Annotated in this window: 103 protein-coding genes and 1 tRNA gene (2 of these 104 only partly in view); 51 read left to right on the top strand and 53 right to left on the bottom strand. The window is 63.3% G+C overall.

Annotated elements, in window-relative coordinates; genetic code table 11:
• Positions 1-555 carry the 3' portion of a sigma-70 family RNA polymerase sigma factor gene (locus O3299_RS18275; protein ID WP_305062868.1) on the top strand. The gene continues 12 nt to the left of window position 1, outside the view, so only the last 555 of its 567 coding nucleotides appear in the window; its start codon lies beyond the left edge, outside the window; it ends in the stop codon at positions 553-555.
• The gene (locus tag O3299_RS18270) at positions 552-1,304 is read left to right on the top strand and encodes a hypothetical protein (protein ID WP_305062867.1); all 753 of its coding nucleotides are present in this window, start codon (positions 552-554) and stop codon (positions 1,302-1,304) included. Before O3299_RS18275 ends, O3299_RS18270 begins: the two co-directional genes overlap by 4 nt.
• 6 nt (positions 1,305-1,310) lie before the next feature.
• Here O3299_RS18270 and O3299_RS18265 read toward each other — a convergent pair whose 3' ends face one another.
• Positions 1,311-2,456: an MFS transporter gene (locus O3299_RS18265; protein WP_305062866.1), complete on the bottom strand. Its 1,146-nt coding sequence runs from the start codon at positions 2,454-2,456 to the stop codon at positions 1,311-1,313.
• A gap of 28 nt (positions 2,457-2,484) precedes the next feature.
• On the opposite strand from O3299_RS18265, the gene O3299_RS18260 reads away from it, so the two are divergent.
• The 8 genes from O3299_RS18260 (at position 2,485) to O3299_RS18225 (ending at position 11,032) form a co-directional block, all read left to right on the top strand.
• The gene (locus O3299_RS18260) at positions 2,485-2,607 is read left to right on the top strand and encodes a hypothetical protein (RefSeq protein WP_305062865.1); all 123 of its coding nucleotides are present in this window, start codon (positions 2,485-2,487) and stop codon (positions 2,605-2,607) included.
• Positions 2,608-2,740: 133 nt separating this feature from the next.
• Positions 2,741-3,508, top strand: a complete 768-nt coding sequence (locus O3299_RS18255) for a gamma-glutamyl-gamma-aminobutyrate hydrolase family protein (RefSeq protein ID WP_305062864.1) — start codon at positions 2,741-2,743, stop codon at positions 3,506-3,508.
• Positions 3,509-3,588: 80 nt separating this feature from the next.
• Positions 3,589-4,959: a glutamine synthetase family protein gene (locus tag O3299_RS18250; protein ID WP_305062863.1), complete on the top strand. Its 1,371-nt coding sequence runs from the start codon at positions 3,589-3,591 to the stop codon at positions 4,957-4,959.
• 12 nt (positions 4,960-4,971) lie between these two features.
• Entirely contained in the window at positions 4,972-6,432 is a 1,461-nt protein-coding gene (locus O3299_RS18245; RefSeq protein ID WP_305062862.1) for an aspartate aminotransferase family protein, read from the top strand.
• 136 nt (positions 6,433-6,568) lie between these two features.
• On the top strand, positions 6,569-7,717 hold the full coding sequence (locus tag O3299_RS18240; RefSeq protein WP_305062861.1) for an ABC transporter ATP-binding protein: 1,149 nt from the start codon (positions 6,569-6,571) through the stop codon (positions 7,715-7,717).
• A gap of 7 nt (positions 7,718-7,724) precedes the next feature.
• A complete protein-coding gene (locus tag O3299_RS18235) occupies positions 7,725-8,666 on the top strand; it encodes an ABC transporter permease subunit (RefSeq protein WP_289903298.1) in 942 nt (313 codons plus the stop codon).
• Positions 8,663-9,508, top strand: a complete 846-nt coding sequence (locus O3299_RS18230) for an ABC transporter permease (RefSeq protein WP_305062860.1) — start codon at positions 8,663-8,665, stop codon at positions 9,506-9,508. The genes O3299_RS18235 and O3299_RS18230 overlap by 4 nt, the downstream gene beginning before the upstream one ends.
• A 36-nt stretch (positions 9,509-9,544) precedes the next feature.
• Positions 9,545-11,032, top strand: coding sequence for an aldehyde dehydrogenase (locus O3299_RS18225; RefSeq protein WP_305062859.1), 1,488 nt, complete (start codon positions 9,545-9,547; stop codon positions 11,030-11,032).
• Between the two features lie 54 nt (positions 11,033-11,086).
• Here the strand turns inward: O3299_RS18225 and panB are convergent, their stop codons facing one another.
• The 6 genes from panB to O3299_RS18195 all read right to left on the bottom strand — a co-directional run bounded on the left by panB (position 11,087) and on the right by O3299_RS18195 (position 16,445).
• Positions 11,087-11,962 (bottom strand): 3-methyl-2-oxobutanoate hydroxymethyltransferase, encoded by an 876-nt coding sequence (gene panB, locus O3299_RS18220; RefSeq protein ID WP_305062858.1) that lies wholly within the window; start codon positions 11,960-11,962, stop codon positions 11,087-11,089.
• Positions 11,963-12,082: 120 nt separating this feature from the next.
• A complete protein-coding gene (folK, locus tag O3299_RS18215; RefSeq protein ID WP_099666346.1) occupies positions 12,083-12,571 on the bottom strand; it encodes a 2-amino-4-hydroxy-6-hydroxymethyldihydropteridine diphosphokinase in 489 nt (162 codons plus the stop codon).
• Between the two features lie 8 nt (positions 12,572-12,579).
• A complete protein-coding gene (pcnB, locus tag O3299_RS18210; protein WP_099666347.1) occupies positions 12,580-13,953 on the bottom strand; it encodes a polynucleotide adenylyltransferase PcnB in 1,374 nt (457 codons plus the stop codon).
• Positions 13,946-14,617 (bottom strand): HAD family phosphatase, encoded by a 672-nt coding sequence (locus O3299_RS18205; RefSeq protein ID WP_305062984.1) that lies wholly within the window; start codon positions 14,615-14,617, stop codon positions 13,946-13,948. Before O3299_RS18205 ends, pcnB begins: the two co-directional genes overlap by 8 nt.
• Positions 14,617-15,285, bottom strand: a complete 669-nt coding sequence (gene hda, locus O3299_RS18200; RefSeq protein ID WP_305062857.1) for a DnaA regulatory inactivator Hda — start codon at positions 15,283-15,285, stop codon at positions 14,617-14,619. The genes O3299_RS18205 and hda overlap by 1 nt, the downstream gene beginning before the upstream one ends.
• Before the next feature lie 77 nt (positions 15,286-15,362).
• On the bottom strand, positions 15,363-16,445 hold the full coding sequence (locus O3299_RS18195; protein WP_099666348.1) for an AI-2E family transporter: 1,083 nt from the start codon (positions 16,443-16,445) through the stop codon (positions 15,363-15,365).
• A gap of 188 nt (positions 16,446-16,633) precedes the next feature.
• Between O3299_RS18195 and purM the strand changes: the two genes are divergently transcribed.
• Positions 16,634-17,677 (top strand): phosphoribosylformylglycinamidine cyclo-ligase, encoded by a 1,044-nt coding sequence (gene purM, locus O3299_RS18190; RefSeq protein WP_278317157.1) that lies wholly within the window; start codon positions 16,634-16,636, stop codon positions 17,675-17,677.
• 64 nt (positions 17,678-17,741) lie between these two features.
• Here the strand turns inward: purM and O3299_RS18185 are convergent, their stop codons facing one another.
• Both O3299_RS18185 and O3299_RS18180 read right to left on the bottom strand, forming a co-directional pair.
• A complete protein-coding gene (locus tag O3299_RS18185; RefSeq protein ID WP_305062856.1) occupies positions 17,742-19,082 on the bottom strand; it encodes an MFS transporter in 1,341 nt (446 codons plus the stop codon).
• A 130-nt stretch (positions 19,083-19,212) separates the two neighbouring features.
• Entirely contained in the window at positions 19,213-20,829 is a 1,617-nt protein-coding gene (locus O3299_RS18180) for a GMC family oxidoreductase (protein ID WP_305062855.1), read from the bottom strand.
• 163 nt (positions 20,830-20,992) lie between these two features.
• Between O3299_RS18180 and O3299_RS18175 the strand changes: the two genes are divergently transcribed.
• Positions 20,993-21,829, top strand: a complete 837-nt coding sequence (locus tag O3299_RS18175) for an IclR family transcriptional regulator (protein WP_305062854.1) — start codon at positions 20,993-20,995, stop codon at positions 21,827-21,829.
• Here the strand turns inward: O3299_RS18175 and O3299_RS18170 are convergent.
• The 6 genes from O3299_RS18170 to O3299_RS18145 all read right to left on the bottom strand — a co-directional run bounded on the left by O3299_RS18170 (position 21,826) and on the right by O3299_RS18145 (position 29,877).
• Positions 21,826-23,052 carry a 6-phosphofructokinase gene (locus O3299_RS18170; protein ID WP_289900140.1) on the bottom strand — a complete coding sequence of 409 codons (1,227 nt, stop codon included), beginning with the start codon at positions 23,050-23,052 and terminating at the stop codon, positions 21,826-21,828. The two genes, O3299_RS18175 and O3299_RS18170, sit on opposite strands and share 4 nt — an antisense overlap.
• A gap of 33 nt (positions 23,053-23,085) precedes the next feature.
• On the bottom strand, positions 23,086-25,107 hold the full coding sequence (locus tag O3299_RS18165) for a S9 family peptidase (protein WP_305062853.1): 2,022 nt from the start codon (positions 25,105-25,107) through the stop codon (positions 23,086-23,088).
• 154 nt (positions 25,108-25,261) lie between these two features.
• The gene (locus O3299_RS18160; protein ID WP_305054141.1) at positions 25,262-27,310 is read right to left on the bottom strand and encodes a sodium:solute symporter family protein; all 2,049 of its coding nucleotides are present in this window, start codon (positions 27,308-27,310) and stop codon (positions 25,262-25,264) included.
• A complete protein-coding gene (locus O3299_RS18155) occupies positions 27,307-27,621 on the bottom strand; it encodes a DUF4212 domain-containing protein (protein ID WP_099666354.1) in 315 nt (104 codons plus the stop codon). Before O3299_RS18155 ends, O3299_RS18160 begins: the two co-directional genes overlap by 4 nt.
• A complete protein-coding gene (locus O3299_RS18150; RefSeq protein ID WP_289917589.1) occupies positions 27,614-29,146 on the bottom strand; it encodes a sensor histidine kinase in 1,533 nt (510 codons plus the stop codon). The genes O3299_RS18155 and O3299_RS18150 overlap by 8 nt, the downstream gene beginning before the upstream one ends.
• Positions 29,143-29,877, bottom strand: a complete 735-nt coding sequence (locus tag O3299_RS18145; protein ID WP_034746066.1) for a response regulator transcription factor — start codon at positions 29,875-29,877, stop codon at positions 29,143-29,145. Before O3299_RS18145 ends, O3299_RS18150 begins: the two co-directional genes overlap by 4 nt.
• Positions 29,878-30,117: 240 nt before the next feature.
• Between O3299_RS18145 and recA the strand changes: the two genes are divergently transcribed.
• The 7 genes from recA to O3299_RS18110 all read left to right on the top strand — a co-directional run bounded on the left by recA (position 30,118) and on the right by O3299_RS18110 (position 37,235).
• Complete coding sequence (gene recA / locus O3299_RS18140; protein WP_071321836.1) at positions 30,118-31,224, top strand: recombinase RecA; 1,107 nt, start codon at positions 30,118-30,120, stop codon at positions 31,222-31,224.
• A gap of 138 nt (positions 31,225-31,362) precedes the next feature.
• Positions 31,363-31,818, top strand: a complete 456-nt coding sequence (recX, locus tag O3299_RS18135) for a recombination regulator RecX (RefSeq protein ID WP_099666355.1) — start codon at positions 31,363-31,365, stop codon at positions 31,816-31,818.
• A gap of 229 nt (positions 31,819-32,047) precedes the next feature.
• The gene (locus tag O3299_RS18130) at positions 32,048-33,586 is read left to right on the top strand and encodes a class I SAM-dependent methyltransferase (RefSeq protein WP_305062852.1); all 1,539 of its coding nucleotides are present in this window, start codon (positions 32,048-32,050) and stop codon (positions 33,584-33,586) included.
• A gap of 267 nt (positions 33,587-33,853) precedes the next feature.
• Complete coding sequence (locus O3299_RS18125) at positions 33,854-34,414, top strand: DUF2889 domain-containing protein (protein ID WP_077408684.1); 561 nt, start codon at positions 33,854-33,856, stop codon at positions 34,412-34,414.
• 78 nt (positions 34,415-34,492) lie between these two features.
• A complete protein-coding gene (gene sucC / locus O3299_RS18120) occupies positions 34,493-35,662 on the top strand; it encodes an ADP-forming succinate--CoA ligase subunit beta (protein WP_034788653.1) in 1,170 nt (389 codons plus the stop codon).
• Between the two features lie 13 nt (positions 35,663-35,675).
• Positions 35,676-36,557, top strand: coding sequence for a succinate--CoA ligase subunit alpha (gene sucD / locus O3299_RS18115; protein WP_034746085.1), 882 nt, complete (start codon positions 35,676-35,678; stop codon positions 36,555-36,557).
• Positions 36,558-36,770: 213 nt separating this feature from the next.
• Positions 36,771-37,235, top strand: a complete 465-nt coding sequence (locus tag O3299_RS18110; RefSeq protein ID WP_092608610.1) for a pilin — start codon at positions 36,771-36,773, stop codon at positions 37,233-37,235.
• A gap of 20 nt (positions 37,236-37,255) precedes the next feature.
• Here the strand turns inward: O3299_RS18110 and O3299_RS18105 are convergent, their stop codons facing one another.
• The gene (locus O3299_RS18105) at positions 37,256-37,978 is read right to left on the bottom strand and encodes a flagellar brake protein (RefSeq protein WP_305054140.1); all 723 of its coding nucleotides are present in this window, start codon (positions 37,976-37,978) and stop codon (positions 37,256-37,258) included.
• 163 nt (positions 37,979-38,141) lie between these two features.
• On the opposite strand from O3299_RS18105, the gene O3299_RS18100 reads away from it, so the two are divergent.
• Positions 38,142-38,522: a DUF6713 family protein gene (locus tag O3299_RS18100; RefSeq protein WP_369812312.1), complete on the top strand. Its 381-nt coding sequence runs from the start codon at positions 38,142-38,144 to the stop codon at positions 38,520-38,522.
• Here the strand turns inward: O3299_RS18100 and moaC are convergent, their stop codons facing one another.
• The gene (gene moaC, locus O3299_RS18095) at positions 38,523-39,029 is read right to left on the bottom strand and encodes a cyclic pyranopterin monophosphate synthase MoaC (RefSeq protein ID WP_305054138.1); all 507 of its coding nucleotides are present in this window, start codon (positions 39,027-39,029) and stop codon (positions 38,523-38,525) included.
• Positions 39,030-39,225: 196 nt separating this feature from the next.
• Between moaC and O3299_RS18090 the strand changes: the two genes are divergently transcribed.
• A complete protein-coding gene (locus O3299_RS18090; RefSeq protein WP_305054137.1) occupies positions 39,226-40,815 on the top strand; it encodes a M48 family metalloprotease in 1,590 nt (529 codons plus the stop codon).
• Between the two features lie 3 nt (positions 40,816-40,818).
• On the opposite strand, the gene O3299_RS18085 is transcribed toward O3299_RS18090, so the two are convergent.
• The 4 genes from O3299_RS18085 to O3299_RS18070 form a co-directional block, all read right to left on the bottom strand.
• Positions 40,819-41,409: a DUF2946 family protein gene (locus O3299_RS18085; RefSeq protein ID WP_305054136.1), complete on the bottom strand. Its 591-nt coding sequence runs from the start codon at positions 41,407-41,409 to the stop codon at positions 40,819-40,821.
• A complete protein-coding gene (locus tag O3299_RS18080; RefSeq protein ID WP_305054135.1) occupies positions 41,402-42,427 on the bottom strand; it encodes a YheT family hydrolase in 1,026 nt (341 codons plus the stop codon). The genes O3299_RS18085 and O3299_RS18080 overlap by 8 nt, the downstream gene beginning before the upstream one ends.
• Complete coding sequence (locus O3299_RS18075; RefSeq protein WP_034780622.1) at positions 42,427-42,852, bottom strand: nuclear transport factor 2 family protein; 426 nt, start codon at positions 42,850-42,852, stop codon at positions 42,427-42,429. The genes O3299_RS18080 and O3299_RS18075 overlap by 1 nt, the downstream gene beginning before the upstream one ends.
• 76 nt (positions 42,853-42,928) lie before the next feature.
• Positions 42,929-43,123 carry a zinc-finger domain-containing protein gene (locus tag O3299_RS18070; RefSeq protein WP_034780619.1) on the bottom strand — a complete coding sequence of 65 codons (195 nt, stop codon included), beginning with the start codon at positions 43,121-43,123 and terminating at the stop codon, positions 42,929-42,931.
• A gap of 258 nt (positions 43,124-43,381) precedes the next feature.
• Between O3299_RS18070 and O3299_RS18065 the strand changes: the two genes are divergently transcribed.
• The 11 genes from O3299_RS18065 to O3299_RS18015 all read left to right on the top strand — a co-directional run bounded on the left by O3299_RS18065 (position 43,382) and on the right by O3299_RS18015 (position 54,702).
• The gene (locus tag O3299_RS18065; protein WP_289900146.1) at positions 43,382-44,116 is read left to right on the top strand and encodes an AzlC family ABC transporter permease; all 735 of its coding nucleotides are present in this window, start codon (positions 43,382-43,384) and stop codon (positions 44,114-44,116) included.
• Entirely contained in the window at positions 44,109-44,459 is a 351-nt protein-coding gene (locus O3299_RS18060) for an AzlD domain-containing protein (protein ID WP_099666364.1), read from the top strand. The genes O3299_RS18065 and O3299_RS18060 overlap by 8 nt, the downstream gene beginning before the upstream one ends.
• Before the next feature lie 77 nt (positions 44,460-44,536).
• The gene (locus tag O3299_RS18055) at positions 44,537-45,748 is read left to right on the top strand and encodes a phosphoglycerate kinase (protein ID WP_305062851.1); all 1,212 of its coding nucleotides are present in this window, start codon (positions 44,537-44,539) and stop codon (positions 45,746-45,748) included.
• Between the two features lie 113 nt (positions 45,749-45,861).
• Positions 45,862-47,310 carry a pyruvate kinase gene (gene pyk / locus O3299_RS18050; protein ID WP_305062850.1) on the top strand — a complete coding sequence of 483 codons (1,449 nt, stop codon included), beginning with the start codon at positions 45,862-45,864 and terminating at the stop codon, positions 47,308-47,310.
• A gap of 180 nt (positions 47,311-47,490) precedes the next feature.
• The gene (gene fba, locus O3299_RS18045; protein ID WP_010401625.1) at positions 47,491-48,555 is read left to right on the top strand and encodes a class II fructose-bisphosphate aldolase; all 1,065 of its coding nucleotides are present in this window, start codon (positions 47,491-47,493) and stop codon (positions 48,553-48,555) included.
• Positions 48,556-48,659: 104 nt separating this feature from the next.
• On the top strand, positions 48,660-49,553 hold the full coding sequence (locus O3299_RS18040) for a phosphoribosylaminoimidazolesuccinocarboxamide synthase (protein WP_077408674.1): 894 nt from the start codon (positions 48,660-48,662) through the stop codon (positions 49,551-49,553).
• A 1-nt stretch (position 49,554) separates the two neighbouring features.
• Complete coding sequence (gene purE / locus O3299_RS18035; RefSeq protein WP_077408673.1) at positions 49,555-50,052, top strand: 5-(carboxyamino)imidazole ribonucleotide mutase; 498 nt, start codon at positions 49,555-49,557, stop codon at positions 50,050-50,052.
• 15 nt (positions 50,053-50,067) lie between these two features.
• A complete protein-coding gene (locus tag O3299_RS18030) occupies positions 50,068-51,276 on the top strand; it encodes a 5-(carboxyamino)imidazole ribonucleotide synthase (protein WP_305062849.1) in 1,209 nt (402 codons plus the stop codon).
• On the top strand, positions 51,273-52,292 hold the full coding sequence (locus tag O3299_RS18025; RefSeq protein WP_305062848.1) for an L-threonylcarbamoyladenylate synthase: 1,020 nt from the start codon (positions 51,273-51,275) through the stop codon (positions 52,290-52,292). The genes O3299_RS18030 and O3299_RS18025 overlap by 4 nt, the downstream gene beginning before the upstream one ends.
• 241 nt (positions 52,293-52,533) lie before the next feature.
• A complete protein-coding gene (locus O3299_RS18020) occupies positions 52,534-53,916 on the top strand; it encodes an SGNH/GDSL hydrolase family protein (protein ID WP_305062847.1) in 1,383 nt (460 codons plus the stop codon).
• A 99-nt stretch (positions 53,917-54,015) separates the two neighbouring features.
• On the top strand, positions 54,016-54,702 hold the full coding sequence (locus tag O3299_RS18015; protein WP_289903322.1) for an OmpW family protein: 687 nt from the start codon (positions 54,016-54,018) through the stop codon (positions 54,700-54,702).
• Between the two features lie 38 nt (positions 54,703-54,740).
• On the opposite strand, the gene O3299_RS18010 is transcribed toward O3299_RS18015, so the two are convergent.
• Positions 54,741-55,247 (bottom strand): flavin reductase family protein, encoded by a 507-nt coding sequence (locus tag O3299_RS18010; RefSeq protein ID WP_077408668.1) that lies wholly within the window; start codon positions 55,245-55,247, stop codon positions 54,741-54,743.
• 176 nt (positions 55,248-55,423) lie between these two features.
• Between O3299_RS18010 and msrA the strand changes: the two genes are divergently transcribed.
• Positions 55,424-55,957: a peptide-methionine (S)-S-oxide reductase MsrA gene (gene msrA / locus O3299_RS18005; RefSeq protein WP_305062846.1), complete on the top strand. Its 534-nt coding sequence runs from the start codon at positions 55,424-55,426 to the stop codon at positions 55,955-55,957.
• Between the two features lie 18 nt (positions 55,958-55,975).
• Here msrA and O3299_RS18000 read toward each other — a convergent pair whose 3' ends face one another.
• Together O3299_RS18000 and pdxH are read right to left on the bottom strand one after the other, a co-directional pair.
• Positions 55,976-57,223: a cyclopropane-fatty-acyl-phospholipid synthase family protein gene (locus O3299_RS18000; RefSeq protein ID WP_305054129.1), complete on the bottom strand. Its 1,248-nt coding sequence runs from the start codon at positions 57,221-57,223 to the stop codon at positions 55,976-55,978.
• A 127-nt stretch (positions 57,224-57,350) separates the two neighbouring features.
• The gene (gene pdxH, locus O3299_RS17995; protein ID WP_305054128.1) at positions 57,351-58,571 is read right to left on the bottom strand and encodes a pyridoxamine 5'-phosphate oxidase; all 1,221 of its coding nucleotides are present in this window, start codon (positions 58,569-58,571) and stop codon (positions 57,351-57,353) included.
• A 112-nt stretch (positions 58,572-58,683) separates the two neighbouring features.
• Between pdxH and O3299_RS17990 the strand changes: the two genes are divergently transcribed.
• Entirely contained in the window at positions 58,684-59,547 is an 864-nt protein-coding gene (locus tag O3299_RS17990) for a tRNA threonylcarbamoyladenosine dehydratase (protein ID WP_305062845.1), read from the top strand.
• Between the two features lie 10 nt (positions 59,548-59,557).
• Here O3299_RS17990 and thpR read toward each other — a convergent pair whose 3' ends face one another.
• Positions 59,558-60,076 carry an RNA 2',3'-cyclic phosphodiesterase gene (thpR, locus tag O3299_RS17985; protein WP_305062844.1) on the bottom strand — a complete coding sequence of 173 codons (519 nt, stop codon included), beginning with the start codon at positions 60,074-60,076 and terminating at the stop codon, positions 59,558-59,560.
• A gap of 95 nt (positions 60,077-60,171) precedes the next feature.
• Here thpR and O3299_RS17980 point away from each other — a divergent pair, with 95 nt between their 5' ends.
• Both O3299_RS17980 and cysK read left to right on the top strand, forming a co-directional pair.
• Positions 60,172-60,636 (top strand): FKBP-type peptidyl-prolyl cis-trans isomerase, encoded by a 465-nt coding sequence (locus tag O3299_RS17980; RefSeq protein ID WP_077408663.1) that lies wholly within the window; start codon positions 60,172-60,174, stop codon positions 60,634-60,636.
• 189 nt (positions 60,637-60,825) lie between these two features.
• Positions 60,826-61,758, top strand: coding sequence for a cysteine synthase A (gene cysK / locus O3299_RS17975; RefSeq protein WP_251350139.1), 933 nt, complete (start codon positions 60,826-60,828; stop codon positions 61,756-61,758).
• Here cysK and O3299_RS17970 read toward each other — a convergent pair.
• Complete coding sequence (locus O3299_RS17970) at positions 61,719-63,008, bottom strand: SGNH/GDSL hydrolase family protein (protein WP_305062843.1); 1,290 nt, start codon at positions 63,006-63,008, stop codon at positions 61,719-61,721. The two genes, cysK and O3299_RS17970, sit on opposite strands and share 40 nt — an antisense overlap.
• A gap of 99 nt (positions 63,009-63,107) precedes the next feature.
• On the opposite strand from O3299_RS17970, the gene O3299_RS17965 reads away from it, so the two are divergent.
• Together O3299_RS17965 and O3299_RS17960 are read left to right on the top strand one after the other, a co-directional pair.
• A complete protein-coding gene (locus tag O3299_RS17965) occupies positions 63,108-64,013 on the top strand; it encodes a LysR family transcriptional regulator (protein WP_305054123.1) in 906 nt (301 codons plus the stop codon).
• Positions 64,014-64,113: 100 nt separating this feature from the next.
• Entirely contained in the window at positions 64,114-64,515 is a 402-nt protein-coding gene (locus O3299_RS17960) for a DUF2809 domain-containing protein (protein WP_289903329.1), read from the top strand.
• A gap of 2 nt (positions 64,516-64,517) precedes the next feature.
• On the opposite strand, the gene O3299_RS17955 is transcribed toward O3299_RS17960, so the two are convergent.
• The 3 genes from O3299_RS17955 to O3299_RS17945 form a co-directional block, all read right to left on the bottom strand.
• Complete coding sequence (locus tag O3299_RS17955) at positions 64,518-67,343, bottom strand: pitrilysin family protein (protein WP_305062842.1); 2,826 nt, start codon at positions 67,341-67,343, stop codon at positions 64,518-64,520.
• A gap of 78 nt (positions 67,344-67,421) precedes the next feature.
• Positions 67,422-67,772, bottom strand: coding sequence for a hypothetical protein (locus tag O3299_RS17950; RefSeq protein WP_251350144.1), 351 nt, complete (start codon positions 67,770-67,772; stop codon positions 67,422-67,424).
• Entirely contained in the window at positions 67,773-68,501 is a 729-nt protein-coding gene (locus tag O3299_RS17945; protein ID WP_077408658.1) for a hypothetical protein, read from the bottom strand.
• A 212-nt stretch (positions 68,502-68,713) separates the two neighbouring features.
• Between O3299_RS17945 and O3299_RS17940 the strand changes: the two genes are divergently transcribed.
• Entirely contained in the window at positions 68,714-70,486 is a 1,773-nt protein-coding gene (locus O3299_RS17940; RefSeq protein WP_251350145.1) for a diguanylate cyclase, read from the top strand.
• Here O3299_RS17940 and O3299_RS17935 read toward each other — a convergent pair.
• The gene (locus O3299_RS17935; protein WP_305062841.1) at positions 70,476-70,958 is read right to left on the bottom strand and encodes a CinA family protein; all 483 of its coding nucleotides are present in this window, start codon (positions 70,956-70,958) and stop codon (positions 70,476-70,478) included. The two genes, O3299_RS17940 and O3299_RS17935, sit on opposite strands and share 11 nt — an antisense overlap.
• Before the next feature lie 223 nt (positions 70,959-71,181).
• Between O3299_RS17935 and O3299_RS17930 the strand changes: the two genes are divergently transcribed.
• From O3299_RS17930 to O3299_RS17920, 3 genes are read left to right on the top strand one after another with little or no spacing between them, the layout of a single operon-like run.
• Entirely contained in the window at positions 71,182-71,799 is a 618-nt protein-coding gene (locus O3299_RS17930) for a YfiR family protein (RefSeq protein WP_180278680.1), read from the top strand.
• Positions 71,800-73,830: an ATP-binding protein gene (locus O3299_RS17925; RefSeq protein ID WP_289900163.1), complete on the top strand. Its 2,031-nt coding sequence runs from the start codon at positions 71,800-71,802 to the stop codon at positions 73,828-73,830.
• The gene (locus O3299_RS17920) at positions 73,827-76,403 is read left to right on the top strand and encodes an EAL domain-containing protein (protein WP_305057327.1); all 2,577 of its coding nucleotides are present in this window, start codon (positions 73,827-73,829) and stop codon (positions 76,401-76,403) included. Before O3299_RS17925 ends, O3299_RS17920 begins: the two co-directional genes overlap by 4 nt.
• A gap of 3 nt (positions 76,404-76,406) precedes the next feature.
• Here the strand turns inward: O3299_RS17920 and thiL are convergent, their stop codons facing one another.
• Entirely contained in the window at positions 76,407-77,387 is a 981-nt protein-coding gene (gene thiL / locus O3299_RS17915) for a thiamine-phosphate kinase (RefSeq protein ID WP_305062840.1), read from the bottom strand.
• Positions 77,388-77,475: 88 nt separating this feature from the next.
• Here thiL and O3299_RS17910 point away from each other — a divergent pair, with 88 nt between their 5' ends.
• Positions 77,476-78,069, top strand: coding sequence for a hypothetical protein (locus O3299_RS17910; RefSeq protein ID WP_099666385.1), 594 nt, complete (start codon positions 77,476-77,478; stop codon positions 78,067-78,069).
• A gap of 2 nt (positions 78,070-78,071) precedes the next feature.
• On the opposite strand, the gene O3299_RS17905 is transcribed toward O3299_RS17910, so the two are convergent.
• Complete coding sequence (locus O3299_RS17905) at positions 78,072-78,593, bottom strand: MarR family winged helix-turn-helix transcriptional regulator (protein ID WP_289903338.1); 522 nt, start codon at positions 78,591-78,593, stop codon at positions 78,072-78,074.
• A 125-nt stretch (positions 78,594-78,718) separates the two neighbouring features.
• Here O3299_RS17905 and O3299_RS17900 point away from each other — a divergent pair, with 125 nt between their 5' ends.
• The 4 genes from O3299_RS17900 (at position 78,719) to O3299_RS17885 (ending at position 83,403) form a co-directional block, all read left to right on the top strand.
• The gene (locus tag O3299_RS17900) at positions 78,719-79,906 is read left to right on the top strand and encodes an MFS transporter (protein ID WP_305054115.1); all 1,188 of its coding nucleotides are present in this window, start codon (positions 78,719-78,721) and stop codon (positions 79,904-79,906) included.
• Between the two features lie 40 nt (positions 79,907-79,946).
• Complete coding sequence (locus tag O3299_RS17895) at positions 79,947-80,540, top strand: SMI1/KNR4 family protein (RefSeq protein WP_305054113.1); 594 nt, start codon at positions 79,947-79,949, stop codon at positions 80,538-80,540.
• Entirely contained in the window at positions 80,524-80,892 is a 369-nt protein-coding gene (locus tag O3299_RS17890) for a hypothetical protein (protein ID WP_289903341.1), read from the top strand. The genes O3299_RS17895 and O3299_RS17890 overlap by 17 nt, the downstream gene beginning before the upstream one ends.
• A 192-nt stretch (positions 80,893-81,084) precedes the next feature.
• Complete coding sequence (locus tag O3299_RS17885; protein ID WP_099666388.1) at positions 81,085-83,403, top strand: NADP-dependent malic enzyme; 2,319 nt, start codon at positions 81,085-81,087, stop codon at positions 83,401-83,403.
• 53 nt (positions 83,404-83,456) lie between these two features.
• Here the strand turns inward: O3299_RS17885 and O3299_RS17880 are convergent, their stop codons facing one another.
• The 4 genes from O3299_RS17880 to O3299_RS17865 form a co-directional block, all read right to left on the bottom strand.
• Positions 83,457-84,326, bottom strand: a complete 870-nt coding sequence (locus O3299_RS17880) for a hypothetical protein (protein ID WP_305062839.1) — start codon at positions 84,324-84,326, stop codon at positions 83,457-83,459.
• 69 nt (positions 84,327-84,395) lie between these two features.
• Entirely contained in the window at positions 84,396-85,232 is an 837-nt protein-coding gene (locus tag O3299_RS17875; RefSeq protein ID WP_305062838.1) for a universal stress protein, read from the bottom strand.
• Positions 85,233-85,544: 312 nt separating this feature from the next.
• Positions 85,545-86,558 (bottom strand): two-component system response regulator, encoded by a 1,014-nt coding sequence (locus tag O3299_RS17870; RefSeq protein WP_305062837.1) that lies wholly within the window; start codon positions 86,556-86,558, stop codon positions 85,545-85,547.
• Positions 86,555-89,911 carry an MHYT domain-containing protein gene (locus O3299_RS17865; RefSeq protein ID WP_305062836.1) on the bottom strand — a complete coding sequence of 1,119 codons (3,357 nt, stop codon included), beginning with the start codon at positions 89,909-89,911 and terminating at the stop codon, positions 86,555-86,557. Before O3299_RS17865 ends, O3299_RS17870 begins: the two co-directional genes overlap by 4 nt.
• A gap of 297 nt (positions 89,912-90,208) precedes the next feature.
• On the opposite strand from O3299_RS17865, the gene O3299_RS17860 reads away from it, so the two are divergent.
• Entirely contained in the window at positions 90,209-91,015 is an 807-nt protein-coding gene (locus O3299_RS17860; RefSeq protein WP_305062835.1) for a class I SAM-dependent methyltransferase, read from the top strand.
• A 3-nt stretch (positions 91,016-91,018) separates the two neighbouring features.
• Here the strand turns inward: O3299_RS17860 and O3299_RS17855 are convergent, their stop codons facing one another.
• The 3 genes from O3299_RS17855 to O3299_RS17845 form a co-directional block, all read right to left on the bottom strand.
• The gene (locus O3299_RS17855; RefSeq protein WP_305062834.1) at positions 91,019-91,519 is read right to left on the bottom strand and encodes a hypothetical protein; all 501 of its coding nucleotides are present in this window, start codon (positions 91,517-91,519) and stop codon (positions 91,019-91,021) included.
• A 64-nt stretch (positions 91,520-91,583) separates the two neighbouring features.
• Positions 91,584-92,330: a M56 family metallopeptidase gene (locus O3299_RS17850; protein ID WP_305062833.1), complete on the bottom strand. Its 747-nt coding sequence runs from the start codon at positions 92,328-92,330 to the stop codon at positions 91,584-91,586.
• 7 nt (positions 92,331-92,337) lie between these two features.
• Positions 92,338-92,754, bottom strand: a complete 417-nt coding sequence (locus tag O3299_RS17845; RefSeq protein WP_305062832.1) for a GNAT family N-acetyltransferase — start codon at positions 92,752-92,754, stop codon at positions 92,338-92,340.
• Positions 92,755-92,901: 147 nt separating this feature from the next.
• Between O3299_RS17845 and O3299_RS17840 the strand changes: the two genes are divergently transcribed.
• Together O3299_RS17840 and O3299_RS17835 are read left to right on the top strand one after the other, a co-directional pair.
• Positions 92,902-93,294, top strand: coding sequence for an Imm10 family immunity protein (locus O3299_RS17840; RefSeq protein WP_077408640.1), 393 nt, complete (start codon positions 92,902-92,904; stop codon positions 93,292-93,294).
• Between the two features lie 68 nt (positions 93,295-93,362).
• Entirely contained in the window at positions 93,363-93,941 is a 579-nt protein-coding gene (locus O3299_RS17835; RefSeq protein ID WP_305062831.1) for an NnrU family protein, read from the top strand.
• Between the two features lie 91 nt (positions 93,942-94,032).
• Here O3299_RS17835 and O3299_RS17830 read toward each other — a convergent pair whose 3' ends face one another.
• The 6 genes from O3299_RS17830 to O3299_RS17805 form a co-directional block, all read right to left on the bottom strand.
• Positions 94,033-95,088: a hypothetical protein gene (locus O3299_RS17830; protein WP_305062830.1), complete on the bottom strand. Its 1,056-nt coding sequence runs from the start codon at positions 95,086-95,088 to the stop codon at positions 94,033-94,035.
• The gene (locus O3299_RS17825; RefSeq protein ID WP_305062829.1) at positions 95,075-96,505 is read right to left on the bottom strand and encodes an MBOAT family protein; all 1,431 of its coding nucleotides are present in this window, start codon (positions 96,503-96,505) and stop codon (positions 95,075-95,077) included. The genes O3299_RS17830 and O3299_RS17825 overlap by 14 nt, the downstream gene beginning before the upstream one ends.
• Positions 96,506-96,509: 4 nt before the next feature.
• Positions 96,510-97,571, bottom strand: a complete 1,062-nt coding sequence (locus tag O3299_RS17820; RefSeq protein ID WP_305054103.1) for a radical SAM protein — start codon at positions 97,569-97,571, stop codon at positions 96,510-96,512.
• Between the two features lie 401 nt (positions 97,572-97,972).
• Positions 97,973-98,059, bottom strand: a tRNA-Leu gene (locus tag O3299_RS17815).
• Between the two features lie 154 nt (positions 98,060-98,213).
• Positions 98,214-99,530, bottom strand: a complete 1,317-nt coding sequence (locus O3299_RS17810; protein WP_077408635.1) for a hypothetical protein — start codon at positions 99,528-99,530, stop codon at positions 98,214-98,216.
• Between the two features lie 274 nt (positions 99,531-99,804).
• The gene (locus O3299_RS17805) at positions 99,805-102,168 is read right to left on the bottom strand and encodes a DNA polymerase II (RefSeq protein ID WP_305062828.1); all 2,364 of its coding nucleotides are present in this window, start codon (positions 102,166-102,168) and stop codon (positions 99,805-99,807) included.
• 132 nt (positions 102,169-102,300) lie between these two features.
• Here O3299_RS17805 and O3299_RS17800 point away from each other — a divergent pair, with 132 nt between their 5' ends.
• Positions 102,301-103,980 (top strand): AMP-binding protein, encoded by a 1,680-nt coding sequence (locus O3299_RS17800; protein WP_305062827.1) that lies wholly within the window; start codon positions 102,301-102,303, stop codon positions 103,978-103,980.
• A gap of 74 nt (positions 103,981-104,054) precedes the next feature.
• On the opposite strand, the gene O3299_RS17795 is transcribed toward O3299_RS17800, so the two are convergent.
• The 8 genes from O3299_RS17795 to hutC all read right to left on the bottom strand — a co-directional run.
• Positions 104,055-105,035 carry a choice-of-anchor A family protein gene (locus O3299_RS17795; RefSeq protein ID WP_099666403.1) on the bottom strand — a complete coding sequence of 327 codons (981 nt, stop codon included), beginning with the start codon at positions 105,033-105,035 and terminating at the stop codon, positions 104,055-104,057.
• A 199-nt stretch (positions 105,036-105,234) separates the two neighbouring features.
• Positions 105,235-106,959: a glycosyltransferase family 39 protein gene (locus O3299_RS17790; protein ID WP_305062826.1), complete on the bottom strand. Its 1,725-nt coding sequence runs from the start codon at positions 106,957-106,959 to the stop codon at positions 105,235-105,237.
• Positions 106,960-107,111: 152 nt separating this feature from the next.
• A complete protein-coding gene (locus tag O3299_RS17785; protein ID WP_034746247.1) occupies positions 107,112-107,381 on the bottom strand; it encodes a type B 50S ribosomal protein L31 in 270 nt (89 codons plus the stop codon).
• A 294-nt stretch (positions 107,382-107,675) separates the two neighbouring features.
• Positions 107,676-108,938 carry a transcription termination factor Rho gene (gene rho / locus O3299_RS17780; protein WP_034746249.1) on the bottom strand — a complete coding sequence of 421 codons (1,263 nt, stop codon included), beginning with the start codon at positions 108,936-108,938 and terminating at the stop codon, positions 107,676-107,678.
• 156 nt (positions 108,939-109,094) lie between these two features.
• Entirely contained in the window at positions 109,095-109,421 is a 327-nt protein-coding gene (trxA, locus tag O3299_RS17775; protein ID WP_077408631.1) for a thioredoxin TrxA, read from the bottom strand.
• 302 nt (positions 109,422-109,723) lie between these two features.
• A complete protein-coding gene (locus O3299_RS17770; RefSeq protein ID WP_251350167.1) occupies positions 109,724-110,182 on the bottom strand; it encodes a response regulator in 459 nt (152 codons plus the stop codon).
• A gap of 70 nt (positions 110,183-110,252) precedes the next feature.
• Positions 110,253-113,576, bottom strand: coding sequence for a PAS domain-containing hybrid sensor histidine kinase/response regulator (locus tag O3299_RS17765; protein WP_305062825.1), 3,324 nt, complete (start codon positions 113,574-113,576; stop codon positions 110,253-110,255).
• Between the two features lie 330 nt (positions 113,577-113,906).
• Positions 113,907-114,134: the final stretch of a histidine utilization repressor gene (gene hutC, locus O3299_RS17760; protein WP_070254615.1), read on the bottom strand. It continues 492 nt past the right edge of the window; 228 of the gene's 720 nt are visible here — the last part of the coding sequence; its start codon lies beyond the right edge, outside the window — the gene reads right to left on this strand; it ends in the stop codon at positions 113,907-113,909.

Raw genomic sequence — 114,134 nt, 5'->3', positions numbered from 1 at the left:
CTCATTACCGCGACGGATGAAGACCTGATGCTGCGCTATAGCGCCGGTGACCTGCCGTCGTTTCGCGAATTGTATCGGCGTCATAGCCAGGGACTGTACCGCTTCGTGGCCTGGCGCGCGCCGCGCCGCGCGTGGGTGGACGAGATCGTGCAGGATGCGTGGGCCAGCCTGCATGCGGCGCGCGCCGGCTACCAGCCGCAGGCCGCGTTTCGCACCTATCTGTACCAGATCGCGCGCAACCGCCTGATCGACCTCCTGCGCCAGCGGGAAGGACAGGAACACGATGACGCGGGCGAACTGGCGGACGAGGGCGCATCGCCGCCGCAATCGCTGGAGCAGAAACAGCAGCACGCGTTGCTGCATGCGGCCATCGCCGCGCTGCCGGCCGAGCAAAAGGAAGCGCTGGTGCTGCAGCAGTTCAGCGGCATGAGCATCCTCGAGATCGCCGTGGTGACGGGGGTGGAAGCGGAAACCGTCAAGAGCCGGCTGCGCTACGCCATGCAGAAATTGCGCGCGGGCTTGGACAGCGCCGCTGGCGCGGGAGGACAGGCATGAATACGCACGGTACAGATCATCAAGATCATCACGACGAAGAATTGAACGCGCTGCTGGCCAGTTTGCCGCAGCCCGCGCCTTCCAGCGCGCTCGATGCGGCCATTCTGGCGGACGCTGAAAAAGCCCTGCAGCAGCCGGCGGCCGCGAACGACAGCGCCGATGGTGTGCTGCGCACCTTGCCCGCCAAGAAAGCACCGGACTACCTGCAGCGCTGGCGCGTTCCGCTGGGACTGGCGGCGGCCGTGCTGTTGACGGTCAACCTGATCGGCGTGGACTGGTTCGGCTCGAAGCCGGCGCAATTTCCCGTGGTCGGGGAACCGGTTACGCAGGAGGTGATGCCTGCCGCGGCGCCGGTGCCGCAGGCCGTCGTCTCCAGTCCACCCGTGCAGGTACCGGCGCCTGCACCGCGCGCCATGGCAGTAGCCAAGTCAGCGCCGACGGCTGAACTGGCAGCATCGCCGCCACCGCCGCCAGCCACGGACATGCATCAGGCGATGGAGCCGCAAGCCGCCATGCAGGCCGAGGCCAGTATGCAGCGCGCGCTTGCCAAGCCCGCGCCCGTCGCGGCCCGCTCCGCGCCGATGCCGCCGCCCGCAAAGCTTGACGCTTCCGTGTGGCTGGTGAAGATCGACGCCTTGCTCAAGGCCGGCGAAGGCGCATTGGCGCACGAGGAGTGGACGGCGTTCCGGCAGGCGTATCCCGACTATCCGGTGGCCGAGGAATTGCAGCGGCGCCTGGAAAAGAAGTAGCGGAAGTTAAACGATCCCCTTCCTGCGTTCCCACACGGCGCTGCCCACGAAAATGGTGGCGCACACCCACATTACGGCCGGCAGGGCGTTGACGCCCACCGATTGCATCAGCACGCCCGTCAGCAGCGGTCCGCCGCCGCTGGTCACGCCCCAGGTGGCGTTGACGATGGCGCTGGCGCTGGTCAGCGACAGGCCCGTAAAACGCTCGCCGCACGCCACCAGCGCCAGCATGTAGATGCCGCCCGCTGCCGCGCCCAGCAACAGCAGCAAGGTCCACCACAGCCACGGCGTGCCGACGGCGAACGGCAGCAGCGGCAGCAGCAGGCAGACGGCCACGCCGCAGCCCGCATGCACCCTGGCGCGGCCGAAGCGGTCGGCCATCCATCCCAGCGCGAATTGCAGGCCCGTATCGCCCACCAGCACCACGGTGGCCGACAGCAGGGCCAGGTCCGTGCCGATGCCGTGCTCCATCGCGTACAGGGGCAGCAGGCTCAATGCCAGCGTGTCGAACAGGGCGAAGAAGGCGGCGCCCAGCACGATCATCGGCATGCGCGGCAGGATTAAGGTCCACTTCACGCCGTGTTCTTCCGGTTCGCGTTCCGGGCCGCTGTTCGAGATCAGCATCAATCCCGGCACGGCCAGCAAAAACAGCAGGCCGCAGGCGGCGAAGCTCCAGCTGATCTTGTCGTTGAACAGGGCCAAGAGGGCGGGGCCGATCAGCTGGAAAAAGGTAAAGCTGGTGGTGTACATGGCCACCACGCGTCCCCGCGAATTGTCGGGCGCCAGGCGGTTCACCCACGCCTCGCCGATGGTGAACAGCACGCCCATGGCGCCGCCGAACAGGAAACGCAGCACACTCCACGCCAGCAGATGGTCGGTGAACTGCATGGCGACCGTCGCCAGCGACGCCACCCAGACGGCGCCCAGCATGGTGGCGCGCGCGCCGAAGCGTCCCACCCAGCGCGAGACGAATGGCGAGGCGGCCAGGATGCCGAGGGCGCTGACGGCCGTGATCATGCCGATGATGTCCGTGCCCACGCCGCGCTGGTGCAGGGTCAGCGCGGTGAGCGGCATGGTGGCGCCCAGGCCCAGGCCCACCACGCCGATGCTCACCACGAGGGCGAAGAAGTCGCGCCATGGCATGTGCTTCATGGCTGCTCCCGCAGGGTGGAACAGGGACTTGGAAAGGCTGGAAAACGGTGTGGATGCATGGGAAAGTAAGAAGACTTTGCCGGTGGCGCTGGTATTTGGCGCCGGACGGGCATATGATGATTTTAACAAAGGCAATATTGCAAAGCCGTAGTGTAGGCGATGTGTGCCGCCGCTGGCCACGGCCATCGGTGTGGCCGCCCCTGCCGGCTCTGCTGTACAGTGAAGCGAGCGGCAGCGCCGTCATGGGCTGTCATTGGATCGTCACGCCAGCGAGGTAGCACTCTATGCGCCGTCCCATCGTTCTCGTCCCCGCCTGCCAGCGCCAGCTTGGCAGCCACATCTGGCACATGGCGCAGGACAAATACCTGCACGCCGTGCTGCGCGGCGCCGGCTGCATGCCGCTGCTGCTGCCCGCCCTGGGTGCGGATGCGGACCTGGAAGCGGCGCTGCACATCGCCGACGGCGTCATGCTGACCGGTTCCGCGTCGAACGTCGACGCGCGCCTGTATGGCGAAGACATCCTGCATCCCGACCTGCCGCAAGACCCCGCGCGCGACGCCACCACCTTGCCCCTGATCCGCGCCGCGCTGGCGCGCCAGCTACCCTTGCTGGCCATCTGCCGCGGCTTCCAGGAAGTCAATGTGGCCCTTGGCGGCAGCCTGCACCAGGCCGTGCACGCCGTGCCGGGCATGATGGAGCACCGGGAGAACGTGCTCGATCCCCTGGGGCGCCAGTATGCGCCCGCGCACCGCATCAAGCTGATGCCCGACGGCCTGCTGTCGCGCCTTCTGGGCGGCGAGAGCGAGATGATGGTCAATTCCCTGCATGGCCAGGGCGTCGCCCGGCTGGCCGACGGCTTGCTGGTGGAAGCCCTGGCCGATGACGGCCTGGTGGAAGCGTATAGCGTGGCCAGCGCCGCCGGTTTTACGCTGGCCGTGCAATGGCACCCGGAATGGCAGGTGGAAGACAACCCGCAGTCGATGCGGCTATTCGGTGCCTTTGGCCAGGCGTGCCGCGATTTCCAGGAACAGCAGCACAGAAAGGAAAGATAACAGGCAAGGATGGCAGGTGCGCCGCACCGGCACCATGCGGCGCTTAATCAGGAAAAGCGCAAGACCAACGAGAGGGAAACATGGCAATACGCGAAAATTTCACCTATACGGATATGGATTTGTGGCTCAATGAAAAGCGCGTCACGGAAATCGAATGCCTGGTGCCCGATTTGACGGGCGTGGCGCGGGGGAAGATCCTGCCGCGCGGGAAATTTACCCAGGAGCGCGGCATGCGCATCCCGGAAGCGGTGCTGGGCATGACGGTGACGGGCAATTACCCGGTCGACGATGGCGGCTACGACCGCGCTATTTCCAGCACCGACCGCGACATGATCTTGAAGGCCGATCCCACCACCATCACCATGGTGCCGTGGGCCACGGATCCTACCGCGCAAGTCATCCACGATTGCTATTTCGCCGACGGTATGCTGGTTGATTTCGCCCCGCGCTCCGTGCTGCGCCGCGTATTGAAGCTGTATGCGGACAAGGGCTGGAAACCCGTGGTGGCGCCGGAGCTGGAGTTCTATCTGACGGCGAAAAACACGGACCCGGACCTGCCCTTGAAGCCGCCGATTGGCCGCAGCGGCAGGGCCGAGACGAGCCGCCAGGTGTACAGCATCGACGCCGTCAACGAGTTCGACCCGCTGTTCGAGGATATCTACGATTACTGCGAACTGATGAACCTCGACGTCGATACGCTGATCCACGAGATTGGCGCGGGACAGATGGAAATCAACTTCCTGCACGGCGATCCGCTGAGCCTGGCCGACAAGGTGTTTTTCTTCAAGCGCACCCTACGCGAAGCGGCCCTGAAACACGATATGTACGCCACCTTCATGGCCAAGCCCATGGCGGGCGAACCGGGTTCCGCCATGCACGTGCACCAGAGTGTCGTCGATGCGAAGACGGGCCTGAACATCTTCAGCAACGAGGACGGTTCGGCTGCGCCTATCTTCAAGCATTACATCGCGGGCTTGCAGCGCTACATGCCGTCGGCCATGGCCATCGTCGCGCCCTACGTGAATTCATATCGCCGCATCGTGCGCCACACGGCCGCGCCCATCAACATCCAGTGGGGCCTGGATAACCGCACGGTGGGCTTCCGCGTGCCCGAGTCGGGCGTGCAGGACCGGCGCGTGGAAAACCGCATCATCGGTGCCGACGCGAATCCCTACCTGGCCCTGGCCGTGACACTGGCCTGCGGTTATCTCGGCATGACGGAGCAGCTGGAAGCGACGCCGATGATGGTGGGCAGCGCCTATGACATGAAGTTCGAACTGCCGCAAGGCTTGCCCGAAGCCCTGCAGCTGCTGCGCGCGGAAGACAAGCTGCGCACGGTGCTGGGCGAGCGCTTCATCGACGTGTATGCGGCCATCAAGGACCTGGAGCACCAGGAGTTCATGACCGTCATCAGCCCCTGGGAGCGCGAGCATCTTCTGCTCCACGTTTAAGAAAGGATCGCAATGAGTACAACAAACAATCCGCTGGCGCCGAGCGCCGCCCTGGTCGCCTCCGTGGCGCAGAAAAACGCGGCGCCGCAGGTGTATGACACGGCCGCCATCCAGCAGATGGACTCGGCCCACTATCTGCATCCATTCACCGATTTCCAGGACCTGGCAAGCAAGGGCGCCAGGGTGATGGTGCGCGGCGACGGCGTCTACCTGTGGGATAGCCAGGGCAAGAAGATCGTCGACGGCATGTCGGGCCTGTGGTGCGTCAACGTGGGCTACGGCCGCACGTCGATCTCGCAAGCCGTGTACCGGCAGATGGAGACGCTGCCGTTCTATAACAGCTTCTTTGGCACGACCAACGTGCCGGCCGCGCAGCTGGCCGCCAAGCTGGCGCAAATATCGCCGCCGCATTTCCAACACGTGTTCTTCACCAGCTCCGGCTCCGAGGGCAATGACACGAATTTGCGCATGGTGCGCCGCTACTGGGACATTCTTGGCCACAAGGAGCGCCACACCATCATCAGCCGCCATAACGCGTATCACGGCAGCACGGTGGCAGGAGCGTCGCTGGGCGGCATGGATGGCATGCATGCGCAGGGCGGTTTGCCCATCCCTGGTATCGCGCATATCGGCCAGCCGAATTACGTGGAATCGGGTCACGGCTTGAGTCCCGAGGAATTCGGTATCAAGGCGGCGGGCTGGCTGGAGGAAAAAATCCTGGAAATCGGCGCGGACAAGGTGGCCGCCTTCATCGGCGAACCGGTACAGGGCGCCGGCGGCGTCATCATCCCGCCATCGACCTACTGGCCCGAGATCCAGCGCATCTGCGATAAGTACGGCATTTTGCTCATCGCCGATGAAGTCATCTGCGGATTCGGCCGCCTGGGGCGCTGGTTCGGCTCCGAACTGTTCGGCATCCAGCCTGACCTGATCACCTTTGCCAAGGGTGTCACCTCGGGCTATGTGCCGCTGGGCGGCGTGCTGGTGGGGGACAGGGTGGCCAAGGTGCTGATCGAACAGGGCGGCGAATTCACGCACGGTTTCACGTATTCAGGCCACCCCGTGGCCTGCGCGGCCGCGCTGGAAAATATCCGCATCATCGAGGACGAGCAACTGGTGGCCAAGGTAGCTGAGGATACGGGACCGTACCTGAAACAGTGCTTTGCCAGCCTGGGCGAACATCCGCTGGTCGGTTATGCGGACAGCTGCGGCCTGGTCGCGGGCCTGAACCTGGTGCGCAAGAAGGGCGCCAGCGTGCACGAGAATGAACTGTTCGACGAGAACCAGGGCGTGGGCATGATCTGCCGCGGCCACATGTTCGACAACGGCGTCATCATGCGCGCCGTGGGCGAACGCATGATCGTCGCCCCGCCGCTGGTGATGACGCGCGCGCAGATCGATGAAATGGTGGGCTTGATACGCGTGTGCCTGGACAAGACCCATGCGGACGTGAAAGCGAAGGGCTGGGTGTAGGTTTTTCCCCATTTTGCCGCCATCTGCGCATTTTTTGGACCAGAATCGCGGCAGTTCCGCTAAACTTCCATCCTGGCCGCTCTTTGTAGCGGCCAGTTTTTCATTTTGACACCCTCTTACCCAGAAGCTACCCACAATGACGATAGCAACACCCGCCGCGTCGGCCAGCGACGCCCCAGCGCCTTTCTTGCTGATTGATCAACTGGTCAAGGAATTCGATGGCGTGCGCGCCGTCAATGATATTTCCGTGACGATCAACAAGGGCGAGATATTCGCCCTGCTGGGCAGTTCAGGTTGCGGCAAGTCGACCCTGCTGCGCATGCTGGCCGGCTTCGAGACGCCGACATCGGGGCGCATCGCCCTGGCGGGCAACAGCATCGTCGACGTGCCGCCGCACCAGCGTCCCATCAACATGATGTTCCAGTCGTACGCGCTGTTCCCCCATTTGTCCGTGTGGGACAACATCGCCTTCGGCCTGCGCCGCGACGGCTTGCCGAAAGCGGAAGTGGCGGCGCGCGTCGAGCAGATGCTGGCGCTGGTGCAGCTGGGCCAGTACGCGAAGCGCAAGCCGCATCAACTGTCGGGCGGACAGCAGCAGCGCGTGGCGCTGGCGCGCAGCCTGGCCAAGCGTCCGCAATTGCTGCTGCTCGACGAGCCGCTGGGCGCGCTGGATAAAAAACTGCGCGAACGCACGCAGATGGAACTGGTCAACATCATCGAACAGGTGGGCGTCACGTGCGTGATGGTCACGCACGACCAGGACGAGGCCATGAGCATGGCCACGCGCATCGCCGTCATGAGCGAAGGGCGCATCCTGCAGGTGGGGGCTCCCGGCGAAATCTACGAGACGCCGAACTGCCGTTTTGTCGCCGACTTTATCGGCAGCGTCAACTTGTTCGACGGCAGCATCACGGAAGATGAACCCGATCACGTGGTCATCACCACCGCCGATGGCGAGCACTATGTTTCGCACGGCATCACGGGCAACCTGGGCATGGATGTCTCGGTGGCCGTGCGCCCCGAAAAAATCGGCATCCAGATCGAGCCACCTGCCTTGCACGAGCGCGCGTCGCCGGCGGAACACGGCTACAACTGCGCCCAGGGCGTGATCGTCGCCATGGCGTATTTTGGCAATGAAACCAGCTACCACGTGCGCCTCGACAGCGGCACGGTGGTGAAAGTCTCGCGCACCAACGCGGCCCGCCACGAGGCCGCACGCCTCGAGCGCGAGCAGCGCGTGTGGGTGTGGTGGGATGGCGCCGACATCGTCGTGCTGACCAGCTGAGGCCATCATGACGCCTATTCTGCAATTGCTGCGCAATCTCGTCACCCTGCGCTGGATAACGGGGAAAAATGCGGGCCGCAACGTCGTCATCGCCGTGCCGTCGCTGTTCCTGGCCGCCGCCTTTCTGGTGCCCTTCCTGATCGTGCTGCGCATCAGCCTGTCCGACATGGACACGGCGGGCAGCCCGTTCGGCGGCTTGCTGTCGTATGTCGACGGCATCGTCGTGCTGAAGGTGAAAATCGCCAATTACCTGTTCATCGCCGCCGATGAACTGTATCTGCTTACCTACCTCAGTTCCATCAAGTACGCGGCCATTACCACGGCCATCTGCCTGTGTATCGGCTACCCGTTCGCCTACTTCATGGCGCGCGCCAAACCGTCGATCCGCCCCGTGCTGATGATGCTGGTGATGCTGCCGTTCTGGACCTCGTTCCTGCTGCGCGTGTATGCGTGGAAGGGCATTCTGGCCAATCACGGCTTGCTCAACGACTTGCTGATCGCGCTGGGCGTGGTGAGCGAACCGCTGCACATGATGAATACCTCGTTCTCGCTGGTGGTCGGCATGGTGTACGCCTACCTGCCCTTCATGATTTTGCCCCTGTACGCCAACCTGGTCAAAATGGACATGCGCTACCTGGAAGCAGCGGCCGACCTGGGCGCCACGCCATTGCAGGCGTTCTGGCGCATCACGGTGCCTCTGTCGAAGTCGGGCATCATCGCCGGCGCCATGCTGGTGTTCATCCCGTCCGTGGGCGAATACGTGATTCCCGAGCTGCTGGGCGGCCCGGAAACCCTGATGATCGGCAGGGTGCTGTGGGATGAGTACTTCACCAATAACGACTGGGCCATGGCTTCGTCGGTAACGGTGCTGGTGATCCTGCTGATCCTTGTGCCGATGGCCATTTTTAACAAATACAAGACGGACCAGGACGCGGAGGAGCGCACATGAACGGACGTAATTTCCTGCAGCGCTGGTTCGGGCGCGGCTGGCTCTCGCTCGGCTATCTGTTCCTCTACCTGCCCATCATTGTGCTGATCGTCTTTTCGTTCAACAGCTCGCGCCAGGACATGGTGTGGAGCGGCTTTTCGCTGCGCTGGTACAGCGAATTGATGAGCGATACGGAAATCATCTCGGGCTTCGGTTTGTCCCTAAAGATAGCCTTCATGTCGGCCACATCGTCCGTCATCCTCGGCACGTTTGCAGCCTTCGCCTTGACCAGCTACCAGCGTTTCCGTGGCCGCACGGTGTTTTCCGCCATGGTCAGCGCGCCTTTGGTGATGCCGGAAGTGATCATCGGCCTGTCCCTGCTGCTGATGCTGGTGTCCATGCAAAAGGTCTTCGGTTTCCCCGAACGTGGCGTGCTGACCATCTGGCTGGGCCACACCCTGCTGGGCATGGCGTATGCGGCCGTGGTGGTGCAGTCGCGCCTGCAGGAGATGAGTAAATCCCTGGCCGAAGCGGCCATGGACCTGGGCTGCCGCGCGCACCAGGTGTTCTTCCTCGTGACCCTGCCGAATATCACGCAGGCCCTGGCATCGGCCTGGCTGCTGACGTTTACCCTGTCGCTCGATGACGTGGTGCTGTCAGCTTTCCTGTCCGGCCCCGGTTCGACGACGATGCCGCTGGTGATCTTCTCGCGCGCGCGCCTCGGGCTCGATCCGCGCGTGAACGCCATCGCCGCGCTGACCATCCTCGTCGTGACGCTCGCCGTGATCGCGTATGCCGTGATGCTGGCGCGCGCCGACCGCAGACGCCGCAAGCAATTGTCTGGGGCGTATTCGGCGGACTAGGAGTAAGCTGGCGTTTTCATCTTGCAGGAGACGACCATGACGGAAAACACCAGCTGGCACGCACGTGCCGCAGCGCTCGAGATCGATGGACGCGCCTTCATCAATGGCGAGCGGGTCGCGGCCAAGTCCGGCCAGACCTTCGACAATCTGTCGCCTATCGATGGGCGTTTGCTGGGGCAGGTGGCGCGCTGCGATGGCGCGGACGTGGATACGGCCGTGCAGGCCGCGCGTGCCGCCTTTGACGACCGCCGCTGGGCAGGAAAATCGCCCGCGCAGCGCAAGCGCGTGCTGATCAAGTTCGCCGACCTGGTGCAAAAATACGGTCCCGAGCTGGCCCTGCTGGAAACCCTGGACATGGGTAAACCGATCAAATACAGCCAGAGCGTGGACGTGGGCGCCACGGCCAACTGCCTGCGCTGGTATGGCGAGGCGATCGACAAGGTCTACGATGAAATCGCCCCCACCCCTGCCAACAGTCTGGCCCTGATCACGCGCGAACCGGTGGGTGTCGTCGCCGCCATCGTGCCGTGGAATTACCCGATGATCATGGCCGCCTGGAAGATCGCGCCCGCCCTCGCCGCCGGCAACAGCGTGATCTTGAAACCATCCGAAAAATCGCCGCTGACGGCCCTGCGCCTGGCCGACATCGCGCTCGAAGCCGGCGTGCCGGCAGGCGTCTTCAATGTGCTGCCCGGCTATGGCCACGAGGCGGGCGCCGCGCTGGCACTGCACATGGATGTCGATTGCATCGGTTTTACGGGTTCCACGCGCACGGGAAAATTAATCGTGCAGATGGCGGGCCAGTCGAATCTGAAACGGGCGTGGACGGAACTGGGCGGCAAGTCCGCCAACATCGTTTGCGCCGATTGTCCTGACCTGGACAAGGCCGTGGCGGCCGCCGTCGGCTCCATCTTTTTCAACCAGGGCGAAAGCTGCAATGCGCCCTCGCGTTTGTTTGTGGAAGAATCGATCAAGGACGAATTCATGGCCAAGGCATTGGCTATGCTGCCCCGCTTTCAGCCGGGCGACCCGCTCGATGAAGCCACCGTCATGGGGGCCATCGTCGACGCCACGCAGATGAAGACCGTGATGGACTATATCGCTTCCGGCAAGCAGGAAGGCGCGCAGCTGCTGGGCGGCGGCGAGGCCGTGCGCCTTGATACGGGGGGCTACTATGTGCAGCCCACCGTCTTCGGCGTGGACGCCGGCATGACGATCGCGCGCGAAGAGATATTCGGGCCCGTCTTGTCCGTGCTGGGCTTTACGGATATTGCCGAGGCGGTGAAACAGGCCAACGCCACGCCGTACGGCTTGCAGGCGGCCGTGTGGACCTCCGACATCACCAAGGCCATCCAGACGGCGCGCGCCCTGCGCGCGGGCACCGTGCACGTCAACCAGTACGACGGCGACGATATCACCGTGCCGTTCGGCGGTTACAAGCAGTCGGGCAACGGGCGCGACAAGTCGCTGCACGCGCTGGACAAGTACACGGAGTTGAAGACGACGTGGATACAGGTGGGGTAAAGCGAAGCGCTGTCGGCCTGGCGCGCAGCGCGCAGGCCGACAGGCGGAATGACATCAGAAGCAGTGTTCCAGCGCCGGGAAGCTGCCATCCTTGACGGCTTTGACATAGCCGATGACGGCGTCGTCGATGCTGGCCGCGCCTTCCATGAAGTTGCGCACGAAGCGTGCCTTGCGGCCTGGGAAGACGCCCAGCATGTCGTGCATGACGAGGACCTGGCCCGAGCAATCGGGACCGGCGCCGATGCCGATCGTGGGGATCGTCAGCATCTCGGTCACTTCCTTGCCCAGTTGCGACGGCATCGCTTCCATCAGCACGATGGCGGCGCCCGCGTTTTGCAGCGTCAGCGCGTCGTTCTTCAGCTCCGTGGCGCTTTCCGTGCTCTTGCCCTGCACTTTATAGCCGCCCAGCTGGTGCACGAATTGCGGCGTCAGGCCGATGTGGGCGCAGATGGGGATGCCGCGCTCGGTGAGGAAACGGACGATCTCGGCCAGCCAGGCGCCGCCCTCGATCTTGATCATGTGCGCGCCAGCCTGCATCAGGATGACGGCGTTGGCATAGGCTGTCTCGGGCGTGCCATAGGCGCCGAACGGCAGGTCGGCGAGGATCATGGCCGACTTGCTGCCGCGCGCCACGGATGCCGTGTGGTAGGCCAGTTCGGCCACGGTGACGGGCAGGGTGGAGTTGTGGCCATTGCAGACCATGCCGAGCGAATCGCCGATCAGCAGGATTTCCACGCCGCAGCGGTCCATCAGGGACGCGAAGCTGGCGTCATAGCAGGTCAGCATGGTGATCTTTTCGCCGGCGGCGCGCAGCGTGGCCAGCGTATGGATGGTCACGGCCTTGTTGGCGACAGGCTTGGATAGCGCCGGCGCCGGTGTGGCGGCCTTGTCTTTGGCGGCCAGATCTGTTCCTTGCAAATAAGCGGACATAGGTATTCTCTAGAGTGAAAGGGGGTGATGCGATTGCGACGCCGCTAGTGTAGTACTTTATGCGGCGCGCTGCAGGAGCGGCATTGTAGAGGATGGGAGCGAGATGGGGCAGAGGCGGGGTCAGAGCTGGCTGATGGCCTGGTCGGCCACGCTTGCCAGGTAGTCCTGCGCCGGCCCCAGGCCGGGCACGGCGATGGCGGGTGCCAGGGCCAGCAGCGGCACCAGCACGAAGGCGCGCTCGGTGAGGCGCGGATGCGGCACCGTCAGGGTGGCGCTGGCGATCTGCTCGTCGCCGTACAGCAGCAAGTCCAGGTCCAGCGTGCGCGGGGCGTTGCGGTAGGGCCGTTCGCGCCCGTGCGCCGCTTCGATGGCGTGCAGGGCCAGCAGCAGTTCCTCTGCCGGCACGGTGGTGCTGATGCGCGCCACGGCGTTGATGTAGTCGTCGCCGCTCGAATCGATGGGCGCCGTGCGGTAGCTGGCCGAGGCGTCCAGCAAGCTGGCGCCGGGCAGGCGCGCCAGGCGCGCAAGCGCATCCTGCACGTTGGCGCGCGCGTCGCCCAGGTTCGCCCCGATGCCGATATAAGCGATAACTGCCGTTGCTGTCTGCATGGCTGCGTTTACTCGCCGCTGGTGCTGCCGCTGGTCGAGCCGCCGGTGCCCGTCTTGCTGCGCGTGCTGCGGCGTGGCGGACGCTTCTTCTTGACGGCGCCCGGCGCGGCATTGGCGCTGACGAGCAGCGCTTCGCGCGTTTCCTCGTCGCCTTCGTAGAAGGCCGTCCACCATTCGCCGATGTCCATGTCGATCTCGCCCGAGGCGCAGCGCAGCAGCAGGAAGTCGTAGCCGGCGCGGAAGCGCAGGTGCTCCAGCAATTTATACGGCGCCTTGCCGACGCGGCGCTCGAAGCGCGGCTGCATCGACCAGATGTCGCGCATGTCGGAGCCGATCTTGCGCTGCAAGGCCAGTTTTTCCGTTTGCGAATCGAGCACGTCGTCGGCCGCCAGGTGCAGCGCGGGGATGGTTGATTCGCCGGCGGCGCGGTAGGCCGTCCATTTTTCCAGCACCTGGTGCCACAGCAGCGAGGCAAACAGGAAGCCCGGCGAGACCGTCTTGCCGGCGGCGATGCGGGCATCGGTGGCGTCCAGCGCCAGGGTGACGAATTTCGCGCCCAGCGGCTGCTCCAGCACCACGTCGAGCAGCGGCAGCAGGCCGTGATGCAAGCCTTCCTTGCGCAGTTGCTGCAGGCAGGCCAGCGCGTGGCCGCTCATCAGCAGTTTCAGCATCTCGTCGAACACGCGCGGCGCGGGCACATTGTTGATCAGCGGCGCCATGATGGGAATCGGCGCGGCCGTGTGCGGCTCGATGGTGAATTTCAGCTTGGCGGCGAAGCGCACCACGCGCAGCATGCGCACGGGGTCTTCGCGGTAGCGCTCTTCCGGCTTGCCGATCATGCGTAAGGTCTTGGCGCGGATGTCTTCCACGCCGCCGTGGTAATCGAGCACTTCCTGCGTGGCCGGGTTGTAGTACATGGCGTTGATGGTGAAGTCGCGGCGCAGCGCGTCTTCGTGCTGCAGACCGAAGGTATTGTCGCGCAGGACGCGGCCATGTTCATCCTTGGGCGCGGAATCGGCGCCCGCGCCGCGGAAGGTCGTCACTTCCAGCAAATCCTGGCCGAACATCACGTGTACGATCTGGAAGCGCTTGCCGATGATGAAGGCGCGGCGGAACAATCGCTTGACCTGTTCCGGCGTGGCGTTGGTGGCGATGTCGAAGTCTTTCGGTTTGACGCCCAGCAGCAGGTCGCGCACGGCGCCGCCGACGACAAAGGCCTCAAAACCCGCTTCCTGCAGGCTGCTGGTGACGCGGATGGCATTCGACGACACCAGTTTCGGGTCGATTCCGTGTTGCGCAGGACCGAGCACGATGGGTGCCGTGGTGTCGCGCGCTGCCTCTTTTTTAACGCCGAGGATCTTGCGGATGAATTTTTTAATCATTGAATAAGTGGAGTGATGGCCAGCCGTGGAGGGATGCGTGTGCGCTCAAAGCGGTATTGGGATTGGTCGCGACAGGGTGAGTCACGACCGACAGCAAGGGAATGTCGTTGTGCGAATCGCTGTAAAAATAGCTGCGCTCGAACTGCCCCAGTTCCTTGCCCATTTTTTCCAGCCAGGCATGGGTGTGGCTCAGCTTTCCCGCGCCCAGGGTCGGTGTGCCGACCAGCTTGCCCGTGACATTGCCTTTGTCGTCATACTCGGGCATGGCGGCCAGCAGGTGTTCGACGCCCAGCGCATCGGCGATGGGTTTGGTGATGAAATGGTTGGTGGCCGTGACGATGGCCAGCAGGTCGCCCGCGTCCTGGTGCTGTTTCAGCAAGGCCACGACTTCGGGGCGGATGGCTGGCATGACCACTTCGGCCATGAATTGCTTGTGCAGCGCTTCCAGGCGTTCGCGCGGAAACTGCGCCAGGGTGCCGAGCGAAAATTCCAGATATTCCACCGGATCGAGCGTGCCGGCCTGGTATTGCGCGAAAAATTCGTCGTTGCGGCGGGTGAATTCGGCGGCGTCCACGGCACCGATGCGTACCAGGAATTCGCCCCACTCGTGATCCGAGTCGATGGGCAGCAGGGTGTGGTCGAGGTCAAACAGGGCCAGATTCATCATTCTTTCGCTTCCGCCTGCAGCAACTCGCGCAACAATGGCAAGGTGATCGGGCGTTGGGTTTCAAGGGAGTAGAGGTCGAGAGAGTCCAGCATCGTCGACAGCGAACGCATGTCGCGCCGGAAATGGGACAGCAGATAGGGTAACACGCCGGGCGACAAGGTCAAGCCGCGGGTGGTGGCCGCCTGGGTCAGGGCGGCGATTTTTTCATCGTCGGTCAAGCCGTGGATCTGGTAGATCAGGCCCCATCCCATGCGCGTGCGCAAGTCTTCGCGCACAGGCAGCACGGCCGGCGGCACGGCGCCGCTGCACACCATGAACGCCTTGTTGGCGCGGATTTCATTGAACAGGGCAAAGGCATCGATCTGCGCCAGCGGCGACAGCTTTTCGCAGTCGTCGAGCAGGTACAGGTCGACTTCGGGCGAATACACGAATTCGGACTCGATCGAGAACGGCGAAATGTAGCGCGCGCGCTCGGTGCTGGCCAGGGCCTTGAGCAGGTGGCTCTTGCCGGCGGCCAGTTCGCCCCACAGGTAGGCAAAATGTTCGCGCGAAGTGCGCGCGGCGAACTGACGCATCAGCTGCGCCACTTCGGCATTCTGTCCCACCTCGAAGGTATCGAGGCTGTGCGCCTGGTCTGTGCCTAAATCGAGCACCAGTTGTTTCATGGCGTACGCCTTGTCCTGTTTTTCATTACTGCTTGTGCATCATTGGTATTGCCAGGTTGATATGATATCCGCTTTTATTATGCATTATAGAAGGTGCTGGACAGGTAGTGGCGTCTTAGATGCTTAAAAGCGACCATCAACACGGCAGAAGCGGGTAAAGCGAGCAGTACGCCGACGAAACCAAACAGTTGCCCGAAAGCCAATAAGGCGAAGATCACGGCCAACGGGTTCAGGCCGATGCGTTCGCCTACCAGGCGCGGCGTGAGGAAAAAGCCCTCGATGACCTGGCCGCAGCCGTAGATGACGGCCACGGCGATCACGCCGCTCCAGTCGGCGAACTGCAGCAGGGCGGCGATCAGCGCCAGCATCAGCCCCAGGCCGAAGCCCAGGTAGGGGATGAACACCAGCAAGCCCGTGATGATGCCCACAGGCAATGCCACTTCGAAACCGGCGATGGCCAGCGCCGCCGAGTAATACGTGGCCAGCACCAGCATGACGAGCAACTGGCCGCGCAGGTACTGCGCCAGCAGGGTGTCGACTTCCTGCGCCATACCCACCGTGCGGCCCACCCAGCGGCGCGGCACGGCGGCGGCGATGCGCGCCAGCATGGGATGCCAGTCCAGCAACAGGTAGAACAGCACGACGGGAATCAGCACCACGGTGGCCAGCCAGCCCAGCACGGCCGTGCCGCCGATACGGGCCGAGGCCAGCACGGTGCTCCAGATTTCATCGCCGCTGGTGGCCATCTGCTGGCTCAGCATGCGTTTGATGCCCGTGCCATCCAGGCGCACGCGGATGCCCAGGTCGCGCAGTTTCGGCGCCAGGAACTCGTTGGCCTTGCTGAGAAATTGGGGAATCTGCGCCTGCAGCAAGGGAATTTCCTTCTGCAGCACGGGCACGACGATCAGCACCAGCGCCGTAATGGCGAGGAAAAACAACACTACGACGACCAGCACGGCCAGCGGACGGGGCAGGTAAAAGCGCTTGTAATGCAGGCGTTGCAATCGGTCCACGCCGGGATTGAGCACGTAGGCGAGGATGGCGGCGGCCAGGAAGGGCGTCAGGATGGGGCCCAGGCTGACGAGCAGCAGCAGGAATGCCAGCCAGACCGCGATCCAAAATGCTGTTTGCTTCTGTTCGGCGGTGATGGCGAATGGCATGGAGTTTGTACTGTTGCGTTAAAAAAAGGCAGTTAATTACGAAATGGCGGGGCAGTTTGATAAAATAGCGACTTGATCGACCGAATTCACCCGCTGGCGTCCTGCCGCACGATGTTGAAAAACATGCTTGCGCGCGCGTGCCGGCGGGTATCCGCCTTCTATTTTACCGCCTCCGCTGCCACCACACCATGAACCAGACCTCTAATGTTTCCCTTTCCTACCGTGACGCTGGCGTCGATATCGACGCAGGCGACGCTTTAGTCGAAGCAATCAAGCCGTTTGCCAAGCGCACCCTGCGCGAAGGCGTGATGGGCGGCCTGGGCGGTTTTGGCGCCATGTTTGAAATCAGCAAGAAGTACAAGGAACCGGTGCTCGTCTCGGGCACCGACGGCGTGGGCACCAAATTGCGCCTGGCGTTCGAACTGAACCGCCATGATACGGTCGGCATCGACCTGGTCGCCATGAGCGTCAACGACATCCTGGTGCAAGGTGCCGAACCGCTGTTCTTCCTCGACTACTTCGCATGCGGCAAGCTGGACGTGGCCATCGCCACCGATGTCATCAAGGGCATCGCCCAGGGTTGCGAACAAGCGGGCTGCGCACTGATCGGCGGCGAAACGGCGGAAATGCCGAGCATGTACCCGGCCGGCGAATACGACCTGGCAGGTTTTGCCGTCGGCGCCGTGGAAAAATCGAAAATCATCGACGGCACCAAGATCGCCCCGGGCGACGTGGTGCTGGGCCTGGCCTCGTCCGGCGTGCACTCGAATGGTTACTCGCTGGTGCGCAAGATTATCGAAGTGGCAAAACCGGACCTGGAAGGCGACTTCCACGGCCGCAAGCTGGCCGACGTGCTGATGCAGCCGACGCGCATCTACGTCAAGCCGCTGCTGGCGCTGATGGATGCCATGGAAGTCAAGGGCATGGTGCACATCACCGGCGGCGGCCTGGTGGAAAACATCCCGCGCGTGCTGCAGCCTGGACTGGTGGCCGAGCTGGACTCGAAATCGTGGACCATGCCACCGCTGTTCACGTGGCTGCAACAGCACGGCGGCGTGGCTGACGCGGAGATGCACCGCGTCTTCAACTGCGGCATCGGCATGACCGTCATCGTTTCGCAGGAAAACGCGGACGCCGCCATCGCCCAGCTGCAAGCGGCCGGTGAAACCGTCTCGCGCATCGGCACCATCCGTGCGCGTAACGGCGACGAGCACCAGACCATCGTCATCTAAGCTGTCGCACGCATAGAAAAGGCAGGCACTCGCAAGAGGCCTGCCTTTTTTTACGTGCCTGCGCCTACCTTGCGTGCGCCGGCTTCATGCGCCCATCCGGCTGCGAGCCGCCCCTGCCGATCATGGCCACGCTGACGGCCGAGACGAGGGAGGCGAACAGGATGTAGCCGACGATGTGCCACGGTTCTCCATTGCCCGTTTTCAGCAGGTAGGTGGCGATGATGGGCGTCAGGCCGCTGGCGAAGATGCCGGAGAACTGGTACACGAAGGAAATGCCCGTGTAGCGCACCTTGGCGTCGAACAGGTCGCAGAACAGGGCCGCTTCCGGGCCGTACACGGCCGAATACAGCACGCCCAGCGGAATGATCACGGAACACCACAGCAGCATTGGATTGTCGGCGTGGTTCAGCATGATCCAGAAGGCAGGGATGGACGACACGCCCGTGATCAGCGAACCCCAGAAAAACACCTTGGTGCGGCCGATGCGGTCCGACAGGCGGCCGAAGAACGGGATGCAAAAGCACATCACGACGGCGGACGCCATCACGCCCATCAGCGCTTCCGTGCGGGCGATCTTGATGGTATTGGTCAGATAGGTGATGGAAAACACGCCGAAGATATTGAAGAACACACCATCGATATAGCGCGCGCCCATACCCTTCAAGACATTGCCCGGGTAGCGTTTCAGCAGGTCGAAAAACGGAATCTGCGTCTCCGCATTCTTTTCCTTGACGGCCTGGAATTCCGGCGTTTCCATCACGTTCAAACGTATCCACATGCCGATGAAGACGAGGGCGGCCGACAGGATGAAGGCCACGCGCCAGCCCCAGGACAGGAATTGCGCATCGCTCAAGCTGTACGACAGGATCGCCACCACGCCGGAAGCGAGGCACAGGCCGATGGCCAGGCCGATCTGCGGCAGGCTGGCATAGAAGCCGCGCTCCTTGGGTGGCGCATATTCATACGCCATCAGCACGGCGCCGCCCCATTCTCCACCGAGGCCGATGCCCTGCAGCACGCGCAGGAACAGCAGCAGGCCGGGCGCCCAGTAGCCGATGTGGTCATACGTGGGCAGCACGCCGATCAGGAAGGTGGAGATGCCCATGATCATCAGGGTCATGACCAGCATGCTCTTGCGGCCGATCTTGTCGCCGAAGTGGCCGAAGATCACGCCGCCGATGGGGCGCGACAGAAAGCCCACGGCAAAGGTGCCGTAGGCCAGCATGGTCGAGACGAGCGGATCGCCGCCCGGGAAGTACAGCTTGCTGAACACGATGCCGGCGACGACGCCGTATAAAAAGAAGTCGTACCACTCGATGGTGGCGCCGATCACGCTGGCCATCACGACTTTCCGTAGCTCTTTGGCCTTTTTCGGATTGTTCGTATTGTTCGGATTGTTATCCATAATATCTAGTCTCCCATCGATATCGATTATGTGTGTTTTTTTGATGCCTGACTGATTGCCAGGTCATTGAGGGGCGGGGCCGTCTGCCCGCCGCTGGCATCCTCCCGGGTGAGGTGGAAAGGGGCGCTGGCTAGGCCGCCTGCGGCAGCCGCACGGCGTCCGCCAGGATCATGTCGGCGGCTTTTTCCGCGATCATGATGGTGGGCGCGTTCGTGTTGCCCGAGACGATTTCCGGCATGATCGACGCATCGACCACGCGCAGGTGCTGCAAGCCGTGCACGCGCAGGCGGTCGTCGACGACCGCCATGGCGTCATGGCCCATCTTGCAGGTGCCGCTCGGGTGGTAGATGGACTGGCTGAAGCGCCGCGCCGCATCCAGCAGTTCTTCATCCGTCTCGAACTGCGGGCCGGGCACGAACTCGGAAATGATGTGCGGCGCCAGCGACGGCGCGGCGGCGATGCGGCGTGCCACGCGCAGGGCGGCGATCGCCGTGCGCTGGTCGCGGGGATCGGACAGGTAGTTCGGATAGATGCCCGGATAGGCGAGCGGGTCGGCGGACTTGATCGACACGTGGCCGCGGCTGTGCGGGCGCAGCTGGCACACGGACGAGGTAAACGCGGAAAACGGATGTGCGCCTTCGCCCGGCTTGTCGGCGCTCAGCGGCTGCATGTGGAACTGGATGTCGGGCCGCTCCACCTCGGGAGAGGATTTGGTAAATACCGTCACCTGGCTGGCCGCCAGGGTCAATGGCCCGGAGCGCGAAAACACATATTGCATGCCCACCCACAGCTTGCCCCACAGGCTGTTGACTTCATCGTTGAGGGTTTTCAGCCGCGTCTTGAAGACGAGGCGGATTTGCAGGTGGTCTTGCAGGTTCTGTCCCACGCCGGGCAAGTCGTGCACCAGCGGCACGCCCACTTCCTCGAGCAGGGCGCGCGGACCCACGCCCGAGCATTGCAGGATCTGCGGCGAGCCGATGGCGCCCGCGCATAAAATCACTTCGCCGCCGGCACGCGCCTGGCGCAGCTGGCCATCTTGCCTGTACTCGATGCCGACGGCACGCTTGCCCTCGAACAGCACGCGGGTGATCTGCGCGCGCACTTCCACGCGCAGGTTGACGCGCTTGCGGGCCGGCCGCAAAAAGGCTTTCGCCGTGCTCCAGCGCAAGCCCTTGCTGGCCGTCTGCTGGAAGTAGCCCACGCCTTCCTGCGTGGCGCCGTTGTAATCGGCATTGAAAGGGATGCCGCTTTCCGTGGCGCCCGCAATAAAGTGTTCCGCGATGGGGCGGCGCAGGCGCAAGTCCGACACCTTCAATGGGCCACCGACGCCGTGGTAATCGCTGGCGCCCCGCTCCTGGTCTTCCGATTTCTTGAAATAGGGCAACACCTCGGCATAGCTCCAGCCTGCATTGCCCAGCTCGGCCCAGCGGTCGTAATCCTCTTTCTGGCCCCGCACGTACAGCAAGCCGTTGAGCGAGCTGGAGCCGCCCAACACCTTGCCGCGCGGCCATTGCAGCTGGCGTCCGGCGATGCCGGCGTCCGCTTCCGTGCGGTAGCACCAGTCCAGATTCGGGTCGTGCATGGTCTTGAAATAGCCGACCGGCACGTGGATCCAGGGATTGTTGTCCTTGCCGCCCGCTTCCAGCAGCAATACCTGATTGTTGCTGTCGTGCGACAGGCGGTTGGCCAGCACGCAGCCGGCGGAACCGGCGCCGACGACGATGTAATCATAGTGTGTTTGCAACATGGTGCTTGTCTCCTGCGTTGCGGTATCGCGCCGCCTCGGCGGGCGTTTTTTGCGATACACTGGTCTTTATTGATTATTTTTGGAACGTCTTGTTCCATTTATAAAAGACGTGCAGCACCGGGACAAGCGGAAACAGCCGCATACGCGAGAGGTGAAACAGAACATGCATGATGCGTTTCAAAAACGGCCGGCCGAGGCCGAAGAAGGTAGCCAGGCGGCGTCCAGCACGGCGGCCAGCCATGGCGACGAGGCGCGGGGCTTGCGCGTGCTGCGCCTGATCGAGCACCTGGCCAGCGCCAGCCAGCCCTTGACCCTGTCGCAACTGGCCGCGCGCATGCAGGTGCCCAAGGCCAGCATGATGCGCCTGCTCGATACCTTGGAGCAACATGGCTATGTGCTGCGCACGCCCGTGGGACGCGGTTACGTGCCCGGTGCCGCTTCCACCAACCTGGCGCTGGCGACCCTGCGCAACAATGCCCTGATCCGTGTGAGCCGCAGCATCCTGGGCAGCCTGGTGGCGGCCACGGGCGAGACGTGCAATCTGGCGATTCCCGAGGGGAATGCGATCGTGTATGTGGACCGCGTGGAAACGCAGGAACCGCTGCGCCTGCATCTGGTGCTGGGCACGCGCGCGCCCATGCATTGCACGGCGAGCGGAAAATTATTCCTGGCGCACATGAATTTGCTGGAGCGGCGCGAGTTGCTGGCCATGCTGACCCTGCAGGCGCGCACGCCGAAAAGCATCACGGACCCCGTGCTGCTCGAGCGCGAGATCGTGCGCATCGCCCGCCTGGGCATCGGCATCGACGACGAGGAATTCGTGCACGGCATGGTCGCCGTGGCCGTGCCCATCTGCGCGGCCGACGGGCGCATCGTGGCGGCCGTGGCCTGCCACGCGCCCGTGGCGCGCAAGTCCGTGGAGCAACTGCTGCAGCACGTGCCGCAGCTCAAGGAGGCGGCCGTCAAGCTGCGGCCGCTGTTGCTGGCGGAAAACAGCTAGGGTTTCAAGACCTTTGCCACCTTCGCCGCGCGCAGGCGGAAGGCGTCCGGCATGCCCGAGCCCAGCAGCGGGCGCAGATACAGCCGGAAAGCATCTGTCACGTCCGTGCCGCTGGCGCTGATGAATTCGTCTTCCATGGTGCGCGTCTTGCCCGCCACGTCGGAAAGTGGCAGCAACTCGTAATCGACGGAATAAAAGCCCGTGCGCTTGATGGCGACGGAACCGTCGCGCTCGCCCCACATGGCGAATTGCACGGCCTTTTCGCCCACTTCGCGGGCTTCGCGTTGATCTACATCAGAGACGCAGCCGATGAAGGAGCGCTGCAGATAGCCGAAGGTATCGCCGCGCACGCGCTTGATGCCCAGTTTCGCCTTGATCTCGTCGCACAGCAGGTCGGCCAGCGCGCCCGTGCCCGACAATTGCACGTTGCCGTGCGCATCGCGCTCGACCGCATTGCCCGCCTGTGTGGCCAGCAGGCTGGCGATCGGCTCGCCCGAGGCGTCGTGGATGCCTTCCGACACGGCGATCACGCAGCGGCCATGTTTTTCATACGTGGCCTTCACGTCGGCGAGGAATTGATCCAGCGCAAAGACGCGCTCGGGCAGGTAGATCAGGTGCGGGCCATCGTCGGGGAACTTCTTGCCCAGCGCCGAGGCGGCCGTCAAAAAGCCCGCGTGGCGGCCCATCACCACGCCCACGTACACGCCGGGCAAGGCCGCGTTATCGAGGTTGGCGCCGGCGAACGCTTGCGCGACGAAGCGCGCGGCCGAGGGAAAGCCAGGCGTGTGGTCGCTGCCCACCAGGTCGTTGTCGATGGTTTTCGGGATGTGGATGCAGCGCAGCGGATAGCCGGCCTTATGCGCTTCCTCGCTGACGATGCGCACCGTGTCGGACGAGTCATTGCCGCCGATGTAAAAGAAGTGTTCGATCTCGTGCGCGCGCAGCACTTCGAAGATCTGCTGGCAGTAGGCAATATCGGGCTTGTCGCGCGTGGAGCCGAGCGCCGACGAGGGCGTGGCGGCCACCAGTTCCAGGTTATGGCTGGTCTCCTGCGTCAGATCGACGAATTCTTCATTGATGATGCCGCGCACGCCGTGCAGCGCCCCATACACGCGCGTGACATGTTGAAAGCGCCGCGATTCGAGCACCACGCCCACCAGCGACTGGTTGATGACGGCGGTGGGACCGCCTCCCTGGGCAACAAGAATTTTTCCAGACGGCATGGGATTTCCTCGTAAATGGAACGGCCCTCCAGCCTACTCCTTTTTTGCCGGGACGCTGTCTTTTCCAATATTTCTGTCGAGGAATTGTTCCACGCGCTGCCAGAAGTCCACGCGCGTGGCCGCCAAGCCCCAACGGTCGCCTTCGTCGGCGTACAACTGCCAGTCGACGCGCGGATTGTTCTGCTTGAGCTTGTCGCGCAATTGCATGCCCTGATAGACGGGCACCTTGCTGCCGGCCCCCCCGTAGGCCAACAGCAGGGGCTGCGTCAACTTTTCGGCCTGATTCATGGGGGAGTTGGCCTTGAGCAGGGTGGCATCGTGCACGGGATCGCCGATGCGTTGCGGCATGGTGTATTGTCTTGCTTCCTCGCCCATCCGGTGATCGACGCTCCAGTGCTGTGTAAACATTTTCGGCAAGTCGGTGATGCCGCCCCAGCTTACGCCGCAACGGAACAGGTCGCCATCCTTGATCAAGCCCATCAGGGCGGCATACCCGCCATAGGCGCCGCCGCCGATGATGCAGATGCGCTGAGGATCGGCAATGCCTTGTGCGATGGCCCAGCGTGCGCCGTCGGCCAGGTCATCCTGCATGGCCAGACCCCATTGTTTCCAGCCTGCTCGCAAATACTGGTCGCCACGGCCGCCGCTGCCGCGAAATTCGACTTGCAGCACGGCATAGCCGCGCGAAGCGAGAAATTGCCGCTCGCTCATCCAGTACCACAGGCTGCCACGTTCTGCTGGCGCACTGCGCACGAGTAGCAGCATCGGCAGTTTCTTGCCGCCCCCCTTGGGCAAGGTCAGCCAGGCAGGAATCTCCATGCCGTCGCGCGCTCGATATTGCATCAGATCGGTTTGCGCCATGTGCTCAGCATCGATGGCGGGACGGGCGCTGCCGATCTTTTGCAATTGCCGGGTTTGCTTGTTGTAGAGCAGGAAGGCGCTGGGCTGGCGGTCCGAATATGCCGTCACGATGAGCTGTCGGCTGTCTGCCCTGGAGCTGCGTGAGATCAGGTTAATGGTCGCAGGCAATTGCGCGTCGATGTCTTGCTGCACCGCCTTCCAGTCGGCGCTGAACCATTCGGTGGTGGTGGCATCATTGGTGTAGTAGACACCCAGCAAGCGTTTCTGGTCCGTGAGGATGCCGCCATCGAAATCATAGCCAGCCAGCGTCACCAGCGGCTTGCCCGTGACGCGGCCAGCCGCCAGGTCATAGGCATACAGGGCGCGCGTGTCGGCGCCGTTGCGGCTGCTGACATACAAGATGCCATCGGGACCGAATTCCAGCGGCGTAATGGCGTGAGGTTCGCTGTCGTAGGCATCCTGGCTGGCGATGGCACGCCAGCGTTGCTCGCCCTGTTCAAGGTAGTAGAACGTCTTGCGCCGGCCCTCGACAGCCGTAGCCAGGCGTGGTTTGCCGTGCTGGTCGAGCAGCCAGTGACGCACGCCTTTGGCGGGGGGCGCCACTTTTTCCCATTGCTGGGTAGTGGTATCGAGGCGCAGCAAGTCGAATTGTCCGACCCTCGCCGTATTCTCATTGCGCTCCTTGAACACGACGGCTTTCTGGACATAAATGACATCGGAATCCTGGGTACCGGACTGGTCCAGCAGATACACGGAGGACGGTAACTTCCTGGACGCAAAGCGCGGGTCATCCGGGATATCATCCATGGAAGCCAATTGGCGGTAATTACTGCCATCGCGGTCGACGACGAACATGCCCGGCGCATATTTGCGCTGGCCATCGGCCACCTGCGAGTCCCTGGTATCGAATACCAGCCGCTTGGCATTGACCCATGCCACGTTGCCGATGTCGCGGTCGCTGAAGCTGGCAACGACCTTGACTTCCTGGCTGGCTACATCGAGCACGGTCAGGCGCCGGCGCCGGTTGTCGCCCATCAGCAAGATGGCGACCGCGTTGCCGTCAGGCGACAGCGTGACACTGCTGATCTGATCTTCGTCAAAGAAGGCGGTGGCGCCGATGCCTGACGGGACGATAGCTTTGGTGCTGGCGGCTGCCGTTTGGGCGAGTGCCGGCGGCGATACGATCGCCAGCAACAGGCAGGCCATTGCGGCGCGGGTGAGTGTTGCACCGCTTGCCAAAGTAATGTTGCTGGGTGTCATTCCGCCTCCAAAAAATAGTAAATAAGATATCTATTTATGCACTATTTCTTGAAGGTATCATTGTTTGTACGTTTCAACCAGCAAGGTGCTATTCCGGCGCCCGGATGTGTTCGACCAGCCCCGTGCTGCGGCGTCCTGGCGCCGGCGTCAGCCAGCTGACCAGCACGGCGGCGGCCAGGCCGGCCGGCACGCCGAAGATGCCGGCGGAAATGGGAGCGATATGAAACCATTGACCGCTGGCATTACCTCCCAGCATGGTGCTCGTGTGCAGCATGTAATACAGGCACACGCCAAAGCCCGCCAGCATGCCGGCCAGCGCGCCCTGGTGGTTGGCGCGTTTCCAGAACACGCCCAGCACCAGCGGCGGAAACAGGGTGGAGGCGGCCAGGGAAAAGGCCACGCCCACGAGCGACAAAATGTCCGCCGGCTTTTGCGAGGCCGCATAGGCGGCGATGAAGGCCACGGCCAGCAGCAGCAATTTCGAGATCGTCACGCGCTTTTGCGTCGAGGCGGTGGGATCGACCACCTTGTAATAAATGTCGTGCGACAGGGCGTTCGAAATGGCCAGCAGCAAGCCATCGGCCGTCGACAGGGCGGCAGCCAGGCCGCCGGCCGCCACCAGGCCGGAAATCACATAGGGCAGGCCGGCGATCTCGGGCGTGGCCAGCACCAGCACGTCGGCGTCGATGGAAATTTCCGCCAATTGCACGATGCCGTCGCGGTTGACGTCGACGATGCTGATCAGGGGGCTGAGCTTATCCACGTTGGCCCAGTAGGACACCCAGGTGGGCAGGTTCGTGTATTGCGTGCCCACCAGCGCCGAGTAAATATCGTATTTGACCAGCACGGCCAGCGCTGGAATCGTGAGGTAGATCAACAAGATGAAGAACAGGGTCCAAAAGACGGAGACGCGTGTTTCGTGCACGGACGGCGTGGTGTAGGATCGCATCAGGATGTGGGGCAGGGCGGCCGTGCCCAGCATCATGCAGAACACGAGGGCCAGGAAATTGTTGCGCTTGATGTCGGATTGTTCCCGGTCGGCGGCGGGAAACGGCTGCGCGTGCGGAATGATCGGCTCGGCGCGTTTCTGGTTCTGCGCCTGCGCCGTCTGCCACAGCACGCGTGCCTCGTCCGGACTTTTCGGATAGGCGATCAGGTAGCGCTCCGCGTTGCGGATGTCGAACAGCGAAGCATTGCGCTGGCGCAAACTATCGAGCTGGCGCTGGGCCGTCAGATGGCCTTGTTCCCAGGAAGCGGGCAAGCCATCGATGCGCGCCTGGTAGCTTTGCGCGCGCTGGCGGAAGATGGCGCGCACTTCGTTTTCTTTCGGGTCCGTTTCCAGCACGTGTTCGCGCGCGCTCAGTTGCGGCAGCACCTTGCCGTAGGCGATCTGCGGCACGGGATTGTCCGCATGCTTGACCGACAGCCACATGGCGGGAATCAGAAAGGCGACGAGGATGATGATGTACTGCGCCACCTGCGTCCAGGTGATGGCGCGCATGCCGCCCAGAAAGGAGCAGACGAGGATGCTGGCCAGGCCCAGGAAGATGCCGACGGAAAAATCCACGCCCGTGAAGCGCGAGGCGATCAGGCCGACGGCATAGATCTGCGCCACCACATACGTAAACGAGACGATGATGGTGGCGGCCACGGCCACCACGCGCACGCTGGCGCCCCGTTTGTCGGTGCCGCTGCCGTAGCGGGCGGCGAGGAAATCGGGAATCGTGTACTGGCTGAACTTGCGCAGATAGGGCGCGATCAGCAGGGCCACCAGGCAATAGCCGCCCGTCCAGCCCATGATGAAGGCCAGGCCGTCGAAGCCGTTCAGGTACAGGCCGCCGGCCAGACTGATGAAGCTGGCCGCCGAAATCCAGTCGGCGGCCGTGGCCATGCCGTTGAACATGGCCGGCACCCGGCGCCCCGCCACATAGTATTCGGTGACGTTCGAGGTGCGGCTGATGACGCCGATGGTGGCGTACAGGGTGATGGTGACGAGCATGAACAGGTAGCCGATCCACGCGCGCGGCATGCCTTCCTGTTCCAGTACCGACAGGGCCAGCAGGAAGGCGGCGAAACCGGCGGTAAACAGCAGGTAGTAGCGGCACAGGCGCGCAAAGAAGCTGCGTTGGCCGCTCATGCTTGCTCCTCGGCATGAAACGCCCGGTCGAGGCGCCGCATGCGCCAGGCATACAAGGCGATGATGGCCAGGTACACGAGCGAGGCGCCCTGGGCCGCCATATAAAAGGGCAGCGGCCAGCCGAACAGATTCAAATGTAACAGTTCGCGCGCATAGAACACGGTCAGGAAGCCCGTCAGCAGCCAGACCAGCAGCAGGATGGCCGTCAGGCGCCGCGTCTTGCGCCAGTGCACATCGAGGCGCGCCTGCAGCTCGGGGCTGGGCGTGCGCGCCGGCCGCGCGGGGGGAGCGGGTGGGCTCGGCTTATCCATACGTGATGTCATCCTCTTCTGGCGCGTCCGGCAACAGCAGGGCGATGCTCAGGCGCAGCAGGGTGCCCGGCAGTTTCGGCGACTGCGCGCGCGGATTGTTAAAAATATCGACTTCGGCGCCATGCTGCTGGGCAATTTCGCGCACGATGGCCAGGCCCAGGCCGCTACCGTCGACATTGCTGCCGAGAATGCGGTAAAAGCGTTCGAACACGTGCGCCCGCTCCGCCTGCGGTATGCCGGGGCCCGTATCTTCCACTTCCAGGATGGCCAGTTCCAGGGTGCTGCGCACGCGCACCGTGACGCTGCCGCCAGCCGGCGTGTAGCGCAAGGCATTGTCGATCAGGTTGCTCAGCAGCTCGCGCAGCATCATGGCATTGCCGGAAATCAAGATCGAATACGCGGGCTGTTCGAAGCCCAGGTCGATATGCTGGGCAAACGAGGCTTGCACCCAGTCTTGCACCACGCCGCGCGCCAGTTCGCTCAACTCGATCGGTTCGAACGCCGTGCCCGCCTGCGGCTGGTTTTCCGCGCGCGCCAGGGCCAGCAACTGGTTGACCAGGCGCGTGGCCGCTTCCGAACTTTTCGCCAGTTGCAGCAGCGAGCGGTGGATTTCGTCGTGGTCGGTCTGGCGCAGGGCCAGCTCCGATTGCATGCGCATGCCGGCCAGCGGCGTTTTCATCTGGTGCGCGGCATCGGCGATGAAGCGCTTCTGCATGTCGATCGACAGCGACAGCCGCGCCAGCATCTCGTTGAGCGAACCGACCAGCGGCGTGATTTCTTCGGGCACCTGGCCCGATTCGATGGGCGATAGATCGTCGGGCGGGCGGGCGCGTATGCGTTCCTGCAATTGCGCCAGCGGCGACAGGCCGCGCGCCAGGGCAAACCAGACCAGGGCCAGGATCACGGGCAGGATGATGAACTGCGGCAAAATCACGCCCTTGATGATTTCATTGGCCAGCTGGGCGCGCTTTTCCAGGGTTTCCGCCACTTGCACCAGCGCGCGGCTGGGTTCATCGTCGTTGCCGGAAGGAATGTCGAGATAGCTGAACGCCACACGCACGGGCGTGCCGTGGATGGTGTCGTTGCGAAACAGCACCATGCCGCTGCGGTATTTGTCGGGGTCTTGCGGCGGCGGCAGATCGCGGTCGCCGTTCAGGTATTCGCCGCGCGGGCCCACCACCAGGTAATACAGGGTGTCGACATCGTCGCCGCGCAGGAAGTCGCGGCCCTTGCCGTTTTTGTCCGGCACGTGGCGCAGCATCGCGCCATCGGCTTGCTTGACCTGTTGCGTCAGCACCGTCACGCTGTCTTCCAGCGCATGGTCGAACGGTTGATTGGCGATGCTCTTGGCCACCAGATAGGTGATGGCGATGCTCATCGGCCACAGCAGCAGCAAGGGCGCCAGCATCCAGTCGAGGATTTCGCCGAACAGCGAATGCTCGATGGTGTCATCCTGCTCCGTGGTGGGCGGCTCGAACCAGTCGTCGTCGTCCGCCTCGTCCGCTGGCGCCTCGCGCGCCTTCACTTGCTGGCGGGTCCGCTGGCCGGGCTTGCCGACTCGCCCGCTTCGGCGTTCAGGCGCGCCGCTTCCGAGTATTTTTCCAGGCAATAGCCGAGGCCGCGCACGGTGGCGATGCGCACGCCGCCCACTTCGATCTTCTTGCGCAAGCGGTGGACATACACTTCGATGGCGTTGTTCGACACTTCTTCGCCCCATTCGCACAGGTGGTCGACCAGTTGCTCTTTTGAAACGAGGCGGCCCGTGCGGCCCAGCAGGATTTCCAGCAAGCCCAGTTCGCGCGCCGACAGGTCGAGCATCTGGTCGTTGATGTAGGCGCTGCGCCCCACCTGGTCGTAGCTGAGGGGGCCGTGCTTGATGATGGTGGCGCCGCCGCCGGCGCCGCGGCGCGTCAGGGCGCGCACTCTTGCCTCCAGTTCCGACAAGGCGAACGGCTTGGCCATATAATCGTCGGCACCGAGGTCGAGGCCATTCACGCGTTGCTCGATGGAATCGGCGGCCGTCAGGATCAGCACGGGCAGCAGCGAGGCGCGCGCGCGCAGGCGGCGCAGCACTTCCAGCCCGGACATCTTGGGCAAGCCCAGGTCGAGGATCAGCAAGTCGAATTCCTGGGTGGACAGGGCCGTATCGGCCTCTTGCCCGGTCTTGACGTAGTCGATCGCATAACCGGACTGGCGCAGCGAGCGGGTCAGGCCATCGGCCAGCACGCTGTCATCTTCGGCAAGTAAAATACGCATGGTGCACTTCCTATGCTTGCGACGGTAGAAGCTTGTATTGTGTTTCATTTTCCGCAAGGTGGCGAATTTTTGTGAAAAACAGGGTTGTATTGATCTGTTTCAAAACAAATCCACGTTCCGCTTGCATTGATCACTGTTTTTTTATACAGTACTGTCTGTGTAAAGAATTTAACCCACTGGCGCTATCGCAGGCCGACCGATTCATGTGAATCGTCGACTGTAGAACGGCTGAAAGAACATATGGACGATAAAAAAGCTGTAGTACCCGCATCGGAAAAAGCCAAGGCGCTCGCCGCCGCACTGGCGCAGATCGAGAAGCAGTTTGGCAAAGGTTCGGTCATGCGCATGGATGCCAGCGCACCGATCGAAGAAGTGCAAGTCGTGTCGACCGGTTCGCTCGGCCTCGATATCGCGCTGGGCGTGGGCGGCTTGCCGCGCGGCCGCGTGGTGGAGATCTACGGTCCTGAATCGTCGGGTAAAACCACCCTGACCCTGCAAACCATTGCTGAAATGCAAAAACTGGGCGGCACCTGCGCCTTTATCGATGCCGAGCACGCGCTCGACGTCGGTTACGCGCAAAAGCTGGGCGTGAACCTGCATGAACTGCTGATCTCGCAACCGGATACGGGCGAGCAGGCGCTGGAAATCTGCGACGCCCTCGTGCGTTCGGGCAGCGTCGACCTCGTCGTCATCGACTCCGTGGCCGCACTGACGCCACGCGCCGAGATCGAAGGCGACATGGGCGATTCCCTGCCGGGCTTGCAAGCCCGTTTGATGTCGCAAGCCCTGCGCAAGCTGACCGGCTCCATCAACCGCACGAATACCCTGGTCATCTTCATCAACCAGATCCGCATGAAGATCGGCGTGATGTTCGGCAGCCCGGAAACGACCACCGGCGGCAATGCGCTGAAATTCTACGCCTCCGTGCGCCTGGATATCCGCCGCACCGGCTCGATCAAGTCCGGCGATGAAGTGATCGGCAACGAAACCAAGGTCAAGGTCGTCAAGAACAAGATCGCGCCACCGTTCAAGGAAGCGCACTTCGACATCCTGTACGGCGCCGGCACCTCGCGCGAAGGCGAAATCCTGGATCTGGGTTCGGATGCCAAGATCGTGGAAAAATCCGGTTCGTGGTACAGCTACAACGGCGAACGCATCGGCCAGGGCAAGGACAACGCCCGCGCCTTCCTGCAAGAGCGTCCGGCGCTGGCCCGCGAGATCGAAAACAAGGTCCGCGCTTCGCTGGGCGTGCGCGAACTGCCGCCGCTGGCTGCTGAAAAGCCGGAAAAAGCGGATAAAGCTGCCGACAAGGCTGCCAAGGCTGCGGAAGCCAAGGCCGCGGAGTAAGCGACAGTGGCGGGGCCCGCCTGGCTCGCCGGCGGCAGCTTGCCGCACAAAAAAGTTCTACAATGATTGCCGCCCTGCGCCTGTGCGCCTGGCGGCAATTGTGTTTTCAGTCCGGTGTGGTAAAGATGGGATACGGGTATGGCAGCGGTACAACTGAGCCTGAAGGGCAGGGCGCTACGCTTTCTGTCGATGCGCGAACACAGCCGCATGGAATTGCGGCGCAAGCTGCAGCGCCATGCGCAGGAGAGCGACGATGTGGAAGCCTTGCTCGACAGCCTGGAGCAAGCCAACTGGCTGTCGCAGGAGCGTTTTTCCGAGTCGCTGATCCACCGCCGCTCGGCCCGTTTCGGCAATAGCCGCATCATGGCGGAATTGCAAAGCCATGGCATTGGGGGCGAAGCGCTGCAGGAACTCAAGGCGGGCCTGGCCGAAGGGGAAGTGGCGCGCGCCTGCGAAGTGTGGCGCCGCAAATTTGGTGCAGTGGCGCAGGATGCCGAGCAGCGCAACAAGCAGATGCGCTTCCTGATGCAGCGCGGCTTTTCCCAGCGCGCTGTGCAGGTGGCGTTGAAGGGACTCGAGCCCGACGAGGACTAAGGCCGTCGTGCGTGCACTGGCGCTCCCGTATGCCGCCAGACAAGGTCGCTTTGCCGCTCCTGCCGTCTGCTTTGCGCCCTGGCCATGACCCGGCCGCCGCGCCGCGCGGCCGTGAACTGCGCTTTCAAATGCCCTCTGTTCGCGCTACTGGGCGCCCGCGATATCGGGTATTCTGGCGCTCGAACCCGGTGCGCTGCGTGCACCGCCACTGATCGAGACAGGAAGCGCAATGAGCAACTGGAATGCCGGCTATATGGCCGAGGTCGCCTATACCTATGGCTATTACGAAGAATTGAATCCCCTGCGCCTGCGCCTGCCCCTGCTGGCCGCCGGCCTGGTCCTGCCTGTCAATGGCACGGCTTGCGAACTGGGCTTCGGCCAGGGCGTCAGTGCCAACTTCCATGCTGCGGCGTCCGCCACGCGCTGGTATGGCAATGATTTCAATCCGGCCCAGGCGGCCTATGCCCAGGAACTGGCCAGCGCCGCTGGCGCCGGGGCGCAGTTCACGGACGAATCGTTCGAACAGTTTTGCCGCCGCGATGATTTGCCCGATTTCGATTTCATTTGCCTGCACGGCATCTGGAGCTGGATTTCGGCGGAAAACCGTGTATTGATCGTGGACTTCCTGCAGCGCAAGCTGAAAGTGGGCGGCGTCGCCTACCTCAGCTACAACACCCAGCCTGGCTGGGCGGCCATGATGCCGATGCGCGACTTGCTGACGGAGCATAGCCGTGTCATGGGGGCGCCGGGGCAAGGCGTGCTGGCGCGTATCGACGGCGCCATCGATTTCGTCGACAGGATGATCGCCACGAAGCCGCGCTATCTCGAGGCCAATCCCCTGCTGGCCGACCGCTTCGAGAAGCTGAAATCGTTTGAACGTCATTATGTTGCACACGAGTATTTCAATGCGGACTGGCAGCCGATGGCTTTTTCCCAGGTGGCTGCCATGTTGAGTGAAGCCAAGCTGGAGTTCGCCGCTTCCGCCACCTACACCGAGCATGTCGACATGCTCAATCTGACGGCCGAGCACCAGCAATTCCTGGCCGAGATTCCTGATCCCATCTTCCGCGAAACGACGCGGGCTTTTCTGATCAACCAGCAATTTCGCAGGGATTACTGGATCAAGGGTGCACGCACGCTGACGCCGTTCGCCCAGGCCACGGCCTTGCGGGCCGTGCGCGTGATGCTGGCGGTGCCGCGCGATACGGTGGTGTTGAGCGTGCATGGCGTGCTGGGCGATGCCGATATGGATGAGCGCGTGTATGGGCCCGTGCTCGATGCGCTTGCCGATCACCGTGTGCGCACGATCGGGGAACTGGAGCAGCAATTGGCTGGCACGGAAGCCAGCCTGGCCGCCTTGTTGCAGATCATGCTGATTCTGATCAGCAAGGGCAGTGTCTACGCCGTCCAGGACGATGCCGACATTGCCGTGGCAAGGCCGCAGACGGCGCGCCTGAATGCGTATTTGCTGGAGCAGGCGCTGGCAAGGTCCGACCTGTACAGCCTTGCCAGCCCGATGACGGGCGGCGGCGTGTTTGTACCGCATTTACAACAGCTGTTCCTGTGGGCGAAAATGCAAGGATGGCAAGAGCCGCAGGACTGGGTGCGCGAGACATGGCCCGTGCTGATACGCCTGAAGCAGTTGCTGTCGAAGGATGGGCAGCCCTTGCTGACGGAGGAAGAGAACCTGGCCGAGCTGTGGGAGCATGCCCGCCATTTTGCCGAGCGTACCTTGCCGGTTTTGCGCGCGCTGGGCGTGACCGACTGAGGCACGGTGTTGGCGTGTCCGCGCCATGCCGCAAGTTATGCGAATCGCGAATGATCGTCATTGATCTTGCGATTTGCATCAATAATCGCAGGCAGGCGAGCAGACCGGTGAAAAATTATGTTGCGGCGCAACCAGCGCCCAGTGTGCTACACTTTTAGGGTTTTTGCGGCGCCGCAGGTGCGGTTGCTGTTCGTAGAAGCTGCGAACAGAGTGCTTTAGGCACATGGCTGCTTACTAAATTATGGCCGCGCAAGCGGCATCGGTCTTATGCCCCTGTCAACTCCCGTATCCCGGCGCGCCCTCCGGCACTCCCGCGTTATCGACGTCCAAGCGTATGTGCGCGACGACGGCCTGTGGGATATTGACGCCCGTATCACCGATATCAAAAGCTATGACGCGACCCTGGCCTCCGGCCCCCGTCCCGCCGGCTCCCCCCTGCATGACCTCCACTTACGCATTACCGTCGATCGCGAACTGACCATCGTCGAGGCCGAAGCCGCCTCCGATGCCGTGCCCTATCCCGGTTTTTGCGATACCATCGGCCCCGCTTACAGAGCGCTGATCGGTCTGAATTTATTGAAGAATTTCCGCCGCGACTTGAAACAGCGCCTGGCGGGAATCGCCGGCTGTACCCATTTGACCGAACTGGCGCAAGTCTTGCCGACTGCGACGGTTCAGGCATTTGCCGGCGATGTCTGGTCGACCCGTGACGGTGCGAATGCTGACTTGTCGCATGAAAAGCCGTTTCAACTCGACAAATGCCACGCCCTGCGCACCGATGGCGGGGCGGTTGCACAGTATTACCCGCGCTGGGTAGCCAAAGCGTGACCCCGGCGCTCTGTTTTTCCTGTTTTTTTTGCACCACTAACCGTATTTTTACACATCAGTATCAGAAGGGAAGCCAGCATGAAAATCCATGAGTATCAAGCCAAAGAAATCCTCCGGCAATTCGGAGTGACGGTACCACGCGGTATTCCGTGCATGTCCGTCGAAGAAGCCGTCAAGGCTGCGGAAACCCTGGGCGGCCCGGTGTGGGTTGTCAAGGCGCAGATCCACGCAGGTGGCCGCGGCAAGGGCGGCGGCGTGAAAGTGGCAAAATCGATGGAACAGGTCAAGGAATACGCTGACCAGATCATGGGCATGCAGCTGATCACGCATCAGACCAGCGCCGAAGGCCAGAAAGTCAACCGCCTGCTGGTGGAAGAAGGCGCCGACATCAAGCAAGAACTGTACGTTTCGCTGGTCACCGACCGCGTCACCCAGAAAATCGTCCTGATGGCATCGTCCGAAGGCGGCATGGACATCGAAGAAGTGGCCGAGAGCCACCCAGAGAAGATCCACCACGTCACCATCGAGCCGAGCGTTGGCCTGACCGATGCCCAGGCAGACGACATCGCGACCAAAATCGGCGTGCCTGCCGGTTCCATCGTCGACGCCCGCGTCAACCTGCAAGGCCTGTACAAAGCATACTGGGAAACCGATTGCTCGCTGGCCGAAATCAACCCGCTGATCGTCACCGGCAGCGGCAAAGTCATCGCCCTGGACGCCAAGTTCAACTTTGACCCGAACGCCCTGTTCCGTCATCCGGAAATCATCGCCCTGCGCGACCTGGACGAAGAAGATCCAGCTGAAATCGAAGCGTCGAAATTCGACCTGGCCTACATCTCGCTCGATGGCAACATCGGTTGCCTGGTGAACGGCGCCGGCCTGGCCATGGCCACCATGGACACGATCAAACTGTTCGGCGGCGAGCCAGCCAACTTCCTGGACGTCGGCGGTGGCGCCACGGCAGAAAAAGTGACCGAAGCGTTCAAGATCATGCTGAAAAACCCAGGCCTGAAAGCCATCCTGGTGAACATTTTCGGCGGCATCATGCGTTGCGACGTGATCGCCGAAGGCGTTATCGCCGCGGTGAAAGCCGTTTCGCTGAACGTACCGCTGGTGGTGCGCATGAAGGGCACCAACGAAGATCTGGGCAAAAAGATGCTGGCCGATTCCGGTCTGCCTATCATCGCAGCCGACACCATGGAAGATGCAGCCAAGAGCGTCGTTGCCGCCGCTGCCGGTCAAGCTTAATTAAGGAATCAACATGTCCATTCTGATCAATAAAGATACCAAAGTTGTTACCCAAGGGATCACCGGCAAGACCGGCCAGTTCCACACCCGCGGTTGCCGCGACTACGCGAACGGCAAAGCTGCCTTCGTGGCAGGCGTGAACCCGAAGAAAGCCGGCGAAGATTTCGAAGGCATTCCTATTTTCGCTAACGTTACCGAAGCGAAAAAAGAAACCGGCGCCAACGTTTCCGTCATCTACGTGCCGCCAGCAGGCGCGGCAGCGGCGATCTGGGAAGCTGTCGAAGCTGAAATGGATCTGGCCATTTGCATCACCGAAGGCATTCCTGTCCGCGACATGATGGCTTTGAAAGACCGCATGGCCAAAGCCAACAGCAAAACCCTGCTGCTGGGCCCTAACTGCCCAGGCTTGATCACGCCAGACGAAATCAAGATCGGCATCATGCCAGGTCACATCCACAAGAAGGGCCGTATCGGCGTCGTTTCGCGTTCGGGTACCCTGACCTATGAAGCAGTGGGTCAGCTGACCGCACTGGGCCTGGGCCAATCGTCGGCAGTCGGCATCGGCGGCGACCCGATCAACGGTCTGAAGCACATCGACATCATGAAGATGTTCAATGACGATCCAGATACCGACGCGGTCATCATGATCGGCGAAATCGGTGGTCCGGACGAAGCCAACGCGGCTTATTGGATCAAAGACAACATGAAAAAACCGGTCGTCGGCTTCATCGCTGGCGTAACGGCTCCTCCAGGAAAGCGCATGGGCCACGCCGGCGCGCTGATCTCGGGCGGTGCCGATACGGCACAAGCCAAGCTGGAAATCATGGAAGCTTGCGGCATCACCGTCACCAAAAACCCGTCGGAAATGGCGCGTCTGCTGAAAGCCATGCTGTAATCTCAGCCGGCTTACCGTAGTACAAAAAAGGAGCTTCGGCTCCTTTTTTTTGTCCGCAAGACAGGCCGCATCCCGGCCCGGGACGACGGCGCTGGTCCGAACCGGCCCAAATGTGTCGCTTTTCTTTCCACGTGTGCCGCCACTGCCCGGGCACGCCGCTGGCATGGCGCTTGCACCATGCACGGCGTGAGCAATGCACAATGGGAGGATACGATGCGCGCGCAAAGCGGATTTACCCTGATAGAACTGATGATCGTGGTGGCCATCGCCGGCATCCTGGCGGCCGTGGCCATTCCCCAGTATGGCGACTACACGATGCGGGCCAAGGTCAGCAATGTGCTGGCGGCCGCCGCGCCACTGAAGACTGCCGTGGCCCTGTGCGTGCAGGAAAACGGCGGGCTGGCTACCGCCTGCAGCACGCCTACCCAGGCCGTGCCCAGCGCCATCCCCGTGTTCAGTGCCACGCGCGAAGTGGCCAGCGCCACAGTGGACAAGGGCGATATCGTGCTGACCCTGGCGGCCGACCTGGGCACGGGTATCGGTGGACAAACCGTGACGATGACCATGAAGCCGGGCACGAGCAGCCTGACCTGGTTCAACAGCACCACCGTGACGAATGCGGCAGCGAAGGAAGCGATTACCAAAAACAACATTCCCGACGTGACGCCGACGCTGTAAGTGGCCCTGCCGCGCCAGCGTCAGACGATTTTTTGCCGGTCCGCGATCAGCGCTTCATAGGTGAGGTTTTGCAGCAAGGTGTAGTGGGTCGGTTCCAGGTCGATGAATTGCACGCCATACGTATAGATTTCCGTCACCTCGGCGGCGTGGCCATTCGACGGCTTGCCCACGCTGACGTTCTGGATGCGCGCGCGCGTGTTGACGCGCATCTGATGCTTGTTCGGCTGCACCAGCAGGGTAAAGCTGAGGGCCACGCCGTCGTCGTCCGGCGTGAGCATGCTGGGCGCCTCGATCAGCGCGCCGGAAACGCTGAGGTTGACGATGAACACGGGCACGGCCGCCACGTCGCGGTAGCTGAGCTGCGCCGGAATGTCCACTTTGACGCGCATGGCCGTGCGCAGGCTGGTGCCCTGGATGGCGTCGGGAAAGCTCAGGTGGACATAATTGAGCGGACGGCCAAAGATGCGCAGCACGCTGCAGGAAAACGAACACACGGTGACGCCGGAAAACACGCGGATGGTCAGCTTGTCGCCCTCGTTGAGCATGATGGCGGCGCCGTTTTCCATGGGAATCTTGACGATCAGGTATTCGTCTTTCACATAGCCGATCAGGGTCGAGAAATGCTGGATGGGTTTGATAGTGCGGTGCGTGATGAACTGGATGCGTCCACCCACCTGCAGATTCATGGCCTCGAATTCGAAGTCCTGGAGCTTGCTTTCCGCGGCGGGCTTGTTGCTAGTCATGCGATGCTCATCTGGATATGGTCGACTCGCAGTATGCATGATTTCTTAATGAAAAAGCATTTATATCAATGAAATTCATATTGGCATCGAAAAATGCCATGCGCGCGTGCCGGGGCAGGATTCAGGCTTTACAATTGCGTCAATATTGACGAATGTAAATTTTATGCCGCGCAGCTACTTCTGGACCATGTTGTTTCTGATCCTGCATCAAATTGACGCTGCCTACTGGAAAGAGTGGGAGATGTTTCATGTGCCGGGCGGCGTGCAGGGTTTTCTGGTGTTTAACCTGGCGGCGATTGTCCTGGTGCTGGCCGGTTACCGGCATGTGCTGCTGAACACCAGACAGGCGCCCCGCTATGCGGGTATCTGCGCCGCACTGGGCGCAGGCACCTTCCTGATCCACGCCGGCTTCGCGCTGGCGGGACTAGCGCAATTCCACTTGCCCCTGTCGATCGCCATCATCGTGCTGTGCCTGGCATGCGCCGTGTGGCTGTTGTGCGATCTGCGCCGACTCAAGGGCCAGCTGGCGCGCCAGGCAGCATGATTACACCTCGGCGTGCCAGTCGCCCGACTTGCCGCCATGTTTTTCCAGCACGCGCACGTTCGTCATGACCATGCCCCGGTCGACGGCCTTGCACATGTCGTAGATCGTCAGCAAGCCGATCTGCACGGAAGTGAGCGCTTCCATTTCCACGCCCGTCTTGCCCGTCGTGTCGACTTGGGCGCGGCAGTGCACGCTGTTGGACGCTTCGTCCACTTCAAAATCGACGGTGACGCGCGTCAGGGCCAGCGGGTGGCACAGGGGAATCAGGTCGCTGGTGCGCTTGGCGCCCATGATGGCGGCGATGCGGGCGATGCCCAGTACGTCGCCCTTCTTGGCGTTGCCCGAAATAATCAATGCCAAGGTGGCGGGCTGCATGCGGATGGTGCCGGCGGCCACGGCGCTGCGGCGCGTGTCTTCCTTGCTGCCCACGTCGACCATATGGGCCTGGCCCGTGGCGTCGAAATGGGTCAGTTCCCCGGCGGGGGCTTGCTTGTCTGCTGTTGTCATGGCGTCAAAATAGGTGAGGAGTGGGGGCGCGGCAGGCCTGACCACGACGCCATGCTACTGGCATGGCGCATGCTTGTTGCGTGGGAATGGGCGCCGCGAACAAGGTATGATAGCACCCGTGAATTCAAAAACTCTTCTTCCGATCGTCCTTGAAAACGCCGGCGCGGCATGGCTGCGCAGCTCCCGGCGCGCGTCGGTGCTGGCTGCATTGTGGCTGGCGGCACCCTGTACGCTGGCGCAAACCTATACGTCCGCGCCCGCGGCGCCGGTTGCCAGCGTGGCGGCCAAGCCGGCCGGCAGCTGGACGCCGCTGGCCGTGCCGCCGGCGCCGAATCTGCCGAACCTGGGCGACACCTCGCGCGAAGACCTGTCGCCGGCGATGGAGCGCAAGATTGGTGAGGAAATCATGCGCGGCATCCGCGGCGACCGCGACTACCTCGACGACGCGCCCTTGCTGGAATACCTGAACACCTTCGGCAACGCCCTCGTGGCGGCGCGCCCCAGCGTGCGGGGCGAAACGAATTACGACTATTTTTTCTTTGCCGTGCGCGATCCCCAGTTGAACGCGTTTGCCTTGCCGGGCGGCTTCATCGGCGTGCACTCGGCCCTGGTGCTGGCGGCGCAAACGGAGGCGGAACTGGCTTCCGTGCTGTCGCACGAGATCGGCCATGTGGCGCAGCGCCATATCGCGCGCATGCTGGGTCAGCAGCGCCAGGATGCCCTGATGCCGCTGGCCGCCATGTTGCTGGCGGCGCTCGCTTCGCGCGCGGGCGGCGACGTGGCCATGGGCGTGTTTGCCGCCGGCCAGGGCCTGGCCATCCAGCGCCAGCTCAATTTCGGCCGCGACGCCGAGCGCGAGGCGGACCGCATCGGTTTCCAGATCATGGGCGAAGCCGGTTTCGACACCACCGGCATGGTGGCCTTTTTCGGCCGTATGCAGGCGGCCAGCCGTTCGTACAGCGACCTGATGCCCGCCTATCTGCAGACCCACCCGCTGACGACGGAACGCATCGCCGACATCCAGGCGCGCATCCGCGAGCAGCCGTACAAGCAGCGTGCCGACAGCCTGAGTTTCCACCTGGCCCGGGCCCGCGCCCGCGTGCTGCAGGATGAAAGCGTGCAAGGCTTGTTGAACGCCAAGGCTCTCTTCAAGACGCAGCTGGAACAGCAAAGCCGTTTCCAGGTGACGGCTGCCCATTACGGCCTGTCTTTCGTCGCCGTCAAGCAGGGCAAGCCTGCGGAAGCGCAAAAGGAACTCGATGCGGCCAATGCGGCCCTGCACCAGCCGGCCGGGCCGAATGTGCTGACGTCGGGCGGCACGCAGGGCCCCAATTCGCTGCTGGCGGCGATGGGGCTGGAAGTGCTGTTGATGCCGGCGCAAAAGAAGGAAGTGGCGCAGCAGGCCCTGAAGGCGGCGGACGCTGCGCGCCAGCAGTTTCCCCTGTCGCGCGGCATCGCCCACCAGTATGCGGAAGCGCTGATGGCTGCCGGCAAGCTGGAGCAATCCACGCTGTATCTGCGCGAGCAGGTGCAGCTCTACAAGGAAGAGCCGGAACTGTATGATTTACTGGCGAAAGCCTATGCGGACCAGGGCAAGATGACCTTGCAGCACATGGCGCTGGCTGAATCCTACGTGCTGCAGGGCGCCACCATGGCCGCGCTGGACCAGCTGACGATTGCCCGCAAATCGACGGACGCGACTTTTTATGACCAGGCCGTGATCGATGCGCGCGAGCGCGAGTTGCAGGAAAAACGCCGCGAACAGATCAAGGACCAGAAGGGTTAGCGCTTACCCGGCTTGCGGCGCCTGCTGGAAGCCGAAGGTCTGCGCTACGCTGGCATAGGCCAGCGGCTGCACGGCAATCTCCTTGCCTGCATGCAATACGGTCAGCTTGCCCCGCTGTTCTTCCAGCCACGCCAGCAAGGCGTCGTCGCTGGCTTGCCGGCCGTCGATGCGCAGCGCGGGCAGCACCTGGGCCATGTCGCGGTCATCCACCTGCGCGACGATGTCGCCGTGGCGCAAGATCAGCGCACCGTTATCGCACCAATACGCTTGCTCGATCTGTTCCAGCGGGGCACCCGTCTGCAAGACAAAACCGTGCTGCGGGTCGCTGCGGGCGATGTAGGGCGTCGCTTCCAGATTCACATACACGCGCTGCGGGCCATTCTGGAAAAACCAGCAACCGCGTTCGTCCTGGGCGTAATTGCGGTTGATAAAGCTCAACAGGGCGGCATGGGCGATCTTGTCGCCCGGCAGTTGTTGCTGTTGCGCCTGCTGGTCGCGCATGCGCCAGTGGCCGCGCGCGTCCAGGCCCAGCCAGCCGTAGCAGTGGGGCACGTTCGGCCATTTGGCCAGGGCCTGTTTGACGAGTTCATCCATGTGTAGCGTTTTCCGTGTGAGTGCGCGCATCGCCAGCGTGACAGCTTTGCGGCGCCGATGGCGCCGTGTTGCCGCCTTCAAAAAAGTGGATCAGGCGCTGCGGCAACCAGCGTGTGCTTCCCGGCAATTTGCCTGCCGCAAAGCCGACGTGGCCGCCGTGGCGCGGATACTCGAGGGTGACCGTCGGCGCGGCGCTGCGCGGTAAGAAGCGTCCGGGCAGGAAAGGATCATTTTGCGCATTCAGTACCAGGGTCGGCACGGTGATGTCCGGCAAGACGTGCTTGGCGCTGGCGCGGTGCCAGTAATCGTCGGCGTCGCGGTAGCCGTGCAGGGGTGCCGTGACGACGTCGTCGAAGGCGTGCAGGTCGCGCGCGGCCAGCATGGCGTCGCGCGCAAACAGGCCGGGAAACTGTTCCAGCTTGGCCAGGCATTTCGGTTTCAAGGTGTTCAGGAACATGCGCGTGTAGAGCCGGTTGGCGCCGGAAGACAGGGCCTTGCCCCCTTGCGCCAGATCAAGGGGGGCGGACACGGCCGCTGCCGCATCGACGAAATCGGCCTGGTGCTGCGACTGGCCCAGCCAGCACAGCAGGGCATTGCCGCCCAGCGAGACGCCGGCCGCGTAAAACTTGCCCGTGGCGCGCGGGCGCAATGTGCGCACGACCCAGTCCACTTCCTGCGCATCGCCCGAATGGTAGAAGCGCGGCGCCAGGTTGGCTTCGCCCGAGCAGCCGCGAAAATGCGGCACGGCGCCCGACCAGCCGCGCGCGGCCACTTCGGCCATCAGGGCGCGCGCGTAATGGCTGTTCGACGAGCCTTCCAGGCCGTGGAACAGCACCACGAAGGGCTGGCCTGGCTGACCGTCGACCAGGTCGACGTCGACGAAGTCGCCATCGGGCGCTTGCCAGCGTTCGCGGCGGAAAGCCACTGCCGGTTTGGCGAGGCACACGGCCGGATAAATCGTCTGCGCGTGGCCGCCAGGCAGCCAGAGCGGGGCAGTATAGGAAAGAGACAAAGACATCAGTGCAGGATCTGCGCCCCTGTGGCGTCGGCCGGCGCGCCGCCCGGCGCGATGGAGGCATGGTGCAGCACGATGCGCCAGCCGCGCGGCGTTTTCACGTACACATTCGTCGCCAGCAGATGCGCCGGACCGCCTTCTTCCTGGGTGACGCCTTCGATCACCGTGTGCACCGAACTCATCAGATTGTGCGTTTCATGCAGCTGCGCCGGCACGATGTGCAGGCCGCCGCCCGCCAGGATGGTTTCCCACGAGGCGCGGATGGCGGCATGGCCGATCAGGCGCGCGCCGCCCGGATGGATGCAGACGATCTCTTCATCGTCGGCCCACAGCGCCATCAGCGCTTCGAGGTCGGCGCGGTGCAAGGCATCGTAGAACGCCGCTTCGACTTCCGCGGCGCTGCCATTGAGTTCTTTCAGACGTTTCATGACGACTCCGGGCTGGTCGGTATAACTTGATACAAATAAAAACGGCGCGCTGGTGGCGCGCCGCTGGGCAGTTTTTTTAATGGTGGCCGGCGCTGGCGCCTTCCTTCAGGGTATAGGCCGTGCCGCAGTACGGGCACTTGGCGATACCGTCCTTGTTGAATTCCAGGAACACACGCGGATGCGACGACCACAGCGGCATGGCCGGGTTAGGGCAGTGGGCTGGCAGGTCTTTACTGTCGAGTTCGACCGCTGGCTGGGTGGTTTTTGTCATCTTGTCATGCTCCGTGAGGCTGTATGGAAGGAAGTCGGCTGCTGCCAAAACCACGATTTTAACGGATTCAGGCAGACAGCAAAAATCATGGCTAAAATGGCGGCTCGATCATCTTCGGCTGCGGCGCGGGTTTTTACGGAAATATGGCAGCTGCAGCGCCACACTGACTGGATTTGCCTTGCCGGTATCGCCGTTGTCACCCTTGTCGCCACGCACCATTGTTGTGCAGTTACCACAGTACGCCTGCCGGAGCGCCGCGTGAACGCCGTCCTGGCCGCCAAGGACGACGCCCTGCTGAAAGATGCCTGGCGTGCCGGCCTGAACCTGGGGGCGCCCACCCTGCTGGGCATCGCCGCCTGGGGCATGGTGGTGGGCGTGGCCATGGTGAAAAGCGGCTTGACGGTGGCGCAGGCGGGGGCCATGACCCTGTTTGTCTTTGCCGGCTCGGCCCAGCTCGCGTCCTTGCCGCTGCTGGCCGCGCATGCGCCCGTGTGGGTGATCTTCGCCACGGCCCTCGTCGTCAATTTGCGTTTTGTCATCTTTTCCGTGCTGCTGGCCCCCCATTTTTCCCATCTGCCGTGGCGCCAGCGCTTTGGGCTCGGCTATGTGGCGGGCGACATCACGGTGGGCCTGTTCCTGCAGCGCTATCCGCACGAAACGCCGGACCCGGCCAAGCTGCCTTTCCTGAAAGGCTTGATTTACCCCAACTGGCTGGCCTGGCAAATCGGTTCCTTCATCGGTATCGTGCTGGGCGCCGTCGTGCCGGCCGAATGGGGCTTGGGTTTTGCCGGCACCCTGGCGATCCTGTGCGTGACGGTGCCGCTGATCCTCAGCCGCGCGGCCCTGTGCGGCGTGCTGGTGGCGGGTGCGGTGGCCGTGCTGGCCTATGGCCTGCCGTATAAGCTGGGTTTGCTGGTGGCCGTGCTGGTGGGCATGGTCAGCGCCATGGCCGTGGAAGAATTGACAGAGAAATGGACAAAACGCCATGTTTGACGGCATAGACTGGGGCAGGGCCGACGTGTGGATCGCCATCGCCGTGCTGGTGGTGGCGACAGCGGCCACGCGCAGCACCTTTTGGCTGATCGGCCATCACATCACCATTCCGCGCCGCGTGGGCGAGATGCTGCGCTATGCGCCGGCCTGCGCGCTGGCCGCCATCATCGCGCCCGACATGCTGATGGAGGGGCAGCAGGTGCACTTCGAATTGTCGAATTTGAAACTCTTGTCCGGTATTGCCGCCACGCTCTTTTTCGTGATCCGCCGCAATATGCTGCAAACCATCGTGTTTGGCATGCTGGTTTTCACGGGCTTGCGACTGTTGCACGTTTTTCAGTAAAGCAGGACAAATCGGGGATTTGCTCTGGTCATTGCGGTAAAATAGCGCACTTCCTTCCACTCGTCATCTGGATCGCCATGTCAGCTGTTCTCAACTTCATCCGTCTGCAAGATTTGATCGCCCAAAATGCACTGCAAGGCAAGCGCGTGTTTATCCGCGCCGACCTGAACGTCCCGCAAGATGACAGTGGCAAGATCACCGAAGATACGCGCATCCGCGCCTCGGTGCCGGCCATCCGCGCCGCGCTGGACGCTGGCGCCGCCGTCATGGTGACGTCGCACCTGGGCCGCCCGACGGAAGGCGAGTTCAAGCCTGCCGACAGCCTGGCGCCCGTGGCGGCACGCCTGTCCGAGCTGCTGGGCCAGGAAGTTGCATTGAAACAAAACTGGGTCGATGGCGCCGGCCTGGACAACCTGGCTGCCGGCCAGGTCGTCCTGCTGGAAAACGTGCGCGTCAACAAGGGCGAAAAGAAAAACAGCGATGAGCTGGCGCAAAAAATGGCCAAATTGTGCGATATCTACGTCAATGACGCGTTCGGCACGGCCCACCGCGCCGAAGCGTCCACGCACGGCATCGCCAAGTTCGCGCCCGTCGCCTGCGCCGGCCCGCTGCTGGCCGCCGAGCTCGATGCATTGGGCAAGGCGCTGCACGCGCCGGCCCGTCCGCTGCTGGCCATTGTTGCTGGTTCGAAAGTATCGAGCAAGCTGACCATCTTGAAAGCCCTGTCCGACAAGGTCGATAACCTGATCGTCGGCGGCGGCATCGCCAACACCTTCATGAAAGCTGTCGGCTTGAATGTCGGCAAGTCGCTGGTGGAAGCGGAACTCGTCGAGGAAGCGAAAGCCATCATCGACATCATGGCCAAGCGCGGCGCGCAAGTGCCGATTCCCGTCGATGTCGTGTGCGCCAAGGAATTCTCGCCCACGGCCGTTGCCACCGTCAAGGACGTGGCCGACGTGGCGGACGACGACATGATCCTCGATATCGGCCCGAAAACGGCGGCCCTGCTGGCGCAGCAAATCGGCGCCGCCGGCACCATCGTGTGGAACGGCCCCGTCGGCGTGTTCGAATTCGACCAGTTCGGCAACGGCACCAAGACCCTGGCCCTGGCCATTGCCGATTCGAAAGCATTCTCCATCGCTGGCGGTGGCGACACCCTGGCGGCGATTGCCAAATACGACATTACCGATCAAATCAGCTATATCTCGACGGGCGGCGGCGCTTTCCTGGAGTTCCTGGAAGGCAAGACTTTACCCGCCGTTGAAATCCTGATGCAGCGCGCCGCTTAAGGCGCTGCCGTCAGCAATTCAGTACCAAGCGCAGCCTGACCGCTGCGCTTTTACCTTGCCGGGCGGTTCAGCCGCCAGGTCTTGCTCACCTTCGCTCGCGCACAAGGACTCCTATGCCACGCGGTACAAAAATCGTAGCAACAATCGGCCCCGCTTCCACCGACTTCGATATCCTGGTGAAGATGATACGTGCGGGCGTCGACGTGGTGCGCTTGAATTTTTCCCACGGCAAGGCGCAAGACCATATCGACCGCGCGGCGCTGGTACGCCTGGCGGCGGCCGAGTGCGGCCGCGAAGTGGCCATCATGGCCGACATGCAAGGGCCGAAGATTCGCGTCGGCAAGTTTGAAAATTCCCGCATCCAGCTCGAAGCGGGCGACAAGTTCATCCTTGACGCCAAGTGGGGCGAAAATGGCGAACTGGGCAACCAGGAACGGGTCGGCCTCGACTACAAGGCCCTGCCGCGCGACTTGCACAAGGGCGACGTGCTGCTGCTGAACGACGGGCTCATCGTGCTGATCGTCGAGCGCATCCACGGCAGCGAAATCCACACCACCGTCAAGATTGGCGGCGAGTTGTCGAACAACAAGGGTATCAACCGCCAGGGCGGCGGCCTGTCCGCGCCCGCGTTGACGGCCAAGGATATGGAAGATATCAAGACGGCCATGTGTTTCCAGGCCGACTATCTGGCTATTTCCTTCCCGAAATGTGCGACCGACATGGAAATGGCGCGCCAGCTGGCCAATATCGCCGGCGAACCGTACCACCACAAGCCGATGATGATCGCCAAGATCGAGCGCGCGGAAGCCATTCCTGCCCTGCAAGAGATTCTCGACGCGTCCGACGGCATCATGGTGGCGCGCGGCGACCTGGCGGTCGAGGTGGGCAATGCGGCCGTGCCGGCCTTGCAGAAACGCATGATCAAGATGGCGCGCGCGTCGAACAAGATTGCTATTACGGCAACGCAGATGATGGAATCGATGATCGTCAACGCCGTGCCGACCCGCGCGGAAGTGTCCGACGTGGCCAATGCCGTGCTCGATGGCACGGACGCCGTCATGACGTCGGCCGAAACGGCCTCGGGCAAGTACCCGATCGAGACGGTGGAAATGATGGCCGCCATCTGCGTGGAAGCGGAACAATCCGAATACAACAAGCTCGATGCCGATTTCCTCAACGTCACCTTTACCCGCATCGACCAGTCGATCGCCTACGGCGCGCTGTTCACCGCCCATCACCTGCGCGTCAAAGCCATCGTGGCGCTGACGGAATCCGGTTCCACCGCCTTGTGGATGAGCCGCCACAGTATCGACACGCCGATCTACGCGCTCACGCCCAGTGTCACCACTTTGCGCAAAGCCGCGCTGTACCGCAATGTTCGGGCGTATCATCTGATGCAGAACGCCCCCAGCGCGCAAGTGCTGAAGCAGGCGGAAGAGCTGCTGGTGGCGCAGGGCATCGTCCGCAAGGGCGACATGATCGTCGTCACCTGGGGCGAGCCGATGGGGCAGGTGGGCGGCACGAATGCCTTGAAGATTGTGAAGGTAGGCGAATTTGAGTAAAAACTGCCCAGGGCGTTGTTGCATTGCCTAGTTGTACTAGTTGTACTGCCTTCGGCAACGCGCCTAGCCCTGAGCAGTTTGTTGGACGTTCTAATTTAGTTGAAAGAATTCAGGCGCCGCCGCAGTTATTGACCACCGCGAAGCGCCGCAACGGTTTCTATTGTTATCTGGAGTATTACCATGTCTCTCGTATCCATGCGTCAACTGCTGGACCATGCCGCCGAAAACGGTTATGGCATTCCTGCTTTCAACGTCAATAACCTGGAGCAAGTGCAAGCCATCATGGCTGCCGCCGATGCGCTGAACAGCCCGGTGATCATGCAAGCGTCCGCTGGCGCGCGCAAGTACGCAGGTGAAGCGTTCCTGCGCCACCTGATCGACGCGGCTGTCGAAGCGTATCCGCACATTCCTGTCGTCATGCACCAGGATCACGGCCAGTCGCCGGCCGTCTGCATGGCCGCCATCCGTTCGGGTTTTACTTCCGTGATGATGGACGGTTCGCTGGAAGCGGACGGCAAGTCGGTCGCTTCCTACGAATACAACGTGGAAGTGTCGCGTGAAGTGGTGAAATTCTCGCACGCCATCGGCGTGACGGTGGAAGCGGAACTGGGCGTGCTCGGTTCGCTGGAAACCATGAAGGGCGACAAGGAAGACGGCCACGGCGCCGACGGCACCATGACCCGCGAGCAACTGCTGACGGACGTGGCGCAAGCGGCCGACTTCGTACAGCGCACCCAGTGTGACGCCCTGGCGATCGCCATCGGCACCTCGCACGGCGCGTACAAGTTTACCCGCAAGCCGACGGGCGACATCCTGGCCATCGACCGCATCAAGGAAATCCACGCGCGCATCCCGAACACCCACCTGGTGATGCACGGTTCGTCGTCGGTGCCGCAGGAATTGCTGGCCATCATCCGCGAATTCGGCGGCGACATGAAGGAAACCTACGGCGTGCCAGTCGAGGAAATTCAGGAAGGCATCCGTCACGGCGTGCGCAAGATCAACATCGATACCGACATCCGCCTGGCGATGACGGCCGCGATCCGCAAGTACCTGTTCGAGAACCCGTCGAAATTCGACCCGCGCGACTTCCTGAAGCCAGCCCGCACCGCCGCCGAGCAAATCGTGCGCGCGCGCATGCAAGCGTTCGGCTGCGAAGGCCAGGCGTCGAAAATCAAGGTCATCACGATGGAAAAAATGGCCGAGCGCTACAAGGCCGGCGAGCTGTCGCAAATTGTGAAGTAAAATTCTGTCTGGAACGGGCCGGAAGCAATGCTCCGTGCCCGATTTTCTCGACCGGCGGGCACCCCCTGCCTGCCGGTTTCGTTTCATCCAACTATTCCCCCGCTATGAACAGCCTCTATCAGACTTCCATCCACTCCCTGCCATTGCTGGGCCACGGCAAGGTCCGCGACAATTACGCCGTTGGCGACGACAAGATCCTGATCGTCACCACGGACCGCCTGTCGGCCTTCGATGTCGTCATGAACGAGCCTATCCCCGGCAAGGGCAAGGTCCTCAACCAGATGAGCGATTTCTGGTTCGAGAAACTGGGCCACATCGTGCCGAACCACCTGACCGGCGTGGCGCCGGAATCCGTGGTGGCGCCAGAGGAAGTGGAGCAAGTGCAAGGCCGCGCCGTGGTGGCCAAGCGTTTGAAACCGATCATGGTCGAGGCAGTCGTGCGCGGCTACATCATCGGTTCGGGCTGGAAAGACTATCAGGACACGGGCAGCATCTGCGGCATCGCGCTGCCAGCGGGCTTGCAACAGGCGGAAAAACTGCCGGAGCCGATCTTCACCCCGGCAGCCAAGGCCGAGCTGGGCGAGCATGATGAAAACATCAGCTTTGCTGAAATGGAAGAGCGCATCGGTGCCGACCTGGCCGCCAAGATGCGCGACGTCGCCATTGCCCTGTACAAGACGGCCGCCGAATATGCGGCCACGCGCGGCATCATCATCGCCGACACCAAGTTCGAATTCGGCTTGGACGACAATGGCGTCATGCATCTGATGGATGAAGTGCTGACGGCCGACTCGTCGCGCTTCTGGCCTGCCGATTCCTATCAGCCAGGCATTTCGCCGCCGTCGTTCGACAAGCAATTCGTGCGCGACTACCTGGAAACGTTGACCTGGGGCAAGACCGCGCCGGCACCGGCGCTGCCGGCCGACGTCATCGAAAAAACCCAGGCCAAGTACTTCGAAGCCATCGAACGCCTGACGGGCGAGAAACTGAAGGCCTGAGATGAGCGAGCAGAATAAGCCGCTGGTCGGCGTCATCATGGGTTCGTCCTCTGACTGGGACGTGATGCAGAATGCAGTTGCCATCCTGAAACAGTTTGGCGTGCCGTACGAAGCGCAAGTCATTTCCGCACACCGCATGCCCGACGAGATGTATGCGTACGCGAAAAGCGCGCGCGCGCGCGGCTTGCGCGCCATCATCGCCGGCGCCGGCGGCGCGGCCCACCTGCCTGGCATGGTGGCGGCGATGACCATCGTGCCCGTGCTGGGCGTACCCGTGCCATCGAAATACTTGCGTGGCGAAGACTCCATGTTGTCCATCCTGCAAATGCCCAAGGGCGTGCCGGTCGCCACTTTCGCCATCGGCGAAGCGGGCGCGGCGAATGCGGCGCTGACGGCCGTGGCGATGCTGGCCGCTAATGACGATGTCCTGGCCGAAAAGCTGGAAGCTTTCCGTACCACGCAAACGGCCGCCGCCAAGGCCATGGTCTTGCCTGATTAATATGTTTGAAAAATAATGAATAGTAAATCGACTTCCCCATTGCTGCCTGCCGCCCATCCACCGGCGTGGCTGGGCGTGATGGGCGGCGGCCAGCTCGGCCGCATGTTTGCCCAGGCCGCCCAGAGCATGGGCTACCAGGTTGCAGTTCTTGAACCTGTGCTGGAGCCGGCCGCTACTTGCCCTGCGGGGCAGGTGGCGCAGCGCCTGATCAACGCCGGCTACAGCGATGTAGCCGGTCTCGACGCCCTGGCGGCGCAATGCCTGGCCGTCACCACGGAATTCGAGAACGTGCCGGCCGACAGCCTGTCGCGCCTGGCCGAACGCGTGTTTGTTGCCCCCAACGCCCACGGCGTGTCGGTGGCGCAAGACCGCATCGCGGAAAAGCGTTTCTTTGTCGACTGCGCCGCCAAGTCGGGCGTGCTGCCGGCGCCGCATAGGGTCATCGCCACGCAGGACGATATCGACGCCATCGGCGACGACTTGCTGCCGGGCATCTTGAAAACCGTGCGCATGGGTTATGACGGCAAGGGCCAGTTCCGCGTGCGCACGCGCGACGACGTGCGCGCCGCCTTTGCGGAAATGGGCGAGGTAACTTGCCTGTTGGAAAAAATGCTGCCGCTGGCGTATGAAGTGTCCGTGCTGACGGCGCGCGGCGTGGATGGCCAGTCGGTCGTGTATCCGATCGCCGAAAACGTGCACCGCGACGGCGTCCTGTTTACCACTACCGTGCCTGGCCCGAACGTGTCGGACGACTGCGCCGCCAGGGCGCAGCGGGCGGCGCAAGCCATGGTCGCCGAACTCGGCTATGTCGGCGTGCTGTGCATCGAATTTTTCGTGCTGGACGATGGCAGCCTGGTGGTCAATGAAATGGCGCCCCGTCCGCACAACAGCGGCCACTACACGATGGATGCCTGCGTCACCAGCCAGTTCGCGCAGCAGGTGCGGGCCATGGCGCGTCTGCCGCTGGGCGACGTGCGCCAGCATTCACCGGCCGTGATGCTCAACATCCTCGGTGATGCCTGGTTTGCCGGCGACAGCGATGTTGCCAGCGAACCGGCGTGGGACCAGGTGCTGGCGCTGCCGGGCGCGTGCCTGCACCTGTATGGCAAGGACGACCCGCGCCGTGGCCGCAAGATGGGCCACCTGACCTTCATCGCGGCCACCTTGCAAGAGGCGCAGCAGCACCTGCGCGACGCTTGCCTGATCCTGGGAATCGCGCCGTGAGCGTGCCTGCACACGACCTGGCGGCGGCCGCTGCCGTGCTGGAAGGGGGCGGCCTCGTCGCTTTCCCGACGGAAACGGTGTATGGCCTGGGCGCCGATGCGGAAAACCCGGCCGCCGTGGCGCGCATCTACGAAGCCAAGGGCCGGCCTTCGGACCATCCCGTGATCGTGCACGTGGCGCCTGGCGCCGACTTGGCGCACTGGTCCGACGATATCCCGCCCGAAGCGCAGCAACTGGTGGCTGCCTTCTGGCCTGGTCCGCTGACCCTGATCGTCAGGCGCGCCGCGCATATTCCCGATGCCGTCTCCGGCGGCCAGGATACGGTGGGCTTGCGCTGCCCGTCGCATCCGGTGGCTATCGCATTGCTACGCACCTTCAAAGGCGGCAAGGGCGGCCTGGCGGCACCGTCGGCGAACAAATTCGGCAATGTCAGCCCCACCACGGCACAGCATGTGCGCGATGAATTCGCGGCGGAACTCGCCAGCGGCTTGCTGGGCCAGGTTCTCGACGGCGGACAGAGCGATGTCGGCATCGAATCGACCATCGTCGACCTGTCGCGCCTGGCCACGCATGGTCCCGTGTTGTTGCGTCCCGGCCATATCAGCAGCGAGCAGATCGCCGCCGTCATTGGCCGCGCACCGGCCGTGGCGGACGCGGCCGCGCCGCGCGCCTCGGGCACCCTGGAATCGCATTACGCACCGCACACGCCTGTTGCGATGCAGCACAGCGATGACGTGCGTGCCACCTTGAACCGCCTGCTCAATGACGGGCGCCGCGTGGCCCTGATCCACTACTCGGATCTGCCGCCGGCCAGCGCCAGCGTGCGCCTGGCAGCGACCCCGGAAAATTATGCACATGCGCTGTATGCCTCGCTGCGCACGATGGACCAGGTCGGCGCCGAGCTGATACTCGTCGAAGCACCGCCCACCGGCCCCGCGTGGCTGGGCGTGAATGACCGTCTGCGGCGTGCCGCCTTCGGTTCAAGTGGTATCTTGCAGCAATTTCTGTCCGCATAATAAAAGCCCCGCAAGGGGCTTTTTCTTGATGCAGCGCAATAGAGATGCTTGCCACGAAACATCTTAAATCCTCCATAATTCAGCGGATCGCCCGGTCGTGACGGGGCGCTGGCGGTGTTGTTATTTCGTTGATTTTTAAAACATATTTTCTATACAAGCCTGAGGAACGATGGCATATTAGTTGGGTAGCGAATAGCACGCCCGTTCGTTTAGAAACCAGAAAAAAGACCGAGGAGACAAAATGCATCAAACAAAATTCGCGCTGGCCGTGCTGGCTGCGGCTGTCCTGGCAGGTTGCGGCGGCGCCAGTGGCGGTGATCAAGCCTTGAAAGTCAAATACACGGCGCAGGTGTCGTTCGGCGACAGCCTGTCCGATGTCGGTTCGTATGCCGTCGCCGGCGTGGCGGTGAGCGGTGGCGGCAAATTCACCATCAATGGCGACAATACCAAGATCAATCCTGAACTGACGGGCAAGAACTGGACCGAGCACCTGGCCGCGCAATTCGGCTTGCCGGCGCCATGCGCCGCCGAAACGGGCCTGGAAGGCAGCATTCCCTCCCTGCAGGCTCCGCGCGTCAAGCATGCGGGCTGCTTCGGCTACGCCATGGGCGGTTCGCGCGTCACCAACCCCGTCGGTCCGAACAATAAATTGGCGGGCGGTGCGCTGGGCGCCCTGACCGTACCCGTGGTGACGCAGATTGCGAACCACCTGGCCGTTTCCGGCGGCAAGTTCAGCGGTACGGAAGCCGTCTTCGTGATGGCGGGCGGTAACGACGTGCTGTATCTGCTGGGTGCATTGCAAACGGGCGCGATGGACGCCGGCGCGAAGGCCGGTGCGGCTGCGGGCGCCCAGGCTTTCGCCACCAACCTGGCGATGGCCCTGGCGGCCGGCGCCACCAATCCAAACACGGCAGTGGTTGCCATTGGCACCGCCATCAAGACGGCCAGTGCGGCGCCTGGCGCCACGTCGGCAACCATCGTCGGTGCCGCCGTGCAAGCTGCCATGATTGCGGGCAATGCGAATGCCCAGACGCTGGCCCCGGCCCTGGCCGCCAAGGCACAAGCCGACGCGACGGTGACGGGCAACGCCGCCGGCGCCAAGGCCGGCGCCGATTACGCTGCGGCACAGGGGCCGTTGCTGGTTGCCGCCATGGGACAGGCCGGCAAGGAGCTGGTAGTGCTGGTCAAGGACCAGATCATCGCCAAGGGCGCCAACTATGTCATCGTCAACAACCTGCCGGACGTGGCCGGCACGCCATCGGGCCTGAGCAAGGATGCCAACACCAAGGCGCTGATCAATGCCATGGTCAACACCTTCAACGGCGAGCTGAGCGCGGGCTTGAACGGCAATGCGAAAGTCTTGCTGGTCGACGTGTTTGCCGTCAGCCATGACCAGGGCGTCAATCCTGGTCCGTATGGCTTGACCAACGTCAGCGAGACGGCGTGCGACCTGACGCCAGCGAAGAATTTCCTGGGCAGCTCGCTCGTGTGCAATGGCACGAACCTGAAAGCGGGCGACGTCAGCCACTACTCGTATGCCGACGATGTGCACCCTACGCCGTTCAACAACCTGTTGCTGGCCCGTTATGTGGCCAAGGACATGGTCGTGCGGGGCTGGCTGTAAGGGAGGGCCGCGCCAGCTGCATCCCCGCGATGTGGCTGGCGCTGGCAGCGACAAGACTGGATAGCGGAACACTCCGCACATAATGAATCAGGAGACAAGATGAAGAATCGTTTGAATACCGCTGTACGCGTGCTGGCCGCGGCCGCCGCGATGGCCATGGCGACGGGCGCTTCGGCGCAAAGCGCAGGCACCTGGATGGCCAAGGCTGGCCTCAACAAGATCACGCCGCACGTGGACAGTGGCGACATTTCCGCGCCGGCATTGCCGGGCACCAAGGCCGACGTCAAGTCGGATACCAAGCCCATCCTGACCTTTGCCTACATGATCACGGACAATGTTTCCGCTGAAATGATTTTGGGTGTGCCGTACAAGCATGACCTGATCGGCGACGGTTCCATCAAGGGCACGGGCAAGCTGGGGACGGCGGAAGCCTTGCCGCCGACGGCCTTCATCCAGTACCGTTTCTTCCAGCCCAATGCCATGATCCGCCCCTACGTGGGCGCGGGCTTGACGTATGCCTATTTCCAGAAGGAAAAAGGTTCGGGCCAGATGACGGCCTTGCTGGATCCGGGTGGAAAACCAGTGACGTACCGTATGGACAACAAGCTGACAGGCAGTCTGGTGGTCGGCAGCACCCTGGCCTTCAACGAGCGCTGGTTTGCCGATGTGGCCGTGGTCAAGACCTACCTGAAAACCAAGGCGAAATTCTCCACGGGGCAGACGCAGGACATCAAGCTCGACCCGGTCGCCGTGAGTATCAGCATCGGTTATAACTTTACCCTGTAAAACAAAAAATCCGCCTCGGCGGATTTTTTTTGTCCCGCTCAGGCTGGCGGTGTATTGAACTTACCATTGTGGAAGATCAAGGGCGGCTGCGCGGCAAACGCGCATTGTTCCACTTCGCCCACGAAAATGACGTGGTCGCCTTCCGGATAGCGGCTGCGGTTGTGGCATTCGAACCAGGCCGATGCGCCTTTCAGGATGGGCTGGCCCGTGCGCGACAGTTCGTATTCCACGTCGTCGAAGGGATTCGGCGTGCGGCGTGAAAAGCGCGTGGCCAGTTCCGCCTGGTCGGCGCCCAGCACATTGATGACGTAATGCGAGTTGCCGCTGAAAATGGGCATGCTGTTCGCCACGGAACCGAGGCTCCACAGCACCAGGGGCGGCGACAGCGAGACGGAATTGAAGGAACTGGCCGTCAAGCCGCGGAAACTGCCGTCGGCCAGGCGCGTCGTAATGACCGTTACGCCGGTGGCAAACTGCGACAGTGCCTGGCGGAAATGTGTCGTATCGAATTCTTGCGCGGGCGCGCGGGGAGAGCGTGTGTTCATGGGTGACCTGTCTATTTGCTGACATTATGCCAAAAATCGGCCATGCCAGCGCAATCGTGGCCGGCATGCCCGTATGTGCGGTGTCCCACGCGCCGTTTCAAGCGACGCTGCAAGCCATGGCGCTTTGCGTTACAGTGGTGAAATGATAAGTCGCAGCAGCGTTGCGGGAGGACATCATGAATCAACAGACGGAAGTGGCGGTATTCGGCGGTGGCTGTTTCTGGTGCCTCGCCGCCGTGTATGGGGAAGTGCGCGGCGTGACGCGCGTCGAGTCCGGCTACACGGGCGGCGGCGTGCCCCATCCCAGCTACGAACAGGTGTGCACGGGCGAGACGGGCCACGCGGAAGTGGTGCGCCTGGAATTCGACCCTGCCATCATTGCTTACCACGACTTGCTGGAAATCTTTTTTACGCTGCACGACCCCACCACCCTGAATCGCCAGGGAAATGATGTCGGCACGCAATTTCGCTCCGTCATCTGTTACCAGTCGGCCGCGCAGGAAAGCGTGGCGCGCAAGGTGCTCGCCGAAATGGCCGGCGTGTGGGATGCGCCCATCGTCACGCAGCTGGCGCCGGCCGCCACTTTTTATCCGGCCGAGGATTACCACCAGAATTATGTCGAGCGGCATCCCTTGCAGGGCTATTGCGCCCTCGTCGTCGCGCCCAAGGTGGAGAAATTCCGCGCCATGTATGCGGGCCGCCTGAAGTAAGACGGCCCCGCGCGCCTGTCAGGGCGCGAGCACGGGCGCCGGCCTTGTTTCCTGCGTATTCTCCTGCGCATACATGTAGTTGCGCGACCAGGGCAGGGTGGACGAGCGCCGGCCTGCCTTCACGCAGACGATCTGGTACAAGCTGATCAGGTCTTGCTCGAAGGCATAGGCGCAGCCGGCCAGGTAGACGTGCCAGATGCGGAAGCGCCGTTCGCCCGCCAGCGGACGGATCTGCTCGGCATGGGCTTCGAAATTCTCCGTCCACAGGGCGCAGGTGCGCGCATAGTGGCGGCGCAGGTTTTCCACGTCCAGCACTTCCAGTCCCCCCTGCTGCATGGTTTTCAGGACATTGCCGATGTGCGCCAGCTCGCCGTGCGGAAATACATATTTTTCGATGAATTCCCCGCCGCCATACGGCGTTTCGCCATTGTCCGGGTCGGTCGAGGTGATGCCGTGGTTCATCGCCATGCCATCGGGCGCGAGCAGCTTGTGGATGATGGAAAAGTAGTCGGGCAAGTGTTTCAGGCCCACGTGCTCGAACATGCCCACGCTGGTGATGCGGTCGAACTGGCCCGTGACGTCGCGGTAATCTTGCAGGCGGATATCGATCAAATTGGCCAGGCCGGCCGCCGCCACGCGCTCGCGCGCCAGCGCGTACTGGTTTTCCGACAGGGTCACGCCCACGCAGCGGGCGCCATATTGCTGCGCGGCACGAATCACGAGCGCGCCCCAGCCGCAGCCGATGTCGAGCAGGGTCTGGCCCGGCTGCAGCTGGATTTTCTTCAGGATATGGTCGATCTTCTTGACTTGCGCCTGCGCCAGGGTTTCATCGCCGTGTTCGAAATACGCGCAGGAATACACGAGGGCGGGGTCGAGAAATTGTTCATAGAACGCGTTCGACACGTCGTAGTGGTAGCGGATGGCTTCGGCATCCTTGCTCTTGTCATGCTTAAAGCTGCGCACGATGCGGGCCAGCTTGCCTTCCGGCTTCAAGGTCGTGCGCGCCAGGGCATTGCAGATGGAAATCATGTCCATCGCCGTGCCCTTGACCTCGATATTGCCTTCCACATAGGCCGAGCCCAGGTTGGCCAGCGACGGGTTCAGCAGGTAGCGGGCCGAGGCGACGGTCGGCAGGCGGATGGTGACTCTGGGCGCTTCGCTGGACAGGTCGACATGCTGGCCATTCCACAATTCTATGCGCAGCGGCAAGGCGGTCTTGCTGCGGATGCTGGCGATCCAGGACTTGAGTTGGTTTTGTACAAACAAAATGGCCTCCAATGAAGCGGCCACCATGGCAGCCGCAAATTGAGAAACAATGTCATTTAGTAACTTCTACCCTCATAGCCTACACCTATATTGACCAGCTTGCTTTGCGCCGCCTTGCTTATCCTGCTCAGGGTTGCAGGCGCTGCATGCTCCATTGCCCGTCAGCATCGCGGGTAAACACGATGCGGTCGTGGAAGCGCGAGCGGCGTCCCTGCCAGAATTCGATGCGTTCCGGCTGCAAACGGTAGCCGCCCCAGTGGGCGGGGCGCGGCGGCTGCGCATCGCCGATGGCGGCGGCCACGGCCTCGTAATGGCTTTCCAGCTCGGCGCGGCTGGCGATCGGTGTACTTTGCTGCGAGGCAATCGCTGACAGCCGGCTTTGCAGGGGGCGCACATTGAAATACTCGTCGCTCTCGGCCGCCGTGGTCTTCACCACCGTGCCCTCGATGCGCACTTGCCGCTCCAGCTCGCGCCAGAAGAACAGCAGGGCCGCGTGCGGGTTGTGTTCCAGCTGCTGGCCCTTGTCGCTGTTGTAATTCGTGTACCAGGTGAAACCCCGTTCATCGAACTGCTTGATCAGCACGATGCGCGAGCTGGGCTTGCCGTCGGGACTGACGGTGGACAAGCTCATGGCGTTCGGCTCGCTGACCTGGGACTTGAGCGCTTCGTCGAACCACTTTTCAAATTGCGCAATCGGGTCGCGCTGCACGTCTTCCTCGGATAACAGTCTTTGCACATAATCGATGCGCATGGCGGCCAGGGTGGCTGCATCGTGCACGGGCACGGTGGCCGCTGCCGGGGCGGCGGTCTCTTCCGGCGCGATGCCGCGGCGGCGCTGCATGGCCGTGCCCAGCTGTTCCATCTGCTGCGCGCTGAACAGGCGCTTGGCCATGGGCGCCAGCTGGCCTTCTTCCTTGGCCATGTGGGCCTGGTAAGCGGCAACATAATCGCGCACGCCGTCGGCGGACAGCTGTGTGCCCGTGCCGACAGCGATGGCGTCCAGTTCCGGGCGCAGGGTCAGCCAGGCCTGATCCATGCGCTGGTGGTCGGCGAGGATTTCCGGCACCAGCGTGGTCAGCAGGGCGGCATCGTCGCCCGTGGCGGTGGCCTGCAGCATGGGCATCAAGTCCTGTTCTTCATCGTCATGGTGCAGATGGGCCGCTTTATTGAAATACTGCAACACCGCCTTGGCCGCCTGCTGCGCGTCCGCCGTGTTGCCGTGCTGCGCCAGATGGCCCAGCAGGTTTTGCAGGGTCGTCAGCTGCTTGCGGATCTTGTCGTGGCAATGCTTGAGCACGGCGATGGGCTGGTCAAAGCCGGGAACGGAGTCGAACAGGGGAGAGGTCATGGCGAGTTCTCGTGGTGAGCGGTGTGGGGGCGCGGCGACAATTGCTCTTGTCGCTGTGTCAATTCGGCTATTTTAGAATATCCGCCAGCGCAGTGTCCGTTAAAATGGCGCCATGCATACCTCCACCAATGAACTAATTTCCATGGACTTGACCGAGATCGATTTTGAGCGGCGTTTTGGCGGCATTGCCCGCCTGTACGGCGCGCCCGCGCTGGCGCGCTTCCGCGCCTCGCATGTGTGTGTGATCGGCGTGGGCGGCGTCGGTTCCTGGATCGTCGAAGCGCTGGCGCGCAGCGCCGTCGGCCGCCTGACCCTGATCGACCTCGATAATGTGGCCGAATCGAACATCAACCGCCAGATCCAGGCCATGAGCGACACCATCGGCAAGGCCAAGATCACGGCCCTGGCCGAACGCATCGAATTGATCAACCCGTTTTGCCAGGTCACGCAGATCGAGGATTTCATTACCCCCGATAATCTGGAGCAATTGCTGGGCGGACGCGATTTCGACTACCTGGTCGACGCCATCGACAATGCCAAGGCGAAAGCGGCCGTGATTGCATATTGTCGCGCGCGCAACATTCCCATGCTGACCATCGGCAGCGCGGGCGGGCAGACGGACCCGACATTGATCGCCGTGCGCGACTTGTCGAAGACGGAACAGGAACCGCTGCTCAAGCGCGTGCGCAAATTGTTGCGCACGGAATATGGTTTCCCCCGTGGCGTGAAAAACAAATTCAATGTCGACGCCGTGTTTTCCATGGAGCCGCTGAGCACGCCCGAGAGCGCGGAAGCGTGCGCCATCGATGGCAGCACGCCCGCCGGCGTCACCGGCCTCAATTGCGCCGGCTTCGGTTCCAGCGTGGTGGTGACGGCCAGCTTCGGCATGGTGGCGGCCGCCCATGCGCTGAAAAGCTTGCGCCAGGACAAAGTTGCTGAAGTGCCAGCGCCAATGCCAGTGCCGGACGCCGCCTGAGTCACGCTGCTTAAATCAGCTTCCTGCTGGCCAGGATGCGATAATCGCCGCTGCTTTTCAGCGATTCCACCAGCACCAGTTCGTCCGCCTGCCAGGCGATGGGCGCGAAATCCTCGCTGGCCGGCGGCGGCGCCTGGCGCGCCAGGGTCACGTGCGGCGTGAAGCGGTCGTGCTCGAAGCGCGGCGCCAGCCCCTGTTCCGCCAGACGCTGCATGCAGGCCGCGCGCAAGTCGAGCAAGGCGGGCGAGGGCCGTGCCAGGGCGGCCCAGGCCAGCGCCAGCTGCGTAAAATGGCTGGCGTGATCGAACAGCAGGGGCATGGCCCGCGCCGGCATGTGTTCCAGAATACCCAGCAGGGCGGGCAGCTCGCTGGCAGGGCGCTGGCCCAGGAAGGCCAGGGTCAGGTGCAGCTTGTCCGCGCGCACGGGCTTGCCTTCCAGGCGCGCCTGCCAAGCGGCCAGGGCCGCGCGCGTGGCCGCATCGGGCCATAGCGCGTAAAACAGGCGGGGGCAATGGGCATCGGGCGACAAGTTTTTCCTATCGTTGCGGCGGTTTGCTATTATTGGCGTTCCCTGCCGGTTCGCTGGCGCAGGGATCTCACCGAAACTCACTGAAAGAATACATCATGACGCGTAGCTCCGTTTTGTTTGCCCTGATCTGCTCCGTCGCCGCGTCGCTGGCGCAGGCACAGGCGCCAGCGCCTGTTCCCGCCTCCGCCGTCTCGCTGAGCCCCGGCCCTGTCGCCGATAAATTGATCTTGATCGACAACAAGGTCGGCACGGGCAAGGAAGCGTCCGCAGGCAACAACGTCACCGTGCACTACACGGGCTGGCTGTACCGTCCGCTGGCGAAAGATTCGCGCGGCAAGAAGTTCGACAGCTCCGTGGGCCGTGGCCCGTTTGACTTTCCGCTCGGCAAGGGCATGGTCATCAAGGGCTGGGACCAGGGCGTGGCCGGCATGAAAGTGGGCGGCAAGCGCACCCTGATCATTCCAGGCGAACTGGCCTACGGCCCGCGCGGCGCCGGCAATGGCGACATTCCGCCGAACTCGGCACTGATCTTCGATGTGGAATTGCTGGACGTGAAGTAATTGTTCAGTTTGGCGGCGGCGCATGCTCGCGCCGCCGCCATCGGCACGTAACAAAATGTTCAGGGCTAGGCGCATTGCCGAAGACAGTACGAAAGTACGGCAAGGCATTGCAACAACGCCATGAACTTTTTGTTCAGTGTCTTGAAACGCGGTAGACTGGGGTTTCTTGAAATAGCGGAGCTTCCTTCCATGAACATCGCCAACGACGTCACTGAACTGATCGGCAACACCCCCCTGGTGCGCATCAACCGCATCGCCGCCGGCAGTGTGGCCACCATCCTGGCCAAACTCGAATTCTACAATCCCGCGCACAGCGTCAAGGACCGCATCGGCCTGTCCATGATCGTTGCGGCCGAAGCCGCCGGCAAGATCCATGCCGACACCGTCATCGTCGAGCCCACCAGCGGCAACACGGGCATCGCGCTGGCCATGGTGTGCGCCGCGCGCGGCTACCGCTGCACCCTCGTCATGCCCGACACCATGAGTCGCGAACGGCGCATCCTGCTGCGCGCCTACGGCGCCGAGCTGGTGCTCACGCCCGGCAGCGAAGGCATGCTGGGCGCCATCCGCAAGGCCGAGGAACTGGTGGCGGCCGACCCGCGCTACCTGATGTTGCAGCAATTCAATAACCCCGCCAATCCCGCCATCCACCGCGCCACGACGGCCGAGGAAATCTGGCGCGACACGGATGGGCAAGTGGACATCGTCGTCGCCGGCGTGGGCACGGGCGGCACGATCACGGGCATCGGCGAAGTGTTGAAGGAACGCAAGCCTGGCTTGCAAATGATCGCCGTGGAACCGGAAGCGTCGCCGATGCTGTCGAAGGGGACGAAGGGCCCGCACCCGATCCAGGGCATCGGCGCCGGCTTCGTGCCGCAAATCCTGAATACGGCTATCTACGACGAAATCATTTGCGTCAAGAACGACGACGCGTTCGCCACGGCACGCCTGGCCGCCAGCGATGAAGGCTTGCTGGTCGGCATCTCGTCCGGCGCCGCCCTGTGGGCGGCCCTGCAAGTGGCGCGCCGTCCGGAAAACGCGGGCAAGACCATCGTCACCATCATCCCGTCGTTTGGCGAGCGCTACCTGAGCACGGCCTTGTACGCAGGCCTGGGCGACTGATTCAATAGCAGCGGCAGGGCTATCCCTTCCGCCAGCGCCCGGTTGCCCGCGTCGCCCGGGTGCAGGTGGTCGCCCGAGTCGTAGGCGGGCAGCAGGCGCAGCGGGTGCGCGGGGTCGCGCGCCCAGGCGTCGAAGTCGAGCACGGCGTCAAAATGGCCGCTGGCGCGTATCCACGCATTGAGTTGCTGGCGCAGCGCATCTTTATCAGGCTGATAATAGTCGCTCAGCGGTGTGCCGGGCAGGGCGCCTGCGAACGGCGTCAGGGTGGCGCCGACCACGCGCACGCCGCGGCTGCGGGCCTGGGCGACCAGCCGGGCGTAGCCGCTGCTCAGTTCCTCCAATGTCGGCCGTTGCTCCCGTGGCGCAAACGCCGTGCCGGGCCAGCTGATGTCATTGATCCCCAGCAAGACGACGACCGTGCGCACGCCCGGCTGCGCCAGCACGTCGCGCTCGAAGCGCGCCAGGGCATTGCTTCCCATGCCGTCGGACAACAGCCGCGCACCGGAAATGCCCGCATTGATCACCGCCACGCCCTGCGGCGCCAGGCGTTCGGCCAGGAAATCGGGCCAGCGCGCATCCATCCCCAGGCTGGCGCTGGCGCCATCGGTGATCGAATCTCCCAGGATGGCCACGGCTTGCGCGGCTGGCGCCGCTTCCACCTGGATGGCGCTGAGTAAAAGGCGCGCCGTGGTGGTCTGCACGCCGGGAGAGTCATCGATGCGCGCGGCCAGTGTCTGGTCATGCGGGGCGATCCACGCCGTCTCGCGGCCATCCCAGTGAAACGTGGAAGTCGGGCTGGATTGTGGCAGGTGGATGCTCACCGTCAGCCGGGCCAGGTCCGGCACGGGCAGGTCGACGGGGTCGCTGACGAGCGGCGCGCCCGGCGCCACGCTGGCCGAGGGTTGGCCGGAAAACGTGAGCGTGCGCAGGCTGCCCGCTTCGATGGCCGAACCGGAAGCGGCCAGGGCCACGGTGGCCGCGCCGATGCGCAGCGGCACCTTGCCATACGCATTCGACAGCACGATGCGCACGCGCGGACCGCCCACGCTGAGGCGCGCTACCTGGCGCACGGTGTGCCCGTGCAGCACGGCGGGCACGTTGCTGGGGAACAGGAAGTCGCTGCTCCACACGGCTTGCGGGCTGGCCGTCCAGCTGGCCAGCCAGGCGGTGTCCGCATTGGCGGCCTGGACAGGGCTTGTGCCGAGTGCCAGGCTCAGCAGGGCGGCGGGGAGGATGGAAAATCGTTGCATGGCGGCTCGCTTCATCAAGGGGAATGTGCGCATGATGCGAGCAACGCCATTTATGCACTAGACTATCTTATCGAAGAACATTTATGAGTTGAATTCACAATGGCCAGACTGGAAGTGAATCGTTCCGGCGAGCTGGAAGTGTTTGTGCGCGTGGTCGAACTGGGCGGCTTTTCCGCCGCCGCGCGCGTTTGCGGCATGACGCCGTCGGCCGTCAGCAAGCTCGTCTCGCGGCTGGAAGAGCGCCTGGGTGCGCGCCTGCTGAACCGCTCCACGCGCCAGCTGCAGCTGACGGCCGAGGGCTGCGGCCTGTACGAACGGGGCATGCAGGTGCTGGCGGCCCTGGACGAAGCCGAGCGCTGCGCCGGCGTGCAGGATGTGCCGCGCGGCCAAATACGCGTGAATGCGAACGTGCCGTTCGGCCAGCATTTTTTGTTGCCGCTGGCGCCGCTGTTCCTCGAACGCTATCCGCAGGTGACGCTCGACATCGTGCTCACGGATGCCGTGGTCGATATCCTCGAACAGCGCACGGACGTGGCCGTGCGGGCCGGTCCCCTGAAAAGTTCCAGCTTGCTGGCGCGCAAGCTGGGCCAGACGCGCATGGTCATCGTGGCATCGCCAGGCTACCTGGCGCGGCGCGGCACGCCGCTGCTGGCGGCCGAGCTGGCGTCGCATAATTTGCTCGACGCCAATTACGCGCGCGCCCGCTCGGGTTGGCCGCTGCGCTTGCCCGAAGGGGACGTCGTCGTGCCGGTCACCGGCAATGCGCAGGCCAGCGATGGCGAAGCCTTGCGGCAACTGGCGCTGGCGGGACTGGGATTGGCGCGCCTGACCGCCTTCCAGGTGCGCGGCGATATCGCGGCGGGCCGTTTGCAGGCCGTGCTGGAAGCGTTCAACCCGGGCGACAGCGAGGACGTGCATGCCGTCTTCGTGGGGCAAGGCGGGCATGTGCCGCTGCGCGTGCGCGCTTTGCTCGATTTCCTGGCGCAGAACGTCGACCTGGACTGAGGGTATCCCGGCGCATTAGGCTACAGGCGGACACGGCCGCGCAGTACAATATCGGACGGGCCGCAATGGTTCGGCCCGTATCGTGCCTTTGAATGGAAATATGTTCCTGGTAAAACCTGAACGCCGCCGCCTGCTGCAGGTGGGCGCAACCGTGGCTGTCATCGCGCTGGGCCTGGCCTCGCGCGCCTATCCCCAATTCCTTCCCGCTGCATTGGGAAAATATCCGGGCGACGCCCTGTGGGCCATGATGATCGTCTTTGCGCTGGGCGTCCTCGCCACGCGCATGCGCACGTGGCAACTGGCCTTGTGGTCTTTGCTGATCTGCTTTGCCGTGGAATTCGGCCAGCTTTACCAGGCGCCGTGGATCGTCGAGCTGCGCGCGCATCCGCTGGGACACCTGGCGCTGGGTTCCACCTTCGGCTGGGGTGATTTGATCGCCTACACGGCCGGCGTGGCCGTGGCGGCGATCATCGACAAGCTGGCGCTGTTCAAGCGCCGCTAGTCTTATTTCACGTTACCTTCAGCATCGCGCAGTTCCACGGGCGCCAGTTTGAGCTTGCTCAATTGCGGGGCGATCTTCGCCTTGTCGCCCACGCCGATGACGATCAGCTTTTCCGGCTGCAGGTATTTTTTCGCCACCTGCTGCACCTGCTTGTCCGTCACGCTGGCAAAGCGCTGCGGCAAGGTCGTGTAATAGTCGAGTCCCAGGCCGTAGATATACGCGTTCGCCATGCTGGCGCTGATGCTGGCGTTCGTGTCGAACTGGCCCGGCAGCGACAGCACTTGCGAGTTGCGCGCATTCGCCAATTCCTTGCTGCTCAGGGGCTTGGCGATCATGGCGCGCAATTCCTTGACGGTTTCCGATACGGCCGGGCCTGTCACATCGGTGCGCACGCTGGCGGCAATCGAGAACGGTCCAGGCTGATTGCGGTACTGGAATTGCGAGCGCACGCCATAGGTATATCCCTTTTCTTCGCGCAAGTTGGTGTTCAGGCGGCTGGTAAACAAGCCGCCCAGCGCCGCGTTCATCACTTGCAGCGGCGCGTAATCGGGCGTGGCGCGCGGCACGGCGATGGCGGACAGGCGCACGGCCGTTTGCGGCGCGCCCGGCTTGTCGACCAAGATCAGTTTTGCCTGCGTCGTCTGCGGCGTGGCGGCCACGGACTGCGCCACGGTGCCTGCCTTCCAGCTGCCGAACTTCGCTTCGGCCAGCGCCTTCAATTCCGCTTCGCCGATATCGCCCGAAACGATCAGCGCCGCATTGTTCGGCAGGTAATGCTGCTGCCAGAACGCTTGCAGGTCGGCGCGGCTGGCCGCCTTCAGCGCCGCTTCCGTGCCCAGCTGGATGTAGCCGTACGGATGTTGCGGGCCATACAGGGCCGCCGCTTCCACGCGGGCCGCCACGGCACCCGCGTTTTCGCGCTGCTGCGCCAGCTGTCCGATGCGGCTGGCGCGCTGGCGCTCCACCTCTTCTTGCGGGAATTGCGGGTGCAGCACCACGTCGGCCAGCACGTCGAGCGCTTGCGGGAACGTGGCTTTGAGCGATGTCAACTGGGCAAACGAGGCATCCGTGCCGGAACCGGTGCTCAGCAGGGCGCCCAGTTGCGCCACATCGTCGGCGATCTGCGGCGCGCTGCGCGTGGCAGTGCCTTCCTGCAGCAATTGCGCCGTAAAGCTCGACAAGCCCGGCTGCGCCAGCGGATTGGCGCCCGAGCCGCTCTTGATCACCAGCTGGCTGGAAACGAGCGGCACGGCCGGATTGTAGTGGTGGATCACGGTCAGGCCGTTCGCCAGGGTGAACGACTTGCCTTGCGGTAGCACAATCTTCGGTGCGGGACCGGCCTTCGGCACGGCATTGCGCCATGGCTCGTCCGCATTGATGGCCGTGCCTGGCGCAGGCTTGACCTTGCCCGGCGCCGGCGTCGGCACTTCCGCGCCCAGGTCCGGCTTGCCCGGCACGCCGTAGACGACGACGCGCGACTGCTTCTTCAGGTAGGTATCCACGGCGCGCTGCACGCCGGCCGCTGTCACCTGGCGGTAGCGCTCGATATCCTTGGCCAGGTAGCCGGGGTCGCCCAGGTACTGGTTGTATTCGTTGAGCAAGTTGGCCACGCCGCGCCCACCCATTTTTTCCACCTGGCTCAGCATGGTGGTCTCGATGCTGTTGCGCGCCCGTTCCAGTTCCTTCCCGGTGGGGCCCTTGGCGCGCAATTGCTCCAGCTCAACTTGCAGCGCTTGCTCGATTTCCTCTGGCTGGTGGCCGGGGCGCGCCGTCGCGTCGATGGTGAAGATGGACGTGAGGGCATTCGAGCCCTGGCTGGCGCCCACGTCCTGGGCGATCTGCTTGTCGTACACGAGCGATTTGTACAGGCGGCTGGACTTGCCGCCGGCCAGGATGTGCGCGGCCATCGACAGTTCCGCGTCATCCTTGGTGTAGGCGGACGGCGTCAGCCAGGCCATGAAGACGCGCGGCAATTCGACCCGGTCTTGCACCACGATGCGGCGTTCCTGCGTGATGGACGGCGTCACGACAGCGGGTTTCGGCACGGCCGGGCCGCTCTTGAAGCTGCCGAAGTATTTGTTGACCAGTTCCTTGGTCTTTGCCTTGTCGATATCGCCGGCGATCACCAGGCTGGCATTGTTGGGGCCATAGTATTTGGTGAAGAAATCCTTGATGTCGGCCAGTTTCGCGTTCTGGATGTCCGCGTGCGAACCGATGACGCTGGCGTAATACGGATGGGTCTTGGGAAACAGCTGGTGGTACAGGGCTTCCTGCACGATGCCGTAGGGCGCATTTTCCACGCTCTGGCGGCGCTCGTTGCGCACCACGTCCTGCTGGTTCGTCAGCGCCGTCTGGTCGAGCACGTCCAGCAGGTAGCCCATGCGGTCGGAATGCGTCCACAGGGCCAGTTCCAGCTGGTTCGACGGCACCGTGTCGAAATAATTGGTGCGGTCGAAATCCGTGCTGCCGTTCGAATCCGTGGCGCCCGCACCTTCGAGCAATTGGTCGGCCATGCCGCGCGGCACGTGCTTGGTGGCGGCAAACATCATGTGTTCGAACAAATGCGCAAAGCCCGTCAAGCCCGGCGCTTCATTGGCCGGTCCCACGTGGTACCAGATATTGACGGCCGTGACGGGCAATTTATGGTCTTCCACGAGAATGACGTCCAGGCCGTTCGGCAAGGTGTATTTTTCGTAGGCGATATGCGGCACGGCCGTCGCGCCCAGGGGCGCCGTCGCAGCCGCATCGGCGGCGTGGGTCAGGCTCAGGGGGGCGCCGTACAGCGACAGCAGCAGGGCGGGGAGGGCCAGCAATTTGATCGGTTTCATGCATGCTTCCAGGGATAGGTGGAGAAGACGCTGCGGCTCGCTCGTGGCTGGCGCAGCGCGACGGTGCTACGGTCGGTGCTACAGTTTATACAACAGTGCCGCGCCGCCCAGCACCAGCAGCGCGCTGGCGATGGAGACGATGGCCGCGGCGCCCAGCAAACGCCATTCGCGCGGCGTGAAGCCTGCCGCTGGCGTCGCCTTGTCGGCAAGGCTGGCCAGGGACGCCGGCGGCAGCTCAGGCAAGCCGCCCGCCGCGCGCGCCTGGGCCGCCAGCGCCTGCGTGGCGGCGTCCAGCATGGCCAGCTGGCGCTCGACGGTTTCCGCCAGCACGGCTTCGTTCAGCGCCACGAGGGCGAATATCGGGTCATCGACGTCGATCTTGATGCCCGTCTTGTCGAATACGTGGCTGCGCAGTTTGTGCTGGTCCATCTACCACTGCACCTTGTCGAGCTGTTCGAAGATGTCGCGGTAGACGACCTTGATGCGCTGCTTTTCCATGATGTTGAACTTGTCGTTCTGCAACACTTCCTGCATCGTCAGGCGCGCCGTGTTCATTTTCTTGACGTCCGCGCCAAAGGTGTCGGGATTGCGCTGGCTCAAGGTGATGCTGCCTTTGACGCGCGCGCGGTTGTCGCTGTACGACTGCGATTCGACGAATTGCTTGCCGGACGCCGATTGCAGCAGGCCGAAGTGTTCGTTTTGCCACAGCACCAGCGGCACGGTCGTCGCTTGCGCCGTGGCGACAAAACCCGTGGCCGTATCGTGCAGGGTGTCGCCGCCGCCGACGATGGTGTGGATGTACACCTTGCGGCCCGATTCCTGCAGCAGTGAAAAACAGTCGTTTTCCAGCAGGTAGCCCATCAGCGGCGAAAACGTGTTCGCGCCATTGTCGACCACGCAGTTGCCGTCTTCTTCGAGGATGTCGATCATCAGCGCGTCGAAGCGTTTCGGGTCGATGTTGCGCGCATCCGTCATCACGGGCACATGCTTGACGTTCATCGCCTTGTAGCGCGAGAACGTGGCGTTTTCCTGATCGGTGTCATAGCAGCGCAAAGGCGTGCCGTCCTTGCCGCCTATCCACTGGGCCAGCAGGGTCGAGACGAGGGTCTTGCCGATGCCGCCCTTGCCCTGCAGGATGAAATGTACCGTGTTTTGCATTGCGACTACTCCAAGTTGTTGCGTCAGTGACAATCAAAGATCCGTGACAGCGGCGCAGGCGCCCGGCCAGGCCACGACTGGCATTTTTACCACAATCCTTTGCAAATATGCCATGCGGAACAGCGAATCTGGTTATGATGTTAATCAGGATACCATTGATACAGAGCAAGTTTTGTGTGAAAAATCCACCCCAGAGTGTGAACGAGGACGCAGTGCCGATCTCCAGTCTCGATAAAGCCGACATTGACCGTCTGAATCAGCAAGCCCTGTCTTGCCTGGTCGGCAACCGCCGCCAGGCGCGCCGGCTGGCGCAGATGGCGCTGGCGGCGGCGCAACGGCAACAGTATGCGCGCGGCGGCGCGTATGCGGAACTCAATCATTGCTGGCTGGCGTATTACGCGGGCGAGGCCGAACCGTCGTGCGAACGCCTGGACGCGTATTTCCAGCACAGCGGCGACCTGGAAGGGGGCATGGAAGTGGCCGCCCTGCAGGGCGCGTATGCGAGCCGGCGCGGCGATTTTGCCGATGCCGAGCAGCATTTCCTGCAGGCGCGCAGCCAGGCCGCGCAGATACCCGACTCGCTGCACAAGTTCATGCTGTACGCGCGCCTGGGCGTCGATGCCCTGAACCGTGGCGATACGCAGGACGGTCCGCGCAATTTTCTGCTGGCACTGGACATCGCCGAGCGTTTCGGCAGCCCCGCGCACCGGGTCAACAGCCTGTCGAACCTGGCCTCGTCGCAGCATGACCTGGGCAACGATGAAGACGCCATTCCCCTGCTGGTCGAGGCGCTCGACATCATCGGCGCGCAAAAGCTCAAATACCAGCAAACCATCGTTTCGGCCAACCTGGCCATGTGTTTATTAGCCACGGGCAAGCCGGCCGAGGCGCTGGCGCTGGTGGAGCCGTTTTACGAGTGGCCGGAAGAAGACCTGGCCGTGCGCGCCTTTTTGTTCTGCATCGCCGCCCACGCCGCCATCCTGCTGCAACAGCCGGCCAGCGCCCTGCAATTGCTGTTGCGGGCGGAAGAATATGCGCGCCGCGGCCAGGACCTGGAAGAGCAGATGCATGCGTGGCTGGTGCGCGGCAAGCTGGACTTGCACGCGGGCCAGACGGCGCAGGCGCTGGCGTCGCTGACGCAGGCGCACAGCCTGCTGAGCTGGACGCGCAACCCGTTTCACCAGCAGCAGATCTTGCGCGGTTTGTCCGATATCAATGCCCAGCTGGGCGAGTGGCAAGCCGCGTATGGTTTCCTGCAGCAATACCAGGCCGCGTACGAGGCCAGCAGCAAGTCGGCGCGCGCCTCGCGCAGCCTGATGCGCAACCTGGAAAAGGAAATGCACAGCCTGAAAGCGGAGCGCGACAAGGCGCTGGAGCTGCAGGCGGCGCGCGAGACGGAAAACGCCAAGCTCGAGCACCTGAACCGCGAACTGGCGCACCAGATCCTGCACGTCAATTCCCTGCAGGACAGCCTGAAGGAGCAGGCCATGCGCGACCACCTGACGGGCCTGTACAACCGCCGCCATTTTGAAACTTGCCTCAATGCCATCCTGCACGAAGCCGATGCGGATGCGCCCGTGGCCATCGCCATCATCGACCTGGATTTTTTCAAGCGCGTCAACGACACCTACGGGCATAACTTTGGCGATGAAGTGCTGATCCAGTTCGCGCGCCTGGTGGAAGGCCAGTTGCGCGGCAGCGACATGCTGTGCCGCTATGGCGGCGAGGAATTCTGCCTGCTGTTGCGCGAAGCCGACAGCCTCATCGCGGCGCACAAGATCGACGATATCGCCGCGCGCTACCGCCAGCTGCTGATCCAGCAGGCGCCGCACAGCTTGTCCGGCTGCACCTTTTCGGCCGGCATCGCCGAATATCCGCGCCACGGCGCCGGCCGCCACGAATTGCTGATGCGCGCCGACAGCGCCCTGTACGCGGCCAAGCAGGCGGGCCGCGACCGCGCCTGCATCGCCGATGCTACTGGATAAAGCGCAGCAGTTCCCGCAGGGCGTGCGCCACGGCCTGCTCGCGCACGGCCTGGCGGTCGCCGGCGAAGACCCGGCGCTCTGTCTGCACGCGTCCGGCCATGGCCCAGCCGAAGCAGACGGTGCCGACGGGCTTGCCCGGTACGCCGCCCGTGGGGCCGGCGATGCCCGTGGTCGAAACGGCCACCTGGGCGTCGCTGTGGCGCAGGGTGCCTTGCGCCATGGCGGCGGCCACTTCTTCGCTGACGGCGCCGTGTGCGGCGATCAGCGCGGCGGGCACGCCCAGCATGCCGGTCTTGGCCCCGTTGGAATAGGTGACGAAACCCCGTTCGAACCAGGCGCTCGAGCCGGAGATATCGGTGACGGCTTGCGCCACGCCGCCGCCCGTGCACGATTCGGCCGTGGCCAGCAGCAAGCCCTTCGCTTGCAAGGCCTGGCCGAGCGCGGTGGAAAGGGGGACGAGTTCGTTGCTCATGGATGACTCCTGCAGGCGGTGAAAATGGTGGCAAGACTGTAGCATGGCCAACGGTAAAAGAAACTTTCCCCGGTCACAGCGAAAATGCGTACACTCTTTTATACATTTGCTACCACTTCGGGCCGGCAGGCGCTCTGTCGCTGCGCCACCCTGGTGCGCATCGCTCGAACAGGCCAGCGGCATGGTGCCGCGCCTTCGTATGCATTATCTTTACTCGGTTGTCATGGCAATTCTGAACTGGACCTGGTGGCGTCATCCTGGCCCCCTGCGCCACCCCGCGCGCGGCGCCGGCCGCCGCGCTCACCGCTGGGGCTGGCTATTGCTGCTGTTGGGCGTGCTGTGCGCGGAGACGCGGGCACAGGTGCCGGGGGAGCTGGAGCGCCAGGTCAAGGCCGCGTATCTGTACAAGTTTGCCGGCTTTGTCGAATGGCCCGACGGCAGCTTTGCCCGGCCCGACGCGCCGCTGGTGATCGGCGTGGCGGGCGCCGATGCGCTGGCCGAGCAGCTCGAACAGAGCGTGGCCGGGCATAGCGTCAACGGCCGCGCCGTGCAGGTGAAAAAAGTGCGCCGCGGCGAAACGCTGGCCGGGCTGCACGTGCTGTACCTGGGCGCGCTGGAGAAGGCGGCGCTGCAGGAGATGCTGGCCGCCAGCCGTGGCCTGGCGTTGTTGACGGTGTCCGATTCGGATGAGGTCTACGCGATGGGCAGCATGATCAATTTTGTGATGGCCGAGGACAAGGTGCGCTTCGACGTGGCCCTGAAACCCGTGGCGCAGGCGCATATCCGCATCAGCGCGCGCATGCTGCTGGCCGCCTACCGCGTGCAGACGGGAGGCGCCTAGATGATACGACTGCGCTCCATCCGCCACAAGCTGATGTCGGTGGTCTTGCTGACCACCCTGGTGGCCCTCGTCATTTCGCTGGGCACCATCGTTGTCTACGACTTGCGCGCCTACCACCGCAACCTGGTGGCCGATATCAGTACCCAGGCCGAGCTGCTGGGGCACATGAGCTCGGCTGCGCTGGCCTTCGACGACGAACGCCTGGCGCTGGAAAACCTCAACCTGATGCGCATCCGCCCGCGCGTGACGGCCGGCGCCCTGTACAAGGCCGACGGCAGCCTGTTCGCCAGCTACCGCGCGAACCAGAATGTGGGCGAGCTGCCGGCGAAGGTGGGCAAGGAAGGCGAAAGCATCCAGGGCACCTCGGTGGAGCTGTTCAAGCCCATCGTCGACAATGGCGAACTGCTGGGCACCGTGTATCTGCGCGCCGATTACGAGCTGGCCGGCCGCACGGCCGATTACCTGGCCATCGCGCTGGGCGTGACGGTGCTGGCGCTGCTGGTGGCCTTGCTGCTGCTGCGTCGCCTCGATTTCGTCATCACGCAACCGATCCTCGATATCGCCGACGTGGCGCGCGAAGTGATCGAGACGGGCGACTATTCGCGCCGCGCGCGCAAGCTCAGCGTCGACGAAGTGGCGCAGCTGGTCGATTCCTTCAACAAGATGCTGGCCGAGATCGAGCTGCGCACGCAGGCGCTGGAGCGCTCGAACGGCGAGCTGGCGCGCGAAGGCGAGCAGCGCACCCAGGCGCAGCAGGAAGTCATGCGCCTGAACCAGGAGCTCGAAGTGCGCGTGCACGAGCGCACGGTGCAGCTGGAAATGACGAATGGCGAACTGGCCATGGCGATGGAAGAGGCGCGCAGCGCCAACTATGCCAAATCGGCGTTTTTGTCGTCGATGAGCCATGAATTGCGCACGCCCCTCAACGCCATCCTGGGCTTCGCGCAAATCCTCAGTTCCGACCGCCTGCCGTCGACCCTGGAGCAAAAGAAGGAATTCGCCGGTCATATCCTGAAATCGGGGCGCCACCTGTTGACGTTGATCAATGAAATCCTCGACCTGGCGAAGGTGGAATCGGGTACGGTCAGCCTGTCGCTCGAACCGGTGGGCCTGGACGCCATCTTGCAGGAATGCCGCGACATGATCGCGCCGCTGGCCAGCCAGCGCGGCATCGGCATGGCTTTCCCCGACGCCTGCCCCCTGAACGTGCTGGCCGACCGCACGCGCCTCAAGCAGATCTTGTTGAACCTGCTGTCGAATGCGCTCAAGTACAACCGCGAGCATGGCGAGGTGAGCATCGCTTGCGCACCGCAGGCGGGCGGGCGGGTGCGCATCAGCGTGCGCGACACGGGCGTGGGCCTCGACGGCGAACAGGTGGCGCTGCTGTTCCAGCCCTTCAACCGGCTGGGACAGGAGGGCGGCACGGAAGAGGGCAGCGGCATCGGCCTGGTGGTCACCAAGCGCCTGGTGGAGCTGATGGATGGCAGCATCGGCGTGACCAGCGCGCCCGGCGAGGGCAGCACGTTCTGGATCGAGCTGCGCGTGGTCGATGCCTTGCCCGCGCCCGCCACCCTGGCCTTGCCGCGGCCGGACCTGGCCGGCGCGCTGCTCGAGCACAGCGCCCCCGTGACCTTGCTGTACGTGGAAGACAATCCCGCCAACCTGACCCTGGTCGAGGAAATCGTGCGCTATTGCCCGCAATTGCAGCTGCTGACGGCCACGGATGGCCGCCTGGGCGTGGAAATGGCGCGCACGCACCTGCCGCAGCTGATTTTGATGGATATCAACCTGCCACACGTGAACGGCACGGACGCGCTGAAACTGCTGCGCGCCGATCCCCGCACGGCGCACATTCCCGTCATCGCCCTGACGGCCAACGCCATGCCGGGCGACGTGGAGCGCAGCCTGGCGCTGGGCTTTTACCGCTATCTGACCAAGCCGATCAACCTCGATGAATTTACCGAGGCGATCAACAGCACCCTGGCTTACGTGGCGCAGCAGCGCCGGCAGAAGGGAACAGGCGCGCCATGATCAGCCAGGCCGATATCTACGCGGCGAAAATTCTCATCGTCGACGACCAGGAAGTCAATCTGCGCCTGCTCGAGCATTTGCTGCAGAGCGGCGGCTACACGGCCGTCACCAGCACCCTCGACGCGCGCGCCGTGGCCGGCCTGCACCAGCGCCAGCAGTTCGACCTGATCATCCTCGACCTGGCGATGCCCGGCATGAGCGGCTACGAGGTGATGGATGCCTTGCGCCCGCTGGAACTGGAAGGTTATCTGCCCGTGCTGGTGATCGCCGCCGACCCGGACGCCAAGCTGGCGGCGCTGGAAGCGGGGGCGCGCGACTTCATCAGCAAGCCGTTCGACGCGCTCGAGGTGCTCACGCGCATCCGCAACATGCTCGAAGTGCGGCTGCTGCACCGCGCCGCGCGCCACTACAACACCTTGCTCGAACGCACGGTGAGCCAGCGCACGGCCGAACTGCAGCGCTTTCGCGGCGCCATGGACGCCACCACCGACGCCATCTTCCTCGTCGACGTGCTGGGCATGACCCTGGTCGACGTCAACGATGGCGCGTGCCGCCTGCTCGGCTATGCGCGCGCCGAACTGCTGGCGCTGGCGCCCGGCACCTTGCTGCCGTCGCCGCCGGCCCCGCCGCTGGCCGGGCTGCCGGGCGGCCCGGCGCACCTGGCCACGGAAGTGACGGAATGCGAACTGGTGCGGCGCGACCTGAGCCTGATACCCGTGGAACTGGGCTGGCACTGGTATGCGCAGGCGCCCGTGGCGGGCGGGCAGGGCGCGGGCGGCCTGCTGCTGATCGCCGTGGCGCGCGACATCAGCGAACGGCGCCAGGCGCAGGAGCGCCTGAAGCACCTGGCCCATTACGATGGCTTGACGGGGCTGCCGAACCGCAGCCTGTTTTACCAGACCCTGGCCCAGGCCGTCGAACTGGCGCAGGAAAAAAGCTGGCGCATCGTGGTGCTGTTCATCGCACTCGACCGCTTCAAAAGCATCAACGACACCCTGGGCGCGGCGCTGGGCGACGAACTGCTGCGCCAGTTCAGCAACCGCCTGGTCGAATGCGTGCGCCTGCGCGACACGGTGGGCCGCCTGGGCAACGACGAATTCGCGTTGATTTTGACCATGAGCCGCAACCAGCAGGAAGCCGTGGCCGTGGCGAACCAGGTGCGCGAAGCCTTGCGCGCGCCATTCGACTTGCGCGGCCATGCGGCCACCCTGACGGCCAGCATCGGCATCGCCATGTATCCGGACGACGCCACCGACCCGGAAACCCTGATCAAATACGCGAATACGGCCATGGGCGGCGCCAAGCAGGCGGGCCGCGACGGCTACCGCTTTTTCACGGCCGGCATGAACGTGCAGGTGCTGGCGCGGCTGGACCTGGAACTGGCGCTGCGCCATGCGCTCGAACACGAGCAGTTCATCCTGTACTACCAGCCCAAGGTGGATTTGCGCACGGGCCGCATCAGCGGCGTGGAAGCGCTGCTGCGCTGGCGCCGTCCCGGCTACGGCCTGGTGGCGCCGGCCGAATTCGTGCCGGTGCTGGAAGACACGGGCCTGATCGTGCGCGTGGGCGCCTGGGTGATCCAGGCCGCCTGCCGCCAGATCGCCGAGTGGCGCGACAGCGAGGTGGGGCCCGTGCACGTGGCCGTGAACGTGTCGAGCCGCCAGTTTGCCGAAGGCGACCTGGAAGGCGAAGTGACGCGGGCGCTGGCGCTGCACGGCGTGGCGCCGGAATTGCTGGAGCTGGAACTGACGGAAACGGCGCTGATGTCGAACGCCGAGCGCACCATCGTCGTGCTGGGAAAATTGAAGAAAATCGGCGTGAAGGTGGCCATCGACGACTTCGGCACCGGGTATTCTAGCCTCGCGTATCTGCAGCGCTTCCCCATCGACAAGCTGAAGATCGACATCGCCTTCGTGCGCAACATCACCAGCAACCCGAACGACGCGGCCATCGCGCTGGCCATCGTCAGCATGGCGCACAGCCTGAAATTGAGCGTGGTGGCCGAGGGCGTGGAATCGCGCCCGCAGCTGGAATACCTGCGGCGCAACCGCTGCGATGAAATCCAGGGCTTCTATTTCAGCCGCGCCCTGCCGGCGCTGGAACTGGGGCAGATGATCGTCGCCGGCGCCGGCCTGCCGCCCGGCCACGACCCGGCCGCGCAGCCGGCGCAAACCCTGCTCATCGTCGACGACGACGTCAACGTGCTGTCATCGCTGCACCGCCTGTTCCGTCCCGAGGGCTACCACATCCTCACGGCCAGCACGCCGGCCGAAGGTTTCGAGATGCTGGCGCTGCACCGCGTGCACGTCATCGTCTGCGACCAGCGCATGCCCAGCATGAGCGGCACGGAATTCCTCAGTAAGGTCAAGGAGCTGTACCCGGAAACCATCCGCATCATCCTCTCCGGTTACACGGGCCTGGAAGCCGTGCTCGACTCGATCAACCGCGGCGCCATCTACCGTTTTTATACGAAGCCGTGGGACGACACTCAGCTGCGCGACAACATCCGCCTGGCCTTCCAGCACTACTGGATGGTGAACCAGCCGGGGCTGGCGCGGGTGGCGGTGCGGTAGAACTTAGTCGCTGAAGTGGTCGAAAGACGATAAGCGCAGGTCGAGCGGCTGCCCCCTTGCATCCACCAGCCGCAGGCCTGCCTGCGCCTCGATGTTGCCCACGCGCGTGACGGGCGTGCCGCAGCTTGCCGCCAGGGCGGCGATGGCGTCGCGCGACGATGTCGGCGCCGTGAAGCACAGTTCATAGTCGTCGCCGCCGGCGGCCGTGTAGCGGCGGCGCACGCTGGCCGCTTGCCGCGCCAGCACGGGGCCGGCCGGCAGGGCGTCGACGTCGAGAGTGGCGCCCACTTGCGACGCTTTCAAGATATGGCCCAGGTCTCCCACCAGGCCGTCCGAGATGTCGATGGCCGCATGCGCCAGGCCCGCCTCGGCCAGGGCGCAGCCCAGCGCCACGCGGGGCGTGGGCGTGTGCATGCGCGCGGCCGCTGTCAGCAGGTCGGCGGGCGCCAGCTCCTGTTCCATGCGGTAGCCGGCCAGCGCCAGGCGCGCGTCGCCGATCGTGCCGCTGACCCAGATATCGTCGCCCGCCACGGCCGCGCTGCGGCGCAGGGCCTGGCCCGGCGTCAGTTCGCCAAACACGGTGATGCAGATATTTAAGGGGCCCTTGGTGGTGTCGCCGCCGATGAGTTCGCAATCAAAGGCGTCGGCCAGCGCGAACAGACCGTCGGCAAAGCCGGCCAGCCAGGCGCGTTCCGCCTGCGGCAGCGCCAGCGCCAAAGTAAATGCGACGGGACGCGCGCCCATGGCGGCCAGGTCGGACAAATTCACGGCCAGGCTTTTGTGGCCCAGCATGCGCGCGTCGGCGCCGGCAAAGAAGTGCCGGTCCTCGACCAGCATGTCCGAGGAGATGGCGATCTGCTTGCCCGCGCCGGGCGTGAGCAGCGCGCAATCGTCGCCGATGCCCAGGGTGGCGCGGCCGGGTCGCTGGCGCACGAAATATTGTTTGATCAGGTCGAATTCGGAAAGCGCGTCGTGTGGGGCCATGGTTCGTCTGCAGGTTGAGTAAGGGTGTGGCGCCACTATTATAGGCTGGCCTACAATGCCCGTCTTTGCCAGCCTTGTTCATTTTTCTATGCCCCTACACGATATCCACACCGTGCTGCAGTCGTATCTTGACGACGGCTGGCTGCGCGAGCCGCAGGCCGTCGGCCTGGACACGTTTACGGCGCCGGAACTGCTGGCGCGCGGCTTTGATGAACTGTGCGACGGCGGCCAGCTGTGCCTGTATGAGGACGAACGCTGGTTCCGCCGTGCCGGCCGCGCCGTGCAGGCCTCGTTCAAGGTGTATCTGCAGCAGGGCCGCTTGCACGCGAACGGGCTGGAGCTCGGCTATCAAGTGCGCCTGGCCAGCGTGCTGCGCGCGGCGCGGCGCCCCCTGCCGCCGTTCCGGCTGCTGCTGGAAAGTGGCGCCCACAGCGGGGCGCTGCTGTTCGACAGCGGCCTGGTGCTGCAGTTCGCGACCAACCTGCATGGCGCGCCCCGCCATTATTTCCTGACCCTGGTCGAGGGGCAGTTGCCCGATCCCGGTGCGGGCGAACTCGACCTGCGCGCCGCCAGCGAGGGCCACGTCCAGGCCCTGTATGGACACTGTGCGCCGGAAGAATTGCAGCGCCAAGCCCGGCGCGGCCATGCGGCCCTGCGCGAGCTGGCGCGCCTGCTTTCCTAAACTTAAACTTTCTTCGCCTGCGCCATGCCGTGCAGCAGCTTGGCCAGCAACTGGTCGAGCTGGCGCTGCTCGTCCGAGTTCAAAGCCGAGAGCATCGCGCGCTCGTTGTCCACGTGCAACAGCACCAGCCTTTCAATCAATTCCAATCCCCTTTGCGTCAGGGCCACCAGCACGCCGCGCCGGTCCGTCGGATGCTTTTGGCGTTCGATCAGGCCGGCCGCTTCCAGGCGGTCGATGCGGTTGGTCATGCCGCCCGAGGACAGCATGGCCGCCTCATACAGGGCCGTCGGCGTCAGCGCATATGGCGCGCCCGAGCGGCGCAGGGTGGCCAGCACGTCGAATTCGCCCGGCTGCAAGCCGTGTTCCGCAAACAGGGGGTTGAGCCAGTCGCGCGCCATCAGCTGCGCCACCGTGCCCAGCTGGCCCACCAGCTGCATGGCGTTCGTATCCATCTGCGGCAGTTCGCGCTGCCATTGTGCGGCGGCAAATTGCGCGCGCGTGTGTTCTTGCGGGGTATCTGTCATGGTGCCATCCATTTATCTCGACATCAAGATACATTTCTATCTTTATGTTAAGATACTTTTCATCGAGTTATTTTATATGACGCATTAAACCATGTGCCTCCCAGCGAGGCAAGGACTACTCTCCCATGCCATCCGAACGCCCCGTCTCTTCCCCGCTTCCCTCGTCCGCCCTGGTGGTGGCCGCCATCATCCTGCTGGGCCTGAACCTGCGGCCCATCCTGGCCGCCATCGGCCCCTTGCTGGACAGCATCCAGGCCGGCACGGGCCTCAGCAATGCTGACGCGGGCTTGCTCACCACCGTGCCCGTGTTCGCCATGGGCGTGTGCGCCTTGCTGGGCGCGCAGCTGCAGCGGCGCCTGGGCGTGGCGCGCGGCATCGGCATCGGCATCGCCATCATCGCTTGTGCCTGCGCGCTGCGCTGGCCCCTGCACGGCAGCGGCGGCCTGATCGCCACGGCGGCCTTGGGCGGCCTGGGCATCGCGCTGGTGCAGGCGCTGCTGCCCGCCTTCATCAAGCGCCATTTCCCCGCGCGGGCAGGGCAGCTGATGGGCTTTTATACGACGGGCATCATGGGCGGCGCGGCCATTGCCGCCGCCTCCGCTTCGCCCCTGGCGCAGTCGCTGGGGTGGCAGGCGCTGCTGGCCCTGTGGGCGCTGCCCGCCGTGGCGGCCGCGCTGCTGTGGCGCCGCGCATCGGCTTCGCGCGTGGACGTGGCCGGCGGCGCCGGCGCCAGCCTGCCCGTGGGCAGTGGCCGCGCCTGGCTGCTGATGGTGTTTTTCGGCATCGGCACGGGCGCCTACACGCTGGTGCTGGCCTGGCTGCCGCCGTTTTATACGGAACTGGGCTGGAGCGCGGCCGACAGCGGCTTGCTGCTGGGCGGCCTGACCCTGGTGGAAGTGCTGGCGGGACTGGTGCTTTCCAGCGTCATCCACCGCTTTCCCGACCGCCGCATACTGCTGCTGTCCGTCCTGCTGGCCGTGCTGGCCGGCCTGGCTTGCCTGATCGTGGCGCCCGCGCAACTGGCGCTGCCCGCCGTGATATTCCTGGGCTGCGGCATCGGCTCTTTGTTTCCCCTGTCGCTGATCGTCAGCATGGACCATGTGACGGACCCGGCCGGCGCCGGCGCGCTGCTGGGCTTTGTGCAGGGCGGCGGCTACATCATCGCCAGCAGCATGCCCTTCATCGCCGGCCTGATCCGCCAGCATTCGTCCAGCCTGGCCCAGGCATGGATGGTGATGGCCGCCGGCGTCGTGGTCTTGTTGCTGATCGCCGTGCGCTTCGCGCCCGGCGCTCATCTGGCACCGTCGCGTTAGCGTGCGCTTGCCGGGTGCCGGCAGCTGCTATATTTCGCCCATGAACATCGTCGACGATTATTTGGCAGGCTTGCGCCAGGCCATGCCGCCCGAGCCGCTGGCGGAGCTGGCGCTGGCCAGCGGCGCCAGCGCGGCGCAACTGGCCAGCCTGCGCCAAACGTATCCGCTGTGCCCGGATAGCCTGCTGCGCTTGCTGGGCCTGTACAACGGCACCTATTATCAGAAGTATGCGGGCGGCACGGTGCTGGTATACATGCTGGGCTCGGACGTGTTCGAGTATCCGTATTACCTGAGCTCCGTCGAGCAGATCCTCAAGGATGGGCAGGCGAACCAGCGCAGCATCGCCGACATCTACGGCCATTATCTGGACGACGATCCCGGCATCGTCGACGCCCGCATCGACGCCGGCATCAAGCAGGGCCAGCGCCTGTGTTTTTCGCATTGCATGAACAATGGCGGCTCGTCGCGGCTGTATATCGATTTCACGCCCACGGCGTCGGGCAATGTGGGGCAGGTGGTGCGCTTCCTGCACGATCCCGACAGCTACCTGGTCATCGCCGACAGCTTCGACTCGTATCTGCAGATGCTGATCGATGACGAGTATGCCTTCTTGACCGATGAAAATTTTGAATAACCGGGCCGCGCCGCCGTCCCTGCTGCCCGCCAACCGCCGCATCGTGCTGTCCGGCGAGGATGCGCTGCGCATCCTGCGCGAGATCGAATTCCTGCTGCAGTCGCTGCAGCACATCGGCCGCCATTATTATCCCGACGGCGACGATGACGGCGCCGATGCCCTGCGCCGCGCGCAGTATTGCGCGGAGACGACGCGCTTCATCGACGCGCAGCAAGCGACGACGCGCCTGGCGCTGATGCGCCGCATTTTGTCCGCGCCGTTCGACGGCACCCTGGGCGCGGACGACATGGACGATATCGAGCGCGCCGTCGCCGCGCTGCCGCTGTGGCGCGCCGCCGACATTCCATCATAAAAACTAATTGAAATCTAAAATTCGATAGTTTTTCCTGTTCAGGACGTTTGTGCCGCCGCACGGCCTTACAATGCTAGGTTATGCGTTTTCGTGATATCAGACTGTGGCTAGCGGAAAATACCTAGCTAATTGAAAGAATCGGTCTGATAAAATCCGGAACACCCGATCGACCAAACAGGAAGGCAGCACAGCATGGATTCGTCATCTGATAAAAAAGAAGAATTGCGTCAACAATTGCGCTTGGCCGCACTCGAGTATCACGAGTGCCCGCGCCCCGGCAAAATCAGCGTGACGCCGACCAAACAACTGACCAACCAGCGCGACCTGGCGCTGGCCTACTCGCCAGGCGTGGCCGCTCCCTGCGAAGAAATCGTCATCGATCCGGCGAATGCCTATAAATATACGGCGCGCGGCAACCTGGTGGCCGTCATCACCAACGGCACGGCCGTGCTGGGCCTGGGCAATATCGGTCCGCTGGCCGCCAAGCCGGTGATGGAAGGCAAGGGCGTGCTGTTCAAGAAGTTCGCCGGCATCGACGTCTTCGACATCGAAATCAACGAGATGGACCCGGACAAGCTGGTCGATATCATCGCTTCGCTGGAACCGACCTTCGGCGGCGTGAACCTGGAAGACATCAAGGCGCCCGAGTGCTTCTACATCGAGCGCCAGCTGCGCGACCGTATGAAGATTCCCGTCTTCCATGACGACCAGCACGGCACCGCCATCATCGTCGGCGCGGCCATCCTGAACGGCTTGAAAGCCGTCGGCAAGAAAATCGAGGATTGCAAGCTGGTCGTGTCGGGCGCGGGCGCTGCGGCGCTGGCCTGCCTGGACCTGATCGTCGACCTGGGCTTCCCCCTGAAAAACATCTACGTCACCGACCTGGCCGGCGTCGTCTACAAGGGCCGCACAGAACTGATGGACCCGGACAAGGAACGCTTCGCGCAAGACACGCCGCTGCGCACCCTGGCCGAGATCATCCCGGACGCCGACATCTTCCTCGGCGTCTCCGCTGGCGGCGTGCTGAAGCAAGACATGGTGCGGAAGATGGCGCCGAACCCGCTGATCCTGGCGCTGGCCAACCCGAATCCGGAAATCCTGCCGGAAGAAGTCAAGGCCGTGCGCAGCGACGCCATCATCGCCACGGGCCGTTCGGACTATCCGAACCAGGTCAACAACGTGCTGTGCTTCCCGTACATCTTCCGCGGCGCCCTCGATTGCGGCGCCACCACCATCACGCGCGAGATGGAAATCGCCGTCGTGCACGCGATCGCCGACCTGGCGCATGCCGAGCAGTCCGACATTGTGGCTACCACCTACGGCATCAGCAACCTGTCGTTCGGTCCTGAATACCTGATCCCGATGCCGTTCGATCCCCGTTTGCTGATCAAGATCGCGCCAGCGGTGGCCAAGGCGGCCGAGGATTCCGGCGTCGCCACGCGTCCGATCAAGGACTTGCAAGCGTACGCGGACAGCCTGCAGCAATTCGTCTACCGCAGCGGCACCTTCATGAAGCCGCTGTTCCTGATGGCCAAATCCACGCCGGCCGAACTCAAACGCATCGTCTACGCCGAAGGCGAAGAAGAGCGCGTGCTGCGCGCCGTGCAAGTGGTGGTCGATGAAAAACTGGCGCGTCCCATCCTGGTCGGCCGCCCACCGGTACTCGAAGCGCGCATCCAGAAGTTCGGCCTGCGCCTCAAGCAAGGCGTCGACTTCGACGTCATCAACCCGGACTTCGACGAGCGCTATCGCGATTACTGGAATACGTACTACGCCATGACGAGCCGCAAAGGCGTCACCGAGGAATACGCTAAACTGGAAATGCGCCGCCGTCACACCCTGATCGGTTCGATGATGATCCACAAGGGCGACGCCGACGGCATGATCTGCGGCACCTTCGGCACCACCCAGCTGCACCTGAAATACATCGACCAGGTGCTGGGCAAGCGCGCCGGCAGCAATGTCTACGCCGCCATGAACGTGCTGATCATGCCGGAACGCCAGCTGGTGATGGTCGACACGCACGTCAATGAAAACCCGGACGCCGACCAGTTGGCCGAGATCACCATCATGGCCGCCGAAGAGATGACCCGTTTCGGCCTGTCGCCGCGCGCGGCCCTGCTGTCGCACTCGAACTTCGGTTCCAGCGACAGCGCCTCGGCGCAAAAGATGCGCGCCGCGCTCGCCATCATCAAGGAACGCGCGCCGGACCTGGAAATCGACGGCGAAATGCACGGCGATACGGCCCTCGACAGCAAGCTGCGTCAAAAAATCATGCCGAATTCGGCACTGAAGAACGACGCCAACCTGCTCGTCATGCCGAACATCGAATCGGCCAACATCGCCTACAACCTGGTGAAGACGGCGGCCGGCAACGGCATCGCCGTCGGTCCGATCCTGCTCGGTTGCGCCAAGCCCGTGCACATCCTGACGCCATCGGCCACCGTGCGCCGCATCGTCAACATGACGGCCCTGTGCGTCGTCGACGCCGTGGCGCAGCGCAAAGCCTAAGGGTTTAGCTGCCGCCTGAAAGCCGCGCCATCCGCAAGGAGGCGCGGCTTTTTTTACATGGGCGACACGGGCAGGGCCGCGGCGGGCGGATGGCGGCGCAGGTAGTAATGGCGGTACAGCATGATCTCGCCCCATACCAGCAGCAGCGCCACCAGCGCGAACAGGCCCAGCGTGATCTTGAGCGAATTGAAATAGGCGCCGGCTTGCCGTTTGATGGCGTCGATGAAAATCATCGGCACTGACTTGTCGAGTTTGCTGAAGTCGGCATGGCGCGCCACGTCGGTGGTCAGGCGCACGGCCAGATCCGTGCCCAGCGCGGCCAGCTCGCCCGTCGCCTGGCCACGGAAGTTGGCGCCCTTGAGCGCTTCGCCGAGCAGGCCGACCCTGGCGATCAGCTGTTCCTGCAGCACCTGCGTCAGCAGCACGCTGCCGCGGCGCAGAATGAATTCATTGATCCAGCGCGCCTTGCTGCGTTCCCAGTAGCTGCCGGACGTGGGCTGGTAATACATGCCTTGCACGAACGGTTCGAGCAGGCTGCGCACGCTGATGGGCTGGCCCGGGGCGATCAGCTTGACCTGCTGTTCCAGGTAGACGCGCAGCGCCGGCATCTGCGCCTCGACCACGGGCTGCAAGTCGCGCTCGAGGGCCTGGTTGACCACGCGGTGCACGCTGTGCACGGCGCCAAACCCGGCACCGAGGAGCGGCAGCGCGAGCAGGATCAGTACATAGCTGAGCTTGGCGGCCACATGCCAGGCGCGGGGACGGCGCACCAGCAGGCATTTTCTGGCCAGCTGGTAGCAGATGCCGAGCGCCAGCACGAAGCCGGCCGCGCTGCACAGCAGCATCCACGGCAGGGCGGTCCACAGCAGTTCGCCGCCGAACGGCACCAGGCTATTGCCCCAATTGAGGAGTTGTTGGTTCATGTACATTGCTTTGATATGGATAAACAGGCAAGTATACCCATTGTGCAACGACATGGAGCGCGCTTGGTGTCAGTGCGCCATCAGCACCGGCAAGGTCATCTGGCGCAGCACGGTTTCCGTCACGCCGCCCAGCAGGATTTCGCGGAAGCGCGCGTGGCCGTAGCCGCCCATCACCAGCAGGTTCGCATGCACTTCGGCGGCCATGGCCAGCAGCGCCGCGCCGATGTCGCCCGTGGCGACGGCCGGGCGCACTTCCACGGGCACGCCATGGCGGCTCAGGTAGGCGGCGATGTCGGCGCCCGGATGGCGCGCCGGCTGCGCGTGGCCGACCGGCGGGTGCAGCAGGGCCAGCACCACCAGGCGCGCCGCGCGCAAGAGGGGCAGGGCGTGGCCGATGGCGCGCGTCGCTTCCATGCTGCCATCCCAGGCCACCACGACCGTGTTGTCCACCTGTGCGAACTGGCCGCTGCGCGGCACGATCAGCACGGGACGGGCCGCGTTCAGCATCACGTAGGGCACCAGGTCGCTCATGGCGCCGGGCAAGGCTTCGCCGGCGTCGTGCTGGCTCAGCACGGTCAGATCGCTGTAGCGGGCGCTGACGGCCATGCCGCCATCCTCATCGTCTTCGATCAGGCGGCGCTCGAGCGAGGCGGCGCCGGCCTGGCGCGCCAGCGTCTCGAACTGGTCCAGCGCCTGTTCCGCCTGCCCATGCAAGGCTGAAATCTGCGCCGCCACGGCGCCGCCGCGCATGCCGCGGTTGTTTTCCAGGGTAAAGCGCGACATGCCCGTCATGGCTGCGCCGATCAGGTGCGCCTGGTGCGCGTGCGCCAGCCGCGCCGCGATGGCGATGCGTTGCGGCGCATGGCGCGACAGGTCGGCGTGGACGAGGATGGATTTGTAAGCCATGTTGTCATTCGGTAGTCAGGATGGCAACAAGGCTAGAACGGCAACACGGGCAAGTCCAGCATTGCCGTGCTGGCCGGGGCTTTTCCTATGCTGGGCTTGATGTAAGTCAAAAAAAGAGAGGCCAGGGCCATCTGCAAGTGCGCAGCCAGGAAAGTGCAAGCTGTTTGATGTGCATCAAAATGCCCGCCCCAGCGCCAGCCATAATGGCATTGAACTCCTGGCCCCTCCAGTGGTCTGCATCGGCGCCGGCGCCATCTGTCCGGCACTTGCTTGTGTGACGCAACAACGCTGGCCGTGGCGGGAGTTCACTCTTCAAGCGGGCGCGTGGTGTTCCGCTTTCTCTGCCCAGCGCAGCCGGATGGCGTCGATGGCGGGCAATTCCCCGACAAACAGGTCGACCAGCCGCGCATCGAAATGGCTGCCTTGTTGCGCTTGCAGATAGCCCACGGCGTCCGACACCGACCACGCGCGCTTGTACGGGCGCACCGAGGTCAGCGCGTCGAAGACGTCGGCCACGGCGACGATGCGCCCCGCCAGCGGGATCGCTTCGCCTGCCAAGCCGTTCGGGTAACCGCTGCCATCCCATTTTTCATGGTGCGACACGGCGATGGCGCGCGCCAGCGCCAGCATGCCGCCTTCCGCATGTTCGCCGATGATGTCGCCGCCGATGCGCGCATGCGTCTGCATGATGCTCCATTCGTCCGCGTCGAGCTTGCCCGGCTTTTGCAGGATGCGGTCGGGGATGCCGATCTTGCCCACGTCGTGCATGGGCGCCGCGTGCAGCAGGTCGTCCGCGGCGGCCTCGTCCATGCCGGCGGCCACGCCCAGCAGGCGTGCGTAATGGCTCATGCGGATCACGTGCAAGCCTGTTTCATTGTCCTTGTATTCGGCCGCCAGGCCCAGGCGCTGGACGATCTGCAGCCGCGTTTCCTTCAATTCATCGATGCGCACCAGCGACAGGTGCGTGCGCACGCGGGCGCGCACGATGGCGGGGCTGAGCGGCTTGGTGATGTAATCGACGGCGCCCGCCTCAAAACCGCTCAGTTCGTCGCGCATGTCGTTCAGGGCCGTGACGAAAATGACGGGAATGGCGGCCGTCAGCGGCGCGGCCTTCAGCTGGCGGCAGGCGTCGTGGCCGCTCATGCCGGGCATCATCACGTCGAGCAGGATCAGGGCCGGGCGCTCCTGCTGCGCCAGTGCCAGCGCCCGCGTGCCATCCTTGGCGAACAGCAGCGCATAGTCGTTCTGCAAGATCTGGCGCAGCAATTGCAAATTGGCCGCCTCATCGTCGACGATGAGAATCACGGGCCTGGCTGGTGCATTCATGGGGACTCCGGGGCGTAGGTGTGCAGCAAGTCGTGCAGCAGCGACTGTGCTTGGGGAAAATCAAAGTCGTCGATGGCATGCAGCAGCGGCGTCAGCTCGTCCGCTTGCGCGCCCATGGCGTGCTGCAACTGGGCTTGCGCCGCGTCATCGAGTTCGCCGCGCCGCAAGGCGCTTAACAGGGCAGTGGCCGCTTGCCGGACGGCAGGTGCGTCGATGGCCGCCGCCGTTGCCGCCGGCAAGACAGGCGGCGCCAGCCGGGCGATGGCGGCCGTTGCCGCCGGCCATTGCGTCAGCAGGGCGCCCAGGATTTCGTCGAGCTGCTGCGCCGTGGCGGGAGCAGCACCGGGACCGGCGCAGCATTGCTCCAGCGCCGCCAGGCTGGCGGCCAGTTGCTCCAGTCCCAGGTTGGCGGCCACGCCGCGCAGTTGGTGGCTGTGCGACAAGAGCGCCGCGTGGTCGCGCGCTTCGATGGCGGCCAGCAGGGCGGGCGGCAGGCGCGGATGCTCGCGTCCGAAACGGGCCAGCGCCGCGCGGTAGGCGCTGTCGTTGCCGGCCCAGCGCTGCAGGGCGCCCGCATGGTGCAGCACCCGTCCGCCAGCGGGCGGCGGTGCGAGGCTATCGTCGGCCGGGTCCGCCGCCAGGCCCAGCACGCGCGCGATTTCCAGCGCCAGCGCCTGCCATTCGACGGGCTTGGTGGCAAAACCGTCCATGCCGGCCGCCCGCGCCGCCTTGCGGTGCGCCTCGAGCACGCTGGCCGTCATGGCGATCACGGGCACGCGCGGGCGTCCGTCGCGCAGGGCGGCGGCACGGATGGCTTGCGTGGCGGCCAGGCCATCCATGTGCGGCATTTGCAAGTCCAGCAGCAGCACGTCGAAGTCATCCTGCTGCGCCAGTTGCAAGGCTTGCGCGCCATCGCCGGCCGTGACCACCGTGTGGCCACGCTTGCCCAGCAGTAAGCTCAGCAGTTCCAGGTTTTGCGGCACGTCGTCGGCGGCCAGCACGCGCAGGGGCGGCAGACGCACGCTGCGCCGTTCGCTGGCGGGCAGCGCCGCCTGGCGCGCCGGCAGCAAGGGCAGCATGACGTGGAACACGCTACCGTGCGGCAAGGCGGCATCGGCCCAGATGCGCCCCTGCATCAGGGTCACCAGCTGCCGGCTGATGGTGGTGCCCAGGCCCGTGCCGCCGAAGCGCCGCGTGGTCGAGGCGTCCGCTTGCACGAACGGGTCAAAAATGGCGTCGCGCCGTTCCGCGGGGATGCCGATGCCGCTGTCCTGCACCAGCAGGTGCAGCTGGCCATCGTCGCGGCGCGCCGCCAGGCTGACGACGCCGCCGGGCGTGAACTTGATGGCGTTGTCGAGCAGGTTGCCCAGCACTTGCCGCATGCGCAATTCGTCGCCATGCAGCAGGGCCGGCAGTTGCGGGTCGTACTGCACCTCCATGCGCAAACCCTTGGCGCGCGCATGGATGCCATACGTGGACGCCAGTTCGTCGACCAGCGCCAGCAGGCTGTAGTCGCGCAATTCCAGCGCCACGGCGCCCTTGTCCAGCTTGGCAGTATCGAGCACTTCGTTGAGCAGGCGCAACAGCGAGCGGCCGGACTGGCGTACGGTATCGAGGTGGCGCCGCTGCTCGGGCGCCAGCGGCGAGTCGAGCAGCACATCGGTAAAACCGAGGATGGAATTCATCGGCGTGCGGATTTCATGGCTCATGTTGGCGACGAAGCTGGCCCGCGTGGCGGCCGCCAGCTCCGCTTTTTCCTTGGCCATGCGCAAGTCTTCCTCCATTTGCCGCCGTTCGCTGATATCGAGGATGACGCCGTCGACCCAGCGTACGGCGCCTGCCGCGTCGTGCACGACGGTGCCCCGCTCCCACAGCCAGCGCGCCGTGCCGTCGGCATGCAGCAGCCGGTATTCGAGCAGGTAGGGCTCGCCGCTGGCGACGCTGCGGTTGAAGACGTCGATGACGTAGGCGCGCTCTTCGCTGGCGATCAGGCCCGTGATGGTGCGGCGCGGCGCGGCGCCGAGAAAGTCGGCGGGCGGATAGCCGGTGACCCCTTCCACGCCGTCGCTGATGAACAGCATGGGCTGGTTTTCCGCCGTGGTGCAGCGAAAGGCGATGCCGGGCAGATTGCCGATCAGCGAGCGCAACTGCTGCTCGCTTTCGCGCAGGGCGGCCAGCATGGCGCGCCGTTCGCTGATGTCCGTAATGAACAGCACATATAAATCCTGGTCGGCCAGGCGCGCGCTGGCCATCGAGCGCTGCACGGCGACCGGGACCCCATCCTTGCGCAGGTAGACGATTTCCTCGCTGGTGTGAACCGCTTCGCCTTCGCCCGTGCGCAGGTAGTGCAGCAGGCCGTTCTGTTCCGACTGGCGCACGTCGCTGACCAGCAGGCTGACGTGGCGGCCGACAATTTCCGCCGCCCGCCAGCCGAGGATGCGCTCGGCGGCGCCGTTGAAGTCGACGATGTCGCCATGCCGGTCGATGGTGATGACGCCGTCGACCGTGCTCGTCAACAGCGACCGTGTCCAGTGTTCGCTCTGGTTCAGGTGGCGAAACAGTTCGCGGTAGCGCAAGATGCCCACGGCCGAGGCGACGAGGATCGTCAGGGCGATGGTCAGCAGGGTCACGCTGATCACCAGCATGGGCCGGTTGGCATCGGCATCATTGCCTGGGGGAATCGTCCCCACGAAGCGGGCGGCCTGCATGCCCATGTAATGCATCCCGGCAATCGCGCAACCCATGACGCCGGCGCTGATCAAGGTGCGCCGCGAGGCAGACACGCGGCCGCTCCAGCCGCGCAGGCCGAAGCGTATCCACAGGGCCACGGTGGCCAGCGCCACGGCAACGACGAGCGACAGCGCGAACAGCAGCGGCTCGTAGCGCAGCGACAGGCCCATGCGCATGGCGTGCATGCCCGTGTAATGCATGGCGCCGATGCCCAGGCCCACCAGCAAGCCGCTCCTGAGCAGCAGCGGCGCCGTGACGGCGCGCCGGCTGATGGTGGCCAGGGCCACGAACGAGGCCGCCACGCTGGGCACGATGGATAGCAAGGTCAGGCCCGGATCGTAGGCGACGCTGGTGCCCAGCTCGAAGGCCAGCATGCCGATGAAATGCATGGCCCACACGCCGCAGCCCAGCGCCAGGCTGCCGGCCAGCAGGCACAGCAAGTGCAAGCGGCGGCTGATGCTCGCCTGCGCGCGGCTGTACGCCGTCATCTGGAAGGCCATCCACGACGTGAAAATGGCGATCACGAGCGACAGCAGCACCAGGCCCGGCGCATGCTGGCCGTGATGCAGCTGGGCCGGATCGGCGGGAAGGTGGAACAGGTGCTGGACGCTGGCAGGTATCATCGTGGGCAGGCAAAGAGAGCGTCGTGGCGCTGAAAACAGGATCGGGGCCGGCCATCGCTGCGGGTGGCCGATGCAAATGACCTTACCAGATTTCTGGAAACAAATATCTTATTTGTAATTATTTTCTCTGTCGTGCAAGCCGTGCGCAGGCGGAAAAGTGGGGCGTATGCCTCGCCGGACCAAGGGAATGGCGGTGCTGGCGAAGAAGTTTCCATCAGGAATTGTGTGGTTTTTTTGCAAAGTGCGACGCCTTGCCTTGTGTCATGCTACATTCGCGTCCTGCTTTTTTCTGAAAGGATGACGATGCCTTTAGGTAACAACTTCTTGCGGCATAATCAGCAAGCCTGGGATGCCCAGGCGGCCCGGAACAGTCCCTGGTCGCAGCCCGTCGACAGCGCCACCATCGCGGCGGCGCGCGCCGGACAGTGGCTCATCCACCTGACGCCCGGCCCCTTGCCGGCCGGCTGGCTGGATGACGTGCGTGGCATGCGCATCCTGTGCCTGGCCGGCGCCGGCGGGCAACAGGCGCCCGTGCTGGCGGCCGCCGGCGCGCACGTGACCGTCTTTGATCTGTCTGAGCAGCAACTGGCGCAAGACCGCATGGTGGCCGAGCGCGACGGCTTGCAACTGGCCACCGTGCAGGGCGACATGCGCGACCTGGCCTGCTTCGCTGACGCCAGTTTCGATGTCATCGTCCATCCCGTGTCGAACCAGTACGTGCCCGATATCGCCTCCGTGTGGCGCGAATGCGCGCGCGTGCTGGCGGACGGTGGCGTGCTGTTGAGCAGTTTCTTCAACCCGGCCGTGTTCATCGGCGACCGCGACCCGCAATGGGCGAAGCAGGGCATGATACGGCCCCGTTTCGTGCTGCCGTACTCGGACGTGGCGGATATGGATGCCGCTGCGCTGGCGGCGCGCATGGAAAGGGGCGAGGCACTGATCTTTGGCCACGGCCTGGACAGCCAGATCGGCGGCCAGCTGGCGGCGGGCTTCGTGCTGGCGGGTTACCACGAGGAAATGCATCCCCACCCGCGCTTTGAAATTGAAAAATACCTGCCCAGCTTTATCGCCACGCGCGCCGTCAGGCTGGCGCGCGCGGGATAGCTTTTAGTTGTAGGGCTGCAAGTCCAGCCAGACGGCATACGACAGGCGCTTGCCATTCCACAGTCCGCCGCCGCGGATGACGGCGTCGCACGAGGTCAGCTGGCCCACCAGGTCCATGCGGCCCAGGTTGCGGCGCAGGCGCAGCGCGTCGTTGTGCGACAGGTAGCCGACCAGCTGGCCGTCGATGAAGACGGCGATGGCCTTGTCCTGGAACGGGTTGGCGTCGTCGCAGACGAGCAGGGCCAGGCATTTCTCTTCCGCATTGCCGGGACCATGCTCGCCGGCCAGTCTGGCGATGGCGGGCTGGTACATCGATTCGTTTTCCACTTCCGACGCAAAGCGCCCCTCATCGGTCCAGTGATGCGCGGGTGCGCCCGCAGGAATCGCCGGCACGTACTGGCGCACCGACATGAGCGGCTTGTGCAGCGGTTTGGCGGGCGTGCGGCCGCTGAAGACGTAGTACAGCAGGGCGATGACGATCACGATGGCAAGCAGGTAAAGCATGGTATCTCTCTGATTTCTGAAGGGGAAGCCGGTGGCGCAGGCGCGTTGCGCGGCGTTGCCGCTACTATAGCAAGTTCGCCGCCCGGTCCCGGGTAAATCTGGCCATCAGGCGGCGCCGCCGGCGCAGCGCTAGCGGGTCGATCAGCACGATGGGCGAGGCGCCCGTCAGCCCCGAATAATACTGGCCGTGCTGGCGCAGCACGATGGCATAGTCGCGCCGCGCGTGGCCCTGCGCCAGCATGCGCGCGTCGCAATCGACTTCGATGGCAAAGCGCAGCCGGTGCAGCTGCCACCACAGGGGCACATTCCACGGCATGAGAATAATCAAGGCGTACGCCACGGCCAGCAGCTGCGGGTCGCGCGCGGCCAGCCGGCATTGGGCGTGCGCCAGCAGCAGTGCCTGTTGCTGGGACGAAATCAATCGCAGCCAGACGGGCATCACGATGCGCGGCCGCAGCAGCCCCGCCACGCAGGGGCCGATGCCGCCGCTCAGGAAGACGGGCGTGCCCAGCAAGGTGGCTTTTTGCCAACGGCGCTGGTGCGACAGCAGCCAGACGCTGCGCAGCGCCAGCAGCATCAGCATGCCGCTCGATAGCATGAACCAGCCCAGTTTCAGCTGCGCCTGCTCCGCGGGCATGGCCGCCAGCACGCCGGGCAGCCATGCCAGGGGCACGATGGCGGACGCGGCGATGGCCGCCAGCCACAGCCAGCGTGTCGTGCGCCCGCGCCTTTGCCGCGCGCGCTCGGCGCGCCAGGCGGCGGCGCTCAACAGCAGCGCCAGCGCCATGGTGCACAGCAACCAGACCGGCATCGGGCGCCTAGCGCTTCAGCGCCATGCCGACGGAGGCGGGCGCCGTGTGCTTGAAACCGAACTGCGCGTATAGGTCTTGCGCCTGGCCATCGGCGATCAGGCTGACATACGCGCTTTCCGGCACGTCGCGATCGATGAACTGGCGGATTTCGCGCATGATCAGCTTGCCCAATCCCTTGCCCTGGTGGGCCGGCAGCACGGCGATATCGACGACCTGGAAGAAACAGCCGCCATCGCCGATGATGCGCCCCATGCCCACCACCTCGTCGCCATGCAGCACTTGCACGGCAAACAGGGAATTCGGCAAGCCCCTGGCCGCGGCAGCCGTGGTTTTCGCGCTCAGGCCGGCGGCGACGCGCAGGTGCTGGTAGGTGGCGATGGAAGGGATGGCCAGGCGGGTGGTGTAGGGCGATGCTGCGGTCAAGGCGGTCTCCTGTAGAAATAGTTTGGAGCGGCAATTATAGGCGGCGATGGATTTCCGTGACGGCAGGCTTTATTCATCGCGCGCTATGTCGTCCGTGCCGCTTTTGCGCTATGGTGGCGCCATCCCCATATTTGTTGAAAGCACGCCATGTCCGCAGGATTTACCGCCACCGAGTTGTCCGTCATCAATGAAGACGATGCCCTGATCACCACCCTGGCCGCGCCAGCCGGCAAAGGCGAGCCCGTCTACCTGATGCTGCAGCGCGCCGACGAGTATGACGAGCAGGACGTGGCCATGGGCATGGACGAGCCCTACATCGAATATGGCGGCCAGGAATTTGCCTGGTACGGCCACATGCACGCCGTGATTCTGCATCCGAACCGTTTGTCCGTGCAGATGGATGCCGAGGCCGCCATGCAGATGGACGACGACGGCCAGATCGACGTGCGTTTCAACTTGACGCCCGAGCGCTACGCCCAGCTGCAGCAGGCGCTGCGCACCACGTTCGAGGGCTGCGACTACTATCGCGAAGAACGTTGATCTGCGCGGACGCCGCCGGCCATGATGTCGGGTATGCTGGATAGAGGATATGGACTGGGGAGTGGACGATGACGGTGCTGATACTCGGTTTGCTGCTGTTCCTGGGCTTGCACTCGGTGCGCATCGTCGCTGACGGCTGGCGCAGCGCCCAGCTGGCGCGCCTCGGCGAAAAGCGCTGGAAGGGCCTGTATTCGCTCGTGGCGTTCGTCGGGCTGGGCCTGATCATCTGGGGCTACGCCCTGGCGCGCCAGCAGCCGCAAGTGCTGTGGTCGCCGCCCATGGGCTTGCGCCACATCAGTGCCCTGCTGATGCTGTTCTCGCTGATTTTATTGGCGGCGGCCAATGTGCCGCGCAACCATATCAAGACCCTGGTGCACCACCCCATGTTGCTGGGCACGCAATTCTGGGCCGTCGCGCATCTGCTGGCCAACGGCAATGTGGCCGATGTGCTGCTGTTCGGCGGCTTTCTCGTCTGGTCGTCAATCGATCTGTATTCCGCCGTGCAACGCGACCGCGCGGCCGGCGTGGCGTACGAGGGCGGCACCATGGCAGGCACCCTGATCGCGGTCGGCGCGGGCTGTGCGCTGTGGCTGCTGCTGGCGTTCTGGCTGCACGGCGTGCTGTTTGGCGTACGGCCGTTTGGATAGCCGGACGGGCGCAAACGCAATTTCGGCGTTTCAGCATTATCGATACGGGGTGGGCGGCGGTGAAGGCGGGCCTGGAGGGCAGGCTGCGGTGTTAGGGGATTTTTGGCCGGATGGAAGAGCGGCCGCTGGCGTCCAGCATAGCGCGTAACAGCTGGTCGCCCAGGCGGTTTGAGAAGTGCGTCTCATCCCAAAACATGGGCATGGAAGGAGAGGAATTGTCAGAATGATCACTTTCACCGTTGCGCAGCTCATAGTCAAGCAAAGGCACATGGAATTGCGATGCGAGCAAGGTGACCTCCCTTTTCCACTGCGCGGCTTGAGGCACGAGTCCGGCCTGGCGGATACGTGTTTGCCATTTTTCGCTAACAGGCAAAATCAGCAAAATAACTTCTATCTGCCTGGTTTGCGCGAGATGGAAGATGGCCGTCAAATCCCTGATATCGGCGGCATTGTTTGCATGATTTTGACAAGCGCTTGCAATCGTCTTGAAGAGCTGCTTAAAGCGCGACTCATGTGCTTGCGCTCCCCCTGCACGTGTCGCCCCTTTTGCCTGATCGTCATAGTAACGTCCTTGTTTGTCAAAATAGCTGTCGAAGGAGCGCGGAGGGAACAGATTTATTTTCAGCGTTCTTAGGCTGTATATGACGGCATTCTCGGGCGACAGATAATGAAACGGCAAGTCGAGCTCATTTTTTGTCACCGCATTTTCATTTTTCGTTTCGCAGGCATTGGATGTGAGGTAATTGACTTCCAAATACAGCCTTCGAATGCGTGCCTCTTGGCTCAGGGTGAAAAACAGATCCCTGGCTGTTGATAGCGGCAGGGCATCGATGCCAGCCACTTGAACGTTGCCGCCGTATAAGCTGGAGGCGAGTGTTTCGTTGAAACCACGCCGTACCCGGGAAGAACCAAGAATCAGCACGTCAGGCGGGTTCAGCGTGCTGCGCAATACAGCCGCGCTTGCCTGGCTACTGTTAGGAATCTCCAGTCTGATGGTATTGATCTTATGGCTCGGCTGGTGCCGCCAGATGGCATAGGGATCGACGATAAAAACGAGTCCGGCAACAAGGAGCGCGAATCCGAGCGTAATGAAAAAAACGCAGGCGAAAAAGCGCGCGATGGGGATGTCTTGATTAAAACCCTGCATATTTGAACTCTTTGACAGCGGACAAATTGATGAGCGCCAGGCACAGCGCGACGGCGACTGCTACCGCCCACGCCAGGCTGGGTTTCCAGGCCAGCGAGCTGGTCGTGGACTTTTTCAGCTGCACGCTCCAGGCGGGGAGCTCTTTCGCCATCAGGTCGATCAGGGAAGGGGCGAACCAGTTAAATGCCACGGCGGCGAGGATGGCGGTGATGCCGAAAAAACCTCCAGGCCAGGCGCTTGCCTGCCCGGCACCCAGCAAGCCGAGCATGACGTGCCGGGCCTCCTGCCAGTCGGGCGTGGCCCACAGGCTGACGGAAAAGCCGATGGCCGCCAGCGTGAAGGCCCTGCCGGCCCAGTGCTGCAGCTTGCCGCCTTTGCGCGACACCAGATTCCAGCGCCGCAAGGCGTGGTTGCCGGTGACGAGCAGCCCTTGATAAATGCCAAAGATCAGCAGCGGAATGGTGGCGCCATGCCAGATGGCGACAGCCATCATCACCACGAACAGGGCTGCGTAATGCCGCCATACCTGGCGTTTCCTGGTCAGGGGCCGATACAGGTAGTCGCGCATGAAGGCCCCCAGGGTCACATGCCAGCGGGTCCAGAATTCGACCGGGCTGGACGACTTGAACGGTGCATGGAAATTGACGGGCAAGTGGATGCCGAACATGCGGCTGATGCCCATGGCCATTTCCGAATAGCCGCAAAAATCATAGTACGTTTCAAACAGGAAACCCAGGCAGGCGATCCAGGTCTCGACGAGGCCGATGGGGTCGCCTTGTCCCGCGCGCAGGAAAACGTCGCCTTGCGCGTACAGGAAAATGGGGGAAATGCAGGATTTCTTGAACAGGCCCATGGCAAACAGGGTGAGGCCGACGGCATAGTCGCGCGGCGCCGGATGCAAGGCCGACGACGTGCCCGGCGCGCCAAGGAATTGCGGCAGCATGTCCTTGTGCGACAGCAGGGGGCCGGCAGGCAAGTGGGGAAACCAGGCCACGAAGAGCGCGTATTCGAGCGGATTGGTGCTGCGGGCCTGTCCCCGCGCCGTATCGACCAGGAAGGCGATTTGCGTAAACGTGAAGTACGAGATGCCCAGCGGTAAGGCTGGGATCGCCATCCCGGGCACGACAAAGAATTTCGCATACTTGTACGCGGCAAGAAAACATAAATTTCCCGCAATGGCCAGCGCCAGGTAGCGGGTTTTCCCGCGGTTCCTGCCTATCAGGCCGGCGAGCAGCCAGTTGGCGCCCATCGACGCACAAAACAGCAGCAGGTTGTGCGCATCGTTGAGGTAATAAAAAGCCAGCGAAATCAGCAGCGGCAGCAGCAGCTTGACATGGCTTGTCGACAGCAAGTGGCGATAGCCATACGCGGACAGGGGCAGGAAGGCGAGGGCAAACCAGTACGAGGTAAAACTCATCGTATTACAGGCGTGCCTTGGCCGAGTTGTTGGCGTTCAAAAACAGCTTGGCCCAGATTTCCCGCACTTCCAGCCATTTGGCGAGTTCTTCCGGTTTTCTGACGGCTTCACGGATACGCGACAGATAGGTCGATTGTCCCATCGCATAAGCGCGGCAGTTGCTGCAATCGATATTCGAACTGCAGCACTTGCCCTTGCCCGGTTGATGATCGACATGCACATGCACTTGCTTGGTGACGCGAAAACCGCAGTTCCTGGCGATCTTGGTGACGGGATCGATGTCATACAGCTTGTCGCCCGTGACCCAGTCGTCATAGTGCAGGGAGTATTGCACCGTTTCCGGATAGGCCAGCATGGCGCGCACAATTTCCGCGCGTGCATGGGCAAAGTCGGCTTGCGTCAGGGCCAGGCTTTGCGTGGCACTGCTGATGCGGAAATACGCCTTGTCGTTATCGGCCTTGTTTTCCAGCTTGTCCAGATAGCGGGTGGTGGGACTGAAATAGCTGAAGGTGAGCGGCAAGCCGTGACTGTTGGCAAGCTCTGCCATGATCATGATCTGATTGATATTCAGGGAGGTAATGGTAAACACGCAAACGGCACGCGGGTCGTCGCGGTAATTGTTCATCGCCTTGGTCAGCACGTCGCCGGCGCGCAATGAACTGCCGATTTCATCGACACCCCAGGAAGAGATATGGATGCGATAAAAGATATCGTCGGGCAAGCGTATCGTGCCATTGGTAAACACAATGCCATGCGGGATGTATTTTTGGGCCGCACGCAGCCGGTCGGGCACCAGGCTCGGTTCCGCGCCCGCCATGTAGGCCAGCGTGACGCCACGCGCCGCATCGGCGGCAAACAGGGCATCCCATTCGGCAAGCGAACGGCTGTCTTCGTGTCCTTCGTTTTCCTCGCCTTCGAAGAACAGGCAACCCTCGCAACGCAAATTGCATTTTGACGCCACATCATAGTTGGCCGCCTTGAGGGTTCCCAGCCGCGCATTGAGTTCACGAAAATAGGCGAAGTCATTTTGCTTCGTGGCGGACGCAAGTTCAGAGAGGGAGTTCATAGGCACCGGAAGGTAAGATCGAAAAATTTATGGATATTGAGCATCCTGTACGGCGAGGCATGACGGCAGCTTGCATGCCCAGACGTGAGCCGTAAAGTGGGCGAGGGCCTGAGGCTTTAGTATGCCGCTTGCTCCGGCAAAATGAAATATTGGCTATAAATTAATTTACTTTTGAGCCACATCTTTTTATTGCAATGCAAGATTTTCTTGACAGCATGAAATACTCCATTTTTACCGTTTGCAGGGCGCGCGCGGCCGGTGCTGCGGCGCGTGACTAGCAAGTTGGGTGCGCAGGGTGCGCATTTGACACGGAGGGGGCGGTGAAAGTGTGGAAAATCAGGCGAAAAAAAACCACCCGATCCTGAGAATGAGTGGTTGTTTTCTGGTACTGCAATGTCTGGTGGTGCCGGGAGCCGGAATCGAACCGGCACGCTGTTTCCAGCGCGGGATTTTGAGTCCCGTGCGTCTACCTATTCCGCCATCCCGGCAACGCGAGACGCATTATCACTGATTTATCGCGATACGGCAAGTTTTTCGCTTGGCAAACGGTTTAGCCCATTAATCGGGCGCTGCCCTTGCATGAAAAACGCCGTCCCGGGCGCGAACCGGGGACGGCGTGGTCAGGCTGCGGCGATGCTGGAATCAGTTATGCACGGAGTTCAGCTGGCGCGCGATGATGTCGTGGTTGAGCCAGACGACGGGCGCTTGCGGCTCCGACATGGCGTGGAACATCAGCGGGCCCGTGCCTTCCAGGACCAGCGAGCTCAGGTGGTCGGTGATCAGTTCCTTGCGGTCTTTGTGCAGCTTGGTGATGTCGTCCGAAGTACCGATCATGACGTCGGCCAGCTCTGGCGTGTTGTCCATCGGCCAGGCGGCGAAGTTGCGGAACTGCACGCTGGTGGCGTCGCCGTTGTAGGCGGCGATACGGTCGAGCAAGTCTTGCAGCGAAACGCCGTCTTCCAGCAAGCCCTGGCAGATTTTCCATTGCTCTTCGGCCCAGGCTGCGCCGCCTTCTTTTTTCAGCGCGTCGAGCAGGGGGAACAGCGACAGTTCCACGCCGACGAAAATGTCGGACGAATTCGTGCGGATTTCCGGGCAATTGAAGACGGTCGCCTTGATGCCTTTTTCCCACGCGGCCTTGGCCACGTTTTCCAGGCGCATCTTGGCCAGGCCTTGCGTGTAGTTGCTGTACGTTTGCCACTGGTACTTGCCGTCGATCAAGATCTCCGTGCCGTGGTAGCCGTAGGCGCTGTAGCGCACCTGGCCGCCTGCTTGCTCGATGCGGGCGCGGATGGCGGCGCTGCCGTCGATCAGGTGCTGCAGGGTGTTGGCCGTGACTTCGTCGAAGTTCATCAGGATCAGCTTGCCCAGGTCGCTGTCGAGCAGGGCGCGCGAGGACATGAAGCGCTCGCCGCGGCCTTTGTAGATGCGGTTGGCGATGGCCAGGAAGACTTTGACTTTCGGAATGCCGCCAGCCATGGTGTGGGCGAAATACACATTGCTGCCGTCAGGAATCAGGCTGTCCAGCTCGGCCATGGCTTTCGCCACGGAAGCGCTGAAGCGGGCGATGCCGGCTTCGCGGCAGCGTTCGATCTGTGCCCAGTCCAGCTTGTCTTCTTGCCAGCTTTTCAGGGTCATGTCGGCCAGCAGGGCCGTCGGGGTCGGTTCGCCGGCAGGCGCGTCCAGGTCGAAACCGGCCATCAGCGGCACATTGATGATGCGGCCACCCAGGTTGGCTTCGGCTTCGGCCAGCTCTTCCGCGTTCAGCGGGCGCAGCGCCATGTTTTCATCGCGGCGGCCCACCGTCATGCCGACGATATTCATGCCCGCCTTGCGCGCTTCGTCCAGCAAGCCATTCACATAGCCGCGGCCGAACAGCTCGCCGAACAGCACAAAGGTGTCGCCCTTGCGGAAGATATTTTTTTGCGGGATGTCTCTTAAGGACGTGATCTCGGTCATGGTATCAATTCATTCAAAAATTAGCGGGGCAGACGGCTAAACGCGCTGCCCGCTGGTTCAACATAGTGTGAAATTATGCGCCATTTCAGCGTGGAAAATCCTGTTGCGAACGATTCTCGTCTGGAATGGCATCTTCTTCTTCGTGCAGTTCTTATTCTTTCGCCATGGCGTATTTTACGCTGCCGCGGCGCACAGCGCCTGTTGGGCAGGGGCAGATAAGCCCGGCAGGCGCCGATATTACCTCAGCTTTGTCATGCTGGTCAGTAAAATTGATCTAAAACAAATCCTGCTGCCCGGACACGAGGCGCGAAAAATCATCGCCCAGGAAGGGCAATATCGCGTCGGCCACCGGTTGCAGCTGGCGCGTCAGGTAATGGTGGTAGTCGATGGGCGAGCGCTGCGTTTCCAGCGGTTCCGGCCCCGCCACCGTGATGACATAGCTGATCCAGCCGCCGTTCTGGTACTGCAGCGGCCGGCCCTGCGCCAGGTTGTAGGCGTCGGCCGTGCGCGCCGCGCGCACGTGGGGCGGTACATTGCGCTGGTAATCGTCGAGCGGGCGGCGCAGGCGCTTGCGGTAGACCAATAAAGCATCGAATTCGCCGCGCACCGTGCGCGCCACGTAGTCGCGCACATAGTCCTGATAGGCGTCGCGCTGGAAGATGCGCAGGTACAAGGCTTGCTGGAATTGCTGCGCCAGCGGCGTCCAGTCGCTGCGCACCGTTTCCAGGCCCTTGTAGACCATTTGCTCGCTGCCGTCGGGCTTGCCCACCAGGCCCGCGTAGCGCTTCTTGCTGCCTTCCTCCGAGCCGCGGATGGTGGGCATCAGGAAACGCCGGTAATGCGTCTCGAACTCCAGTTCCAGCGCATTTTCCAGACCGAATTCCTCGCGCAGATGCTGGTCCCACCACGCATTCACATGCGTCACGAGGGCGCGGCCGATCTTGCCCGCCTCTTCATCCGTATGTGCCGTTTTCAGCCACACGAAGGTGGAATCCGTGTCGCCGTAGATCACCTGATAACCGTGTTCCGTGATCAGTTCCCGCGTGCGGTGCATGATGTCGTGGCCGCGCAGGGTGATCGACGAAGCGAGGCGCGGGTCGAAAAAGCGGCAGCCGCTGGAGCCCAGCACGCCGTAAAACGCGTTCATGATGATTTTCAAGGCTTGCGACAGCGGCGCGTTGCGCTCGCGCTTGGCTATCTCGCGGCCCTGCCACACCTGTTTCACGATGGCGGGCAGGCAATGTTTCACACGCGAAAACTGCGCGCCCCGGTAGCCGGGCACGGTGTCGGCCTCATCGCCGCTGGTGCCCACCACCAGGCCGACGGGGTCGATGAGGAAAGTGCGGATGATGGACGGGTACAGGCTTTTGTAGTCGAGCACGAGCACGGAATCGTACAGGCCCGACTGCGAATCCATGACGAAGCCGCCGGGGCTGTTTTCGCCGGAAATATCGCCCAGGTTGGGCGCCACGTAACCCTGCCGGTGCATCAGCGGCAAGTACAAATGTTCGAAGGCGGCCACGGAGCCGCCGCTGCGGTCGGCCGCCAGGCCCGTCACGCTGGCCCGTTCCAGCAAGAAGGTCAGCAGCTCGGTCTTGGCGAAGATGCGCGTGACCAGCTCGCAATCCTTGAGGTTGTAGCGCGCCAGCGCCGGCTTGTCTTCGCGGAAACGCCGGTCGATCTCGGCCATGCGCTGGTAGGGATTGTCGATGGACTTGCCTTCGCCCAACAAGGTCTGTGCCACGTTTTCCAGGCTGAACGAGGAAAAGTTCCACGTCGCCGATTTTAACGCTTCGATGCCGTCGATGATCAGCCGCCCCGCGGCGGCCGCAAAGTAATGCTCCTGCTTGCCGCCATGTTCGCGCCATTCCATCACGGCGCCGCCCCGTCCCAGCTTCAACGGGACTTGATAACGCTCAGCATGTTGCTTGAGCACGCGCAAGTCGAACTGCACCAGGTTCCAGCCGATGATGGCGTCCGGATCGTGGCGCTCCATCCACGTGTTCAGGCGTTCGAGGATCTGTGCGCGCGAGTCGCAGTATTCGAGGTCGAAGTCGCGTTCCCCGTCGACGCCATTTGGCGGGCCCAGCATGTAGACCTGGCGCTGGCCGCAGCCTTCCAGCGCCAGCGAATACAGCTCGCCATGGGCCGTCGTCTCGATATCGAGCGATACCAGTTTTAATGCGGGACGGTAGCCGGGCGCCGGTTTCAGCTGCACTTCCTGCAGTGTTTCTCCGCTGAATGTCACCGGCGCCGTAATAAAACGCTCCATCAGATAGCGCTCGGGCGGGCGGATGTCGGCTTCATACACATCGATGCCGTGTGCGCGCAGCTGCTTTTCCAGCTTCAGCAAATGCCGGTATTGCTTGCAGTACAATCCCAGCACGGGGCGATGGTGGAAATCGCACAGCGACAGGGGACGCAGCTCCGCATGGCGTTCGCCGCGCAGCAACTGTTGCGCCTGTTCCTGTTGCTCCATGGGAAGGAAGGCGACGGCCGTCTGCACGGGCAGGCGCACGTGGCGGGGCCCGGCATCCGTTGCCAGCCAGAAATCGACCTCCGTGCCGGCGGGCGTGTCGCGCCAGTGGCGGGTCAGGATGAAGCCCTGTTCGGGCGGGTGCTGCGTGTTGCCTGTCATGGTGCCGTGAATGTCGGGTGTGCTGGCCTGCACATTACAGCAAGCCGGTGCAGGGCGGGGGCGGTTGCGGCTATAATTTTTGTAGTCGATGACCATAAGAAGAGCGCGTCGCGCCATTACCCTGGAGACAGCATGCAAGCAATGAGTTATGTACATGGCGCCCACGAGACGCCGTTGATCGGCGAAACGATAGGCGCTTACCTCGATGGCATCGCCGCCCGCTACGGCCAGCACGACGCCCTGATCGTGGCGCACCAGAACGTGCGCTGGACGTATCTGGAATTCCAGCAGCGCGTGCGCCGCCTGGCCGCCGGCTTGCTGAAGCTGGGCTTGCAGCCGGGCGACCGGGTCGGCATCTGGTCGCAGAACTGCGCCGAATGGGTGCTGACGCAGTTTGCCACGGCGAAAGCCGGCTTGATCATGGTCAACATCAACCCCGCCTACCGGCGTTCGGAACTCGAATACGTGCTCGACAAGGTGCAATGCAGCGCGCTGATCCTGTCGCCCAGCTTCAAGTCCAGCGATTACCTGGCCATCGTGCAAGATGTGGTGCCGGAAATCGCCCGTTCGCACGCCGGCGCCCTGCAGTCGCCGCGCTTGCCGCAATTGCGCCACGTCATCCGCCTGGGCGCGGCCGCCACCACCGGCATGCACAGCTTCGACGCCTTGATGGACGGCATTACCGACGGCGACCTGGCGCACCTGGAAGAAGTGAGCGCGACCTTGCAGTTTGACGACGCCGTCAACATTCAGTTCACGTCCGGCACCACGGGCGCGCCGAAGGGCGCCACCTTGACGCACCACAATATCCTGAACAACGGTTTCTTCATCGGCGAAGCCATGCGCCTGACGCAACAGGACCGCTTGTGCATTCCCGTGCCCCTGTACCACTGCTTCGGCATGGTGCTGGGCAACCTGGCCTGCGTCACGCATGGCGCAGCCATGGTGTTTCCCGGCGAAGGTTTCGACCCGAAAGCCGTGCTGGAAACCGTGCAGGCCGAACGCTGCACTGGGCTGCACGGCGTGCCGACCATGTTCATCGCTATCCTCGACCATCCTGATTTCAAGCAATACGATCTGTCGAATTTGCGCACCGGCATCATGGCCGGTTCGCCCTGCCCGATGGAAGTCATGACGCGGGTCATCGAGCTGATGCACATGGCGGAAATCACGATCGCGTATGGCATGACGGAAACGTCGCCCGTCAGTTTCCAGACGGCGATCGAGGATCCGCGCGAAATGCGCGTGTCGTCCATCGGCCGCGTCCATCCGCACCTGGAAGTGAAAATCGTCGATGCGGAAGGGCGCATCGTGCCGCGCGGCGAAAAGGGCGAATTGCTCACGCGCGGCTATTCCGTGATGCAGGGTTACTGGGGCGATCCTGAAAAAACCAGTGAGGCCATCGATGCGGCGCGCTGGATGCACACGGGCGACCTGGCCGTGATCGACGCCAACGGCTTTTGCAGCATCGTCGGCCGTTCGAAGGACATGGTCATCCGCGGCGGCGAAAACATCTATCCGCGCGAAGTCGAGGAATTCCTGTACCGCCACCCCAGCGTGCTCGACGTGCAATGCGTGGGCGTGCCGGATGCCAAGTATGGTGAAGAGTTGTGCGCCTGCATCATCTTGCGTCCGGGAACGCAGGCCACCAGCGACGACATCCGCGCCTTTTGCGATGGGCAGATCGCCTATTACAAGATTCCCCGCTACGTGCGTTTCGTCGAGGAATTCCCCATGACGGTGACGGGCAAGATCCAGAAATACCTGCTGCGCAAGCAGGTGGCGACGGATCTGGGGCTGAGCGGGGACTAAGTCTTTCGCCAGCGCATAAAAAAACACCGGGACGCTCGCGCGGCCCGGTGTTTTTTATGGATTCAGCGTAAAGCTCAGGCCATCGCGGCTTGCGGTGCGCGCGCTGGCGTGCGGCGGCGCACGAAGGCCAGCAAGCCCAGGCCGGCCAGCAGCATGGCGTAGGTGCCTGGTTCCGGCACGGCCGAGACGTTCACCGTGTTGAAGCCGGCGCCGTTCATCGAGACGTGGCCATAATTGATCGAGCTGACCGAATTGGCGACCAGGGTGCCGTTCATGCTGCCCGAACCGGAAAACGCGGCGTTCGGCGCCAGGATGCTGCCGTTGATGCCAACGTTGTTCAGGCTGGTGGTGGTGGCATTGGCGAAGTTCAGCAGCGTGCGGTCGGCGAAGCTGCCGAAATTGTCGAAGCCGCCGCTCATGGTGATGTTGGTGGCGGTGCCGTTGATGATGATGCTGGCCGTGCTTTTCAGCGACGAGACGTCCAGGCTCAGGTTATGCAGGTCGTTTGCATTGATCGTGAAGACGTTGACGTCGGCGTTGATGTCGCCTACCAGCTTGAAGCCGCCGTATTGCGAAATCACGGTGCCGTTCGATTGCAGCTTGGCCACATCGCCCGACAGGGTCGTCAGTTGCTGTTGGGCAGCTGCGAAGTCCAGGGTGGAAGCATTGCCCTTGCTGAAGGTGCCCGTTGGGTACCACGATGGCGCCGTCACGGTGCCGTTGGCATTGCTCACGCCATATACGCCCGTACCGTTGATGCTGCCGCCGCCGATGTTCAGGTTGTTACCGGCGACCAGCGTGTTGGCGGCGCTGCCCGGCTTCTTGTTCGTGCCGACGCTGTAGCCTTCCAGATAGATATTGCCGCCGGCGGCCAGGCTGCCGCTGACGCTGGTAAAGCCGCTGGCGTTGCTGCTGCCGATGTTGCCGAAGATGAAGGCCGAGTAGCCGTTGGCGACGCCGAGGTCAATCACGGTGGCTTGGGCCGAGGCGCTGAAGGAGAAGGCGAACAGGGCGGCGCTGATGAGCGGCAAGGTACGTGTGGCAAATTTTTTCATGGACAGCCTTATGGTGAATTGGGGGACGAATAGGGCGGGAAAGCAAGACACCGCCATCGCGCAAGCCATCATTATAATATAAAAAGCAATTCTAGTTCAATTTAGGTAATTAACTATATTTAAAAGCAACACTTTTGTTGTCGGCAGTGATTGGCTTGCGGACATAAAAAAACCGGGCAAGGCCCGGTTTTTTTGCTGCTTACCTGACGCGCTGGTACAGGCGGAAGCGTTCCACGTCATCCGTGGGGCGGCGCCCTTCCCACAGCTTGATCCAGTCCGCGCCGTGGTGCTCGGGCAATTGTTCCTTGCTGTCAGGAACCTTGATGCTGTCTTGCAACAGGAACACATCGCATTCCTGCTGCCCCACGCCGGCAAACGGCAAGTGGCCGAAGTAGGCGAACGAGGCGCGCTGGGCCGCGCCGACGTTGCTGTTGATGCACTTGCTGCCCGGCGGCAGGTGGACGGAAATCTGGTGCGCCACGCTGGCGTAGCTCTTGCTGTAGTTCAGCGGCGGCAGGAACAGGGTCATGATCAGCACCCAGATCAGGATCAGGCCGCCGGACGACAGCACCACGGCGCGCCACAGCACGGCCGGCTGGCGCGAGATGCGCCAGTGCACCAGCGCCACCCAGCCCGCGCTGACGCAGGCGGCCACGAAAAAGGCCAGCAAGTCCAGCTCGGGCTTGAAGCCTGGCATCAGTTTCAGGGCGTTATGCGCCAGTTTTGGCGGCCAGCCGGTCAGGATGGCGAACCAGAATAGCCACAGCGCGAGGGCGCAGATGGTCAGCACCATTACGGAGAACCAGTCGATGGCGTTGATGGCGCCCCGCTTCATGGTCAGCAAGCCAAACGCGGCCATGACGGCCAGCGGCGGCAGCAGGGGCAGCAACTGGCTCGGGTCGGGATCGGGATGGCACAGGCCCAATATTGCCAGCATGGCAACAAAGGTCAGCGGCACGACGATGTGCAGCACGTGGTGCTGGCGCCGCCAGGCGTACACGGCCCAGGCGGCGAAAGGCCATGCGGGCCAGAAGAACCAGATGCCGACACGCAAGAAATACTGCACGCTTTTCAGGCTCGGAGCGCTGAACTGGCGGCAATTCCATTCCATCCAGGCGTGCAGCGGCGAATGGCCGTACGGCAGCAGCCATTCGCCCGGCAGCAGCCAGACGAGGGTCAGCGCGATGCCGATCAGGATGGCCAGCGCCAGGTGGCGTATGCTGCGCAGCAACGGCAGGCGCAGGAAGATAGTGCACAGCAGCAAGGCGATGCTCAGGGCCGCCGGCGTGATCCAGCCGCGCGCCAGGGCCAGGCCGCCCATCGCCAGGCCCAGCAGGGCCGCATTGCGCACGGAAGGGCCTTCCATGTAGCGCACGGCGCGGTACAGCAAATAGGCCATCAGGGACACGTACAGCGCTTCGGCCGTGATGTCGTGGCTGTGCTGCAGCAGGCCCAGGCAGCCCAGGTAGATGAGTACGGCGGCATCGGCCAGGGTGCGGCCGAAGTCGTCCGGCTCGGGCTGGCCGCCGAAGGCCAGGCGCAGCGGCTGGGCGTCGCTGCGGCGTCCCAGGTTGAAGGCGGTGTACCAGACGGACAGGGTGCTGACGACGAAGATGCCGATGGTCGACATGCGCGCGCCAAAGACGTCGCCGTCGATCCAGCCGAACAGCTTGATGAAAATGGCGCCCAGCCAGAAGGCCAGCGGACCTTCATCGGGCAGCGACAGGCCGGCCACGTTGGGCCACAGCCAGTCGTTCAGGCCGCCATGCGCCATGGTCCACATGATGCCGAAACTGGCGGCATCATCGTTCTTCCACGGTTCGCGGCCAATCAGGCCAGGCAGGATGTACAGCAGGCCGAGCGCAAACAAGGCCCATCGTGGCAGCGCGAGTGTGGCGGCGGCGGGAAGGCGGACTGGCTTCATCGATAATCGGTATCAGAATAGTGGCAAGACGCGACGAATGGCGTCGGGTATGCGCGAGTATAAAGTAAAGCGGCCAAAGACAAAAAAGGCAGCCGTAGCTGCCTTTTCTCTGGTAGCCGAAGCTGCCCTTTTTTGCCGCAATGCGGCAAAAATTAGCCTGCTGCGACTGCGGTTTTCGAACCAACCGAACCGAACTTCTGACGGAACTTCTCGACGCGACCGGCGGTATCGACGATTTTGTGCTTGCCCGTGAAGAATGGGTGCGATTCAGCCGAAACCTCGATTTTCACCAGTGGGTATTCTTTACCGTCGTGGGTGATTTTTTCGCGGGTTTGGATGGTCGAGCGGGTAACGAATTTGAAATCGCACGACAGATCGTGGAAAACAACTTCGCGGTATTCTGGATGGGTATCGACTTTCATGGTCTTCTCTCTAGTTTGGTAGCCAAACAGCACTTCGTCGGTCGTCCTGCTTCTTGACCCGATTGCCGATCACTTGCCAGGGTTTAAAATAATGCAACCGTCGATTATATAGCGCTTTCCGGCAGACGGCAATAAAAAAGCCGCTCGATGAGCGGCTTGGGCCGGTAGTGCATTGATATGACGCCACCGAGGGGAGGGAAACCGTAGCGAGCAGGCCCGATATACGGCCGAGTAGCGCAGCTGTACGAAGGTACAGCGAGCAACACAGGCCGTAGAGCGGGACGCGCAGTAGGTTTACCCCCCTCGGCGCATCATGTCGAAGAATTCGGCGTTATTTTTCGTCGCTTTCATCTTGTCCAGAATGAACTCCATCGCCTCGATCTCGTCCATCGAGTACAGCAACTTGCGCAAAATCCAGATTTTTTGCAGTTCGTTCGGCTTGATCAGCAATTCTTCGCGGCGGGTACCCGATTTGTTCAGGTTAATTGCCGGATAGACACGTTTTTCAGCCAAACGGCGTTCCAGATGCACTTCCATGTTGCCGGTACCCTTGAATTCTTCAAAGATCACGTCATCCATGCGCGAACCCGTTTCGATCAGCGCCGTGGCGATGATGGTCAGCGAGCCGCCTTCTTCGATATTGCGCGCGGCGCCGAAGAAGCGTTTTGGACGTTGCAACGCATTCGCGTCGACACCACCGGTCAGGACCTTGCCCGAGGCAGGGATCACGGTGTTGTAGGCGCGTGCCAGACGGGTGATCGAGTCCAGCAGGATCACGACGTCTTTTTTCATTTCGACCAGGCGCTTGGCTTTTTCCAGCACCATCTCGGCCACTTGCACGTGGCGCGTGGCCGGCTCGTCGAAGGTCGAGGCGACGACTTCGCCGCGCACCGAACGTTGCATTTCGGTAACTTCTTCCGGACGTTCGTCGATCAGCAGCACGATCAGGGTGATGTCCGGGTGATTGGCCGTGATCGCATGGGCGATGTGCTGCAGGATCACGGATTTACCGGATTTCGGCGACGCCACCAGCAAGCCGCGCTGGCCTTTGCCGATCGGGGCGATCAGGTCGATGATGCGGCCGGTGATGTTTTCCTGGCCATTCATTTCACGTTCCAGGCGCAGCGGCTCGTTCGGGTGCAGCGGCGTCAGATTTTCAAACAGGATGCGGTGTTTCGACATCTCCGGCGATTCGCCGTTGACCTTGTCGACTTTGACCAATGCGAAATAGCGTTCGCCATCTTTCGGGGTCCGTACCTCGCCTTCGATCGAATCGCCGGTGTGCAGATTGAAGCGGCGGATTTGCGAAGGGGAGATGTAAATGTCGTCGGTGGACGCCATGTAGCTGGCGTCGGGCGAGCGCAGGAAGCCGAAGCCGTCAGGCAGCACTTCCAGGGCGCCGTCGCCAAAAATCTGTTCGCCGGACTTGGCGCGTTTTTTCAGGATAGCGAACATCAGCTCCTGTTTGCGCAAGCGGGCTGCGTTGTCAATGTCAAGACCGATCGCCATCTCAAGCAGGGCGGATACGTGTAGGGCCTTTAGTTCGGATAAATGCATATGTGTTGAGTGTCCCGAGACGGGATGTAAAGGTAGGGGAGGGGACTGCGTGGCGTTGATTAATTATTGGGGAAGGCTGTGCACGAATGAGGGCAAAGCCGCTTCCCGGTCGTTCCAGTCAGGCGGCGCTGCGGGCGCAGCGCTGCCCATCATACATTAAATGTTGCTGTCGACGAAAGCGGTCAACTGGCCCTTGGCCATGGCGCCCACTTTTTGAGCAGCTGCAACACCATCCTTGAACAGGATCAGGGTCGGGATGCCGCGGATGCCGAACTTGGCAGGCACTGCCTGGTTCGCGTCCACGTCCATCTTGGCGATCTGGATGCGGCCGGCGTATTCCTTGGCCACTTCTTCCAGGATCGGGGCGATGGCCTTGCAGGGACCGCACCATTCTGCCCAGAAGTCGACCAGGACTGGCAAATCGGATTTCAGGACGTCTGCTTCAAAAGATGCATCGCTAATGTGTTTGATATTTTCGCTCATATTTTCCTCAAATGAGGGTGGGATCAATAATGCCTGGAATTAACCATACGCTGGTTCGCCATCCATGCTTCCTGGAATGCAGTTAGAAGATGGGGACAATGGGCACGACTTCAATGTCTTGGAAGGTGCGACCAGAGGTATGCAGGCGGGGATGGCTGAAATAATAACCCATTTTTTCAAAGCGTGGCGATTATTGCAGAAAAACTTGAGGCATATCGTCCCCATGCGTGCCGGCAGGGCGGCAAAGCCGCATGCCTGCTGGCCTGCAGCGCCGTATCCGCCCTCCCTGCCGGCCTGCGCGCTCAGGCTTGCACGCTGGCCAGACGCGCCGAGTGCTGCAGTTGCAAGTTCACCATGAGCTGCAATTCCGCGCTTTCCATCGGCTTGCGGAAAGTGCCCAGGATATGCAGGCCGTTGGCCATGGCCAGGCGCTCGGCCGCCAGGCGCACGGCCGAATGCAGGCCCGACAGCAGGACCACGCCGCCGCGGAAGCCGTTTTCCGCCGCCATGCGCAAAAATTCGATGCCGTCGATGTCGGGCATCGACAGGTCGCAGATCAGCAGGTCGGGCTGGTGCTGCTTCAGGGTCGACAGCGCCTGTTCGCTGTGCGACTCGCAGCGGATATCGAACTGGCCCATTTGCTCGAGCATGTCGCTGAGCACGTCGAGCATGAAGACGTCGTCGTCCAGCAGCAGCACGCGCAATGGCGCCAGGCCTGCTTCGTTGTGTTCCCGGCTTGCTTGGTTTGATACAGTGTTCATCGTCATGTCTTTCTGTTGATATGCATCGCTGTCGATGCCGATACCTTGCCGCAACCCAATTTGGCGGTAGCTAATCGTCATTGGCAAAGCTGGTGTTATTCATGATTTGTTCGGTAATCTGTTCCAGCAGGGGCCACAGGCGCGTGACGATGCGCCGTGCCCGCTCCGCCTCGTCGGCCGGTTCGCCCGGCGCCAGGGTTTCCAGGTTGTGGCACAGCTCGGCCAGCCCCAGGGCGCCCACGGTGCGCGCCGACGACTTGATGCGGTGACCCAGTTCGCGCACCTGGTGCACGTCGCCGCGCGCCAGGGCCGCATCGATGTCGCCGAAGCCATCCTGCGTGGTCTGCAGGAACTTGAAGGCGAACTTGCGCACCTTTTCCGGGTTGTAGCCCAGCAACTTGGCCAGGATGGACAAGTCGATCACTTGCGGGTCGCCCGCCAGGGTGGTCTTGAAGGCGGGCGCGGCGCGGCTGCGCGCCGGCGGCGGCGGTGTTTCGTGCGCCGGCAGCCAGCTGGCGATGGTCTGGTACATCATGGCTGGCTGGATGGGCTTGGAAATGAAATCGTCCATGCCCGCCTCCAGGCAGCGCACGCGGTCTTCGCTGGTGGCCGTGGCCGTCATGGCCAGCACGCGCAGGTGCGCCAGTTGCGGGTCGGCGCGGATGAGGCGCGTCGCCTGCAAGCCATCCATCAGCGGCATCTGCACGTCCATCAGCACGCAGTCGAACTGCGTCTGGCGCAGCAGGTCGAGCGCTTCCTCGCCATTGTTGGCCAGGCAGACGGAGGCGCCCGCTTCCTCCAGCAATTCCAGCGCCACTTGCTGGTTGAACGTATTGTCTTCCACCAGCAGGATGCGCGCATGCTTGAGCGTGCGCATCACCAGGGCTGCGTCGGCGCTGGCGCGCATGGCGGCCGCCGTCTGCACCATGCTGTCGAGCATGGCGGGCGCGGCCTGGTCGGAAATGCCCAGGTTGGCCGTGAACCAGAAGGTGCTGCCGGCGCCGGGACGGCTGTCGACGCCCACGTCGCCGCCCATCAGCTGCGCCAGCTGCTTGCAGATGGCCAGGCCCAGGCCCGTGCCGCCATATTCGCGCGTGGTGGACGTGTCGGCTTGCTGGAAGGACTGGAAGAGCTTGCTCATTTCATCCTGCGACAGGCCGATGCCGTGGTCGCACACTTCAAAGCGCACGAGGCAGTGTTTCGCGTCCGCCACCACCCTGCGCACTTTCACGGTAATACTGCCCTGTTCGCTGAACTTGATGGCGTTATTGGCGTAGTTGATCAGCACTTGCCCCAGGCGCAGCGGGTCGCCCACGAGCACGGCCGGCAATTGCGGGTCGATCTCGAACAGCAATTCCAGGTTCTTGCCGGCGGCGCGCGGCGCCACCACCGTCATCAGGGTTTGCACGACGTGGTCGAAACTGAAGTTGACATGCTCGATTTCCAGCTTGCCTGCCTCGATTTTCGAGATGTCGAGGATATCGTCGATGATGCCCAGCAAGTGTTCGCCCGCAAAGCGGATTTTTTCCAGGTAGTCGCGCTGGCGCGGTTCCAGGTCCGTTTTGAGGGCCAGGTAGGCCATGCCGATCACGCCATTCATCGGCGTGCGGATTTCATGGCTCATGTTGGCCAGGAATTGTCCCTTCGCCAGGCTCGCTTCTTCGGCCACCTGCTTGGCCTGGTCCAGCTGTTCCGTGCGCTGCGCCACGCGCTCTTCCAGATGTTCATTGAGCTCGCGCAAGGCGCTCTCGCTGCGCTTGTGATACGTGATGTCCGTCAGGCTGGCCACCACCATGCCCACCTTGCCGTATTCATCGCGGATCGCTTCCGTATTCACGGACAGCCACGACAGGCTGCCGTCGGGCTGCTGCACGCCCATCAGCACGTCGCGCATGGCTTCGCCCGTCGACAGGGTGATGTGCACGGGATGGCTGCGCTGGTCGAAGGCGGACCCGTCTTCGCGGATGGCTTGCCACAGGCTGTTGCCGGCCGGACTGGCCGCCAGCATGCGTTCGGCGGCGGCATTGCTTTCCAATATGTGACCGTGGCTGTCCTGCACCACCAGGCCATTCGTCACGGCGCCGAACACGGACGCCATGCGCTGGCTCGAGTTCGACAGCGCGATCGACGCCTGGCGCCGTTCCGTGATGTCGGTGATCATCGCCAGCGTGCCGCCCGGCTCGCCGTTGTCCGACTGGATGCTGGTGCTCGACAGCAAGCCCCACAGGCTGGACTGGTCCTTGCGGAAGAAGCGGAAATCGACCTGGTCCGGCTGGCTGGCGAAGCTGCCGTGGCTGGCCAGGCGGCGCTGCATCAGCAACTGGCTGTCGCGGTCCATGAAGTCGAGCAGGGGACGGCCCAGCATTTCCTGCACCGTGTAGCCCAGCATGTGCGCCATCTTCGGGTTGACGAACGTGGTCTTGCCGTTCGCATCCGTCATCCAGATGCCTTCGGCGGCCGTCTGCACGATCAGACGATAGCGTTCCGAGCTGGCGTGCAGCGCTTCTTCGGCGCGTTGCCGCTGCGTCATGTCGCGCAGCGAGACGATGGAAAATACCTGGCCGGCCATGCGCAGCGGCGACAGGCTGACCTTGGCGGGGAAGTGCGTGCCGTCGCGGCGGCGCGCCATCATCACCCGGCCCGGCAGGCTGTGCCGCCCTTGCGGATCGCCCGCGGAGTGGCTGGACGTGCTTTCCGGCACCAATTGCTCCAGCGACATACCTGTCAATTCGGCCAGCGGATAGCCGAAGCAGCGCGCGCCGATCTGGTTGGCGTAATGCACCTTGCCCTCGACATCGGCCACCAGCATGGCTTCGGGCGCCGCTTCCAGCATCGAGCGCATGCGCGATTGCTCGTCCTGCTTGCGCTCGCTGATATCGCAGACGATGCCGCTGGCCTGCGTGGCGCCGCCGTTCGAGGCACGCGACAGGACGGCGCCGCGCGCCAGCAGCCAGCGCCAGTGGCCGTCGCTGTGGCGCAAACGGAATTCGCAATTGAAGGTGCCGGGCGCCTGGCCATCCAGGTGCTGGCGGAAAGCAAGGCTCAGGCGCGCGCGGTCATCCCGGTGGACTTCGGCCAGCCAGTCGGCCAGCGCATGCTCGAGTTTGGCATTCTTGTCGCCCAGGACATCCTGGTACTGGGGCGCGAACTGCAGCCGGTCGGACTGGGGCCGCCAGGTCCAGCCGGCCATGGTGGCGCCGCGCAAGGCTTGCACGGCATCCTGTTCGGCCTGGGCTTGCGCCGGTTGGGGCTGGCGGTGCAACTGCTGGCGCAGGCGCCAGGCTTGCCAGCAAGCCAGTCCCGCCAGGGCGGTGGCGCTGGCAGCCGCATACGGCCACAGCAATGCCGGCGCCATGACGGCTGCCGCCGCCTGCGCAGGCAGCGAAAGTGTCATGCCTGCCGCCAGCATCGTACGAGCGAGCCGGCGCAGCGCAGGGCGCCGTGGGCGTGGTGCGCCGAAACTCGTGTGGCTGCAATACGACAAATGCATCCCTTTCTGGGGCGTGATTGGACTAGGCTGGCAGTACATGAGGCGCGCTCAAATAAACGCCTGCGGCGCTTTCTGGCGGCAACTATAGCATCGAATATTTACTCGGAGTATTTAAGTTCAGAAACGGCCAAAACGGGATTTTTTTTGCCCCGAAATGGCCGTTTTTTTCGCGATTTGGTGAGAATTCGTGAGAAAGTTGGCGCGAATTCGTGCTACTCAATCGAGGCGATAGCCTCAGCTAAAGCTGCCGGCGAATTGATAGCGGTGTCCGGGATGCCACATGGTGGCGATCGAGGCGATCTTGCCGCCCGAACGCGTCTGGCGGCGCAGCACCAGGCACGGCTGTTTGGTGTCGATGGCCAGCATTTCGGCGATGTCGCGCGGCGCCGACAGCGCTTCGATGCTGTAGGTGGCGCCTTGCAGGGGCGCGGCGGCCATCAGGTATTCGTTTGGCGTGATGCT

The sequence above is a fragment of the Janthinobacterium sp. SUN176 genome, assembly GCF_030587335.1.
In the GTDB taxonomy this organism is placed as follows: Bacteria; Pseudomonadota; Gammaproteobacteria; order Burkholderiales; family Burkholderiaceae_D; genus Janthinobacterium; species Janthinobacterium kumbetense.
Note: the sequence above shows the minus strand (reverse complement) of the source record. Positions and strands in the feature narration are given on the sequence as shown.

Coding starts and splice junctions, on each gene's coding strand:
- O3299_RS18270 (WP_305062867.1), top strand. CDS start 552: ATGAATACGCACGGTACAGATCATCAAGATCATCACGACGAAGAATTG.
- O3299_RS18265 (WP_305062866.1), bottom strand. CDS start 2,456: ATGAAGCACATGCCATGGCGCGACTTCTTCGCCCTCGTGGTGAGCATC.
- O3299_RS18255 (WP_305062864.1), top strand. CDS start 2,741: ATGCGCCGTCCCATCGTTCTCGTCCCCGCCTGCCAGCGCCAGCTTGGC.
- O3299_RS18250 (WP_305062863.1), top strand. CDS start 3,589: ATGGCAATACGCGAAAATTTCACCTATACGGATATGGATTTGTGGCTC.
- O3299_RS18245 (WP_305062862.1), top strand. CDS start 4,972: ATGAGTACAACAAACAATCCGCTGGCGCCGAGCGCCGCCCTGGTCGCC.
- O3299_RS18240 (WP_305062861.1), top strand. CDS start 6,569: ATGACGATAGCAACACCCGCCGCGTCGGCCAGCGACGCCCCAGCGCCT.
- O3299_RS18235 (WP_289903298.1), top strand. CDS start 7,725: ATGACGCCTATTCTGCAATTGCTGCGCAATCTCGTCACCCTGCGCTGG.
- O3299_RS18230 (WP_305062860.1), top strand. CDS start 8,663: ATGAACGGACGTAATTTCCTGCAGCGCTGGTTCGGGCGCGGCTGGCTC.
- O3299_RS18225 (WP_305062859.1), top strand. CDS start 9,545: ATGACGGAAAACACCAGCTGGCACGCACGTGCCGCAGCGCTCGAGATC.
- panB (WP_305062858.1), bottom strand. CDS start 11,962: ATGTCCGCTTATTTGCAAGGAACAGATCTGGCCGCCAAAGACAAGGCC.
- folK (WP_099666346.1), bottom strand. CDS start 12,571: ATGCAGACAGCAACGGCAGTTATCGCTTATATCGGCATCGGGGCGAAC.
- pcnB (WP_099666347.1), bottom strand. CDS start 13,953: ATGATTAAAAAATTCATCCGCAAGATCCTCGGCGTTAAAAAAGAGGCA.
- O3299_RS18205 (WP_305062984.1), bottom strand. CDS start 14,617: ATGAATCTGGCCCTGTTTGACCTCGACCACACCCTGCTGCCCATCGAC.
- hda (WP_305062857.1), bottom strand. CDS start 15,285: ATGAAACAACTGGTGCTCGATTTAGGCACAGACCAGGCGCACAGCCTC.
- O3299_RS18195 (WP_099666348.1), bottom strand. CDS start 16,445: ATGCCATTCGCCATCACCGCCGAACAGAAGCAAACAGCATTTTGGATC.
- purM (WP_278317157.1), top strand. CDS start 16,634: ATGAACCAGACCTCTAATGTTTCCCTTTCCTACCGTGACGCTGGCGTC.
- O3299_RS18185 (WP_305062856.1), bottom strand. CDS start 19,082: ATGGATAACAATCCGAACAATACGAACAATCCGAAAAAGGCCAAAGAG.
- O3299_RS18180 (WP_305062855.1), bottom strand. CDS start 20,829: ATGTTGCAAACACACTATGATTACATCGTCGTCGGCGCCGGTTCCGCC.
- O3299_RS18175 (WP_305062854.1), top strand. CDS start 20,993: ATGCATGATGCGTTTCAAAAACGGCCGGCCGAGGCCGAAGAAGGTAGC.
- O3299_RS18170 (WP_289900140.1), bottom strand. CDS start 23,052: ATGCCGTCTGGAAAAATTCTTGTTGCCCAGGGAGGCGGTCCCACCGCC.
- O3299_RS18160 (WP_305054141.1), bottom strand. CDS start 27,310: ATGAGCGGCCAACGCAGCTTCTTTGCGCGCCTGTGCCGCTACTACCTG.
- O3299_RS18155 (WP_099666354.1), bottom strand. CDS start 27,621: ATGGATAAGCCGAGCCCACCCGCTCCCCCCGCGCGGCCGGCGCGCACG.
- O3299_RS18145 (WP_034746066.1), bottom strand. CDS start 29,877: ATGCGTATTTTACTTGCCGAAGATGACAGCGTGCTGGCCGATGGCCTG.
- recA (WP_071321836.1), top strand. CDS start 30,118: ATGGACGATAAAAAAGCTGTAGTACCCGCATCGGAAAAAGCCAAGGCG.
- recX (WP_099666355.1), top strand. CDS start 31,363: ATGGCAGCGGTACAACTGAGCCTGAAGGGCAGGGCGCTACGCTTTCTG.
- O3299_RS18130 (WP_305062852.1), top strand. CDS start 32,048: ATGAGCAACTGGAATGCCGGCTATATGGCCGAGGTCGCCTATACCTAT.
- O3299_RS18125 (WP_077408684.1), top strand. CDS start 33,854: ATGCCCCTGTCAACTCCCGTATCCCGGCGCGCCCTCCGGCACTCCCGC.
- sucC (WP_034788653.1), top strand. CDS start 34,493: ATGAAAATCCATGAGTATCAAGCCAAAGAAATCCTCCGGCAATTCGGA.
- sucD (WP_034746085.1), top strand. CDS start 35,676: ATGTCCATTCTGATCAATAAAGATACCAAAGTTGTTACCCAAGGGATC.
- O3299_RS18110 (WP_092608610.1), top strand. CDS start 36,771: ATGCGCGCGCAAAGCGGATTTACCCTGATAGAACTGATGATCGTGGTG.
- O3299_RS18105 (WP_305054140.1), bottom strand. CDS start 37,978: ATGACTAGCAACAAGCCCGCCGCGGAAAGCAAGCTCCAGGACTTCGAA.
- O3299_RS18100 (WP_369812312.1), top strand. CDS start 38,142: ATGCCGCGCAGCTACTTCTGGACCATGTTGTTTCTGATCCTGCATCAA.
- moaC (WP_305054138.1), bottom strand. CDS start 39,029: ATGACAACAGCAGACAAGCAAGCCCCCGCCGGGGAACTGACCCATTTC.
- O3299_RS18085 (WP_305054136.1), bottom strand. CDS start 41,409: ATGGATGAACTCGTCAAACAGGCCCTGGCCAAATGGCCGAACGTGCCC.
- O3299_RS18080 (WP_305054135.1), bottom strand. CDS start 42,427: ATGTCTTTGTCTCTTTCCTATACTGCCCCGCTCTGGCTGCCTGGCGGC.
- O3299_RS18075 (WP_034780622.1), bottom strand. CDS start 42,852: ATGAAACGTCTGAAAGAACTCAATGGCAGCGCCGCGGAAGTCGAAGCG.
- O3299_RS18070 (WP_034780619.1), bottom strand. CDS start 43,123: ATGACAAAAACCACCCAGCCAGCGGTCGAACTCGACAGTAAAGACCTG.
- O3299_RS18060 (WP_099666364.1), top strand. CDS start 44,109: ATGTTTGACGGCATAGACTGGGGCAGGGCCGACGTGTGGATCGCCATC.
- O3299_RS18055 (WP_305062851.1), top strand. CDS start 44,537: ATGTCAGCTGTTCTCAACTTCATCCGTCTGCAAGATTTGATCGCCCAA.
- pyk (WP_305062850.1), top strand. CDS start 45,862: ATGCCACGCGGTACAAAAATCGTAGCAACAATCGGCCCCGCTTCCACC.
- fba (WP_010401625.1), top strand. CDS start 47,491: ATGTCTCTCGTATCCATGCGTCAACTGCTGGACCATGCCGCCGAAAAC.
- O3299_RS18040 (WP_077408674.1), top strand. CDS start 48,660: ATGAACAGCCTCTATCAGACTTCCATCCACTCCCTGCCATTGCTGGGC.
- purE (WP_077408673.1), top strand. CDS start 49,555: ATGAGCGAGCAGAATAAGCCGCTGGTCGGCGTCATCATGGGTTCGTCC.
- O3299_RS18030 (WP_305062849.1), top strand. CDS start 50,068: ATGAATAGTAAATCGACTTCCCCATTGCTGCCTGCCGCCCATCCACCG.
- O3299_RS18020 (WP_305062847.1), top strand. CDS start 52,534: ATGCATCAAACAAAATTCGCGCTGGCCGTGCTGGCTGCGGCTGTCCTG.
- O3299_RS18015 (WP_289903322.1), top strand. CDS start 54,016: ATGAAGAATCGTTTGAATACCGCTGTACGCGTGCTGGCCGCGGCCGCC.
- O3299_RS18010 (WP_077408668.1), bottom strand. CDS start 55,247: ATGAACACACGCTCTCCCCGCGCGCCCGCGCAAGAATTCGATACGACA.
- msrA (WP_305062846.1), top strand. CDS start 55,424: ATGAATCAACAGACGGAAGTGGCGGTATTCGGCGGTGGCTGTTTCTGG.
- pdxH (WP_305054128.1), bottom strand. CDS start 58,571: ATGACCTCTCCCCTGTTCGACTCCGTTCCCGGCTTTGACCAGCCCATC.
- O3299_RS17990 (WP_305062845.1), top strand. CDS start 58,684: ATGCATACCTCCACCAATGAACTAATTTCCATGGACTTGACCGAGATC.
- O3299_RS17980 (WP_077408663.1), top strand. CDS start 60,172: ATGACGCGTAGCTCCGTTTTGTTTGCCCTGATCTGCTCCGTCGCCGCG.
- cysK (WP_251350139.1), top strand. CDS start 60,826: ATGAACATCGCCAACGACGTCACTGAACTGATCGGCAACACCCCCCTG.
- O3299_RS17970 (WP_305062843.1), bottom strand. CDS start 63,008: ATGCAACGATTTTCCATCCTCCCCGCCGCCCTGCTGAGCCTGGCACTC.
- O3299_RS17965 (WP_305054123.1), top strand. CDS start 63,108: ATGGCCAGACTGGAAGTGAATCGTTCCGGCGAGCTGGAAGTGTTTGTG.
- O3299_RS17960 (WP_289903329.1), top strand. CDS start 64,114: ATGTTCCTGGTAAAACCTGAACGCCGCCGCCTGCTGCAGGTGGGCGCA.
- O3299_RS17955 (WP_305062842.1), bottom strand. CDS start 67,343: ATGAAACCGATCAAATTGCTGGCCCTCCCCGCCCTGCTGCTGTCGCTG.
- O3299_RS17950 (WP_251350144.1), bottom strand. CDS start 67,772: ATGGACCAGCACAAACTGCGCAGCCACGTATTCGACAAGACGGGCATC.
- O3299_RS17945 (WP_077408658.1), bottom strand. CDS start 68,501: ATGCAAAACACGGTACATTTCATCCTGCAGGGCAAGGGCGGCATCGGC.
- O3299_RS17935 (WP_305062841.1), bottom strand. CDS start 70,958: ATGAGCAACGAACTCGTCCCCCTTTCCACCGCGCTCGGCCAGGCCTTG.
- O3299_RS17930 (WP_180278680.1), top strand. CDS start 71,182: ATGGCAATTCTGAACTGGACCTGGTGGCGTCATCCTGGCCCCCTGCGC.
- O3299_RS17925 (WP_289900163.1), top strand. CDS start 71,800: ATGATACGACTGCGCTCCATCCGCCACAAGCTGATGTCGGTGGTCTTG.
- O3299_RS17920 (WP_305057327.1), top strand. CDS start 73,827: ATGATCAGCCAGGCCGATATCTACGCGGCGAAAATTCTCATCGTCGAC.
- thiL (WP_305062840.1), bottom strand. CDS start 77,387: ATGGCCCCACACGACGCGCTTTCCGAATTCGACCTGATCAAACAATAT.
- O3299_RS17910 (WP_099666385.1), top strand. CDS start 77,476: ATGCCCCTACACGATATCCACACCGTGCTGCAGTCGTATCTTGACGAC.
- O3299_RS17905 (WP_289903338.1), bottom strand. CDS start 78,593: ATGACAGATACCCCGCAAGAACACACGCGCGCGCAATTTGCCGCCGCA.
- O3299_RS17900 (WP_305054115.1), top strand. CDS start 78,719: ATGCCATCCGAACGCCCCGTCTCTTCCCCGCTTCCCTCGTCCGCCCTG.
- O3299_RS17895 (WP_305054113.1), top strand. CDS start 79,947: ATGAACATCGTCGACGATTATTTGGCAGGCTTGCGCCAGGCCATGCCG.
- O3299_RS17890 (WP_289903341.1), top strand. CDS start 80,524: ATGAAAATTTTGAATAACCGGGCCGCGCCGCCGTCCCTGCTGCCCGCC.
- O3299_RS17885 (WP_099666388.1), top strand. CDS start 81,085: ATGGATTCGTCATCTGATAAAAAAGAAGAATTGCGTCAACAATTGCGC.
- O3299_RS17880 (WP_305062839.1), bottom strand. CDS start 84,326: ATGAACCAACAACTCCTCAATTGGGGCAATAGCCTGGTGCCGTTCGGC.
- O3299_RS17875 (WP_305062838.1), bottom strand. CDS start 85,232: ATGGCTTACAAATCCATCCTCGTCCACGCCGACCTGTCGCGCCATGCG.
- O3299_RS17870 (WP_305062837.1), bottom strand. CDS start 86,558: ATGAATGCACCAGCCAGGCCCGTGATTCTCATCGTCGACGATGAGGCG.
- O3299_RS17865 (WP_305062836.1), bottom strand. CDS start 89,911: ATGATACCTGCCAGCGTCCAGCACCTGTTCCACCTTCCCGCCGATCCG.
- O3299_RS17860 (WP_305062835.1), top strand. CDS start 90,209: ATGACGATGCCTTTAGGTAACAACTTCTTGCGGCATAATCAGCAAGCC.
- O3299_RS17855 (WP_305062834.1), bottom strand. CDS start 91,519: ATGCTTTACCTGCTTGCCATCGTGATCGTCATCGCCCTGCTGTACTAC.
- O3299_RS17850 (WP_305062833.1), bottom strand. CDS start 92,330: ATGCCGGTCTGGTTGCTGTGCACCATGGCGCTGGCGCTGCTGTTGAGC.
- O3299_RS17840 (WP_077408640.1), top strand. CDS start 92,902: ATGTCCGCAGGATTTACCGCCACCGAGTTGTCCGTCATCAATGAAGAC.
- O3299_RS17835 (WP_305062831.1), top strand. CDS start 93,363: ATGACGGTGCTGATACTCGGTTTGCTGCTGTTCCTGGGCTTGCACTCG.
- O3299_RS17830 (WP_305062830.1), bottom strand. CDS start 95,088: ATGCAGGGTTTTAATCAAGACATCCCCATCGCGCGCTTTTTCGCCTGC.
- O3299_RS17825 (WP_305062829.1), bottom strand. CDS start 96,505: ATGAGTTTTACCTCGTACTGGTTTGCCCTCGCCTTCCTGCCCCTGTCC.
- O3299_RS17820 (WP_305054103.1), bottom strand. CDS start 97,571: ATGAACTCCCTCTCTGAACTTGCGTCCGCCACGAAGCAAAATGACTTC.
- O3299_RS17810 (WP_077408635.1), bottom strand. CDS start 99,530: ATGACCGAGATCACGTCCTTAAGAGACATCCCGCAAAAAAATATCTTC.
- O3299_RS17805 (WP_305062828.1), bottom strand. CDS start 102,168: ATGACAGGCAACACGCAGCACCCGCCCGAACAGGGCTTCATCCTGACC.
- O3299_RS17800 (WP_305062827.1), top strand. CDS start 102,301: ATGCAAGCAATGAGTTATGTACATGGCGCCCACGAGACGCCGTTGATC.
- O3299_RS17795 (WP_099666403.1), bottom strand. CDS start 105,035: ATGAAAAAATTTGCCACACGTACCTTGCCGCTCATCAGCGCCGCCCTG.
- O3299_RS17790 (WP_305062826.1), bottom strand. CDS start 106,959: ATGAAGCCAGTCCGCCTTCCCGCCGCCGCCACACTCGCGCTGCCACGA.
- O3299_RS17785 (WP_034746247.1), bottom strand. CDS start 107,381: ATGAAAGTCGATACCCATCCAGAATACCGCGAAGTTGTTTTCCACGAT.
- rho (WP_034746249.1), bottom strand. CDS start 108,938: ATGCATTTATCCGAACTAAAGGCCCTACACGTATCCGCCCTGCTTGAG.
- trxA (WP_077408631.1), bottom strand. CDS start 109,421: ATGAGCGAAAATATCAAACACATTAGCGATGCATCTTTTGAAGCAGAC.
- O3299_RS17770 (WP_251350167.1), bottom strand. CDS start 110,182: ATGAACACTGTATCAAACCAAGCAAGCCGGGAACACAACGAAGCAGGC.
- O3299_RS17765 (WP_305062825.1), bottom strand. CDS start 113,576: ATGACACTTTCGCTGCCTGCGCAGGCGGCGGCAGCCGTCATGGCGCCG.